Here is a 115,343-nt window from a genome sequence, read left to right on the forward strand (position 1 = left end):
CATGCCCTAGAAAAGAGACCGCTGTATAACTTGGAAGCGCTGACCTTCCATGAAGCCGTTCCAGGGCATCACCTGCAGTCAGCATTGACCAAAGAGTTATCTGATTTACCCAAATTCAGACAGAATGCCTACATCTCAGCCTTTGGTGAAGGCTGGGGCTTGTATGTAGAAAAACTAGGAAAGGAAGTGGGTTTTTACCAAGACCCCTACTCTGATTTTGGTCGTTTGACTTATGAAATGTGGCGCGCCATGCGCTTGGTGGTAGACACCGGTATACACGCCATGGGAATGAGCCGCGATGAGGCAATCAAACTGATGGAAGAAAATACCGCACTTTCCAAACACAATGTGCGCACCGAAATTGATCGTTACATTGCTTGGCCAGCACAGGCCTTGTCGTATAAATTGGGTGAAATAAAAATATGGCAACTCAGGCGCCAAGCCGAAAAAGAATTGGGCGAGGCCTTTGATATCAGAACATTTCATGATGCGGTCTTAAGCAGTGGCTCGGTGCCTTTGAATGTGCTGGAACAAATTGTTGAACAATACATCGAGGACAACAAGCCATGAATGAAACCCGCAACAAAACCCATGCGCTGCTGAAAAGCTTTGAGAAAAAGCCTTTGGGTTTGTGGCTGTTCTCCAAAGCCATTTGTTTCAAAGCACCTTATTTCGGCTCCATCAAACCTGTTTTTAAGGAAATAAGGCCTGGCTTTGCACGAGCCACCATCAAGAAAAAACGTCGCGTACACAACCACATCAAAACCGTCCATGCCATCGCCATGGCCAATCTGTGTGAGTTTGTTGGTGGCACCCTGATGGAAGTATCGATAGCCAAAGACATGCGCTGGATTCCTAAAGGCATGGACATCCGTTATTTAGCCAAAGCACAAACCGATGTCACTGCCACTTGTGAAATCGACGACATCAACTGGCAGGGCACTCAAGACGTGATACTTGAAGTTGAAGTACACGACAACAACAAGCAACTGGTGGCAAAAGCCACTATTCCAATGTACGTATCACCCAAGCCACGGCAATAATTCAACTTTTATTCAAAACTGTTTTGAAATACAGCGTCGGGTAAACTGGTTAAGGTACCAATGCCAACAACAGTGCTTTCATTGCCATTTTTCGCTGTGCTTGCTTTCTCCGGCTGTTCAATCAGGGTGATTTCTCCACCTTGAATCAGACCTGTTTGCACGTCCAAGGAGGCCAATTCAATTTCTATTTCTGCGCCCACAGTCACCCGTGCAAAAAAATCATCAACACCAATCATTTCACCCTGCTGATCAAAAAATACTGCGTTTGTGGTGTCGATGCTGACGCCGAAAATAGCCAATTCAGGTTGTTGTACCAAAGTCACTAAGCCATTGGCGCTGACTTCATCGAAATTGACATTGCCAACCGCGTTTACTTGCGTCAGATACAACTGACCACTTTGGTCATAACCGCTTAATTTCAATTGTGTGGTCTCATCTAAACCACCATCAAATAGCCCTTCTGGATCTGTAAACTGTGGTGGTATGAGCATACTTACACCTGCCACATTGACTTGGTTATTGATTACATTTTCAGGCATCACTGGAATGACCAGATTAAATCTCGGCTCAATGAATCTGACTTTTTCTGCCAATAAAGTACTGCCATTTTCAGCCAATGCACCCTCAATCTCAACTTTGATGTTCACCTGTAGGTCAGTGAAGCGGCCTCTGATATAGCGGGTATTGTTGAGTAAGTTAACTGCTTGACCCGATAACAACAACTCATCATCACCATTGAATGCATCAATCATGCCTTCAATGATCACAGTTGACTCAGTATTGGCTATCATTTCATCAATACAGTTTATGCTGATAACTTGATCGAGCTGACTGTTGATATCAAATGCATTTTGCGCGATGGTTTGAACCTCTACCAATTCCCCTTCATCCAAAGCGACTCCACAGCCGCTGAGTTGATTGGGTAGGTAATTAATGACCTGCTCATTGATTTTAAATTGGTTGTTACTGATGGCTGTGGCATAACCAGATAGTTTCCACTCACTGAGCGGTGCCACCTTTTCAATTCTGGTAATGACAGACCTGGAAGCAGCATCGAAGAAGCCACTGACCTTAACCTCATCACCCAACGATATTTGGGGTATTGAATCAAATCCTACCAAATAAGTGTCATTGGTGGTCAATGCCTCAATATTAAAAACTTTTACGGGCGATGTCGAAACCACTGGCCCCATATAGATATTAACCAACTCAACTTCATCTAATATACCACTGGTCACATTAGGATTAACTTCACTGGCTTTATAACGAATTTTATAACCGGTGCCACCTTGAGCCCGGGTGCCGGTGATGGTTTGTCCGTCTTCCTTAAATACAGTATCATCGTTGCTTTCAAAAGTTCTGATGTCATTGATTTTAAAGCCCGTGCCACCTTGAGCTTTGACTTCGTTATTAATTGCGGCGCTCTGTAAGGTCATACTGATCATAACCAGAACCCAGCATAATGCGATTTTGTTATTCATGTATTTCATTGTGATTTTCATCGGCTTTGTAAAAATAAATACCCACACCTATATACGGTAATAAATCTTGTTCTTCTTCTAAATCTGAATGTTGTATCAAATGTTCAATGTATTCATCGACGTCATTGGCTAATTCCTGACTCTTTTTTCGGGCATACGATTCGGCGATATTGGCCAAAGATTTAGGTAATTTGTCATGCAGAATGATTCTTTGAAAACGTGGTCCTTTGCGCTCGGGATCGATATTGTGGTCAATAGTCTCAAGCAGGTATTGGGTTGATAAACCCAAAAAATCAATGTTTTGTATGTCATCCGGATCATTTTCCGTGAGGTAATAAGGTTTGATTAATTCAACAAATCCCTCGGGATCGAAACTCACCGACTCAGAGCGCAAAAGTTCATCCAGGATAGATCGTATGGTTGCTCCACCAGAATACTTTTCAACCAGGTATTTAAAATCAGGCTCATCAGATGACTCCAATGGAATGATTTTAATCTGTTGTCCACGGTGATTTCTGTATGCCTCATCCTCAACCCATCCGGTCAGCACCCTGCCAGCACGATGCCACTTCCTGTGGCTTTGGTCGGCATTGAATAAGTCAACTTTTAATTGGGCATCGACCTGCGCTCTGGATAAGCCAGTGATGACAGCGATGCGTGATTTGGTAGGCGGCTTGCCATTCAAGCCAAAATATTTGCTGGAAACATCCACATAGGTCCACTTCAAAATTTCACTGACTTCATGAAATGGCACATTGAACCGCAACAAAACCCTGACCAAAGGCCTAAAGATTTGAATCAGCATCTGCCGCACAACTTCTACTAGTTTTTGACTCATATGATGTTTTAAATTTTCCCGCTTTTTATTATTTTGCTGCATCAGATGTTTTGACTGAGCTGCAGTCAAATAGATCTAATTGCAATTAATTCAGCAAATCATACATGAAACATGCGCTGATTGTAACGATTTATTCTAAAACTAAAAAACCCTGCCGAAGCAGGGTTTTTAAATACCAATTCAATGAATTTAGTTTTACAAATTAATCTCATTGGTACATGTTGACGTAGAACCTGCCTCACACACTTGGAAACTGTAAGAGGAGTTTTTGTTCACAGTGAATGACGCAGAACCATCGTTGTTGGTAGTACTATTAAAACTACCATTGATGTACACATCAACATTTGAGGTTGAACCACCTGTCCAAGTCAAATCAGCTTGGCGATTTCCTCTGCTGCGACTACCAGACAATGTCATGTCTGCACCAGTAGGTGGTTCAGGATCGGTTCCCCCACCGTCACACCCATTGGCTGCTAAGTAATCGCTGGCATCTTTGGCTTTGACAATGCCATAACCAAAGTCGACATCACGTCCAGCTGGACCGATGTCTTGCGCCGACGCTTTCATCGCCGCGCGTATTTCTTCACCCGTACAATTAGGATGATTGGACCAAATCAATGCCGCTGCACCAGCCACAGTTGGTGTGGCCATTGAGGTACCAGAGAACACCGCATAATCACCGACAGTACTGTCTACAGTGACAGTTGAAGCGCCCACCAATGTAGCGCGATCTTCCAGTGCTGTACCTACGGTTGGAATCGAAGTGGTAGCGCCCGCTATGTCCATATAAACAACGCCTTCTCCCGCCACATTGTTAATGACCACAGCACCGACACCACCAGATAAACCACAATTGTTGACCTTATCAGCGAATGAAATATTGCCTCGATCAATGATACAAACCTTACCAGCAGCACCAGCATCCACAGCTTCTGCAGTACCCATAAAGTATCCTGCGGCCGTTACCGTACCATTGTTATCAGTGGCAGCAGCAGCTACACCGGTACCATCTGCTGTCACTGCAGCGACGGCGCCAGTTCCAGATGGAACCGTTGATAACACATCTTGGCCACCTGCAGATAACTCTACACCGTAGCCATCATTATCTTCAGTTCTTAGTCTCTTACCACGACCGGTGGTAACAGTGTGAGATGGAAATTGTGAGGCTGCGTATTTTTCATCGTCTTTATTCACACCACCAATCATGGTGACTGACTTATAACCTGCTGGGTATGATCGAACACTGTTACCATCATTACCAGCTGCAGCGACTATTAACCCACCATTTGCGACAAAATTATCCATGGCATTTTCTTCTACGGAATTTGATCCGCCACCACCCAAAGACATGTTCACAATATTAGCACCTGCGGCACCACAAAGCTCAACGGCTTGAGCCAAATCAGATGAATAACCCCAACCTGCATCGTTAAACACTTTGATGATGTGCATGGGCACACCAGGCGCCACACCAATGATACCAAAAGCATTATCCGCAGCACCGATGGTTCCAGCTACATGTGTACCATGTGCGCCACCATCGCGAAACCAATCACCTGTCCCTGAATCACTGTTACCCGTGATTTTAGAGAAATCAAAGTCAAGGTTTGCACCACCTGTTTCACCTACATTCCTTGCGATACCTGAGTCAATCACACACACTTTCTGACCAGGTTGTAGGGTTAATTGATCGCCTTCCACTTGATAATAATTATAGGGATAGACTTGGGTGCTGTTTGGGTTACCTGCACTGTCAGAAAAACCCATTGGATAACGCTTCAGATCGACTTCCATGTTTCTAAAACCATTTCTTCCGCGCATGTTTGACTTACCATTCTCGTCCAGTTCAACAGCAAACCAGCCACTGCCGTTGGCCAGAACTTGATGGCCAAGTTTCAATCCATTACCGTTGCCCTCATGGGTAACAATCATACGCTCAGCTTGAGCAAAAGTTCCCAGTGCCAACATCGTTGCCACACAGGTTTTTCTCATATTTAATTTCATTTAGTATTCCTCTCTTTTTTGTATTGAAATCGTCTGAAATCATTTATTTTTTTTATTAATTCCAAAGGATTATTTGAATGCCAGTTAAGGCTGATAGTGATTAAAGCAATATTTTTTCAAAAAAACAACACTATTTAGTTAATTTTGTAATATTTATTTCATTATTTGTCTATTTGAAATTTATTTAGCATGTTTCAATCAATTTTATCTATTTACACTGAAGCCATTGAGAAAGATATATGGGCAAACCGCGCTTTCTATCTTTCATTATCAGCAGCACTCTCATACAATACCTTTTTACTATTCAAATCATTGCATGCCCACAATCAAAGACAGATTCCGAGGATTTCTACCCGTTGTGGTGGATGTTGAAACCGGCGGATTCAATAACCAAACCGACGCGCTGCTAGAAATCGCCGCGGTTATCATTGAAATGGAAGAGGACGGTACCTTAAAGAAAGGTGAAACCATCAACGCTTATGTAACACCTTTTGAGGGATCGAACATTGACCCGAAGGCACTGGAAATCACAGGCATTGATTTGAATCATCCACTGCGCCAATCGCTGGATGAAAATGCCGCATTAGGTAAAATCTTCACCCCAATACGCAAAGCCATCAAAGCCACCAACTGTACCCGAGCCATTTTGGTTGGGCACAACGCACACTTTGATTTGGGCTTTGTGCATGCCGCGGCTGACCGGGCGGGTATCAAGCGCAATCCGTTTCACCCATTCAGTTGTTTTGATACTGCCACCTTATCGGCTTTGGCTTATGGCCAAACGGTGTTGGCCAGGGGCATAGATGCTGCTGGCATCGAATGGGCTTCAGACCAAGCCCACTCTGCTTTGTATGACACTGAGAAAACGGCGGAATTATTCTGTAAGATATTTAACCAAGCCAAAGACACTGGCATGTACACACCAAAAATCAAGTGACCCCAAATGCCTTCAACAAAATGGCATGTTTGAGGCCCAGGCAAGTTTAAAAATACCAATCAAGAAATACCCTGAAACAGCATGGCATCAGCCACTTTGATAAAGCCAGCTAAATTAGCACCTTTGATGTAATTGATGCCCTCTTCTTCCTCACCGAATTCAATACAAGCTTGGTGGATGTCTTGCATGATTTTTTTCAGCTCTTTATCTACTTTGTCAGATGACCATGATTGCATCAAAGCATTTTGCGTTCTTTCTAAGCCAGAAACTGCCACACCACCGGCGTTGACAGCTTTTGAAGGTGCCACCACCACTTTATTTTCAACCATGTATGCCGTCGCCGCTGAGGTTAATGGCATGTTGGCAGCCTCTACCACATAGACCACCTTATTTTCATGCAATGCCTTGGCATCTTCTTCATTCAGTTCATTTTGTGTGGCGCTTGGTATTGCCACATCACAATTAAATTGCCATGGTTTGGTATCGGCTTTGAATTCGAAGTCCTTGGAACTATCAGCCAAATCCTTCAAGCGGCCCCGCTCAACTTGTTTGTTGGTTTTAATCGCCTCCAGGTGTTCTGAGGTAAAACCACTTTGACACAACAAGGTGCCATCTGAATCTGAGACAGTGATCACTTTGGCTTCTTTTTGTAATAACTTTTCTACCGTATAAAGGGCGACGTTGCCCGCTCCGGAGACCGCACAAGTCAGGCCCTTTAATTCTTTGTCTTGGTGGGCCAACATGGCCTCAAGAAAATAAACGGTGCCATAACCAGTGGCTTCTTTGCGAATCAAGCTGCCGCCCGAACCAGGCGCCTTACCAGTGAGAACACCATTGAATACTCCAGAAATTTGTTTGTAGGCACCAAATAAATAACCGATTTCACGTGAGCCCACACCGATGTCACCCGCCGGCACATCCTGTTTTGGGCCGATATAATTACTTAACTTAAGCATAAATGCCTGACAAAAACGCAATATGTCAGCATCTGATTTGCCTTTGGGGTCAAAGTCAGAACCACCTTTGCCGCCGCCCATCGGCAATCCGGTTAGGGCATTCTTGAAAGTTTGTTCAAAGGCCAAAAATTTGAAAGTATCTAAGTCGACAGATGGATGGAAACGCAAACCACCTTTGTATGCACCCAGCGCGTTGTTGTGTTGAACCCGCCAACCGCGATTGACTTGCATGTTATCTTCACTGTCTTGCCAAGTCACCCTGAATTCAATGATCCGATCAGGTACCAACAGTTGTTCCAACAAAGCATGGTTTTGGTATTTTTCTTGTTCATTGATGTAGGGAACCACCGAATGAAAAACATCTTCCACGGCTTGATGAAATTGGGGTTGGTTGGGAGCCAACTGCTCAGCTCGTTCCATGATTTCTGATAATTTATACACGTATATACCTGATAATTTAATTTGGCGTTAATTTAGCAGGTTGACAGTAAACACCGCGTCGATGAATTCGCGCGGTGTTTAATGGGGTGGTTTTATTTTTTGTTTTGTAACAGCTTCAGGATACTGGAAAAATCCAAACCGCCGGCACCACCAGCTTGGTGAATCTGGTACAGTTGGGTGGCCATCGCGCCCAATGGTGTGGCACTTTTTGATTTGGCCGCCAACTCCTGTGACAAACCCAAATCTTTACTCATCAAATCGACCATGAAGCCACCCTGATAGTCTTTACTCGAGGGCACATTCGGCATCACGTCTGGGTACGGGTTGTATACTTGCAAAGACCAATTATTACCTGAACTGGCTTTCATGATATCTGACATCACTGCTGGGTCTAAACCCTGCTGAGCACCCATGTTCAAAGCCTCAGCCGTACCTATCATATGTATGGCCAACAGCATGTTGTTACATATCTTAGCGACTTGACCAGCACCTGAGGCGCCGGCATGAAAAATGTGGCGGCCCATGGCACTTAAAATACTTTTTGCTGCTTCAAAATCGGCTTTTTCACCACCGCAGATAAAGGTCAATGTGCCGGCTTCAGCTGCTGCTGTGCCACCGGAAACTGGTGCATCAATCATCGCAATGCCTTTTTGTTCGCAGGCCTTGGCCACAGCGCGTGCATCATCAGCCGCAATGGTTGATGAATCAATAATCAAAACCTCGTCTTTGACTTCATTGATCAAGCCATTAGGACCGGTGTACAAAGACTTGACTATGGCACCATTAGGCAACATTGAAATAATGACGTCGGCATTGGCTACTGCTGATTTGGCGTTGTTTGCGGTGTCGGCACCTGCCGCTTTTAACTCAGCTACGGCAGTCGCGTTCAGGTCATAAACCGTGACGTTAAAATCATTTTTAATGAGATTTTTGGCCATGGGCCCACCCATGTTACCTAAACCGATGAATGCGATATTTTGTGTCATTTTAATACCCCTTTAGTTACCTAGATTTGGTTGTTGGAAAAATACTTGAACTTGTTCTGTGCTGATTTCATCCACTGATGTGGCGCTCCATTGGGGTTGACCGTCTTTATCAATCAACAAGGCACGTATGCCCTCTGCCAAATCCGGGTGCATCACACAGTGTGTTGACATGATCAGTTCCATAGCAAATACTTCCTTGAGGCTCATGTGTTTGGCACGCGTGATTTGTTCACGAACGAGGTGTAAAGTCATGGGACAGCCTCCAATCAATGCTTTGGCCGCGAAACCCAACCATTTGTCTTCGGTCTCCAGATCTTTGAACTGCTGTACCACATCGACTAAATCAGTGGGCGCCATCAGTTCGTTGATCAGTTCGTAGTTAACCCACAGTTGTGATTCGTGGACTCGCTGCTCCATTTGTGACGCTTGAATCGCCTGGGTGATGCCATCATGCGAACCATCTGACTCAAGTATGGCCAATTGCATGTCAGCCAAATCATCTGTTGCTACTGCAAAATCGGCCAGTTTTGTGAACAGCGCATCAGCGGCGTTCATGCGAGCTCCGGTCATACCTAAAAATTCAGCGCACTTACCTGGCATGCGGTTAAAAAACCACGAAGCACCGACATCAGGATACAAACCGATGGTCACTTCAGGCATGGCAATCATCGAACGTTCTGTAACGATGCGGTGAGAGCCACCAACAGCCACACCCAAGCCACCGCCCATAACGATGCCATCTGCATACACAATCACTGGTTTGGGGTATTCATGAATGGTTTGGTCTAAATGGTATTCCTTGGTAAAAAACTCATGTGCTTTTTGAGGGATTTTACCTGCAGCAGTCTCTTTCATGGAATGGTACAACATCACCACATCACCGCCGGCACAAAACGCCTTGTCACCAGCACCTTCAATCCAAACCACTTTGACTGCATCATTTTCTGCCCACTTGTCCAGTGTGGCTTGCATGGCTTCAATCATATCGGTAGACAAAGCATTCAAGGCTTTGGGTTTGTCCATCACAATTTTACCCAATAAACCAAAGTCAGCTTCTACCAATTTGGTTTTGATGTGCTCGCTCAATGCATGTGTTTGTTCCATCGAATCGGTCATTACACAATCACCTCAGTGGCGCCTTCTTGCAGAATTTTACGAGAAATAATCAATCGCATGATTTCATTGGTACCTTCTAAAATTCGGTGCACACGGGTATCTCGAACATGGCGCTCCAATGGGTATTCTTTGATGTAACCGTAACCGCCATGAAGTTGCAGTGCCTCATCACAAATTTGAAAACACACGTCGGTGGCAAAACGTTTGGCCATAGCACAATAGGCAGTGGCTTGTTGGTCTTTGTTATCCAGTTTAACTGCGGCCAACCTAACCATCTGACGTGCCGCTATCAATTCTGTCAGCATGTCAGCCAATTTAAACTGCAAGGCTTGGAATGAAGCCAATGTTTTACCAAATTGTTTACGCTCCAACATGTAAGCTTGGGCTTCATTCAATGCCGCTTGTGCGGTGCCCAAAGAACACGATGCGATGTTGATACGACCACCATCTAAGCCTTTCATGGCAAATTTAAAACCTTCACCTTCCTCACCAATCAAGTAATCAGCCGGTATTTCAACGTCTTCAAAAGTAATCAGGCGTGTGGGCTGTGAGTTCCAACCCATTTTGTCTTCTTTTTTACCATATGAAATGCCTGCTGAATCAGCTGGCACCATAAAACAAGAAACGCCCCGTGGACCAGCCTCACCAGTTCTGGCCATCACTATCAGTAGTTCGGTTGAACCTGCACCTGAGATAAAAGTTTTGCTGCCATTTAAGACGTAGCCTGAGTCTGTTTTAGTCGCTGTGGTTTTTAAATTACCAGCATCTGAACCATGACCGGGTTCAGTCAGGCAGTAGGATGCCAGCAATTCACCTGAGGTGAGTTTTGTACCCCATTCATTGGCCAGTTGTTCACTACCAAACGAAGTCAGCATCCAGGCGCACATATTATGAATGGTTAGGTAGGCAGTGGTTGAAGTACAGTGTTTGGACATTTCCTCAAAAATCAAAGCAGCATCCAAACGACTTAAGCCCAACCCACCATAAGCCTCAGGCGAATAGATACCTAGGAAACCCAATTCACCGGTGTTTTTAATGACATCAACAGGAAAAAAACTTTCTTCATCCCATTTGGCAGCGTGCGGCGCCATTTCGCTGGCCGCAAATTCTTTGGCAGCATCCACAAATGCTTGTTGGTCTTCGTTTAATTCAAAATTCATCAATCAATCCTATTTGTTTTATCTGTCGTATTCTGTCTTACAAATTAATAGTTGCATTAGGCGCAGCATCATCTGGAATGTCAGATTCAAACCAGCGCGATGTCACGGTCTTAGTCTCGGTGTAAAAACGCACCGCTTGTTTACCATAGGCGTGCTGATCACCATAGAACGACTTGCGCCAACCGGTGAATGAGAAAAATGGCAGCGGCACAGGAATCGGAATATTGATGCCGACTTGACCGACTTTGATGTCATGTTGGAATTTACGTGCCGCAGCACCTGAGGAAGTGAACAGGGATGTGCCATTGCCGTATGGGTTGTTGTTAATCAACTCAATTGCCTCTTCCAAAGTGTCTGCCGTCATCACACACAGCACCGGACCGAAGATTTCTTCGTTGTATATGCGCATGTCAGTGGTGACGTTACTGAATAAGCTGGGGCCTAACCAATTACCATTGGGGTAACCTTCAACCGCATAGCCACGTCCATCCAACAATAAATCAGCCCCTTCATCCACACCTGACTGAATCAGTCCTTCTACCTTGGCTTTGGCTTGGGGCGAAATCAGTGGACCGTAGAAAGACTCTGGGTTTTTCCAGTAACCTGGACGCATCTCTTGCATTTTACCTTTTATGTCATCCAGCCATTCTTTGCTTTCACCAACCAGTACCGCCACTGAGATGGCCATACAGCGCTGACCAGCAGCACCACAAGATGAGCCGGCAATGTTGTTAATCACTTGGTTTTTGTTGGCATCAGGCATCACTACCATGTGGTTTTTGGCACCAGCAAAAGCCTGTACACGCTTCAAATTATCGGTGCCAGTTTTATAAATGTGCTCACCCACCGGTACCGAGCCCACAAATGAAATCGCTTGGATGTCGTCGTGATTCAAAATGTGATCAACTTGGTCTTTACCACCGTGCACCACCTGCAGGGTGTCTTTCGGAAAACCGGCTTCATAAAACAACTCTGCCAAGCGCATGGGGGTGTTAGGGTCTTGTTCTGAAGGCTTCAGCACAAAGGTGTTACCACAGACCACAGCCATCGGGAACATCCACAGTGGAATCATCGCTGGGAAATTAAAAGGTGTGATGCCGGCACAGACACCCAAAGGTTGGATCAAAGAATAAGTATCCACTTTAGAGGCGACATTTTCTACTGTTTCACCCATCATCATGGAAGGAATGTTAGCCGCGTGCTCTGCCACTTCAATACCACGCCAAACATCACCTTTGGCGTCCTCAAAATTCTTACCTGTCTCCTCGGCCAATATTTCTGCCAACTCATCGTGATGCTCCTTAAGCAAGTGCTGATAATTCAACATCATGCGTGCCCGTTTGGTTACCGGTACATCTTTCCAAGTTTCAAAAGCATTTTTAGCCGATGCTATGGCTTGCTCCATCTCGGCTTCAGTGGCCATGGGTGCTTGGCAAATAACTTCTTGGGTGGCAGGATCAGTGACATCAATCCAATCATTGCTTTCACTGATAACTGATTGACCATCAATAAACATGGGTACTTTACGTGTCATAGGTTTACCTTATTCTGTGTGTTAGGTGGGCCTCGCCCAAAGCCTGTGAATAATCAAGGCATCACCAAGCTCTCGCTCAAAGATGCCAAGAGTTTTAAGATTCGAGGTGCTCAAACAGGATGTCCCCCTGGGGATGATGTGTGTTCCATACACCCCTTAATTGAGCGCGGGTATTGTAACATTATTGCGGGTTAATTTCATGTCAACTCAGCAGCTAAAGCAGTGAAATCACCATTGAATAAATTTATCCATGTGCAGTTTTTAACAATTTTTTACAGCAACTCAGATTAAACTTTAAATTAACACAATAAGAAGGAGATAAAACATGAAAAGCAAAGCTTCTCTGGCTACCTTGATTTTTTTATTTATACTCACCTCCTGCGCCTCCAATCAAATTGACCCTTTGGACCCTTCAAAGGGCGATCAGTCGGCTTATCAACCACAATGCCCGATTGGTTATAAACCCGTTTACAGTACCAATATCGTGATTAAATCAACGGATGAAGACAAAAAAGCAGGTGACACCACCCAAGAATTCACCTGCGAACCTGAAAGGTGATAAACTCATAATTCATCGATATCTAATTGGCAGTCAATGAAAAGTAAATGGCTGGTTTTGATGCTGTTTTTGACAGCAAATGCCGTATCAGCTTCAGCAAAAAACAGCACAGATTTAACTGCAGCATTCAGTGCGGCATTTGAGCGCCAGAAAACATTCGAATCAAAACTGCACCCCAACACCCAGCTGACCCAAGCCAAACAAATCAATCAAGATTTAATCATCACTTTTAAATTCCCACCTGGTTACCTCGATAACGATTTCAACGAAGCCACCTTAGAGTTATTGAGCCGAATCATTGACCACGAAATGGACCATTTGGCACCTGCTGCCAGACACATCCACTTTAACACCGCAGAAAACGGCCAATTCAAAGCTTTATCAAACTACCTCAAAATCACTCCTGTGCCGGAAAAAAATGATGACAAAGGGCAAAAAACTTCACATAAATCAGGAATAACCACAGACTTGAGTGATAAGACCTTGTTCATCTCCCAGGCCCACGGTTGGATTGATTATGATGATTTTCGTGAATGGTCCACCCAACGTGGTATCACCAATGACATTGTTGAAGACTTAGTCAATGCCGAGGGCATCAATCAATACTTATTGAAATACCTAGAAAATGCCGGTGCTGAGGTGTTCACATTGCGCGAGCGAGACCTCAATCAAAACATGATCATTGTGGACAACGAGGATGCTAACTATCAGGAAGTGGGTAATGCAACATTGTTCAACGACAGCAATGCCAATGGTTTTGCCAATAATCAAGCCCCTTACGGCTTCCTTACCGATCCTTTTCGTGACAATGGCGGCAGCGACCGCATCATCAGCACCAGCGAGACAGCCACTGCCCAAGCCATTTGGACCCCAGATGTCACTGTCTCAGATTACTATGATGTTTATGTCTCCTACTCGGGTGTTGGTGATCGTCCCAGCGATGCCCATTACACCATCCGGCACGGTGGTATCGATACCGTCATGGTGGTTGATCAAACCAAACACCGCTATGTGTGGAATTATCTGGGCCAATTTTATTTTGTAGCCGGTGGTAATCATGCCATCATCCTCAGTAATCAATCTTCAGAAAGCAACACCACAGTATCCGCTGATGCCATTCGCTTGGGTGGTGGCATGGGCGACATCATCGGCCAGAACAACGGCACCTTAAGCGGCAAACCGCGCTGGGAAGAAGGCGCTCGCACATGGGTTCAATACCAGGGAGCAACGGAATCGGTCTACCAATTTGGAGATGTCACCGCACGTTCACGATTTGCTGATTGGGAGCACTATGCCAGCGAAGATTCGTTGTACATATCCTGGCACTCCAATGCAGCCAACGGCACTGCTCGCGGCACCAGCTCTTACATCTACTCAGCCAACCCACCAGATGGTACCTATGACATCACCCAAGCCCACCCAGGCTCAGCCGAGCTGCAAGACGCCATTCATGATGAATTGATCAATGACATCCGTGCTGGCTGGGATGCCAACTGGACCGACCGCGGCAAGCGCTCTGCTTATTTCGGTGAAATCAACCCCACCCACAATAATGAAATGCCGTCGTTATTACTGGAAATGGCCTTTCATGACAATCCAGCCGACGCCGATGCCTTGCGTCACCCCCAATTCCGCAAACTTGCCGCCCGTGCCATCTACCAAGGCATTGTTAAATACATTGCTGATCGAGACGGTGTCAGTTATACCCTGATACCAGAACCACCGACACATCTACAGGTTACCTCAACTGTTGCTGGCACATTAGACATCCAGTGGCAGCCACCGCAGACAGATGCGGATGACTTAGCTGGTGATGCCGCTGCTGACTATGTGGTTTACTTGTCAGATGATGGTAAAAATTTTGACAATGGCACGCTCGTCAGCGGCTTGTCATTCTCCTTAAATGATGTGCCAGCTGGCAGCATCAAATACGTCAAAGTCAAAGCCAAAAATGCCGGCGGCTTGTCTTTAGCCAGCGAAACTTTGGCAACCCGAATCAGCTACCCCAAAGAAAGTCGGGTTTTGGTGGTCAATGGCTTTGACCGTTTGAACTCAGGCCAACTGATCTACCAAAACATGGCCGATATTGGTGGTTTTGTTGATCGCATGTATTTGCATCAGATGAATACTTTTGATTATGTCATCCAACACGGCAGGGCCATTGATGATGCCGGCGTTGGTTTCGATGCCATCAGTAATGAATTGGTTGAGGACATGGACTTCAGTTTGGATCCCAACTCATATGCAGCGCTGATCTGGATTCTTGGCGAGGAGTCCAGCGCTGGCAACACCTTAAACAGCAACGAACAAACCGCCCTGAACAATTACCTCAACGCTGGCGGCAAGTTATTCATCAGCGGCGCTGAAATAGCCTGGGATCTGGACTTTCTGGGATCGGCAGCCGACCAAGCGTTTTATAACAACACCCTAATGACAGCCTACCAGTCTGATGATGCACAGACCTATTTTGCCCAAGGCGCAGCCGGTTCAATTTTCGCCAACTTACCACAGATTGAGTTTGATGATGGCAGCGGCGAGACTTATCAAGTCGATTACCCTGATGTGTTAACACCTTTGAATACAGCCAATGCTTGTCTGAACTACCTTAGCGACCAAGCCGCCTGCAGCTATGTTGATACCGGCACCTACCAAGTGATTCACTTGGGCTTTCCCTTTGAAACCATCACCTCAGAGGCTGTGCGCCATGAGATGATGAGTGAGGCCATGAACTACTTTGCAGTTCCCTATTTCAGTGATGTGATATTTGAAGATGGTTTTGAATGATAAATGCTTGCTGAGCAACCAGTGGCACCTGAAACGTACATATTGTGATATATATTTAAAACACAATATAGACATTGAAAACTTGGAACTATTTAAGCTTAATCAGTTCTATTGAATATATGATACAAAAAATTATCACCATCCTATTGATCGCCTACACTAACAGCACTCTGGCTATCTCATATCCACAAATGTACCCTCATGAATTACAAAAGGAAGATGCTGCTGCTATTATCAATCAAGCAGAAAAACTGGATATTCCGCGCACATCATTGATTGAAAAAGTAAAGTCATATGCCTTAAGTCCGGATGGACACGGCGCGCACATTCAAATTCAGTTTGAGCACTTAACCATTTCACCGGGATACAAACAGCAATCACATCTCTATTGTGGTCAAGAAAAAACCAATGAAACTGTCTGGAATTGTCAAAGTTATAAAGAATATTCAATAAAATCTGACTACAACGAAAAATGGATAGACATAAAAAGTAAAGAACAGATGCCGATTGAGTTGTTACAAGAATTTATCTTGTATGCTGAAAAAGTCAAACCTGTTTCATGGAAAGAACTGAACAACATAAAGGTAACTACAAACTTTGGCTACCAAGCCTGTTTTGGCCCCGTTTCATTCAGGATACCCTCATCATGCTTATCAATCGAGAGAACTTTTATTAATGATGAAAACCATTACACAGTCAATTGGAGTTCGCTGTTTCCACTCAGCTGGCATTATTGATAACAAACTATTTTTTCACTGATGAAACCAAATAAACTTCCAAAAAATATTTTTGCACGCAAAATTGACAAGCTTGTTTTAAAATCCAAGCCATGAATCATCAGAAAAAAGCCACCATACTGACCTTCTTAGGCGTTATCCCTTTTGTTTTTGCGGTATTGATTGCTTTGTACAATCATTTTAACTTAGCAGAGACTTTTGATTACACCATCAAGTTCGCGCGTTTCAAATCGTACTTGGTGGCTCACACTTATGGCGCTGTGATCATCAGCTTCTTGGCCGGCATCCAATGGGGTGTATCAATGAGTCAAGACAATCATAAGGGCTATTTCATCATCAGTAATGTATTGGCTTTATTGGCTTGGTTCAGTTTGTTTGCGCTGGCCACTTTCAATGGCTTGATGGTGATTGCCTTTGGTATCATCGCCGCTTGGATCATTGACCGACAAATGTACCGTGCCGGTTTGATCCCTGAATGGTTTTGGCTGCTGCGCACCAACATCAGCACCTTGGTGTTGTTGTCATTGGTGGTTTTGTTGTACATCAATCGCTGAAACCATTCATCCAAACAATGGACTATTAAAAAATGGACAATCACTTGAAATCATTCCAACACATCTATGAAGTGGCAGCCGAACGCAAAGGCGGCGAAGAAAACCTTTTGTCATTACTGCCATATGTTATGAGCAATGGCCTATTGGCTAAAAAAGGTGATGACCGGTTTTTGGCCATGATGTGTAAAGCCATCAATCAAGCCGGTTTTAATTGGACTGTGATTGAAAATAAATGGCCACAGTTTGAGGAAGCTTTTCATGGTTTCGACGTGCCGCGACTGGCATATAAATCACCCGAGGATTGGGAAGCCTACGTGCAAGACAAACGGGTGGTGAGGAATTGGACCAAAATTAAGGCCATGATGGTCAACGCCAATTTTGTCAATTACACCGCGCAAGAACATGGCAGTTTCGCGCAGTTCATTGCTGACTGGCCAGAGTCTGACCAAATAGGTCTGATGGCCTACTTAAAGAAAAACGGTTCTCGATTGGGCGGCAATACCGGCTTTTGGTTTCTCAGGTACGTGGGCAAAGATTGTTTCACCACCACGCATGACACCATCCAAGCGGTTAAGTGGGCCGGCTATCAAACCAACGACCACCCGACCTCCAAACGTGATTTGATACAGGTACAGCGGGCGTTCAATAACTGGCATGAAGAAACAGGTTTACCCTACACCCACTTGAGTAAAATAGCGGCTTATTCTAGCGGTGAAAATTACGCGGTTGATGAAATCAAAAAAAGAACCATCACAGTCCAAAGGAGCTGATGGCATGGCTGAATATGCATAACATAACCCATAGATATTTGGGCATGTCACCCAAAACCCATGAACAGTGGCTAAACATCATGAATGCATCGAGATACACATCATATGAGTGTGATATCTACAACCAAGGCCCTTTGGTTGAGCTGATTGAAAACAAAATGGCACAAAAACTGGCCAAACCCAAAGCCCTGTTTTTCAACAAGGGCACGGTTTGTCAATTGGCCGCTTTGAAAACCATTTGTGAAAAGCAAGACAATCCACTGATTGCCATCCACCCACAGTCCCACATTGCTATTGATGAAGATTTGGCCTACCAGCACGTCACCCAATTAAAAGCAGCGAGTCTTGGCGCTCAAGGCAAACCCATTGTCAGTGCAGATTTGGATTCTCTGACTCACACACCAGCGGTGCTGGTGATTGAAATGCCTTTGCGACGGGCAGGATTCAAACTTGCTGAGTGGCATGAGTTAAAAGCCATCAGACAATGGTGTGATGCCAACCAAGTACATTTACACATGGATGGAGCAAGAATCTGGGAGTCAGCGCCTTATTACCAACTGGATGTGGCAGACATCAGTCAACTTTTTGATTCTGTTTATGTCTCACTGTACAAAGGCATTGGCGGTCTTAGTGGTGCATTGTTGGCGGGCGATGAGGCTTTGATAACTGACTGTGGCATTTGGCGCAATCGATTGGGGTCACAAATGTGGAGTAATTTCCCGGCCTTAATCACTGGATTAGAGGGCATTGATAAACAACTTCCAAAAATTAAGTCTTGGGTCTTGCGCGCGCCAGCATTGGCCGATTGTTTAAGCGCTATAGAAGGTTTGGAGGTGGATACACCACAGACCAATGGCTTTTTAATCAGAACCACAGGCGATTGTGCTGAGCTCAATCAAAGATTAGACAAGCAAGTGAAACAAACCAACATCAGCCCATGCAAGCCATGGAGCCAAGAAAACAACTCATCAAAACTTTACACAGAAATTCAAATTGGTGCAGACCACAACAAAATCAGTGACGATGAACTGTTTGATTTTTTTAATCAATTGATCAACCCTTAAGACAGCACCAAAAAGTTTTTGTTTTCGGTTATGATAAATAGGTATAAAAACCACGACTGCCATGAATAAACAAAAAATACTGTCAGCCTTGATGTTGATCAGCCTGATTCCCATGTTAATTGGACTGTTTTTTGCTTTACACCACCAATTTGACTGGGGGCTGTTGGCTGCCAACAGAAAACATTTCGCTTGGCTCAGTGGCTATATATATATCCATTACACCGCCGCATTCATGTTGGCTTTGATGACAGGCATCCAAATCGGTAAAGATTTAAACAGTGAACGCAACGCTTGGTTCATGTTGCTTAATTTGCTGTTGCTGATTTTGCTGTGGCTCAGTTACCGTTCATTCGGTGATTTCAACGGTGTTTTACTGGTTTTTGTGTGTTGGTTGGCCGCCACGGTCATTGATTATCATGCCAAGCAAAATGATTTGTACCCAAGCTGGTTGGCCCGCAACAAAATGATTTACAACCTAATCAACTTGATCATTATTGGTGCTGTTTTGCTACTCAATCATTGAGTGACGACTGATTTAAGCGGCATCATCAGACTGTGATTTTAAAAAAGTTAAATCCACCATAAAAGCAATACTTTCAATCAGTTAAATCACCCTTTATTTTTCTTTATTTTTCTTTAAGCCCTTTTCATGCAAGTTTTTGATGGTGTGTGTAATCTGGAGTTTTATCAACCGAGAAATGCCATGTTACTAAAAACCTTATGCTTGATCACACTTTTAACTACCACCCTGACTGATGCCAAAAGTCTCGATAAACTGAGCGCAATACGAGATAACATCAAAACGAATGAATTCAAACAAATAACCAGTGTGGTTATCGCTCAAGATCAAAACATCATATATGAACAGTACTTCAATGGCAGTGATGCAGAAACGCAACATGACATGCGCTCAGCCAGTAAATCAATCACTTCTCTGGCGGTTGGTTTGGCCATCAAAGATGGTTTAATTAAAACTGTAGAGCAGCCAGTCCTGCCTTACTTCGAAGACAAACTGCCGTTAAAGAACCCAGATAAGCGAAAGTCAGCAATCACCCTGGAAGATTTGTTAACCATGAGTAGTTTGTTGGAATGTGATGACTGGAACAACGCCTCACGTGGCAATGAGGAAAAGATGTACATCATTGAGGACTGGACGCAGTTCATGCTCGATTTACCCATACGTGGTACGGCCCCGTGGCGCCAAACCCCAGCAGATAGTAAATACGGCCGAGCCGCTTATTATTGCACCGGTGGGGTTCAAGTATTGGCTGATGTGGTTGAACGAGTAACGCAACAAAAAATGTCAGCCTACTTACAAGCTAAATTATTCAATCCTTTGGGCATCAAACCACCAATCAATAGCTTCACCCCTTTGGGCGTCACCAATGGCGGCGGCGGCATGCGCTTGCGCAGCATGGACTGGATTAAAATCGGACAAATGATGATGGACGGAGGCCAATTCGACCAGCAGAAGGTATTAGACAAACAGTGGATTGATGACTCGTTGAGCCGCAAAGCAGTGATTGATGTCAACCGCGGTATTGAGTATGGTTATTTGTGGTGGATTTTTGACTTTGTCGTTGAAGAACAAAACATCACAGCTTTTGCTGCTGCTGGAAACGGTGGCAACTACCTGTTCATGTTACCGGCGCTGAATGCCCAAGTGGTGATTACCAGCCAAGCATACAACACAAACTATGCCCACCCACAGTCACAAAAAATACTCACCGAACATGTCATACCGGCTTTGTTGAAACGCTAATTTTTGGGGTTCAAAAATGATGTGGGTAACCAGTCGGCGTTGAGAATGACTTGGCGCTGTGCTGCCACATCTGCCTGTATCTGTAACAACAATTCAGCCCACCGATCATCGGTCTTTAGTGGCTCAAATGCCGGTGACCAAGTTAACCAAGCATGATCACGATAGCCCCGATCAAAAGCCAACGACAAAGCTTGGTAGGCCAAATCCGTTTCTCCCACCACGGCATAATATTGTGCTTGGTAGACAGATTGATCTGGCCAACTGAACGTACCACTTAACCAACCATGCTGCTGCATCTGCTGGTCATTGCCCAACAGGGCTTGCAGAAGCAGGTAACTGCGCATGTCACTCTCATCAATCATTTGGGCTGTTTTGAAGTGATTAATAGCCAATGGTATATCGCTCTTTTTCCATGCCATCAGACCCTGCAACGTGGGCAGTTCAGGTCTCAGTATGCCACGTTGTTGGGCTTGTTCAATGACTGTTGCAGCTTGGCTTGGTTGGTTTTGTGCCAGGTAAAATTGCGCCCTTTGGTGGGTCGCGAAAACATTGTCTGGACCCAGTACGTCTGCTTTGTGGTACCACTGCTCAGCCATTACGTCAAAACCCAGCAGATTCATAACTTGGGCAATTTGTAAATCCAAATACAGTTGCTGCGAACCGAGTACCGAAAGGTTCAATTGCAAAGCATCGACCAATTGACCTTTTACGGCATACAAATAAGCCAAAGAACTGACAGTTGATGTGTTTTTCGGTGCCAACTCAATGGCTTTTTCATAACCGGCAATGGCTGCATCAATGTCACCTGCCGCATCATCAACAAATGCCAAGGCAGCCCACGCTTGGGCGTGTGATGGCGTCAATTCAGTGGCCTGTTGCGCCCGTTCTCGCGCTTCGGTCAATAACTTGGCATCTTGATTGAATTTAGTCACTTGATGAGACAATGCAATAGACAATCCAGTCAACGCATTGACCTCATCTTTGTCTATGGCCAATGCTTGCCTGAACAGCCCGATGGCCAATTGATTACTGTGTGCACTGTGTTTGTCTAAGTAGCTCCAAGCTTGTTGTGACAAATCTTCAGCAGAGACTGTTGCCGTGGCTTTGATGGGCAAATTGGGCCTTGCTTGATCGCTCCAATATAACCAAGAACCGATACCAATGAATGCACAGACAAATACTGAAATAGCCACTTTCTTAAATGTGGATTTGCTGTTACTTTGGCTGATGGGTTTTAACCAACGGTAACCGACGTGCCGAGTGGCAGCAATGTAAGTTTTGGCATCCAAACCAACCTCATTGAATGCTTTGCGTATCAACGCGATTCTCTGTGTCACAGTCTCTGGGCTGACCGCAGTGTGCTGCCAGACCTGCTCAATCAAATCATCATTCGACAAAGGCTCTGGGAATGCATTGATCAACGCTTTCATGGTTTTGAAAGACAAATCCGACAATTGGATTTCATTGTGGTTGTGATAGGACTTTTGGGTGACTGCGTCGATTCGAATATCACCCGTCAGCCAAAATCTAGCGGTCGATGGCATCAAGCATGTTCAGTTAAATTAGCTTGAATATTGTGCCTGAATCAAAGCCTAAAAAACAATGTCAAAAGACATGAAATTTTCAATCATCCCTCAGCTTTGTACCTGACCATCACTTCATTGCGCCTGAAGAATGGGGGTGTTATCGGTGGGTTGTACCTGGCCAATTCTGGTGTTCCAATCGGTGTGAGGCTCATTTGTTGCATCCAATCGAGTAACTCTTGGGTTTTCTTCGCCACTTTTTTATCACCGGTAAAACCTGAAAATCGAATGACGGCATAGTCTTGCGGCGCCACTTCTCGAATATTGACTCGTGAATTATTGGGTTTGGGTAAGGTATCCATGTTGTATTCTGATGGCATCACAAAATGCACCCGCCATGAGTCTGTACCATTGTTCTGTTCCATCGTAACTGGTGCCGTCATGCTGATTTTTTCTGACTGGGCTTCCATGGTTACCGGTGCCGTCATGCTGATTTTCGAACTGTCTCCATCTCTGGCGGTGTTGTTACCAAAAATAAAATCTGCTATCAACCTGAAACCTCGATTGGATGCTTCTTTCATGTCACCCGACACTTCCACTTCGGCCACAATCATGGGTTCATAAGCCCGCAATTCAAAAGGTTTGTCTTTTTTGATCAAGGTGAATTCAGGTTCTTCAATGGCCATGGCAGTTCCAACAAATAACAATGAAGCCAGCATCAATGCGAAAAAACCGAATAAAACCGTTTTTCCCTTCCAAGTCATGTTTTTAAGTTTCATTTTTTCTGTTTGATAAAAACAATCAATATGCCATCACACCCGTCAAATACAGATGAAACAAAAAAACGTTAACTGAATTTTTCAGTCAAGTAGCTCAGTGCATTTTGTAATCTATTGATGGTTTCATCTTTGCCCAATACCTGCATGATTTCATCATTGGCAGGTCCCTGGGCTTGACCAGATAAGGCCAACCTAACCGGCATGCCAACCTTGCCAAAGCCAACCTCTAATTCAGCCACCACATCAGCAATCAGTTGGTGTAAATCAGCACCAGCCCAATCATCAATCGCCTCACATTTGGCGATGACCGCTTGCAAAGGCTCAATGGCAGATTCTTTGAAGGCCTTCTTTTCGGCCTTTTCGTCGTAGCCATCAAGTGGCTGCAGCAGGAATAAACCTAAATCAACCAACTCATTGATGGTATGCGCCCGCTCTTTGAACATTTCGACCACTTGAGTCAAATTCAATTCAGTAGGTAAGTGCACACCCAGTGTTTCTAAGCGTTTTTGCACCAAACCAACCAACCTCAAATCATCGGCTTGTTGCAGGTATTGTTGGTTGATCCAGTTGAGTTTGGTGGTGTTGAAAGCGCTGGGTGCTTTGTTCACACCGGATAAATCAAACAACTCAATCATTTCAGCTTTACTGAACAACTCTTGGTCGCCATGGGACCAGCCTAAACGCACCAAATAATTCAGCACCGCTTCTGGTAAGTAGCCATCATCGCTGTATTGCATCACACTCACGGCCCCATGGCGTTTGGACAAACGTGCGCCGTCATCACCTAATATCATCGGTACATGGGCAAATTCTGGCACCGGTAAATCAAGTGCTTTATAAATATTAATTTGTCTGGGTGTGTTGTTGATGTGGTCATCACCACGAATCACATGGGTGATGCCCATGTCCGCATCATCAATAACCACACTGAAATTATAGGTGGGCATACCATCGGCGCGAGCGATTACCAAATCATCTAATTCGGCATTCGCCACTGTGATGTCACCCCGAACGCCGTCTTTAAAATGCACTTCGCCTGACTGAGGGGTTTTGAATCGAATGATGGTATCAGCTGATTTTTCAAGGCCTGCGTTGCGACATTTACCGTCGTACCTTGGCTTTTCACCCTTTTTCATTTGTGCCTCACGCATTTCATCTAAGCGCGCTTTTGAACAATCACAATAATAAGCCTGATCATTGGCCAGTAATTGCTCAATCACCTCATGGTAGCGAGCCAGATTTTTGCTTTGGTATTTCACTTCTGAATCATGCTCAAGACCCAACCAATTCATACCTTCAAAGATAGCGTTTACAGACGCTTCTGTGGATCGTTCGGTGTCGGTGTCCTCAATTCGCAACTCAAATTGACCACCATGGTGGCGGGCATAGAGGTATGAAAAAAGCGCTGTTCTGGCGCCGCCTACATGCAGGTAACCAGTAGGACTGGGAGCAAATCGAGTTATGACTTTCATGTATTAATCCTTCATTGAGATGGTTTGAAGCCTGAATTTTAATTGATTTACAGGATTCGGTGTTGAAATATTGGTGCATCGCCGAACCAAGCCGGCGATAACCATGAACAGAGGGGGAGTTGCTTCAGCGACCCAACAATGCCTTCACGGCATCGTTCAGCTCATCACTTTTGGAGCCAACTGCCTGCAACGCCTCGGCTGCAGATTTGCCTTGGTGCTTAATCAGCCAAGCAGTATATAGCTGAGTGGCTCGATTGCCTGAACGACAATGCAACAACATCTTCTTACCGGCATTGGCTGTCATCAGTTGGTCAAACTCACTTAACTTCGCTGGAGAATAAGCATGACCTTCACCGATTTCTAATAAGTCGTAATTCATGTTGAATTGACTGGCTTGTTCAACTTCTTTGAATGGCATGTCGGCCATTTCAGCGGCAGTTCTGGTATTGATCACTGCACCAATCTCTTCAGCGGCCAATTCATTGAAATCTTGTTCAGAAGGCTGCGGACCAATCCAAACATTTTCACCCACTTGAGTGGCCTTAGATAGGTAATTCTTGGCTTCTTCTTGCTCTTGTGCCATGGTGATCTGAGCAAAAAACAAGCCCAGTAACAGGACGAACTTATACATTTATTTTTCTCCAGTTTATTTTGTTATCAATTTATGATTAATTAAGCAGCGAGCCCATGCGGCGGCGGTATTTAGCAGCTAATTTGGCATCACCCAGCAGGCTGAATGAAGACAACAACAATTGCCTGACATCAGCATCGTCCTTTTGCTGTTGCAATAAAACCAATAATGCTTCAATCGCTGGCTCTACCCGGCCTTGGGTGATTTGTTGTTTGATGCCGGCTAATTGATCATTGGCATCTACACCCGCAAGCTGAATTTTGGCTTTGGCTTGATCTGACTCAGGCAATTTCAATTGTTCTTCTGAGAGGCCATCGTATAGTTTTTGTGCTGCATCGATATTGTTCATCAACAAATGAACTTCTATCATCTGCCAAACAGCTTGTTCTTGTGGCAGCTCCATTAATGCCGCCAACGCCGCTTCATATTGTTCTGCCTCAATCAAAACTTGAACATCGGTGTTCACTTCAGGTTCGGCCTCAACTGCACCCAGTGTTATGTGCTCAGTGAGCCAAGTAATGATTTCACTTTTTGGCTTAACGCCCATGAAATTATCAACAATCTGTCCATCTTTCAATAAAGCCACGGTTGGTAAGCTTTGAACACCCATTTGTTGCGCCAACATCTGTTCTTGATCGGTATTCACCTTGGCCAGCATCAGCTGACCTGGGTGCTGTTCAATGATGTCATGCAGGATTGGTGTCAGATTTTTACATGGCTCACACCAGTCAGCCCAAAAATCGAGCAACACCGGTATGTCTTTTGATTTCTCAATGACCTCTGCCATGAATGTATCGGCAGTGACATCTACAATGTTCGGGTTATCAGTCATCATCAGTAGTAAGGGTTTTCACCTTGGGCGTGATCGGTGGCATCCAGCACGTCGTTGATTTCCGGAAAGGTGTTGGTTATTTGTGTTTGCATGCCTTGTGACAAGGTTTGTTTAGCCATGCCACAACCTTGACAGCCGCCACCAAATTCAATGTAGGCTTTATCCGCTTCAATCGCAGTCAAAGTAGCCCTACCTCCATGTGATGCCAGCATTGGATTGATGGTGGCATCAATGAAATAAGACAAACGCTCAAATAAAGGTGCATCGTCATCAGGCGATTGACCCTTGAGCATTGGCGCTTTGATGTTCAGTTGACCACTGGCACCTTGCACTTCATAGTCAATTTCAGCATCAACAAAGTAAGCCTCATCCGCCTTGGCCAAATACAAATTAAACGGTCCCAGCTCTTGGATGTCATAGTCATCATCCATCTCATCGGCTTCACAAAAACCCAGGTGACAATCGGCCGCCGGGGTGCCAGCATTTTGCACATCAACCTTTAAATGCAAATCGTCGATGTCTTGTTCACTGATCACGCCAGACAAAAATTCTATGGCTGATTCACTGACTTTTATCATTTTATTTTCTCGTACAAATAGGGTAAGGATTCATCCAGTCGGTAATCTATGCCCGAATGGGTGCCATTAAACTCAGTATAAGTGTGTTCAATTTGGGCTTTTTCAAGCTTTTTCGATAGCTGTCGCATGCCATAGTGAATGTAATATTGATCACGAAATCCACAATCCATATACAAGCCATTCAGCTGTTGCAGTGCAGTGACCGATTGCGTAACTCGATTGACCGGATCATGTGCCAACCATTTTTGCCAACGCACCGCATCCAGTTCACAGGTATCAAGGTCAAATGGTAATTTAACATCGTTGGCATCCTCACCATCGTACGTGGCAGCCATACACAGGTGCATCATCGCCAATATGTGTGAGCCCATGACTTTTTTGGCTTTCCAGAAACGTTTGATGAACTTTTCAATATCGCCATTGAACTGAGCTAAAATATCAGCCACTGCAGGAAAATCACGTTGGTACAATAAATCAAAACCAGCATCACCCGAATGATTGGCAATGGCACCCCACTGCCCCGGAAAATCCATGGCAAAACGAATCGCCGCAAAGCCACCAGAAGATTTACCCAACACAGCACGGTGGGAAGCACCTTTTTTCACCGCATAGGTTGATTCCACCAGGGGGATCAATTCATCGTGAATGTGGCTGGCATAAGCGCCCATGGCCGGCGAATCTAAATATTGATTGCCGCCCAGACGAGTAAAACATTCTGGAAACACCACCACAGTCGGGCCCATTTTCTGCTCGTGAATCATCCGATCTAAGCGTTCTGGTATGCTCTCCCCGAAGGCGCGCCATTCAACCACACCCTGACCACTGTTGGTGTAAGCCGCCAGGTAATACATCACTGGGTATGAACCATTCTCATCAGCATCACAAGCATCATAGGCATGCGGCAAATACACCGGCACTTGGCGCACGTGTGGGTCACCCAAGGGATTGCCTTTGAGGCATTCAGAAGTTATTTCCAGTTGCTGTATACAGCCGCGAGGCAGGTCATTGTTTTGGTTATGGATTGACATGGTTGCGTCGATTGAAAAAAACCATATTTTAATCGACGCAAACCATCAATCCAAGATGTAAGTCAGATAGGTGAATAACATCAATCACAGGCAAAAGTGTCCAACTGTTGACCGATGTTGTTACCCGGGCTGCCACCCACTGCAGGCCCCTGGCTGTCAAACTGCGTGTCCTGATCTAAATTCAAGGTAGATGAGTCCAGACACACGATGCCTATTGCTGCACCACCAGCGCCACCACCGCCAGTACCACCATCGCCACCGCGTCCACCATCGCCGCCATCGCCACCACTTCCAGAATCATCTTCCGCATCACCACCAGGGCGACCAAAGCCTCCTCGACCTCCAGTCCCGGGGCTGCCACCATCACCACCGGCACCACCCAATGCATTGTTGATGTTCGATTGATTCACGGTGGCATTTGAATTAACCAATCGCAAACCGATACTGGCACCACCACTCATACCACCTTCTGAACCTGAGCCACCACAACCGCCCGAGCCACCGCCACCACCGGCACCACCATATGAATCACAGGCAAAAGCACCGCCGCCACCGCCACCGCCGCCACCGCCGCCCAGGCCATTAGCGCCGTTGGAACCGGTTTCACCCACCGTGATGACGTAATTAGAGTTAACAAATTCGATGGCATTACTGGCAGGCTCGCCGTTACTGCCTGGTCCACCTGGGCTGCCACCATCAGCATCCCTACCGTTCCTGGTGTTTTGTGAACCATTACCAACACCAGCAGCACCACCATCACCACCGCCAGACAAGCCATCACCACCAGGAAAACCATTGTTTTCTCCCAATCCTGAAAGCCCACCTGTGCCGCCACCAATAAAAATACTGCAAGAGGCATTACCTGCCTGACCAACCGTTGGCCGGCTGCCTGAAGCACAACCAAAACCATCACTCTCAACACCATCACCACCAGCGGTACCATTAACACCGACAGCACCATTGGTACCATTACTTCCTCGAGTTCCATTGCCGCCATTACCGGAATTAAGTGCAACTTTTTCCAGTCTGATTTGATCGACATCTCGCACGGTCAAAGCATAACTGCTGGTTAATAATGGCGCATCATCAGCACTGTTGATGCGCAAATACTGATAGGTGTGCGGCTCCAGTGACAGCTCCAGCTGCAGGCCTTGATAGGGCACATCCAGCGTCGTTTCTATCGCTTGGATCCGGTTTTGAAATGCATTCACATAGCTCCCAGCCAGGTTCACACCAACGGGTAAAGCATTATTGAATTCATCACCATAAGAAAAATTACCCGCAGCCATCAACACCCAGCTTTTGTTCTGATCAAGGGCCAATTGAAAGGCAGCATCTGGGCTACCAATAGGATCATCTGCGCCCAAGCCTGAACCATTGCCTCCAACTGCCAAAAATACGCTATCAGTCACATCACCATCTATGCCATCGCAGTTACTGTCAATAAAATTCAAATCGGGTAAATCCTCATTACCAGGAAACACATTGTTATTGGTGTCATTACAGTCGCTGTTATCTACCACATAACCAGCCTCGAGCTGGCAGGATGAGATGGCATTGAACGGATTGCCAAAGCCATCAACGTCATTGTCACTGTATTGAACAATGGGTTTTTTACAAAATTCAAAACCATCAAAAAACAAAGGCGGTTCTGGTAGTTGACCGACTTCTCCTGCATTGTTGGTCGGTGAATTGGGCACAAACTCCAAGTTGCGATTGAGCGCCAAAAATTCATCATCAGGTAAAATCAAAGGATCTATGACAAAAGGAGGATCGAAACCAAAAGCAATTGATAAAGTAGTTGAGTTAACATCGAACAATGGCCCTGCCACCGTAAATAGTGGTTGTACCGAGCCAACTGACTGCACAAAACCCTGATCAGAGATGAGAAACTGTGTGGGCTCTGTTACCGCAAATGGAATGATAATTTCTTTGGTGGTAAAATCATCAGTGATGGTGATTTGAGTGCCAACAATGTCTAATTGAGCGGTGTCAATATAATTAAACTCAATGTATTGCACGGTGCCAGCTTGATTGGAATAAACCTCATTGACAAACCAGCCATTATTTCCAAGCGCCATGGCATGGACGTTGAAAAACAGCATCCCAAATAAAATCAGCTTCTTCATATTTCCCCCTTATTGTTGCACCAGCTACCAATGCTCAGTGAGAGTCAATCAATCTGGTTTACACTGTTTATTTTAAAGCATGTCGGTATCGAGTTCAATTAAGTCAGAAACCAGCCGTTTTAAAATGTTGATAACACAATGACAGCTTGATGGATAAAAAAAGCCCCCAACAATTAAATCGCTGAGGGCTCATTTTCACACACCCATAGGTGTGTTTAGATCGTTGTTAACTGCTTATCTGAAACCAGCAACAAAGGCCGCACGTAAATCATGCACGCGTTTGTTGTTGCGGCTTGAAGTACCAAATGGACGACCACCAGCTGTCTGGTTGGGGTTGGAGAAACCACCCAAACGAGGTTGTGGATTTGAACTAACAGCCATTACTGATCTAAAGTTACCCACAGCATCGACATAACCGCGACCAAAACTGTATGGCGTTCCTGTTGGATCGTTGTCATGACGTGCACCAAACAAATGGCCAGCCTCATGCACGAAAGTGAAATCAGTACAATCGTGATCAATGATGAAGAAAGCGTTGGCCTGACCGACACCGATGCCATCAGCTTGGCCACACAAACCTTGGTTCCTCAAACGACTGGTAACCAAAACCACCAAATCGGCATTGGTTTGGTTCCTGAGTGTGCCGGGAACGTTGTCCAAATAACCATCATTGGTTCTTCGCAAACGCGACAACATGTTGGATGAACTGGTATTCAACTCAGCGCCAGCACGGTACAAGCCTGCATTGCGCATTTCTAAATCTATGCCGTTGGTGTTGTAAACCTGATTAGATTGGGTGATGAAAAAACGCATGGCATCTACTGCTGATGAGACACCGCCTTCATCATTGATGGCTTGGTCAGTAATCAATTGAATCACATCAACCACGTTAGAGGCCATTTTTTGATTCACTGTACTGGTTGGTTTGACGTTGAATGTTTGCGCAGGTGTGTCATCTTTGTGACTTAAAACACTGAAATCACGTTTCACCAATAAATAACCATCACCCTTCTCCATGGTACGCACTTCATAAACCAAACCTTCAATAATGATTTGTCCAAAGACGCGATCACCATTGACCATAAATACGGCTTGGTTGGCGTTGATTTCTTTGCCGTAGTCGATTGGCTCTTTGCTGATTTTCTTCAGCCCCAGATCAATCTCTCCCACCCACGCATAGGATTCATCATCAATCGGAAAGGTGCGCACTTGAGTGGTTTTGAAGTTCAAGTCACTGGCAAAATTTAAATTAAGTGCTCCAGTACTCTTTTGCAGGGCATTGACATTCAAGCCAATCGGCTCAATGTATTCAACACTGTCATTGGCTGACAAAGCTCGAATCACACTTGAAGTGGGCTCAAGGCCAGCTTTGGTTCGTGTTTCAGGATAAAATAAATCTGTTTGTGCCAACGCCGTTGAACACATGCCTCCAACTAACAAGCCAAAGGTGGTTAATTTACTGATGGTTTTCATTTTGTACTTCCTCTTAGTATAGTGAGGACCAAAATTGATGTATCGTCCAGTCTTAGGACGCAATAACCGCATCAGCTATGGCTGAAGATCTTTGAGATGTTGTCAGCATCAAGACGTGGGTTCGTGCTTTACTCCATTAATTAAAATCAATTGTATGATCCAATTAAAGGCGTTGTTTCATGTTTTATGTTTTTTATTTTTATGACTTAACAACACCACTCTTTAAAAATGACCTGGCCTACATCGTCTAAACACCTCTAAAACAATGCACCTAATGGCACAAATCACCTGTCATTCTGTCAGCAAGTTTGTTGCAAAATTGTTAACAGCTTCACAAATATAACAACTTTATGACAATCACACAATTATTATCAGCTTAAAGAACTTGCTTGATTCCAAATGCGCAAGTTGATAGGCTGTTTATTTTCTATGACCTCATAAACGTTTGACCTTATCCAGATCACAACAAAAAGAACGCACCCGTCGTGCCATCATTGATGCCGCCATCGGCCAGCTGGGGGAAAGTAAAAGTTTTGCCAGTTTGTCGTTACGCGAGGTGGCCAGAGAGGCAGGCATTGCACCCACTTCTTTTTATCGGCATTTCAAAGACATGGAAGAGTTGGGATTGACTTTGGTCGACGAATCAGGGCTGGCGTTGCGCCAAGTGATGCGCAAAGCACGGCAAAGAATCAAGAAAAAAGGCAGTGTCATTGCCAGTTCGGTCAGCACTTTCATGGAGTTCACCCAAGCCAATCCCAATATTTTCAGAATCCTGTTTCATGAGCGCTCAGGTACTACCCGGGCTTTGCGGGTGGCTGTGGCCAGAGAAATACAGTATTTCGTGGTGGAATTAACAGACTACATCCAAACTGCTGGTTTCAACCATGATTCAGCCTACGCCCAAGCAGAAGCCATGGTGGCAGTTATCTTCAATGCGGGCGCCGAATCCATAGCCAGCAAACCCAATCAAAGGCAACAACTACAAGACCGTGCGATCACTCAGTTGCGTTACATCGCAGCTGGCGCTGCGGATTTGGAAGACCACTCTTAAAATTTCTTTGCTTACATTTGTAAGCACTACCTGAAAACTCATTTGATGCAGTTTCACCGCACCTACAGTTAATTATTGTTGCTTTTAATTCATTAGAAATTCTCGTTTTCCCTTGCATTAAAATTATTTAAGAGTACACTTGTACGCTCAAAATGAGATGTATAATGAAAGCAACAATGACAAAAAATAGGTGGTTGACCAAAGCGCTGACCAACCAAAGTAGCTTTAAATCCTATCTTGAACCCTTGGCCCAACTGGTTCGACCTAAGTGGCAAGCCAATGGTTTCAATGCAGTGGTTATAGAAAACAGGGTTGAGAGCGAACAAGTGTTCAGCTTAATCATCAGACCACAGCGTAAATGGCCTGGCTTCATTGCTGGACAGCATCTCGACCTACAAGTTGAAATTGCTGGTGTCAGATACCTGAGAACTTTCAGCCTTTCCTGCGCGCCGAAATACCAGCAACAAACTGGCTTGATAGAGCTCACCATCCGCCAACAAGAACAAGGTAAAGTCACTCCTTTTTTAGCCAATAACATCGCAGCTGGTGATGCCATCAATATTTCTGCTCCCAGGGGTCAATTCACTCTGCCCAAAAACAACCAGCCACTTTTATTTATTGCTGGTGGCAGTGGTGTCACGCCATTCAGAAGCTTCATTCAAGAATTGTCATTGAGCGAACCCCAACGTGATGTGCACTTGATTTATTACAACCAAGCAACTAAGCCTTTGTTCGCGCTCGAATGGCCACTGTTGATGAATACCATGCCTCATCTGAAAGTCACCATGATAGACACAGCACAAAAGGGATTGATCAATGAGCAGCAATTATTAGACCATTGTAAAGACTTAGAAAAACGCGTGGCCTACCTGTGCGGTCCACACGGATTAATCACCACCAGCAGAGAAATATTGTTACAACTGGGTGTTGCAGAAAATAACATCCACCATGAATTATTTGGCCCCAAACCGATTGAGAACTTCACCATCGATAACGATGCTGAGGTTGTTTTTGCCTCCAGTCAAACCACAGTGAACACCGAAAAAGACCACCCCCAAACTTTATTAGAACTGGCTGAAGCGGCTGAACTCAATCCCACCAGCGGTTGTCGCATGGGTGTATGCCACCAATGCAAATGTCGCAAAAAACAGGGTGTGGTTTATAACACTTTAACCGAACAATTTTCAGACACTGGCGAGGAGGACATACAACTTTGTGTGTCAGTCGCTGCCGGTGACGTTACCTTGGACTTATAAGATGAATAAAAAAGCGCAAATAAACTTTCAACAGTTAGAGCAAGACTTCAACCAGCTGCGCGCTGAGACTGTTGCTCAAGTGGGCGAAAAAGACGCCAGATACATCAGGCGAGTGATCACCGTACAAAGAACCGCCGAATTGATCTCAAGGGTGTTGATGCTGCTGTGCTTTTTCAGCCTGTGGTTTTTAATGGCCGGCATGTTATTGCTCGCTTTTGCCAAGATATTAGAGAACATGGAAATTGGTCATAATGTCCTGCATGGCCAGTATGACTGGATGAACGACCCCAACATCAACTCAAAAACTTATGAGTGGGACATTGCCAGCGATGCTGGCTCATGGAAACGCATCCATAACCACGAACACCACACCTACACCAACATCATCGGTAAAGACCGCGATTTTGGCTACGGTCTGTTACGCATGAGTGACGATTTACCCTGGCGCAGAAAAAATTGCTGGCAGTTCCTGACCTACTTCAACCTCAGCCTGATGTTTGAATGGGGTGTTGCTTACCATGAACTGGCAGCCGAGCGGGTGTTCATCGGTAAAAAGAAAAAGAATCGCACCAGCACCCTGAGTGACAAACAACTTAAAAAGATGTTTTTCAGCAAAGCCGGTAGACAAATCTTCAAAGATTACCTGTTTTTCCCCTTACTGGCAGGCCCCATGTTTTTTTTCGTGCTGGCCGCTAACATTGGCGCCAACCTACTCAGAAACTTATGGACCTCAACCATCATATTTTGTGGTCATTTTACCGGTGATGTGGAAACCTTCACCGAGGCAGAATGCGAGGGTGAGTCCAAAGGCCAGTGGTATTATCGACAAATGCTGGGCTCATCGGATTTAACTGGTCATCGCTGGTTTCACATCTTGACCGGTCATTTGAGTTGCCAAATTGAACACCATTTGTTTCCTGATATCCCGGCACACCGTTATTATGACATGGCACCCCAAGTGGCTGCCATAGCCGAGAAACATGGGATACCCTATAACACCGGCTCTTTTTTCAAACAGTACGGCAGTGTGTTGAAAAGGATTTGGACCTATTCATGGCCCACCAATAAACCGGTTCCATTAAAGGAAAACAAATCACTATGAAGAACTAAAGAACTGAAGAACTGAAGAATTACTTTTAACTTGCGCCTTCAGTTCTGACATTTATACAGACCACTTGAGACTGAGCAAAGTCTTGAGTGGCTCATACCTCCAGCTGAACAGAACCCATGTGATTATGTACTGATTAATCACATTGATAAGTTTCTAAAATCTGACCGTCTTGACCAGATGGACTTCCTGAACCGCCACTGCCTGCATTGGTAACATTGATTTGGGTGGCAACATCAACGTTCAGAGACGAACCGTCTAAACAGACCACCCCGATGACTGCACCGCCTGCACCGCCGCCACCATTGCCGCCGCTACCACCATCACCGCCATCGCCACCTGCTCCTCCTTCGCCGGAATCATCTTCATCACTGCCACCGCCCCGACCAAAACCACCCAATCCTCTTTGACCGCCAAACCCGCCGCTACCACCATTACCACCATTTTGAGCATTAAAATTTGAGTTAACCACATCAACATTTGAATTGATCAGCCGCAACGCTATGCTCGCACCGCCTCCAGTACCTGCCGAGCCTGCCGAACCGCCACAGCCTCCAGACCCACCGCCGCCGCCGGCACCACCATAAGAATCACAAGCAAAAGCACCACCGCCGCCACCGCCGCCACCGCCACCACCTCGACCGTTGCTTCCAGCAGTACCAGCGCTCCCAGATGAGGGTGAGAATTCATTATTTATAAATTCAATGAAATTAATACCCCCAAGACCATTGGTGCCGGAATCTCCGTCAGTACCATTGCTGCCATTGCCTCCATCACGAGAAGACTGTCCACTGTTACCTATACCACCGCCTCCACCGGCTCCGCCTATATTTTCTGCAGCTGACCCAGAGCTGCCATTACCTGAGCCAAGCCCGGCACTGCCTCCACGTCCACCCGCTTGATTGCATGCACTGACACCACCAGAACCCCTGGAAGGCGCAGAGCCAGAACTACAACTGAAACCATCATCGTTTTCAACACCACTGCCACCAGTGCCGCCATTGTTGCCATTGATGCCAGCACTGCCGTCTGATCCATCAATACCGTTACCACCACTGCTGGCAATTAACGAAACATTTTGTAGGTTGACCTGCAAAGAATCCTCAATCGTTAAGGCATAGTTTGTTGCTTCAGGTGGCGTTCCACCGCCACCGAAAAACACATTTTGATAGGTTTGACCAGCAGAGCCGCCAACCAATTTGGCCCCATGAAAAGGTGTGGAAAGGCGAGAATCATAATTAAAAGGATCGATGTGGCGATTCTCAAATTCATTGAGGTACTTGCCAGCCATGTTAACACCTGGTAACAAATCCGCATCATTAACAACACCAAAAGAATACACCCCTGAGCCCAACAGCAACCATTGCCTGTTATTATCAATGGCCAGTTGTTGCGCTGCATAAGCATCGCCCATTGGGTCATCTGCTGTTAACCCGGATCCATCAGCACCTACTGCAACGAAAATACTGTTGGCCCTGTCACCATCAATGCCATCACAGTTACTGTCGATAAAATCCACATCTGGATCGTCTGAACTACTTGGATTAATTTGCGCATCATTGTCATCACAATCACTGGCATCTAAAACAAAGCCCGGCTCTAAGGCACATGAAGTTATTGAATTAAATGGATTGCCGGTTAAATCTTGGTCTGCATCCCGGTATTGAATGATTGGATTGCCACAAAACTCAAAACCATCTTGGAAAATTGGGCTTTCTAACAATTGCCCCTCCTCACCCATGTTGTTTGTTGGGCTATTAACCACAATGGCTTGATCAAAACTTATGGCAAGAAAATCATCCTCGGGAAGTACCAAAGGATTCAGCTCGAATAAATCACCATCCATGTTGATGGTTAACATTGATGAAGAAGCATTGAAAATTGAACCTTGAATGATCAAATCAGGAAGCACACTTCCTGGTGATTGTGAGAACCCTTGTGTGGCAATTAAATATTGAGTGGTATCAATAAAATCTGCTGGTATGACATAAACGCTATTCTGACCATCTGAATTAAATGCTATGACGCTGCCACCGATGTTTGCATTGGCATTCTCCCCAGCAACTATTTCAATGTACTGAACTGTGCCAGTCTGATTCGAATATATTTCATTCACAGACCAGCCATTCCATCCAGCACCAGATTGTGCCTGCGCACAGATAACCACACCAACAATGAATTGAACCAAATTTTTCATAATACTTTCCCCCTCAATCAATTTATTTCATCCAAGCGATATTAATCTTTCAAGGAAAACTTAAAACAGGATAGCTTAAAAAAACAGATTCTTCAAATTCTAGCCAGTTATAAACACCCTTTTATTGTTCATCGATGGTGGCAAAAAAGCTGTCCTTATTCCACTGAGGACGTGCTTCAGCATTGGCAATTTCCGTTGCAATTGCGGCATTGATAGCAACGAATTTGGCTGCAACATCGTAGTTAATCGGCAAGTCCAATTGATCGCTGGGTTTGTGATAATGTTCAACCAAAAATTCCGCACTGGATATTTCATGGTCATCGAATTTCATATCGGCTTGGTCAGCAGGCACCAAATAAACCGCAGGAATGCCTTTTTTGACAAAGCTGTATTGGTCACTGCGCACGAAAATACTTTGTTCAGGCATTGGATCTGGAATCAGGCGCATGCCATTTTTGATGGTTGCTTGCTCAATCACTGTACCCATTGAACTGTGTTCTGAACCAAAACCAATCAACTGATCAAAGGCATTGGTCAACACCGGCATGTCCAGATTCACGTTAGCCACAATACTTTCTAATGGCACCGTGGGGTTGTTGGCAAAGTAATCAGAACCCAACAAACCTTTTTCCTCGGCCGTTACCATGGTCAATAAAATGGAGCGTTTGGGACGTTTTCCAGATTGGGTGATTTGGTGAGCCATTTCCAATAAAGTAGAGACCCCCGCCGCATTATCCATGGCACCGTTATTTATTTTGTCGCCAATATCGATGTGACTTGAGACCCCTATGTGGTCGGTGTGCGCACTGAGCAGCACATACTCATGTTTCAACACCTCATCAGAACCCTCGAGAATACCAACCACATTGGGACTGTCTGTGACATCGTGCGTGGATGCATAACTGATGTCAGCTGATACGTTCATGACTTGAGCTTGGGGTTTTTCACCTGCTTCAATCTGCGCAAACACTTTTTCCAAATCCAAACCAGCCAGCGCAAAGAGTTTTTTACCGGCATCTATACTCAGCGATGCTGATGCTTGTATTTCTGGGTTGCCTTTATGTACCGCACCACCTTTGTTGACCCACTTGATTCTGGGTTTATCAATGTATTCCTTGGCCCGCGAAAACGCCCAAATTTTCTCAATGGTAGGCGTGCTTATAGCAATCACCCCAATGGCGCCACGATCGATCATTGATTCGGTACTGGTTCTGGCATAATGTGAGCCCTCCTCACTGGGAAAGTGATTGGGTTTGCCCCTCAGGACCACAGCAATTTTGCCTTTTACATCAACCCCAGTAAAATCGTTATAGTTCAAAAACGGTGCATCAATACCAAAGCCAACAAAAACCAATTCACCTGAGACCATTGATTGTAAGCGGTTGACATCGGCACTCACCGCAAACTCTTCCAAAAATTCCAGCTCCAGCTCATCTTTACCATGACGCAATGACATTTTGGGTGAATCCAAATCCAACACAGCTGATTTGAAGTCTATGCGTTGCATATAACCCCCATCATCACCCGCTGGCAAAATACCCATTTTGGCAAACTCGGTGGCTATGTATTGGGAAGCTATTTCGTGGCCAACGCTACCGGTATCTCTCCCTTGCAACAAGTCAGAAGCCAAAAAATCCATGTGCGCCTCAAACCGTTTGGCGGTTTGGGCATGACTTGAATAAGGCAAGTTAATAAGCAGCGTCAAAATCAGCAGTTGAATCAATCTAGATGTATTGTGTGGCATGGTCAGTGGGTTCTGTAGTTGAAAGAGAGTCATCATATAGAAATTAAAACCACATATAAACATCCTTTTAGTCACAATCCACAAAAATTCAATTGATTGGTTGTGATAAAAGGGCTTGATTTGTGAACTGAACGAAAAAATATTAACAAAAATAAGCTAGAATCTTACGCTTTTGAATTTGAGCGTGTCATGAAGAAAGCCTCCGCATTGATCATCATCAGCCTACTTTTGATATTCAGCCACAGCAATGAGGGCTTGGCAGGCGGCATTCCATTGACCACCAATGATGTGCTCACTGCTGCCATTAACAGCAATAACAGCCCATTGGATGTATTGAGTAACGACAACAGTGGCATCAGCAACGACAATTTCAAAGAGGTCGTTGCGGTTTGCGCCATTGGCACCAGTGACTTGGACTGTACCAACAACAGTTATACTGATGGCATCGGCACCGTCAGCGTCAACGGCTCAGGTAACGACAACAATGTGTTATTCGCATCCAACCACAACCAAACCCACACTTTTGAATTCAAATACTTGATGCAAAACAGTGCCAACAACCAAAGTGCTGGCACAGTTAATCTGACGCTGACTTATTTTGAAGTGAACAGCCTCAATGATGGCGCTGAAAATGGCTGTGATGCCAGTGATTGCACCTTAAGAGAAGCCATGACAGCGGCAGAAAACGACAACCAGGCCTCATTGATAAACTTCAAACGCGATATGAATGGCACCATTGCACTGAACAATGGTCTTGTGGTTAATTCCAATGACCTCACTGTAGTTGGTACTGGGGCTGATAAAATCACCCTTTCGGGCAATGACCTATTCCGCGTACTTTCTATCCCAACAGGTACAGAGCGCTTCAGCCTTTCAGGCCTGACCATCGCCAATGGCCAAACGCCGAACCAAGGTAATGGTGGTGGCATATTAATAGAGTCAGCATTAGAAACCCGACTAGAAAACATCAGAGTCATTAACAATGTGGCAGAAAACAATGGCGGCGGTATTTTCACTGACAATGCGGGTTTGGTTTTAATCAACAGCGAAATCAGCAATAACACAGCCAATAACCAAGGCGGCGGCATTGGTGTCTCAGGAGGTTTTGGCAGTGATGTCACCATTGAAAACACCACCATAAGCAATAACCAAGCCACCGACGCTGCCACCAGCGGACTTGAAATCAACACCACCTTTGGACAAACCACCACCCTGAGGTTCATCACCGTTGCTTTTAACCAAGGGTTTAATGGTGTAGACAGCAGCATTGATGGAACTGGTAACATCATCATTGATGCATCCGTATTTGAACCAGGTTTAGCCATCACCAATAACAACAACGTAACCAACAATTCCATCTTTCAAAGTCTGGCTGATGGCAGCATTTTTGGTGACAATAACCTCACAGAATTGGGCTCGGTATTGAACCAATCATTGGTTGAAATCAATGACTCAGGCTTATATGGTCATAAATTTGGTACTGGTGATTTACCATACAACCACGTCGATGACATGTTTGGCACGGCCAGCTGCGGTAATCAAGTCACTACAGACCAGTTTGGCACGCCTCGCCCCATCGATCAGTCATGTGATGCCGGAGCTTATGAATACATCTTCATTGATGTGATTTTTCAAGCCGGTTTTGAATAAAACCTATTCAGCAAAATCATTGATGAAAATTAGATCATCTAAGACATTGATGGTGACATCGGCAACGCTGTAGTTGCCATTTTGATCGGTGACCCAATAGCGAAAATTATCAATGCCTTGATAACCAAAATCTGAAACATAACTGACTGCGCCATTATCACGCATAAAAACCCGACCACGCTCTGGTTGTTGTATACCGTCAATCAGCAGCAAGTCATTTTCAGGGTCGCTGTCATTGACTAATAGATCCAACAAAATGGGTCTTTCTGAGGTCACTGTGAACAGATCATTGACTGCAACGGGTGGCAAACTGTTTAAGTCGATGGAGCCGACTTCAAAAGCTTCCGACCAAGCGGTAAAAGGATCACCCAAAACACCATCCACTGCAGGCCCCAATAAGGTTTTTAAACCCAGTTTATGAATTTCACCCGTGGCTCTGTTAGTAAAAAACTCCTCAATCACCGCATAGGGTGTGCCATCAGATGTCCTGAAATAACCATCCTCACTCACCACAGCAATCATATCAAAGACCGGTACACCAACCTGGTCAGTCCCAGCTGGCACTGGCGTGGGTCCTATACTGTCAGTTTTGGTCCCCTGCCAATAAACACCGGAGCCAGCTGTGGTGGCAGGAGAAAGGAATTCATAATTGCCATTGTTGATAGATACTGCAAACTGATCAAGCTGCAAATCTGCTCCTTGTAACACCTGATCAAGCAGTGGATCAAAAAACTCATAATCTAAATTCACGTCCTCAAAAGTGGCATCAATAAGCACATATTGGTTGGTTTCTGGTGGCGGCACAGGCTCGGTATAATGCTTACTCAAAATCACTCCGATTGGCATGTTGCTGATGTGTGCCTGGTTAATCACCATGTCACTGGTATTGGTGCCAAACTCAATGCCAAATGCGGCGGTACTGAAAGCCTCAGGTGTTTTACCAATGACATCAAAATCCTCTAACAGATAATGCGAGGTATACTCCATAGCCGCTCCCGCGCGGACCTCCCAGGCTTTGAACTTTTTAAAATGGCTGTGAATGTCATGTTGTTGGTTGGGGTTGGCTTTCACCACATACAACCCAACCGTTGAGGCAAAACTTTCATTGTCAGCAAAAGACAAAATGGGTGCATCATCCACACCAGACAGACCATTTCGAGTTAAGGCCTCAGGAAACATAAAAGCCGAACCTGGAAACGGCAACATGCCGCTGCCACGATGCAAATAAACGAACCCATGGTTGACACTCGCAGCAATGTTATTGATGCTCCTGACCATGCGACCTTGGAACCAGAAACCATCACCCGTGCGACCCATATCGAATAATTCACGGTCATTGCCATTTTTGGGATTGAAGGCGCTGTTGCCCTCAGCTTTGATTGCCAGATTATTCGACCAAGTACCAATTTCATTACCCGTTTCAGCCACAAACCCAGCACCAAATGTATCAAAAGAAACATTGTTATGAAAAATGGCATTGCTGTCATGATGCACATAGCCCCAACCAGGAGAGCCAAAAACAGCATTGCCTATTGCAATGGCTGGTTTTTCCTCATCGTTGATGCCTTTGCGGTGCAAATGAAAGGCATAACGACCACGCACATTACTCTCTGGCAGTATTACTTCAAAATCTTCAGCCTCCAGCGTCAAAAATGACTTGTCGGTGCGGCCCAGTTGCAAAAAAGAGGCATAACGAACATCAACAATGGATTCTCCCATAAACATCACATGACCACGCTGATGGGTTGGTGTGGTTTCAGGTATTTGGGTGGCAAAGGTGATGTTCCTACTCATGTTCGCCACAGATGTTTTCAGGTCTTCACGAGGGGTTATGTGGTCGTACTGAAGGGCTGGTTCAAAAGATACCAAACCACCGTCAATGGCTGTAACAGTTACCACCTCATCTTGGGTGCCATGGTACCTGACAGCTTGAATTTGGTTGTCCCACTTCCACCCTGAAAATTTAGTTCCTGCAATCACCAAAACATCACCAACCCGCCAATTCAATGGTGTTTCAACCAATTGCAATGTTGTGTCACCTGAACGCGGGTCACTCGAGACTTTCATGTGTGGGGTCTTTTCCACACCATGTATCACCACATCACCCCTACCCAATAAACCCCGGCCCATCAAGCTTGGGTCTTTCATAACATCCAGATCCCCATCATTGCTGAATAAGACATCTACATTGATGGCCGCTGGTATTGGATTGTTTGCAGTACCAACAGTTAATCGCGCTGAGCCTTCAATCAATAAAGTATCAACTATCATTTGACTGGAGGAAGTCGTTGAAAATTTCAGGTGCCCATCGACTTTGACTGCTTTGAGCACGTTGTTACTGACTTGGTCATAAACCAATTCGATCCCTGTTGGCACATGCACCCAAGCACCCTCACCAGGCACATTACCTCCTTGCCAATTGATTGGATTGAACCAAGAACCACTGACAACAGCGGTATGCGTTATGTCTTCATCATTGATCAATGCCCTTGTCATTGAGCTGTGATCATGATCACCAGCAGCAACAACTTGAAAAGCACAAAAGATCAAAATACCACCAAAAATTTTATCAATCATGGGCGCTTACTCCTCAGAAAATTAATACCATGCTTTCAGCAATAATAAGTGGAGTGGAAAACAATTAACAACCCCAAAAACACTTTAGCAGCAATCATCATTAAAAAAGGATAAATCCATCACATAGATGACTGTAAAAGTTTAAATTCAGCCGGCACAGGTGCCAGCCAAGTCATTCCATTGAAGTTCAGTTGGTGGGCATGCAAGTAGAGCTTTCTGGATAAATCAGCTTGTTTTTTACCATAAAATTCATCTCCTACCACTGGGTGGCCGATGTGTTTGGCGTGCACCCTGATTTGATGGGTTCGACCTTGAGATATTTCACACTCAACCAAGGTGTATTGCCGAAAATGTTTCAGGGGTTTGAATCTGGTCTGTGCTGATTTACCACTTTGGCTGACAATCACATGCCTGAAGCCATTGACTCGATAATCAACGTCCAGTGAAGCATTCACTTCGACAGGTTGTTCAACAGCGCCAGTTAAAACCGCCAAATATGTTTTCTCTACCACGCCATCAATCAAGCCTTGTTGAAAACGCAATAAAGCGGCTCTGTTTTTGCTCAATAACAGACAACCACTGGTATCCTTGTCCAAACGATGGGCTAATTGGACTGCTTCGTAGCCAGAAATTGAGTTGATCACTTCAATTATCCCAAAATCGTGACCAGATCCTTTGTGTACAGGTGTTCCAGCTGGTTTATCTAAAACCAAATAATCCTCATCCTCAAAAATTTTAGTTTGTAAAACCATGTGTTGTTCTTGCTCAGAAACATTGACAGGTTCCTTATCCACATAAAACACAAACGGCGGTACCCTAATTTGGTCACCACATTGCAATTTCAATGTTGGTTTGATGCGTTTGCCATTGACTCGGATTTGTCCTTTGCGCATTAATTTATAACAAGTAGACTTGGCCAATTGTTTGCGCTGTTTCAACAAATAGTTATCCACCCGCTGTCCAGCATCGTTTTGAGTCACAGTAAAAATCGGCTTTTTGTCGGGTATATTGGGCATCATCTCGCTGTTTTAACAGATAATCATGTGAATGAGACAAAAAAATGTTAAAATCTGCCAAATCTCAGAACCAGCTGTTCTGATGACATGAAATTTTCGGTAATCGAATTGAATTTTTACCGAACAAAAAGATTAAAAAACTGCCTGGTTCCAAGGACGCGATACAACATTCGCAGGAACAGACAATCATTGGATGGATGATAGGCACTACTGAATGGAACGAGACCATTTCAGTCAAAAAATAACATGAAATCTGGTTATCACTGCAATCAAATAACCAACGATAAGCGAAAAGCAAAACAACGCGAGTGGGAACTGAGTGGCTGATGAACTTCAATCATTCAAACAGTGTCTGAAACAATTGACACAACTTAAATATCTGCGACATCGAAAACAGCTTTCAACCGCCCAATTGGCTTGTTGAGAGCACTATTGTGCTTATTTGGCATCACTGAATGGATCATCGTTCCTTTAAATATAAAAAGGAACACAAATGAAAAGAATGTTAATCAACGCGACCCACACCGATGAAATTCGTGTGGCTATCGCCGATGGTCAAAAACTCTACGATTTAGACATCGACTCGGCGGGACATTACCGCAAAAAAGGCAACATCTACAAAGCCAAAATCACCCGCATAGAACCCTCATTAGAAGCCTGTTTTGTCAATTACGGCTCAGAAAGACACGGTTTCCTGCCTTACAAAGAAATCAGCCCTGCTTATTGTAAACAAGCACCTCGAGGCAAAGCCAGACTACCCATCAATGAAGCCTTAAACGAAGGCGATGAAATCATTGTTCAAGTTAACAAAGAAGAAAGAGGCAACAAAGGGGCCGCACTGAGCACTTTTATTTCCTTGGCCGGTAGGTACCTGGTTTACATGCCCGGCAACCACCGTGCTGGTGGTATTTCCCGCCAAATCAGGGGTGAAAAAAGAACCCATTTACAAGACATCATGCGACGTTTGGAAATTCCAAAGAATGATGGGGTAATCATCAGAACGGCAGGTTTAGGCAGAACATTTGAAGAACTGCATTGGGACTTCAACTACCTGAAACAAGTATGGGAAGCCATTCAGTCAACAGCCAAACAGAAAAAAGGTCCATTCTTTATCTACCAAGAAAGTGATTTATTCATCAGAGCGCTGCGAGACTACTTACAGCCTGACATTGGTGAGATTTTGATTGATGACCGTGAGTCTTACGAGAAGGCACGCGAATTCATGCAGCAAGTCATGCCGCACAACCTGAAAAAACTATCTTATTACAATGACAACACACCACTGTTTTCAAGGTATCAAATAGAACGCCAAATTCAGTCTGCCTTTGAACGTGAGGTCAAATTACCATCTGGTGGCGCCCTGGTGATAGATCAAACCGAAGCTTTGCTATCAATCGATATCAACTCAGCCAAAGCAACCAAAGGCATTGATGTAGAAACCACTGCACTGAACACCAATTTAGAAGCGGCTGATGAAATTGCCCGCCAATTAAAAATTCGTGATTTAGGTGGCTTGGTGGTCATTGACTTCATCGATATGCGCAACCACAAAAACCAGCGCGAAGTAGAAAACCGCATGCGAGATGCGGCTGAATCAGATCGTGCTCGCGTTCAAATCGGTAAAATATCGAAATTTGGCTTGCTTGAAATGTCGCGCCAAAGATTGCGTTCATCGATTTCTGACTCAAGCCAAATCACCTGCCCTACTTGTGGCGGCCACGGTTACATCCGCTCCATGGAATCGTTGGTGATTTCAGTCATCCGACTGACTGAAGAAGAAATGATCAAGCCCAAAACGGGTCGCGTGGTCATTCAAGCTCCAGTTGAGACAGCCAACAAAATACTCAACGAAAAACGCACCGAATTGTCAGAAATGGAAAGTCGCCATGGTGTAGAAGTTTCAATCATTTCAAACGAAAACTTGAGCTTCCCAGATTTTCATGTACAACGCTTGAACACCAACGAATCTAACATCAACGTAGATGCCATTGAGCTGGTTAAACCTGAGGATTGTCACAAACCAGTATCTATTGATCCACCTGCTCCAACGGTTGAGAGCCCGGCTTTAAGAATGGTTAAACCCGAAAACCAAGCACCAAAACGTTCTTTGGGCTTGGCCATCACATCGTGGTTCAAGGGTATTTTTGCTGGCAACAAAGAAAGCAACAAGAAAAAGCCTCAGAGAAAAGCACCACACAAGAAAAATCCTCACCAGAGAACAGCCAAAGGGGGTCAACAAAAAAATAACCGCAATCAAAAGCAAGGTGCTAAAAAGCCAACCCACCAAAAACAGAACAACAGGCAGCAGCCCAATAAGCAGCAGCAAAACAAACAACAACATAATAAGCAGCAGCCTAATAAGCAAAACAAAAAGAAACAGCCACAAAAAAACCAAAAACCTGTCAATCAAGCTGGAAAACCGGCGCAAAACAAGCAACAACCACAAAAAGCGCAGAACAAGAACCAACAGCAAAACCAAGCTGCAAACAATAAACAAGGCACTAAAAAAGTCAGCAACAACAATAACAGCAACAACAATAACAGTGGCAACAAGAACCAAAACAACAAACCACAACAGCAAAAGGCCACTAAGTCGATTTATGGCAACAAAAATCAAAATCGTGGCAAAAATAATGAGACCAATGAGGGCAATAACAGCACAGTAGATGCCAAAAAGATGAGCCGCCCATTGGGCAGCGTTGCTGAATTGGCTGCCAAAAAAGAGCCCAAAGTGCCATCAGGTGCGAAAAAACCAAGACCCATTGACAGCATCAACGTAGAAGGCAAATCTTTACAAGACAATCAAGCCAACCAACCTGTCAATAAGAAACCAGCTGATAAAAAACCTGTCGATAAAAAACCTGTCGATAAAAAACCTGTCGATAAAAAACCTGTCGATAAAAAACCTGTCGATAAAAAACCTGTCGATAAAAAACCTGTCGATAAAAAACCTGTCGATAAAAAACCTGTCGATAAAAAACCTGTCGATAAGAAACCTGTCGATAAGACACCTGTCGATAAGAAACCTGTCGATAAGAAACCTGTCGATAAGAAACCTGTCGATAAGAAACCAGCTGATAAGAAACCTGTCGATAAGAAACCGGCTGATAAGAAACCGGCTGATAAGAAACCGGCTGATAAGAAACCGGCTGATAAGAAACCGGCTGATAAGAAACCGGCTGATAAGAAACCGGCTGATAAGAAACCGGCTGATAAAAAACTGGCTGATAAGCAACCAGCTGATAAGCAACCAGCTGAAAAGAAACCAGCTGATAAGAAACCAGCTGATAAGAAACCAGCTGATAAGAAACCAGCTGATAAGAAACCAGCTGATAAGAAACCAGCTGATAAGCAACCAGCTGATAAGCAACCAGCTGATAAAAAACCAGTTGATAAAAAACCAGTTGATAAAAAACCAGCTGATAAGAAACCAGCTGAATCAAATATCACCGCGAAGATGATTAAGCCTGGTTTATACCAAGCCAAAAAGAAAGATTGATTGATTTTCAATCAGCCAAAATAAAGCCTGAACTTCAATTCAGGCTTTTTTTATGTTTGTGTTTAATTAATCAGCTGATGGATGGCTTGTCTTCTCGGTCATGCAAAACCACAATGGTGTGACCTTTGACTGCAAGATTACCCTGCTCTTGTAAATCTTTTAACACCCGGCCAGCCATTTCCCGTGAACAACCCACAATGCGTGATATTTCCTGGCGTGATATTTTTATTTGGGTACCATCTGGGTGAGACAAAGCATTGGGTTCTTTGCATAAATCCATCAATGTTCGTGCAATCCTGCCAGTCACATCAAGAAACGCCAAGCGATGGACTTTGCGTGAAGTTTGCAACAAACGATGGGTTAATTGAGTCCCGATGGCATATAAGATGTGCTTGGCATCGTCTTTTAATTCAGACTCAAACAATTGGCCCAAACGCAGGTAGCCAATCTCAGCCACTTCGGTTTTCTCTTTGGCTTTAACCATCACTTCACGGCGCTCAGTTTTCATAAACAAACCCATTTCGCCGATGAAATCACCTTTATTCAAATAAGCAAGTACCAGCTCTTTGCCTTCCTCGTTTTCATAGGAAATGGTCACAGATCCACTGACGATATAATACAGTGTATTGGCCAAGTCGCCGGGGCGAATGATGGTGGTTTTGTTGGGGAATTTGCGGCGATGACACATCGAAAGAAAACGATTCAAAGACTCAACGTTTAATTTAAAAAAACTTGAGTTTTGAAAACGTTCGCTTAAATACAGCTCATCAAAGGTTGCATTATCAAATGCGTCTGACATATCTTTTCTCTCTTTTCATGCAGATAGTTACTGAGACTTGGAAACAGTACAACCCAACACTTACACATACCTAAGCATTAAGTTTACTCCTTTTTTACTCCTTTTGGAATACTGCTTCGCATTCAATCAACAGGTCTTCACGACAGATATCACCCTCGAGGATGACAAAAGAATCTATATTGCGCTGCTGCAAGTGATCAATGACCAGCTGCAAATCATGCCCATTGCGCAAATAAAAACGAAACATACCCGAACTTATCGCTTGTTTGATGCCGCCCTCGTCCATCAAAGCTTGGATGTTGGTCAAACATTCGTGAAATTGGGCGCTCAAATCATTCAAGTGTTTGGTTTCATGCCCCACCACGCTGGCCGTACCACTGCACATCAACAAATCACCATAAAGCATTGCTCTGGAGAACCGAGGCTGTTTGGGTGCGTATTTTTTGGGGTACTCCCAGGCAGATATTTGCCTTTTATTTTCAATCACTTGACCAGGCGCTTGGCTGAACAGGAAAACAAAACTGTGGCGACCATTGTGACAGCCAATAGCAGTAGCTGCAGGATTTGGTTGCTGCAACTGATCGAGTTTTTCCATCACTTCATGCCTGGCAACACAAAACCCTTGGTAGCGCTCCATGCCATTGGTCTTACCATGGATGTCATTGAGGTAATTCCATGTTCTTAACAAATTCGGATAACCCAGTTCTTGGCTCAAAGTATAGGCATGGTGGTACACCTCATGGGTGGTTGAGGCCAAATCTTGATCTGCTACATCACAGGAAATAACCAGGTGCTGAGCAGACTGGGTGATTTGCACTGGCAATGGCGCGTTTGCGACAACCCGATTGACTTTTGAAGCATCGAACCAATATTCCATGTAGTTGTTTGAACAAGCCAATTTCTCTAATGGCATCAATGCTTGAATAGCGTCAGTTGAATCACCTGATGGCGCCTCAGTGCTGGCATCAACCACCAACAAAACATCGCGATTAGACGTCAGACCCACATGTAATTGGTTTTGACTTTTTGTGGAAGATTCTGGCTTCATATACTCAAAAAAAAGATGTTCTGGTAGCTCAATTTATAGCGGTCTGCCATTATCGTCAATTCAACAACATTTAACAATGGCTGAAGATAATAATTCAAATTAGCCGACAATCTTTTGTGCTTAATTCATTTGATTCACTTAAAATAGGTACCATACTACTAACCTGCTAATAATTTAAATCAATTACATCATGGCCTTGTATTTACATAACACCCTCAGCGGTAACAAAGAACAATTTAAACCCATAGACCCCAATCGCGTGACCATGTACCTATGTGGCCCAACTGTCTATAACTATGCCCACATTGGCAATGCCAGACCAGCTGTGGTGTTTGATGTATTGAATCGTTTGTTGCGTCACCATTATCCCCACGTGGTATTCGCGCGCAACATCACCGACATCGACGACAAAATCAACAACTCGGCCAAAGCACTCAATTGTGACATCAAAGACATTTCATCCAAGTATGCTGCTGCCTATAACGAAGATTTAAAGGCGCTGGGTGTGCTGATGCCCGACATCGAACCACACGCCACCGATCACTTGGTCGAAATGATTGACATGATTGAGGTGTTGATTGAAAAGGGCCATGCCTATGAATCCGAAGGTCATGTTTTGTTCGATGTAACCACTTATGACAAATACGGCAAGCTTTCTAACCGCTCATTGGATGACATGTTGGCTGGTGCCCGAGTTGAGGTCGCCAGTTACAAGCGCAATCCAGGTGATTTCATCTTGTGGAAACCATCTGATGATTCCCTGCCGGGTTGGGACAGCCCGTGGGATCGCGGCCGCCCAGGCTGGCACATTGAATGTTCAGCCATGGCAGCGAAACATTTGGCCGAGACCATTGACATCCATTGTGGCGGCAAAGACCTGATCTTTCCGCATCATGAAAACGAAGTGGCCCAAAGCTGCTGTGCCAACAACACCCAAAACTTTGCCAACTATTGGGTTCACAATGGCTTCATCACCATGAGTGATCAGAAAATGTCCAAATCACTGGGAAACATCCAGTTGATTCGTGAAGTATTGGCCGAAATTGGCGGCGAAGTGGCGCGGTGGGTTTTGTTATCAGCCCATTACCGCCAATCAGTGGATTGGACGCCTGAGACGGTGGCTCAAGCCAGCAAAACCATCGATCGCATATACAGCACTTTGCGTGATGTGGCAGACCTTGAATTGGATGCATCGATGCCAGTAGATGCGGAAATTTTGAGCGCCTTGGATGATGACATCAACACGCCAAAAGCCTTTGCCCGCATCAATCAATTGGCCAAGCAATTGGCCAATGCCGAGGGTGATGAGTTAAAGACCCGACTGAAAAGTACCTTATTGAATTCAGCGGCCTTGCTGGGCGTTCTGCAAACCGACCCTGAAGCATGGTTCGCTCAGAAACAAAGCGGTGGTGAAGACATCAAAGAACAAGTTGAACAATTAATCGCGGCCCGCAATCAAGCAAGGGCGGATAAAGATTGGGCCAAATCAGATGAAATTCGCGATGAACTGGATGCCCTGGGCGTGGTTTTAGAAGACTCACCCGAAGGTACCCGTTGGAGTATGAAATCATGAACAATTCATTACAAAATCAACAAGAGGAAATCATCGATACATTTGACATGTTTGATGATTGGTTAGAAAAGTACCAGTACATCATCGATCTGGGTAAACAGTTAGAGCCAATGGATGATGCCTTAAAAGTGGATGAAAACATCTTACACGGTTGCCAGTCACAAGTGTGGTTGGTACACGATTTTAACAATGGTCACCTGAACTTCCAAGCCAGCTCTGATGCAGCCATCGTCTCTGGACTGATTCATTTGGTGATGACCATTTATTCAGGCCAAACACCTGAAAAAATCATCGCAACCGAGCCTGAGTTCATCGAACGCATCGGCCTGTCTTCGCACCTCTCATCGACCCGCAGCAACGGACTGAATGCCATGATTGAGAAAATCAAAGCGACCGCACAATCATACAAATGACATTTCTCTGCGCAGCAAAATAAAGGCTTAATAATAATTAAAGTTATTATTCATGCAGCATGAACTCAAGCCCATTTCGAAGGCGCCTGTTATTAAGCCAATATGTGCAAAACTTTGAATGCTGGCGCAGGCAAAGGGATTCGATTACAATCTTCAGATGACATACATAATGACCGGAATCGAAGGATTCGAACTGACTGCACAAGATCTTGAAAACATCAATCATCCACTGACGTGTGGGGTGATTTTTTTCAAACGAAACTTCAAGAATTACCAGCAGTTAAAACGACTGATTCAGCACATCAGGGCGCTTAAAGGCCACGATTTCATCCTGGCAGTGGACCAAGAAGGCGGTCGAGTGATTCGTTTTGGCCTGCCCTTCACCCAATTACCACCCTTGGGCTTGATTGGTGAATCACTCAAGCAAGATGCCGATGCGGCCAAAACCTTGTGCCACCTACATGGCTGGCTGATGGCCAGTGAATTATTAAGCATCGATGTAGACATCAGTTTTGCACCAGTTTTGGATATTGATAATGGCTCGAATGTGATTGGCGACCGGGCTTTTGCCAAGCAAGCCGCTGAGGTAACTGCCATGGCGCAGATTTACTGCGGTGCGATGCAATCTGCTGGCATGAAAACCACCGCCAAACACTACCCTGGACATGGCACAGTGGTGGCCGACTCACATTTTGAATTACCGATTGATGAGCGCAGTGAGACCGACATCAAGCAGCTTGATATGCGGCCGTTCTCAGCACTCATACCAACCGGTTGTTTGGATGCGATGATGTTATCACATGTGATTTACAGTCAGGTATGTGATTTACCGGCTGGATACTCAACCCATTGGCACCAAAAAATCCTGCGTGAACAACAATGCTTCCAAGGCGTAACCATCAGCGATGATCTGGGCATGAAAGCCGCGGAATGTGTGGGTGACATCCATCAACGATACCAAGCCTGTCTCGACGCCGATATTGATATGACATTATTATGTGAGCCCAAACTGTGCTCCACACTGTATTCAAACAAGCGTTTGAAATATTTACCCAAAAATGACTCTAAATTGTTTAGAATAACTGACTTGCGTGGTCAATCAACTTTGAGCACATCACAACCCTTTTGGGAACAACGGCGCTGGCAACAAGCCAGAAAGGCCTTGGTAAGCATCTTGGCCATCATAAAAAACAATCAGATAACAAGCAACGAAGCACAGTAGAAATCAACCATGACAACATGCAACTATCCAAACCTATTCGAGCCTCTGAAAGTCGGCAACAAAACCATCAAAAACCGTGTGTTAATGGGATCCATGCACACCGGTTTGGAAGATCGCGCCAAAAACTACCCCAAGCTGGCTGAATACTTCAGACAGCGGGCAGCCGGTGAGACTGGCATCATGGTTACCGGTGGCATTGCGCCAAACATCTCTGGCTGGGTTGGGCCATTTTCAGGTTTTTTAAAATACGGCTTCCAAGTAAAGCGCCATAAGTTGGTAACAGATGCTGTGCATCAGGAGGGCGGTTTGATCTGCATGCAAATCCTGCACTCAGGCCGTTATGGTTACCACCCATTCAATGTGTCAGCCACCGATAAACAGTCACCCATCACGCCGTTCAAACCGAAGAAGCTGACAGCTAAGAAAATTCAGAAACAAATCAAGGATTTCGTTAATTGTGCCCGACTGTCACAAAAAGCCAATTACGACGGCATTGAAATCATGGGTTCGGAGGGTTACCTGATTAACCAATTCATTTCTCCTCGCACCAATGACCGCAATGATGAATGGGGTGGCAGTTTTGAAAATCGCACCCGCTTTGCTCTTGAAATAGTTAAACAAACCCGCCAAGCCGTGGGTGAAAACTTCATCATCATTTTCCGTTTATCAATGTTGGAATTGGTCAACAACGGTTCATCCATCGATGAAGTGATTCAATTGGCCAAAGCTTTGGAACAGGCTGGTGTCAGCATCATTAACACAGGTATAGGTTGGCATGAGGCGCGGGTACCAACCATTGCCACTATGGTGCCCAGAGCGGGTTTCGCTTGGGTCACAGAACTGATTAAAAAAGAAGTTAACGTGCCTTTGGTCACCACCAACCGCATCAACCACCCACAAGTGGCTGAGGACATCATTGCCTCTGGTAAAGCGGATATGGTTTCTATGGCCAGACCGTTTTTGGCAGATCCAGCCTTGGTTAAAAAGTCCAAAGAGGGACAAGAACAAGACATCAACATCTGTATCGGCTGCAATCAAGCCTGTTTAGATCACGTGTTTCAAAACAAACGCGCCAGCTGTCTGGTAAACCCAGCTGCTTGTCACGAAACAGAGTTCGTTAAACAACCCATAAAGCAGAAGAAAAATATCGCTGTGGTTGGGGCCGGCATGGCAGGCTTATCCTGTTCAACCACATTGGCAGAACGGGGGCATAATGTGACCTTGTTCGAGGGCGCCAATAAAATCGGCGGTCAATTTAATTTAGCAGCAGCCATCCCCGGTAAAGAAGAATTTATTCACACCATCAACTACTTCACCCATTTACTTGAAAAGCACGGTGTGAATTTAAAACTCAACCACAAACCCGATGCCAATGAGTTAAAAACTTATGATGAGGTGGTCATCGCCACTGGTGTGACCCCAAGAGTGCCTGGCATTGAGGGCATAGATCACGAAAAGGTCATTCTTTATCATGACCTGCTCAGCGGTCGTAAAAAAGCCGGTGATAAGGTGGCCGTCATCGGAGCTGGTGGCATTGGCTTTGATGTCAGTGAATATTTATCGGTTGAAAACCCCGATGAGGCCCAAAGTATTGAAGCATTCTGCGCTGAATGGGGCATTGATCAAAGCATAGAATCACCTGGCGGCTTAGTCAAAGCACACGATGAAAAATCAGCCCGAGAGATTTACATGCTACAACGTAAAACCAGCAAACCAGGCAAAGGTTTAGGAAAAACCACAGGTTGGATCCATCGCTTAAGTCTGAAAAAGAAAGGCATCAAAACCCTGACCGGTGTCAATTATGAAAAAATTGATGATGCAGGCCTGCACATCACCGTCAAAGAAAAACCACAAGTACTGGATGTTGACCACGTAATTATTTGTGCAGGCCAAGTGTCTAACAAGGACCTGTATCAAGAAGAGCCGGAAAATTACCACATCATTGGTGGTGCCGATCTGGCTGCAGAACTGGATGCCAAGCGCGCCATCAAGCAAGGCACCTTACTTGGCCAAAAACTTTGATAGGATCAACAAAGTAAGCCAGCTGATCAATAGGCTGGCTTCACAATAAATTGATTGTAGTGCGTTTAAACTTCATGACTTATTATCTATTGATGATGACTGTCTCAGTCATATTATTTGGACATGGAATATACCGCATTAAAACAACTGGATTCAAACAAACACTCAACCAAACGAACCCTGCTACTGACGTTGCTGTGCCTGTTAATCAGCGCCTGTAACAACGAAACCAGCCATTCGCAAAACACCCCCAACCAGACAATCACAACTGACACCGAAGACAACGCAATCAAGGATGTTGTCACTGCGGATGAGTACATCATTTTAGCCATTGGCGACTCCCTGACAGAAGGCTTGAATGTCAACAAAAATGCCAACTACCCAGCCCAATTACAACAAGCACTGCATGAAAAAGGCTACAAACAAGTCAAAGTGGTCAACTCAGGTTTGAGTGGAGAAACCTCCAGTGGACTTAAAAACCGCTTGGACTGGGTGCTACAGATCAAACCAGATTTAACCATCCTTAATATCGGTGCTAATGATGCCATTCGGGGCTTGCCTTTGGATTTGACTGCTGCCAACATCAACAACATCATCGAAAGAATCAAAGCATCTGGTTCTGATGTGGTCTTGGCCGGTATGGAAATCTATGACAACCTTGGTCCTGAATACGTTGAAGGGTTCAAAAGCATCTACCCAAAGATGGCCGATGAACACCAAGTACCACTGATTCCGTTTTTTCTTGAACATGTCGCCGGTGATGCACAATACAACCAAGCCGACATGATTCACCCAACAGCCGAAGGCTACACTTTGATTGTCAACCGCAACATCATGCCCGTAATACAACCCATCGTGTCACAACACCTTAACAACCCATTGAGAAGTAAATAAAAATGAACCAAACTGTTTTAGAAGCCAACCAAATTCACAAGTCCTTCCAACTTGAAAGAAGCCAAATCGATGTTCTCACAGACATCAACTTAAGCGTCAAATCGGGTGAATTTGTGGCCATCATGGGTAAGTCAGGTTCAGGCAAATCAACCCTGCTCAGCTTGTTGGCTGGACTTGACCAACCCAGTGCCGGGCACATCACGCTCAATGGTGAAGACATCACCAATTTCAGCGAGGAGGAATTGGCACTAAAAAGACAATCAGACATCGGCTTTGTGTTTCAGTCTTTTCATTTGATACCCACACTTTCAGTGCGTGAAAACATAGAATTTCCATTAAGTATTGCACGTCATCAGGATGACGAAAAGGTCAATGAACTGTTATCAGCGGTGGAGTTAGAGCACCGCCGAGACAGTTTCCCTCACCAACTCTCAGGCGGCGAAAAGCAACGCACCGCCATTGCCAGGGCATTGGTGGCCAACCCAAAAATTCTATTTGCTGATGAACCCACCGGTAATTTGGATGAGAAAAATGCCAACCAAGTGATGCAGCTGTTGCTTAATCTACAACAAGCTTTCAACACCGCATTGGTAATTGTTACCCATGATCCTGAACTGGCCAAGCTGGCCGATCGCACCATTCATATTGTTGATGGAAAGCTGCAGTGAACAATCGACTGCATCATGCCATCATTCGCCGCGAGTGGTTTGGCCACTGGATTTATCCTTTGTTGTTTTGTTTCAGCTTGCTGATTTCTTTGGGTGCCTATCTGACCCTGGATTCTTTGCAGAAAGCCGTCGATAACTACATTGACGACAACCAAAAAGCCATGGTAGGTGGCGACATCATTGTCTCAGCCAGACAAATATTACCTGATTCAATCAATGACTGGGTGGCTACAAAACCCAATGACATCATAGTTAAGGAGCGCCAGTTCAACGCCATGACTTACCCGGTCATTAACGACAGCGAAACATCCTTATTGGTCAGGGTTAAGTCAGTTGATAGGAGCTATCCACTTTATGGTGATTTGGTGCTGGCCAGCGGCATGGATAAATCAGAGGCATTAAAACCAGGCCAAGTACTGGTTGAAAGGCAGGTAATGACCGGATTGGATGTTGCCATTGGGGACTCAATCAAGCTGGGGGACTCAAACTTCATCATTGCCGATGAAATCACCGAAGAACCAGATCGACCTTTAACTGCCTTTGGTTTTGGTGCCAGAGTCATGATGCTCAATGAGGACCTTGAGTCCACAGGCCTTTTGGGCCAACGCAGTCGCATCAATTACCGAGTCGAAATCAAAGCTGATGGTGAAATTCGCAACCAATGGTTACAAGAATTAAGGACTTTGGCTGGTGACAGTCGCATCAATGTGACGGCCGTAGAAGATGCGCAGACCAGTATTTCCGCCTTATCTGGTAATTTTTTGGTGTTCCTGAAATTGTTGGTGGTGGCCGTTATAGTGCTGTCCGGTGTCGGTTTGATGAGTGTGGTTAAAGCTTTTGTTAACCGCCAACAACAAACCAATGCCATCAGGCGCGCTATCGGTGAACCCGTGGCGCATTTGAAACGCAGTTATTATCAGTTATTTATGATGATGACCGTTTTGGCTGTTTTTCTTTCTTGGGGCGTCAGCTGGATAGTTTTACAGCTTGGGCATGATGCTTTTGCCTCAATACTGCCAGCTCAAGTCAGCTTGAACATCAGTCTTTTCAGTGTTTTGAAGGTACTGATCATTGCCCTGGCACTGACTTGGTTGATGACACACAACACCATCCAATCACTTTCAAAAGTCAAACCAGTTGCGGTGTTGCAACAACAAACCACTAACACTGCCCAGTTCACAGCCTCAAAATATTGGCTCGCCTTATCGGCTTTGGCACTCTACCTGTTGCTCTCATTGGAATTAGATTCATGGTGGCAAGGACTTCAGGTAGCAAGTGGCTTATTGGCAATCAGTGCGGTTTTTTGGCTGTTCAGCCGCTTGATTCTGCTGGGTCTAAAAGCCTTGATCAACAAAGGCATGATTAAACAATGGTTGGTTAAATTATCACTACAAAATATATTCCGCAAAGGCAATCAATCCATGTTGTTTTTCAGCACCATGTCAATGGCGGTTATGGTGATGTGGAGCATCACCGCTTTGAACCACACCATTGATCAACAACTGATCAGTACCTACCCAGAAGATTCGCCTAACATGTTCATGCTGGATGTACAAAGCGATCAACACCAAGTACTGAATGAAATCATTGAAACACAAGCCACCTATTATCCAGTGATCAGGGCCCGAATTGCCAGTGTTAACGGCGTCGACCCAGAAACTTTGAAGTCACAACTGGGTAACTATGACAACATTTCACGCATCTTCAATTTAAGTTACGGCAACGAAATCTTAGCCACCGAACAAATGATCGATTCGATTGATCCCGATCAGTTGTACAGTGTGAAACAAAACAGCGATGCGCACCCCATTTCAATCCTTGACAGCATTGCCGAATACTTGCAGGTTTCACTACACGATGAAATTATTTTTGATGTCCAAGGTGTACCTATACGAACCTACATCAGTAGTATCAGAAGTCGTTTCCAGCGTGGCCCAAGCCCGTTTTTTTATTTCATGTTCCAACCAGAAGTAATGGCCAATGCACCGCAGATTCAATTTGCCACGGCGCAGGTCAATGCCACCGACATCCCGCAGTTCCAGACCACTATTGCGCGCAAATTCCCAGGCATAACTACCCTCGATGGCGCCAGTATTGCCAAACAGTTGAAAGGGTTTGTTGATCAGTTAACTCAACTGGTGCAAATATTTACAGGTTTAAGTTTGTTGGCAGGCATCATGATTTTGATCACTTCTCTGGTCTCAACCTCCCAGGATCGCTTACAAGAAAGTGCTTATTTTCGCTTGATGGGCATGCTCACCAAAGACCTGTACGCCATTAATTTGATTGAATTGATTATCTTGGGATTATTGGCCTTCCTGGCGGGTGGCGTATTGGGCTGGTTGGTATCATACAGCATCACCACTTTCTGGTTTGCTTTGCCATTTGTTTTTCCTTGGGCAGTCAGTTTGTGGTCGTTATTGGCTTTGGTTGGCGCCCTGGTTTTGGTGGGCTTGGCATATGGTCGATTGGTTATCAAAAGTAACGTCATGAACTTAGTCAGACAAATGATATAAATTGTGACAATATTTTACCAAACTGACACTAAACTGTTCATTGCAATCACAGCTAATACAGTGAACTTGTTAATTTAAACATTTGGCTTTATTTTCACACATTTGTGTCGCAAAAATGGCACAATAGTTATGTGAAAATAAAATGCCTGCCGCCTGTGCCAGCATTTCGCCAATACCTTTTGCTCGAAGGTTTGATGAATCATTATTAAAAAAGAGGTTTTTCTAGCTAAATTGAATTACACAACTGAATGAATGAAAAAGGAAACTGAAAACCAAAAACAGCCAGTAAGCGACAAAAACACTGAACGAGTCGATAGCCAAGCCATTGACCAATCAGTTAAAGTCAGTGGTGCAGCTGATTTCAATCAAATCCTACATGAAACCCACCGCATTTTCGTTCAGTACCTGCATCCCAGGTTGAAACATTTTTTTGAGGGTCTCAATGACTTTTTCTTTGACATGGCTGAACAAGCAGAATCAAATGCCATGCAGAACGCATATTTTACGGCCATCGGCGATACCAGAAAAAACAAAGCCGATTTAACCCGCCAGTTTGCCAAAAACGTTAATGTCATTTTTCAAAAATTTAAAAGCAAAGACTACATATATTTCATCGAAAATAAAGAGCAAGCCAAAGACCAGAAAAAAGCACTGACTCTGATCAAAGAAGATGACTTGGACCAAAAATTGGCCATCAATAATGTATCTGCCAAAATCAGTCAGGTATACACCAAAGAACTATTCCTGTTGAATGCCCGTTTCAGTGAATTGGCTGGTGCAGATGAGGATTTAAAGAACAACGAAAACCCAATCGGACCCGATGCAATTGTTAATGCCTTTGCTTCATCACTGAAATTACTCAAATCTGAAAATAACATCAAATTGATGATCATTAAATTATTTGAAAAAGACATGGTGGAAAGCCTGGGGCCCGCTTATCGCCTGGTTAATAAGTTTTTCAAGAAAAATGACATCTTGCCTGATTTAAAGTTTGAAATAAAACACAAATCAGCAGGCAACCATGCTGTGAATAATTCGATCAATTACCTGGCACAGGCCTTAAGTGAAGAAGATGAGAATTATAAGAAAATTGCCAACATACTTGAGCACGATCGAGAAAAATCACCGCAACAAAGCTATACCCCTGAAAATATTGTTCAGTTTTCACAACTCAGTGATGCCTTGAACCAAATCACTGTTGAGTTATTCAGTGACAGTGAACTTGAAAATAAAGAAATCATCAGTCCACTTGATCTCAAAGATGAGTTATTGAAGAAACTTAAAACCCTCAAAGCCATATCTGAGGGCCAACAAATCTCTGCTGCTGATGAAAACACCATTGACCTGATAGCAGAATTATTTCAGTTCATGGTCGAAGACCGTAATTTGCCAGAAACCATTCAGTTGATATTATCGAAGCTACAACTGCCTTTTTTACAGATTGCACTGAAAGACAAAACTTTCTTTTCCGACAAGCACAACAACGCCAGAAAATTACTCAACATAATCGCCGAATGCTCTGTGGGCTGGTCGCCAGAAACTGATGACAATGGTGTATTCGTTAAGAAAGTCAAAGAAATCGTCGATTTCATTCTCAAAAACCATGAAAAAAGCATCAATTATGAAAAACTGATTGAGCGATTCATTACCTTCGATCAGAAGTTAAAAAAACGTTCTGCCATCACTGAAAGACGAACCACCGCACAAGTCTCAGGTCGAGAAAGACTTAATATGGCTAAGCAAAAAACAGCCGAAACCCTCAAACGTCATTTAAAAGGGCAAAAAATACCGGCTTTGGTCAGAGAAATTTTGCTAAAACCTTGGGCCAATGTGTTGGTTTTATCGGAACTTAGAAAAGAAGAGTCACCCGAGTTATTAACCAAACACCGCGATTTTGTGCGCCGACTGGTCAGTGCTTCAAACCCTGAAAATACCGACAAACGTTCTGATGATGCCATCAAAGATATTTGTAATGAAATGATAGATGGATTGAAACTGGTTGCCTATGACATCCAAGAATTGAGAGTCAAATCGAAAGAAATTGAAACCTGTTTAAAAGAGATCAATGGCATCAGCCAGGAAGAAAAATCCATTGATTTTATCGAGCCAGCAGACATCCTTAAACTTTCAAAAGAATTCAATCAAGAGTCCAGCGTGGGTGATTTGATTCAAAATCCTGATCCTGACATGCGACCACCTCAGGGGTTACCTGAATTGGACGATGTTCACAACCAAGCCTCTCAGACTTTGGTATTGGGGGAATGGATTGAAATTGATGCCAAAACCAATCCACGCAGGGTCAAATTGTCATGGGTCAGCCCCATCAGTGGCAAAATGCTGTTCGTGGATGCCAAAGGCAACAAAATGATCGATATTTTCCCCATAGAGTTGGCTGACAAATTTCGCCGTGAAGAATTCTTAACCATGCAACAAATTCCATTGATAGATCGCGCCATGTCTAAGATTGCAGAAAAAATGTCTAAAAAAACAGCCTGACATCATCTGACTGAGACATTTTACCCGATTCAAGTCATCTTCAATCAATCGTATTTCATTTTACTGTCAATGAATCGCAATACGGTGATCAATACCATGACGGCCAGAAACGGTATACAAGTCAATAATATGCCCTGCCATTGGTAGTGGTACAAAACCCAGCCAGCCATCAAAGATGACAGACCTTGGAAAGTAAAAATGCTGAAATCGTTGAGGGCTTGGACTTTATGCCGCTCTTCATCGCGGTAACTCAACGGCAACAAGGTCGTACCCGAATAGAACAAGAAGTTCCAACCAATACCCAACAAAATCAAAGCCCACCAATAATGCAGTAATTCATGGCCTTGATTGGCTATGATATAAACGCCGATATACATCAATGTACCAATGAATAAAAAATACTTGGTCTTGATCCTCGAGCCCAACCAAATGGTCAACAAGGAAGGTAAGTACATCGCTGCCACATGAGATTGAATCACCCACTTGGTGTGCTCCAATGAGTGGTTATGTAATTGGTGCATACTCAATGGCGTGGCAGTCATTACCAAACTCATCAAGCCAAAACCCAAAGCGGCAGCCACGATAGCCACAATAAATACTGGCTGCTTAATGATTTGGCTTAAAGGTCTGGCACCACCCGCGACAACGCTTACTTTAATTGCAGGCGCTTTAAAGCGCGATACCAATAAAATCGCCAGCAATCCTAATACCATGATACCAATAAAAGCGCCTGCATATTGCGCCTCGAAAGCCAGCCATTGTTGACTGACAAAAGCCAGCTCCGGTCCAATCATGGCAGCAAATATACCGGTGAGCATCAATACCGAAACGGCTTTAGGAATGTCTTTGGCATCAGATAAGGACTCAATCGCAGCAAATCTGAGCTGTTGAGCAAATGCACCACTGAATCCCATGATAAATGCAGCCAAGGTGAAAACAACAAACCAACCATTGAGGACCGCAATAAAACCTAATAACCCGCCGAGGATACCAGAACTGAAACCCAGCATGGTGGCAGTGCGTCGCCCCAACTTTCGTGCCAGAAAAGCCGCAGGTATGGTGGCAACCGCAGTACCCGCTATCATCATTGATAAAGGCAATGTCACCACACTGGGACTGGGCGCCATGTTTTGCGTAACCATGCCACCAATGAATACCATCATCGGAGCAGCAGCCGTTATCAGGGGTTGTGCGAGGAACAATAAACTGATGTTTTTAGGCAAACCTGAGAACCGCTTGATCAACCAAGTACTTAAGATCAAAGCCAAAAATATAATGAATAACTGAAACATGTGTTGATGCAATACCTGTGTTGAAAGTGAGCAATGTTGAACCAATTGTAAATCTGATGCGTTAAAATAGCGACCATCATGCAAGAATCAAACACCAAGAAAGACAAAAAAGTGCAACAAATCATTATGGTTGAGGGCTTTTATAATGTGGTTGTATTGGTGTTAAAACTGATAGTTGGGCTCACCACCAACTCTTTGGCCATCATCAGCGATGCGATTCATTCGCTGACCGATGTCTTGAACAATGTGGTGATCTGGATGGTGATGCGAGTGGCTGGAAAACCAGCCGATAAAGAACACCCCTATGGTCACCGTAAATTTGAAACCATAGCAGTCTTCGCTTTGGCTTCTTTATTGGTGGTTTTGGCGGTGCAATTGATTATTCAGGCTTTCACCAGCGATACAAATGAAATCACCAATGAAGCTTGGGGTTTGGTATTGATGTTGTTGGTTTTGGCCATGAACTTTTCAGTTTCCATGTGGGAACGTAATTGGGCCAAAAAATTAAACTCTGACATCCTTCATGCCGATGCACAGCACACCTTGGTCGATGTGTTAACCACCTTTTTAGTCATCATCAGCTGGCAACTTTCAGCCATGGGACTGGTGTGGTTGGATAAGTTATGTGCAATTGCTGTGGCCTTACTGGTTTTTTATTTTGCTTTTGGCTTGTTTCAAAAAGTCATTCCAATTTTGGTAGATGGGTTCGCCATTGACCCAACGCTTTTAAGCAAAGAAGCCGAACAAGTCAACGGTGTAAAAACAGTCAGAAAAGTTCGCTCAAGATGGATTGGCAACAACAAAGCAGTGGATTTAATCATCACTGTTGATGCCAGCTTGAACATCACTGATTCACACGATATAGCGCATGCAGTGGAAGACCTGTTGGTAGCGCGATTCAATGTGGCAGATGTCTCAATTCATGTTGAGCCACACCAAGATGATGACCAATGAACAGGACCAAAATCAAAAACTCTTTCACCCTGTCATCACCATAATTGATTAAAATAATCAGACATTACTTAAGTGGAAATACAGTTCAGTGAAATACAAAAACACCACCGACTACCAACACGGCGACACCTTAAAAGTAGGTGTTTTACTGGTCAATTTGGGCACACCTGATGCACCCACAAAACAAGCCTTAAAGGTGTATTTAAAAGAGTTCCTGTCTGATCCAAGGGTGGTTGAACCAACCTTCCCACGCTGGATTTGGTGGCTGGTGCTCAATGGCATCATTCTGAACATCAGGCCAAAGAAGTCGGCTGAAGCCTATGCCACCATTTGGGATGAGGTCGGTGAGGGTTCACCTTTAATGGCCATCAGTAAAGACCAAAAGACTGCCATCAGTGAGCATTTCAAGACACAGAATATTGAGATCGTTACGGAACTCGCCATGCGCTATGGCAATCCTTCTATCCCACACGGTTTGGCCCAACTGAAAAAGCAAAATGTTGATCGCCTGTTGGTTTTACCGCTGTATCCACAATACTCAGCTGCCACCACAGCGTCTATTTTTGACGCGGTCACTGCAGAACTACAAACTTGGCGCTTGATACCAGAGACTCGTTTCGTGAATCATTACCACGACCACCCCGGTTACATTGAAGCTTTGGCCGAAAGTGTCAAAAAACATTGGCAGCAACACAGCCAGCCCGACCAATTGGTGATGTCATTTCACGGTGTACCCAAAAGATACTTAATTAATGGTGACCCATACCACTGCGAATGTCATAAAACCGGTCGTTTGTTGGCGGAAAAACTGGGCCTGAGTAAAGACCAATATCGGGTGACTTTCCAATCCATCTTTGGTCGGGAAGAATGGCTCAAACCCTACACCATGGACACCTTAAAAGCATTACCGAATGAGGGTCACAAACACGTACAAGTTATCTGCCCTGGGTTTGCTGCAGATTGTTTGGAGACATTGGAAGAAATTGCAGAAGAGAACATGGAGTATTTCATCGAAGCCGGCGGTAATGAATTCAGTTATATACCCGCTTTAAATTCAGACCCATCACACATCATTTTATTGGCTGAAATCATTACCACGCATTGTGGTCATTGGTTAAAAAAAGATGCTCCTAATTACAAATTAACTGCAAAATTATTTAAGCAAATGGATGAATAAATGAACCAAAATTGATTCTTCTTATGCCCTAAGAATCAATAATTTATGCGTTTTGATTCTGGCCTTTTTTTAATGCCCGACACGATGCTTTGACCCAGCCAATCTTTGGCCACGGATGTGTATTGATGGTCACCCATGATTTTCAATTGTTTTGATTGTACCGCTGATTCAAAATCATCCCAACCCATCCAGACAGATGTCAGAACTTTTGAATCAACAATGATCTGCACATCCACATCATAATCATTGTCTTTGTTACATAAATCCACTGCATCATTTTCAAATACCAACCAATAATCATTGAGTCCTTCTTCGATGTCACTCAAATGAATGTGAGTGATGAACGGGTTGGGTAATATTTCAATATTTTGGGCATTTCGCATGATGTCCCACATTAAGAATCTCGGGTCTAAATCTTCTAAGGAGGGTGCCGTTTGTAACCATTCTTGGCCCCAACCCGCCATGCCAATTATCACCGGTTCCAAAGCCTCACCTGCCTCGGTGAGTTGGTAATTAATTTGATTCCCTTTGAGGTTACTCTGTTTAGTAATGACACCAATTTGAACCAGCTCTTTCAAGCGTTTAGACAACAAAGTTCGCGACATGCGCGGCACGCCTCGACTGATGTCATTAAATGTGCTGGAACCAAACAACAATTCACGCAAGACCAATACCGTCCATCGGTTACAGAGTATTTCACTGGCCATGGCCAAAGGACAGTATTGGCCATAACTGATGTATTTTACTTGGTCTGAATCATTCACCTAATGAACCCCTTATCTGGTAATTTTTACCATGCTATCACCCATAAAACCATCATTCCAGTACTGTTTCTGTACCCAGCAGTAAAAAAACTACACTGGATGTAAGCTGTTTGACTTTCATAAACTAAGGACACCATTAAACAACCAGGAAAATAAAATGAAAAAATTTATTATCGAAAGAGACATTCCAAGTATCGGCACAATGGATCAAATCGCTTTACAAGCTGCTGCCGCTCAATCATGTGATGCGCTGAATAGGATTGGTCCGAAAATACAGTGGCTGGAGTCATTTGTTGCAGGCAATAAAACGTTCTGTGTTTATCTTGCAGAGGATAAGGCCTTGATCAGGCAACATGCTGAGTTTTCAGGCTTTCCAGCCAATCAAGTGACTGAAATTTTGAATACAATCAGCCCACTAACCGCTGGTTAATTACGTATTATTGGGTATTAAATTCAATCAGTTGATGTTATGTGCTTGTAATTCAAACAGCCAAGGCGAGTAAATCACTTCAATTTTTACTACCTTGGCCTGTTTTTTATCTATCCAGAAATATTGTGACGGGGCGCCACCGGCGTATTTAATTTTGTAGGTTTCAAAGGTGCCGGCTGGCACCGTTACCTGTTCTTCACCTTGGTATGAAATATCAATCAAACGTTGATCACCATCATAACCATTGAACCAATTAATCAACAATGGCTGATCTGCTTTAACTGGCATCATATGGGCCAACATGAGGGTACTGGTTCGCTCTAATGTGTGCGCACTAAGTGAACGGTTCAGACTGATTTTTCCTTGTTGCTTGAACTTATCTCTGGGAATTTCGCTGTGACCTGTAACCAATTGATCCTGCCACATAAGCTCAATATCAACAGGACTTCCCATTGAACCATTCATGAATAAACTCATTGGTTGTAAATTTTCCTTACTGACCGTTGCTTTAATCACTGCATCGATTTCCATGTCTGCTATGCGGGTATGTTCTTGCAAAGCATAAACATCACCTTGTGCCTCAAACTGATGTTTGGATTGGCCAACCACATCGCCTTTGTATTTCATGTTGAAAATCAATTCACCAGTAAAAAAATGTTCATTCATCGGGGTGAGTTTTTGCCGTGTTTGTGTGGCTTTACTGGGAAGGCTTTTTAACACATTCAAACGGGCTTCATCAGCCGAAAAAACAACTTGAAACAGGTTATCAAAATCTGATTCATCTAAATTAAATACTGGCTTGTTTGAGAGCATATGAGTCAACATTGGAGTGGTGTTGCTGTGGCCAACAATCAAGGCGTTGCCTTTTTGTTTTTTTATTTCTGCAGCAAATGCCGTTAAGTCACTGGCATCATAGGTTTTCACTGTTGTGCCTAAATAGGTTGCCAGCGGTTTGGCTGTGAGCTGTGTGCGTTGGTAGTTGGTGGCATAGATGTGTTCGATGTTGGCAGCCGATAACATGTCAGCCAGGTTTTCGGCACGCTGTTGCCCTAGTGCGGTCAAAACCGGATCTTTACTGCCATCATTCGCTTTTTCTGCATGTCTGGTTAAATAAACTGTCTTCCCTGAAATCACTGGAGAAATCACAATCATCACAACCAACAAAACCAAAACTTTATTCATGCCACACCCGATCTAAGAATACCTTGATTCTAGCAGCTTCAACATGCAAAGTAACATCACAAAAGTAATGGATGCTTTGAAAACACGTGATAGAATTTATCTATTAAAATAAAAAAAGGGGTCACCATGAGTAAGCTAATTTGTTTAATTCTTTTTGCATCGGCATCACAAGCAGGTGGTATTGACCTCATTATCTCTCCCAACAACGGTCCGACTGCGGGAGGTAACACCCTCTTAATTGATATCATTGGTGACTTCAACGAACAAAGTTTCAGCCAAGTCTTTGTCGGGCAAAACGAATGCAGTAACGCACAAGTTTCAGGTAACACAGTGACTTGCACGGTACCACCTGGCACCGGTGATGCAGCAGTGCTTTTAATCAGTGACAGTCCTCAAAACACTGGTACCGGTAGCAACGTCTACAGTTATGATTCACCCGTGGTGTTCTCAGCCTTGCCAAATCAGTTGAATCAACAAGGTGGTGAAGTATTATCACTTACTGGGATTAATTTCGGCAGTAATCAAGCCCAAGTATTGGTTGGTGGTCAAGTTTGTAACACGCTTTTTGTCACAGACAGCCAAATTGACTGCCTTACCCCACCTGGCCAGGGCCAAAACCAACCCTTGACAGTGGTACAAAACAATGGCGCCGTTTCAGCCAGTTTTGCTATATCTTATGCTGATTGTCAGCCGGGGAATTTTTTAGATAACGGTCAATGTATCGCCTGCCCGCCTGGCCGGTTTCAAGACCAAGCCAATCAAACCAGTTGTGAGATTTGTCAGCCCGGCACTTTCAATGATATGGTAGGAGCTGCTTCGTGCCAACCTTGTTCAGTTGGGACCTTCAGTGCAACAGCAGGTGCGGTTCAATGCAATGCATGCCAAGTAGGCAGATTCCAAGACCAACCAGGACAATCTGAATGCCTGAATTGTGCCACCGGCACAATCAGCCCCAATATCGGCGCAGCCAGTTGCACCGCTTGTCCAGCAGGCACATTTTCCGATATCGAGGGTGGTATACAATGTAACTTATGTCAAGCCGGCGAATTTCAAAACCAAGCAGGTCAAGACAGTTGTTCGCTTTGCCCGCCTGGATTTATCAGCTCGGGTACGGGTAACCAAGCCTGTACAGCTTGTGCAGCCGGTTTCTTTGCTGCCAACTCGGGTTCAGAGTCTTGTACCGCTTGTAACGAAGGCACATTCCAAGATACAACCGGACAGTCCAGTTGTCAATCCTGTGCACCAGGGACTGTTGCGGCATCAACCGGCGCCGCAGCCTGCACTTTGTGCGCACCAGGGACTTACCAAAATGACATTGGCCAAAACAGCTGTTTCAGTTGTGATGCGGGAAGTTTCGCCCCATTCAGTGGCAGTTTAGCCTGCACGTTATGCCCAGCAGGTACGTTCCAATCTGAATTGGGACAAACCAGTTGTACATCATGTCCAGACAGTGAATTACAACCTGCCGAAGGCCAAACCCAGTGTCTCGGTCCTGGCCAATGCGATGCGTTATACGGCATCTTTTTCTCTGAATTCGAAGATAGGTCAGTAGACCCTGGAAACTGAGTCATAAGGACGTGTTCAGAAAATCAATCACTTTTTTTATCTTGGTAGGCTTACTTTGGCTGCTGTTATGGACATACGTACCAGACTGGTCACCTGAACAGCTCTCTGTGACCGATTTTCTGCGAGGGTTTTGGTTGTTATTCGCGGTGATGGCCTGGGCGTTTGCGCTTTTGATTGCCGTCATCAGATTCAAAGGAATCGACTTGTTGGCGGCTGTATTTCCTCAATCAAGGATCGCTTTGTGGTTGGGCAAACAGGCATATGCTTTCAGTCAGCCAAAAACCGTCATTCACATCACCTACCATGGGCCCGATGAGGAATGCCACATTGTTTTAAAAGTGAACCAACAGCGTTTTGAATACAGTTTGTCTCAAAAAAAACAGCAATCTGTCGCACTGGGATACATCAAAGATAATCCAACCATCAAATGGCAACAAGCACATTCAGGCACCAACAAACAAGTTCTGATGATCAATACGCATTTGAAGAAATTAGGTCGAAATCAAAGTTTTGAGCTGCACATCACCGATAACCAATTACAAATAGCGATGGTCAATCAGGACAGTTAGTTTTTAGTCAAAACCTGTTGAATGGAGGGTTTTGTTAGCGCTTCTTCAATCAACTGGTAGGAAGGTCTGATTTTGAATTGTTCTGACAATTTCAAGTTAACTTTTTGAGATTGGTTCTTGTAGTGGATATAAAGTTGCGCTTTACCTTTGCCATGTTTGGCCAACAACTCATCAATGTGTGCGCCTAGCTGATCACTGTTTTTTGAGCTCACGAAACAGATACGATCACAAAACAAAGCCACTGCTTCATCCAGACTATACAGGTTATTGATCGATGAAATGAAAATTTCATTGTCGGCTTTGCCATCCCTGCCTTTGAAGGTTTTCATGCCTGCTGTACCTTCAATCAATATCATTGCATTGGTTTCAAGTTTGTCTTGGTTATCATAATAAAACGCTTCACTTAAATTGAATTCAAAGGCACCGGATTGATCGACAATCCTGACTTTCATCTTGCCTTTGAACCCTGGCCTGACACCAGTTACCAAACCAACCACTCTGAAATCCTTGGTTGGGGCGTTGGTGATGTTCATTTCATGAAACTTATTCAGTTCAAATGTGGTCACATGAGATAAGCACTGACTGGCCAGTTGCAATGGATGATCACTGAGAAAAGTACCGGTGACAGTCTTTTCAGCCAGTAATCGTTCAAGCCTCTCATCCTCTTTGACCAGCGGTAATTTTATCGACTGATATGAACTGTTGCCAGCGGCATTACCAAACAGATCAAACTGTCCAGCATCTCTGTCTTTACTCATCTGATCTGCCGCTTTAACCACCCGCTCCATGCCATCCAGCAGCTGTCTGCGGTTATCATGTAATTGATCAAATGCACCGGCCCTGATTAAGGCCTCTAAGGTTCTTTTATTAACTTTACGCAGATTGACTCGGGTACATAAATCTTGGAACGATTCGAAAGAGCCATTTTGTTCTCGTGCCGTGATGATTTCTTCTATCGCACCCTCACCCACGCCTTTGATGGCGCCCAAGCCATAGATGATCGCTCCATCTTTGGCCTTGAACTTGTACACCGACTCATTCACATAAGGTGGTTTGACCGCAATTTTAAAGCCTCGGATATCAAACAGTTGATTGACCACTTTATCGGTATTGTCCATGTCAGCCGAGAGTACTGCAGCCATAAAATGTACAGGATAATGCGCCTTTAAATATGCCGTCTGATAGGAAACCAAGGCGTATGCTGCTGAATGTGATTTATTAAAACCATAACCAGCAAATGTTTCTATTTGGGCAAAAATATCAGCTGCCAATTGCGCATCAACATCACGTTCAACTGCCCCATCAATGAATATTTGTTTCTGTTCCTCCATCACCGAAGCAATTTTCTTACCCATGGCTTTACGCAGGATATCAGCGCCACCCAAGGTGTATCCAGAGAGCACTTGTGCTATTTGCATGACCTGCTCCTGATACAAAATCACCCCATAAGTGGGTTCAAGAATTTCTTTCAATGAATCATGCATGTAATTAGGCGTTTCCATACCATGTTTACACTTCACATAAGTATCCACCATTCCTGAATCGAGTGGCCCAGGTCGATACAAGGCCACCAAAGCAATGATGTCCTCAAAGCTGTCCGGTCGCAAACGACCGATCAATGCTTGCATGCCCGATGACTCTAATTGAAAAACTGAAGTGGTTTTTGCCGACCTGAGCAAAGCAAACGTTTTTTTATCATCCAAGGGGATATCAGCGATATCCAGCTTATTCCCCGTCTCCTTCTCAATTGACTGTAAGGCCCAATCAATGATGGTCAGCGTTCTCAAACCCAAGAAATCAAACTTAACCAAGCCAATGGACTCGACATCGTCTTTATCAAATTGAGAAACCACTGACTGCGAGTTTTCCTCAACATAAACGGGACAAAAATCACTGATGGCGCTTGGCGCTATGACCACCCCTCCGGCATGTTTACCAACGTTTCTTTTCAAGCCTTCCAATTTCAATGACAAATCAATGACTTCTTGTGCTTCCTCGTCTTCTTCATAAAGCAATGCCATCTCTGGCGCTTTTTTCAATGACTCAGTCAAGGTGATGCCTAAATCATTAGGAATTAACTTGGCAATACCATCAACCACCGGATACGGATAACCCAGGACCCTGCCAGCATCCCTGATCACAGCTTTGGCATTCATTGAACCGTAAGTGATGATTTGACTGACTTTTTCTTTGCCATACTTATCTGCCACATAAGCGATCACTTCATCACGCCTGTCCATGCAAAAATCGACATCGAAATCAGGCATGGATATCCGCTCTGGGTTCAGAAAACGTTCAAACAGCAGCTCATACTTCAACGGGTCTAAATCGGTGATGTGCAATACATAAGCCACCAAAGAACCAGCACCAGAGCCTCGACCTGGCCCTACTGGAATTTGATTGTCTTTTGACCATTTGATGAAATCAGAAACAATCAAGAAGTAACCCGGGAAACCCATGTCCAAGATCACTTTGATTTCGTGGTCCAGTCGATCATGGTAATCGGCTTCGGTATAATCAGGATCAGGACCGTTGCTTGCTAAGAATTGATTCAGGTTGTCACGGCATAACAAGGCAAAGTAACTGTCAATGGTTTGACCATCTGGTACCGGAAAATCCGGCAAATAATAGTCTTTGAAATTAAAATCCAAATTACAGCGCTGGGCAATGGCATAGCTGTTGTCAATCAAACTGGGGTATTCGGTAAACGCCTCAACCATCTCCTTACTTGATTTGATATATTGCTCACCGGTGTATTCTTTGGGTCGTTTGGTGTCTGCCAGTACATAGCCCCGGTTAATACATATCCTGGCTTCGTGGGCATTAAAATCATCGGCTTCCAAGAAACGACATCGGCCTGTGGCCACCATTGGTATGCCTTGATGTGAGGCCATATACATCACTGCTGCGTTGAAGCTGGCTTCATGTTCACGGTCGATATCGGCCAGAGCCAAATAGTACCTGTCAGCAAAAACTTGTTGCCATTGCAGCATACAACTCACAGCCTCATCAAGCTTTTGGCTGGCAATCAAGCGACCCACATCACTGAACATGCTATCAGCCAATACAATCAAACCCTCGTTGTGTTGAAAAATATAGTCGCTATCAACACAGGGCTGGTGGTGGTTATTGCGGTGGTACTGAGCATGGGAGATGATTTGGCTGAGGTTGAGGTAACCAGCGCGGTTCTGACACAGCAGAGTCAATTCAAAAACCAATTCCGGATCATTCGGATCAGTGACCCAAACATCGGCACCAATGATCGGTTTGATACCGGCTTTTTTGGCTGCATTGAAAAACTTAATGGTGGCAAAAACATTGTTCATGTCAGTGATGGCCACAGCAGGCATGCCCAAGGCCTTCACTTTCTCAATCAATTGTGGAATCCTGATGGTGGAATCCACAATGGCATATTCGCTGTGCACATTTAAATGAACAAATTGCTTATCCATGATTTATAACAATTCCATTTGTATCAGTTGTTTAACGGGTGCAAAACTTTTACGATGATGCTCACAAGGACCGTACTTCTTCAAAGCATCTAAATGTTGTTGGGTGCCATAGCCCTTGTGCTGTGCAAAACCGTATTCTGGATAATCCTCTGCTATGCGCTGCATCAAATGATCTCGTTCAGTTTTGGCGATGATTGAAGCAGCACTGATGGCTGCCACTTTGCCATCACCTCCTATTATGGCCTCACTGGCCACATCGAACTCTGGGCACTTGTTTCCATCCACTAAAATTTTCTCAGGAGAAATACTCAGTTGTTTTACCGCTTGTTGCATGCCTTGCATAGTCGCTTGTAGTATATTGATTTGATCAATGCGTTCAACTGAAACGTGAACCACTGACCAGCACAAGGCTTTGGTTTTGATTTCATCCACCAATAACAGACGCTTTGCTTCAGATAATTTTTTTGAATCATCTAAACCTTCAATCGTATCACCAAGTACCACTGCAGCCACAGTCACAGGACCTGCCAGTGGTCCACGACCAGCTTCATCAACACCGACAATCATGACCTTTGCTCCAAAAACTGTTGCACCGCCAATGCCGCTTGATGGGGATGTGGTGGTAACAGCGTTTGGTGTAATTGCTCAAACTCAGCAATTAACATTTCAGGATCTGGTCGATTGATAACCTCCTCACAAGCGCTTGTCAGATTTTCAATCGTGAGTGCTGTTTGCATCACTTCAGGGACCAGAAAATCACCATGCAGTACATTCGGCAGTGAATAGTAATCTAGTTGCATCATTTTAAATGTTTTCACCAGCCACCAAGTCACAGCAGATATTTTATAAGCAACCACCATAGGGGTTTTGCACAACATCGACTCCAAAGCCACAGTACCCGAGCCTAACAAAGCAAAATCTGCTGCTTGTAACAATTCAGTGGCATCATCGATCCACTTAACCTGTAAGCCCTCAGACTGCGTCAGCGACTCAGTCAAAGCAATTTTCTCAGCACTGATGTTGCTGCTGCAAATGACCCAATCATCACCCAAATTAAGCTGTTTGATGGTGCGGGCGAACAACGGTACCAATGTTTTTATTTCACGGTTGCGACTGCCAGGCAACATGGCCAGGACTTTTTTATCAGCCATACCCAATGTCGTTTTGTGTTGCTTTTTATTGACCTTAACAGGAATCTGTTGAGCCAGTGGATGACCCACAAATTGCGCTTTGATCGATGTCTGCTCATAAATGCGCACTTCAAATGGGAACAGGGTTAACAAAGCATCTATGAATTTTTGCATCTTAAAAATGCGTTTAGGGCGCCAAGCCCAAACCGAGGGGCTGACATAATGAATCACTGGAATGGCATTTTTCTTCATCGCCTTGGCGATTGAAAAATTCAAATCAGGTGAATCTATGCCAATAAACACATCCGGTTTAAAAGCAATGATTTGTTCGACGATGTGTTTTTTCACTTTCAACAAACTGGGCAAATCTTTCAATACTTCCACCAAACCCATCACTGAAAAAACTTCATTGTCTTGAATGATGCGCGCTTGGGTCGCTCTGATTTTATTACCACCCACTGCGATGACTTCAATCTGTAAGTTAACTTGCACTAAATCTTTGAGTAATGCCGCACCCAGCATATCACTGGAAGCCTCGCCAGCCACCACAGCTATCTTTACCGGTCTTGCTGGCATCAACGAATGATGCTTCTGGATGAGTTTGTTATGAACTCAACCATCAATTTAACATCAGCTGATTCTTGCCCCATTTGTTGTAACTCATCAACTGCCTGTTCTAATTTGAGATCTGATTTGTATAGAATTCGGTAGGCTTTTTTGATTTGAGAAATCCTGTTCTTATCAAAACCCCGCCGTTTCAAGCCTTCAAAGTTTATGGCTCTGGGTTTGGCAGGGTTGCCTTGAGCCATAACAAAGGGCGGTAAATCTTTTTGGAATCCTGAATCCATGGCTGAAAAAGCATGGGCACCTATGCGACAAAATTGATGGATTTTAGTGAACCCACCGAGAATGGCGTGATCGCCCACATGAACATGTCCTGCCAGCGAACTACAATTGGCTAAGATGGTGTGACTGCCCAAAATACAGTCATGAGCAATGTGTACATAGGCCATGATCCAGTTGTTATCACCCACTTGGGTGAGGCCTTTATCATCAACAGTTCCTCTGTTGATGGTGACGTATTCGCGTATGGTGTTGTTATCACCGATAATCAGCTGTGTCGGTTCATCGGCAAACTTTTTATCTTGCGGGTCTTCACCAATCGAGGCAAATGGATAAACTTTGTTACCACTGCCGAGCTGTGTTTGTTTGGCAACAACCACGTGAGACTTGAGCTCACAATCATTCCCAATAACAGTGTCTTTTTCGATGATGCAATAGGGTCCTATTTTGACATTTTCACCTATTTCAGCTGATGGATCGATGATGGCAGTGGGATGAATCATTTACTTTTCTCTGCGCATAAAATATCTGCTTTGGCCACGACTTTGCCGTCGACTGTGGCTTTGCATTGGTATTGTGTCATGTTTCTGATGACTTTTTTAATTTGACATTCAAACACCAATTGATCACCGGGTGTGACGATTTGAGTGAATTTGGCATTGTCGACCTTGACCAAATAGAACAAAGCATCATTGGCAGAACCATCGCGAGACAGCTGGGTCAGAACACCAGCTGCTTGAGCCATCGCTTCAACCAACATCACCCCTGGCATCACTGGGTGGCCAGGGAAGTGGCCTTCAAATTGAGGTTCATTGAATGTGACGTTCTTTATGGCTTTGATCCACTCACCTGGCTCATAATCAATTACCTTGTCCACCAATAAAAAGGGATACCTGTGAGGAATGAGCTGCATGATTTGCTCAACACCTATGGTTTTATTATCCTCAGTCATTAATCTTTTTCTCCAAAAGTCTGACACGTTTTGCCAGTTGATCTAATTGTTTGGCTCGGACCGCATTGCGGCGCCACTGTTTGGTTGGTTGTAATGGCGCCACTGAACTGTAAGAATCGGCCTGATTGATTGAGTGGGTGACCAGCGCCATCGCCTGAATGGTTACACCATCGCATATTTCTATGTGACCAACAATCCCGACACCGCCACCGATGAAGCAATTCTTACCAATTTTGGCAGATCCAGCAACCGCAGTACATCCAGCAATCACCGTGTGGTCACCAATTTGAACATTGTGACCAATTTGAATTTGGTTATCCAAACGCACATCGTCACCGAGCACAGTGTTTTCTATGGCACCACAATCTATGGTCGTGTTAGCGCCAATTTCACAATCGTTACCAATCTCGACCACCCCTGTTTGTGGAATTTTAACCCAGCCTTGTGCATCCCGCGCTAAACCAAAACCATCGGCACCTATCACCGCACCTGGATGAACGATGACCCGATCTCCGATACGGGTTCCTGCTTCAATCTTAACTCCTGATTTGATTTGGCAATCCTCACCAATGTGAACATCCTGACCGATATAAACATGTGAGCCAATGCAACAGTTATCAGCCACCTTACTGGCAGCATCAATGTGAGTCAGCGGCCCTACTGAAACCGAAGCTGCCACTTCAGCAGCCTCCGATACCACAGCACTTGGGTGAATACCTGGTTCAACTTGCTGACCCTCATGCTTGGCTTGTTGAAAAAATTGTGCAACGTGCGCAAATGTGACATAAGGGTCTGCAGCAATCAATGCATTACCGGTATAGTTTTCCGCTGTCTTGGCATCAAGGATGACTGCACCAGCTGCCGTGTTTTCTAAGTATTTTGTGTAATTGGGGTTAGCCAAAAAGGCAATATCTTCAGCGCCGGCATTGATTAATGTAGCCACTGCACGCAGTACCACATCACCATCACCTTTGAATGTTTTATTTTGGCTGTGGGCCAATTCGGCTAAGGTAATCATACATTCACCCTATTGGTCAGATGAATAATTAACCCGCAATTGTTGCAAAATCTCTTCGGTGATATCGATTTTTTCATTGGCATATAAAATGGCATTGATGAGTATGGCATCATAACCATTTTCTTGCGCATAAGCTGCAACCACAGCACGTATTTCTTGTTGTACATCATCCACCAATTGAGAGTTTCGAATCGTGATGGCGTCTTTCATGTCTTCTTTAGCGCGTCTGACTTGTCGCTCCAAGATGCGTGCCCGCTCTTGCAATTCAGCCAATTTATCAGGTGTCATAAAATTACCTTCTTTTGAAATGGTATTTTCTAATTCCTGTAAATTGGCTTCTTGCTCTGAAATTCGAGAATTTTGTTCTTCGAATTCGGTAGTTAAAGTTTGGTTTGCTGCAAGGATTTGTGGCGATTGGCTGATCAATGTATTCATATCAACATAACCAATCTTGCCTTCGGCCACAGCGTCACCCAAACTCAACAAACTGAGTTTAATCACGATAACTTGTAGCCACAGCTTACGCATCAATCAGAAGGTATTACCAAAGGTGAACTGTAATCGCTCTGTTCGATCAAGGCGGTCTTTGTTAAATGGATAAGCATATGAAATAACAATCGGACCAACTGGGGCTTGCCACTTCAGAGCGATACCAGTGGACATCCTTAACTCACGTGCTTCAAATGAATCGGTGTCATCAAAGACGTTACCCACATCAACAAACCAAGCCAAACGAGCCGCATTACTGGACTCCTTAGCAAAGGGTGGAGGGAAAACCAACTCAGCCGAACCCACTACTTTCAGCGCACCACCTATAGGATCACCGGTTCTGGATGTAGTCGGGATGTTTTGTTCTATTTCAGATGGGAAAGGGCCACCCACATTTGATTTGGGACCCAAAGTATTATCATCATAACCCCGCACTGAACTCACGCCGCCAGCAAAAAAGTTCTCAAAGAACGGCAGACCCGAAGTGTCGCCATAACCATCACCATAACCAATTTCACCGCGCAATGACAAAGTGAATTTATCGGTCAAAGGAAAGAGGATATTCTCTTTGATATTAATCTTATAAAACTCAGCAGTACTGCTGGGTAATGAGGCCTCAAAACCAATCGAATGGAACGCACCACGGGTGGGATTAAAGAACCTGTTGCGACTGTCTCTTGCCCATCTGGCTTCAGCTTTGTATAAGGTAAATGCACGACGGAATTGGAATGGCACCAAGATGGTTTCATCATCCACGCCAGTGGCAGGAGGTAACACACCACCATCAAAACATTGGTTGGTCAAACGTGGTAAGTCAGCGTCGTCTTCAGGTCTTAATATAGGATCAATACAGGTATAGGCATAACCACCCAAATCAATCAAATCATCAACAATCGCCTGTGCGGTAAAACGCTCAGTGGCTCGCAAAGAAATCCGTTCATAAGACAAATTGGTATAGATTCGATCAAATTCTGTGATTGGGAAACTGGCTTGGATACCCACACTGCCGTTAGTGGAGTTGTATTGAGCAATGTTGGCGTCACCTTGGTTGATATTGGTAAAATTCAAACTATAACCCAACGAAATGCCATCGTCTGTGAAATAAGGGTTCTCATATAAGAGGTTCAATCTTTTGTAGAAATCTGATGTGTTCACTGCAACCGACAAAGTATTACCCGTGCCCAATAGATTCTGCAGCGACACACTGGTTGAAAAGTTGAGTCCACTGAGTTGTGAGAAGCCCAAGCCAAAAGTAAATTGGCCCGAGTTTCTCTCTTTGACCGTAACGTTGACATCTATCTGGTCTTCAGTTCCTGGCACTTGCTCAGTCTCAATATCTACTTGCTCGAAGTAAGGTTTTTGTTGTAACCTGAGTTTAGAACGATCAACCAGGGCTTGTGAGAACCAAGCACCTTCGAACTGGCGCATTTCTCGTCTGAGCACTTCATCCTTGGTTTTTGTATTACCAATAAAATTAATCCTTCTGACATAAACCTTCTTGCCAGGTACCACAAAATAGGTCACATCTACAGTTTTGCTCTCTTCATCGACATCGGTGACTGGTGTAATCTCAGCAAAGGCATAACCACGGTTTGCCAACACTGATTTCAATGTGGTATTGGTTAATTCGATTTTATTTTGCGCAAATGTCTGACCTTCTTGACTGATCAGATACCTCTGCATGATGTCCTTATCGAATATCAATTCACCGGTTAAATCTTGCTTACCAAATTGATACTGCTCACCCTCTTGTATGTTGGCTGTGATGTAGATGTCTTTCTTATCATTGCTGATGGTCACCTGTACTGACTCTACCTCTGCATTGACATAACCCCTGTCGAGGTAATAGGATTTAAGTTTCTCTAGATCGCCATTGAGTTTTTCTTTCGAATATTGATCATCTTGTGAATACCACGACAGCCAGTTGGTGGTGTCTGACTCGAAAGCCCCAATTAACTCCTCGTCAGTAAAGACCGTGTTACCAACAATTTTTATGTGTTTAATCTTGGCTGCTTTGCCTTCATTAATATTGATATTTACCAATACCCGGTTACGCTCTAATTCTTTGACATTGGTATCGATTTCAACGTTGTACTTTCCTCGAGAAAAAAACTGTTGTACCAATTCGTTCTTAACTTTTTCCAACTCAAGCTTATCGAACACCTCACCTTCGGATAATCCAATACTGTTTAAACCTTGCATCAACTCTTCGGTTTTAATACTTTTATTACCATCAATCCTGATGGTAGCAATCGCTGGCCGTTCAGTAACCTCAACCACTAATACGTCACCTTCTTTCAACATTTTAACGTCACTGAAGTAACCGGTTGAGAAAACGCCCTTGATTCCAGCCCTGACCGCATCGGCATCAACCACATCTCCGCGTTCAATAGGCAGGTATGAAAATATGGTACCGTGAGAGATTCTGTCTGCGCCAATGATTCTGATATCACTGACCGTGAAAGTATCCATTGCTTTTACATTAAAAGATAAAAGCAGCAAAAGTAAAATTAGATTTCGCATATAGGTTTGATTTTATTTTTTCTGTATTTTAAGACACTGACCTTAAAATGTCGTTATAAAAAGCTAAAGACATCAAACAAAATATCATAAACATCCCAATTAGTTGGGCTTTCACTTCAAATTGTTCAGTTAAAGGTGATCCTTTAATTTTTTCAATGGTAAGGAACAGCATCTGACCACCATCCAACATAGGGATAGGAACCAAATTAATGATGCCTAAGCTTAAACTGACCAGCGCCAAAAATGACAAGTACCATGCAAAACCTCGAGCCACTGAATCATTGGCCACTTGGGCGATGGTGATTGGGCCAGATAAGTTCTTAACTGAAGCCTTTCCAGTAACCAATTTCCACATCATTTCCAATGATTTGCTGGTGATTTTCACCATTTGATTGTAAGCCTCAGGTATGGCTTCAATGGGCCCATAAGACAATTTAAAAAACAAGCTTCTGGCATAATTCTGTTCAGATTCCGAAGGTGGAATGGAACTGATACCCAAAATTTTTCGGTTTGGGTCATCAGGGTCAGCAATCAAATCGGGCACAGTGATTTCCAATACTTCATTACCACGCAACACTTTAAGCGCAATTGGTCCTTGTTCTATGCCTTGAATCACATCAACCACGGCATACCAATCAAGCACTTCCTCGGCATTGATGGCCAAAAGTTCATCACCCGCTTTCAAACCGGCTTTTGCTGCGGGCAATTCGCTGTTTAAAGGCCCCATTTGGGTGGTTACCGGCAAGCGGTATCCTTGCAAACCGATATAATCAATCAAATCCTCTTCCGCCACATCTGCCGGCACTTGACTCAATGGCAGTATCTTGTTGGTTTGGGTACCAGTGACTGTATTGACTAGGACTTCAACATCACGCCGATCAATGCCTGCTGTGATTAAATTCAATGACACATCAGACCAAGTGCGAATCGCTTGACCATCGATCGCTTGGATTTGGTCTTTAGCCATGAAACCAGCTTCTTGCATCAGTTGTGTCGGTTCACCTAAGGTCGGTCGAATTTCATTTTTACCCACCACAAACATCAACCAATACAATCCCAAAGCCAAAATGAAATTAAAAGCGGGACCTGCTACCATGATCAGCATTTTTTGCCAATAAGCTTTGCTGTTGTAGGTTTGGTTGGCATCCTCAGGCGCCACATCACAGTCACGGGTATCAAGTAATTTTACATACCCACCCAAAGGAATAGGAGCGACTGCTATTTCTGTGCCCTGTTTGTCATAACGTGACCAAATTGGCTTGCCAAATCCCACACAAAAGCGCAGTACTTTTACTTTGAACAGCCGCGCCACCCAGAAGTGACCTAGTTCGTGAAATGTGACCAACACACCCAGGGTGATGATGAGCCAAAATATACTGCCTAGAATTGTTGTCATGGTTTATCGGTTTGATTGAATTAGTGCGGTGGTTTGTTGCCTGACTTCAGCATCAAGCGCTTTAAGATGTGCCAAAGACTCAACAGACACCACATCAATGATATCCAATATTTTAGCATTGTAATGGCCAATTTGGTCAAACCGGATTTGACCAGCCAAAAATGCCGCCACACTGACTTCATTTGCTGCATTCAATACTGCTGGGGCGGTACCACCAGCAACCATGGCATCTCGGGCCAACTGCAAACACTGAAATTTCCGCATATCAGCTTGGTAAAAATTTAACTCGCCTTGTGAAACCAAGTCTAAAAAATCAGCGTCATTAGATAATCTTTGACCCAGACCCAAGCCATGAGAAATTGGTATTTGCATGTCAGGACAGCCCATTTGCGCCAACACCGAACCATCCTCATAATTGACCATTGAATGGATGATGCTTTGTGGGTGCACCACAACTTGAATATCTTGATTGGGCATGTTGAACAACCAATGGGCCTCGATGATTTCCAAACCCTTGTTCATTAAAGTGGCTGAATCCACTGAAATTTTAGCCCCCATGTCCCATTTAGGATGGGCCACAGCCTGTGCCGGTGTGATGTCGACAAAATCCATTTCAGGGGTATTCCAAAATGGACCGCCAGAGGCAGTCAAGGTGATATTTCTGACATGTTCAGGCCTGGTGCCAATCAAGTAGTCAGAACCCAAACATTGATAGATGGCATTGTGCTCTGAGTCCAAAGGAACTATCTTGGCACCCGTTTGTTGAGCCAATTGCATCACCAAAGGTCCTGCTGCAACAATCGACTCTTTGTTGGCCAATAACAGTGTCTTACCAGCTTTGACAGCAGCCAACACTGAATCCATACCGGCATTGCCGACAATGGCAGCAACCACCAAATCAACTTCTTTATCAGCCACCATGGCATCAAGTGCACCTGCGCCTGCATGTACCTGAGTGGTTGAATTAGATAAGGCTTTTTTAACCGTTTGGTAGGCTGCTTTATCGGAAATCACCACATTTTTAGGCTTAAACTCAGCTGCCAGTCGAATCAACTTTTCGCTGTTTTGATGTCCACTGAGTGCATGTACTTTGAATTGATCTGGGTGCTTGCGGATGATGGCCAGGGAAGAATCCCCTATTGAACCCGTTGCACCGGTTATCGCAACTGTTTTCATAACACAATATTCAACACATAAAACAACGGCGCAGCAGCGATTAAACTGTCAAAACGATCAACAAATCCACCATGGCCAGGTAGCAAGTTTGAGCTGTCTTTGACATTCGCTTGGCGCTTACCCAAACTGGCAACCAAATCACCAACTACCGAAAATAAAGCCACAGGAATCATCAACAACAACGCTTTTTGCCAAGTCATGGCTAAATACGTTGCCACAACCACCGCATAAATCGCGACCAAAATTTGTGCACCAATGACACCTTCCCAAGTTTTTCCAGGGCTGATATTAACAGCTAATTTATGTTTACCCATGGTCTTACCGCTGACGTAGGCACCAATGTCTGCCACCCAAATCAATAAAAACAATGACATCACGAGCCAACGACCTGCACCTTGTTCATACAATTCATTGAGCGAAAAACCAAACAATATGATGGCCAAAACGCCCAACATAGTTTTGCTGACAATCTGTGGAGCGGTGTTTTGATAACCCCACTTGTGATTACGCAGCCACAATAAACCCAGTAACCAAACAAATGCATACAGCACAGAAAATGCCAGCAGCATGTTTTGACTGATAATTCCTTGAGCAAGGGATGAGAACAAATCCACTTGATTGGCCAGGTAATAACTCAAAAAACTCAAGATCATGGCATTGACCAAAGCTTGATAAGTTCTCAATTGATTGATTTTTAACCATTCATAAGTAGCTGCTGTTTGAATAACAAACACCACAAAGGCAAATACATAATGGTTGCCGTAGATAACGGCACCCAACAAAATCGGAGCCAATAGTATTGCTGTCAGAATTCTTTGCTTAAGCATCTTTTTGCTCCTTTATCTGTTGGCTGGTTTGACCAAAACGTCGTTCTCTGCGGTTGAACTCAGTCACAATTTGAGTCAAATTTTGACCGTCAAAATCAGGCCAAAGGGTATCATCAAAAAATATTTCTGCGTAGGCTATTTGCCACAACAAAAAATTTGAGATGCGATGCTCACCACCCGTTCTAATTAATAAATCTACTTGGGGTTTATTGGCCAATGAAAAATAATCATTGAGTCTTTTTTCATCGATGCTTGCCTCATCAACTAAGTTTGACTTCACATCACGAGCAAGTTGGCGTGCTGCTTGTAGCATGTCCCATCTACCACCGTAATTGACCGCTATAGTTAAATTCAGTTTGGTCTGAATGGGCTGCAAACTGGCCACTTCGGTCATTTTATTTTGTAATTTATCGGAGAATCGACTCAAATCACCAATGAAGTTTTGTTTGACTCCTTGCTTCAATAATTCGGGAGTTTCTTTGTTCAGAGAACGCATAAACAAATCCATCAGCCTTTTGACCTCTTTTTCGGGTCGCGACCAATTTTCACTGCTGAAAGCAAATAAAGTCAAGTGAGGGATGTTCAATTCGACACAGCTTTCAATGACAGCACGCACTGCCTTGACGCCTGCTTGGTGACCAAATGTCCGTGGCCGTTTTCGCTGGGTTGCCCATCGCCCGTTTCCATCCATGATTATGGCGATGTGCTTAAGACTCATTGATTTTTTGTTGGTTGAGAAATGAGTTAAATTTCCATCAATTCTTTTTCTTTGTCAGCAATAACATCATCCACTTGCTGTACAAATTTATCGGTTACATCCTGTACACTTTTTTCTGCACCACGCAAATCATCTTCGGTAATTTCTTTGTCGTTGAGCATGTTTTTCAATTGGGTGTTACCATCTCTGCGGATATTGCGTATGGCAATTTTACTGTTTTCTGCAATTTGTCCAACCAATTTAACCAGGTCTTTTCTGCGTTCTTCAGTTAATGGTGGTAACGGTATTCTGATCACCATACCTGCACTCACCGGGTTCAGGCCTAAATTTGAAGTCATGATGGCTTTTTCAATCGGTTCAATCATGGTCTTTTCCCATGGCGTAACCGTTAATGTTCTGGAATCTTGAACTGACACATTGGCCACTTGATTCAATGCAGAAGCTGAACCATAGTAATCGACCATAATGCCGTCCAATAAACTGGTATTGGCACGTCCAGTGCGTACACCTTTTAACTCATTGTGGAGCGCCTCAATGGTTTTGGACATGCGTTGTTCTGCTTCTTTGATGATTTCATTGATCATAATTTGCTCCTTATTCTGCACTCACAATGGTGCCAATGGTGCTGCCCATGACGATGTCCATCAGGGCATTTTCTTTGTTCATGTTAAAAATTTGAATCGGCATTTGTCTGTCACGACACAATACCACAGCTGAAGTATCCATGACAGCCAGTTTTTTTTCTATGACTTCATCATAGGTTAAATGATCATATTTGAAGGCATTGGGATCTTTGACTGGATCTGCCGAATAAATGCCATCTACTTTGGTGGCTTTCAAAACAATATCAGCGTTGATTTCAATGGCCCTTAGGCTGGCAGCAGAGTCAGTGGTAAAAAACGGATTACCGATGCCTGCCGCAAAGACAGTGATGTTGCCTTTTTGTAGGTGTCTGATCGCACGACGTCTGATGTAATCTTCACAAACTTCATGAATACCAATGGCCGACATGACCCGCACTTTAATGTCTTGTTTTTCAAGCGCATTTTGCAAAGCCAGTGAGTTCATCACAGTAGCTAACATACCCATGTGATCACCTGTCACTCGGTCGATACCTGATTTACTTAAGCCTGCGCCTCTAAAGATGTTACCACCACCGATAACGATGCCAATTTGAACGCCCAATTGATGAACTTGGGCGATTTCTTTTGATATGCGATTGATGACCTGAGGATCAATACCATAATCCTCAGCCCCCATCAATGCTTCTCCGCTGAGTTTCAGCAGAATTCTTTTGTATTTAATCGAATCAGTTTCCACGTGCTTGAGCCATTACCTCTTCAACAAAGTTATCTACTTTTTTCTCGATACCTTCGCCAACTTCAAAACGCACAAATTCTACCACATTTGCATTTTTCGAGTTCAATAATTTCTCAACAGTCATGTCTGGGTCTTTTACAAAAGGCTGACCAACCAAAGTGATTTCAGCCAAATATTTTCTGATTCTTCCGCCAACCATCTTTTCAATGATTTCTGCAGGTTTACCAGAATCTTGTGCTTGAGCCACTAAGATTTCTTTTTCTTTTTCTAATTGAGCTGCCGGCACTTGGGCTTCAGAAATGTATTCAGGATTGGCTGCCGCAATATGCATCGCCAAATCTTTAATCAATTCCTCATCGCCACCAGTCGTAGCAACTACGACACCGATGTTTTTACCGTGTGAGTAATGACCCACTGCACCATCGGCACATTCAACCAACTGGACGCGTCTGACTTGGATATTTTCGCCAATTTTAGCAACCAGGTCAGTTCTGAGCTGTTCCAAAGATTTGCCATCAATTTCGACTGCCATAACAGTTTCAACATCTGTCGCTTTGGCATCTAAAGCTGCGTTTACAACAGCGTCAGTGAAGCCCAGGAAGTTTTCATCTTTTGCAACAAAGTCTGTTTCGCAGTTAACTTCAACCAAAACCGCGGTTTTGTTGTCAGCTGATGCAGCCACTTTGACAATACCATCAGCAGCAACACGGCCTGATTTCTTAGCCGCTTTAGCAGCACCAGACTTTCTCATGTTCTCGATGGCAACCTCTATATTTCCATCGGTTTCAACCAATGCTTTTTTACATTCCATCATACCGGCACCGGTGATTTCGCGTAATTCTTTAACCATTGCAGCTGTAATACTCATGTTTTTTTCCTCGTTCAATATGTAAAAATAGTCCGGCCCTCATACAAGGACCAGACTTTTAAAATGTATAACTGAAAATCTTCAGTCTTCAGTTTTTTTAGCCACTTTTTTCTTAGTGGTTTTTTTCTTAGTTGTTTTCTTCTTAGTGGTTTTCTTTTTGGTGGTTTTTTTCTTAGTGACTTTCTTTTCTGCAGGTGCAGCCGCCTCTTCAGCAACATCCTCGGCCACAGCTTCTTTCACTTCTTCTTTAGCCACTTCCACTTTATCTGCCAATGGTGCTGCAGCAACTTCTTTGGTTTTTACCTCGGGAGTTACGATTGCTGGTTTTTCCTCGGCTTTTGGCTTTTCTTTCTTTGCAGGTGCTTCTTCTTTGACATTGATTTGCATGGCTGCCTTACCTTCTAAGATTGAGTCTGCTGCAGTAGCAACATACAATCTGATGGCTTTCATGGCATCATCATTGGCTGGAATAACGTAATCAATTTGATCAAAGTTGTTGTTGGTATCAACCACAGCGACCACAGGAATACCCAGTTTTTTGGCTTCGTTAATGGCAATAGACTCATAACGAGTATCCAAAATGAAAAGCGCATCAGGCAATCCTTTCATGTCCTTGATTCCACCTAAAGTCTTTTCCAATTTGACTCTTTCACGTTCCATATTTAACTGTTCTTTTTTCACAAAACGTTCGATGCGACCATCAGCTTGCATAGACTCAATGTCTTTCAAACGGTTGATAGATGCTTTGACTGTTTTGTAGTTGGTTAACATACCACCCAACCAACGGTGAGAAACAAATGGCATGCCACAACGTTTGGCTTCTTCCTTAACGGCTTTGCTGGCGGCACGTTTGGTACCAACAAACATTACCTTACCGCGACGTGAGGCAATTTTGCCCATGAAGTTCATCGCATCATTCATCATCTCTTCAGTTTTTCTTAAATCGATGATATGAATTTTGTTTCTTGAGCCAAAAATGTACGGCGCCATTTTGGGGTTCCAATATCTGGTGTTGTGCCCAAAGTGAGCACCAGCATCCAGCAACTGTTTGACATTAACTTTTGCCATTTTATATTTTCCTATGATTTAGGGTTATTTCAATACCAAGCTCAATCGCAACAACTTGTTTCAACAAGCACCCTGCAACGAATTCTGAGCCTGATAGACATTATGTTTGTGAGTCAATCACAAACGCTGATCAAACAACACAAAGGTTATTTGATTTTTTTCTCGTTATAAACAACATGTTTTCTGACAACTGGATCGTATTTTTTCATTTCCATTTTGTCAGGTGTGTTTTTCTTGTTTTTATCAGTGGTGTAATAGTGACCTGTACCGGCACTTGAAACCAACTTGATTTTATCTCTTTTACTGTTACTCATGATTACACCTTCTCGCCACGATGACGCATTTCAGCCAAAACAGCATCGATGCCTTTTTTATCAATGATTCTCATACCCTTGGTTGAGACTCTTAATTTGACCCACTTGTTCTCACTTTCCACCCAAAAACGGTGGCTTTGTAAGTTTGGCAGAAACCTTCTGCGGGTCTTATTCATGGCGTGTGAAACGTTGTTTCCTACGGTGGTTTTCTTTCCAGTAACCTGGCATACTCTTGACATAATATTTCTCTCTATCAGTGATTACTTTTTAGTTTCCAACTTCTCGGTAATACGAGCAGCTTTACCTTCAAGACCACGTAAGTAATACAACTTAGATCTTCTGACTTTACCGCGACGTTTAACTGTCACGCTGTCAATCATAGGACTGTGGGTTTGGAAAACACGCTCAACGCCTTCACCGTAAGAAATTTTTCTAACTGTAAAAGCCGAGTTAAGACCACGATTTTTAACTGCAATCACAACGCCTTCGTAATTCTGAACACGTTCACGGCTACCGTCGATAACTTTAACACCAACAACCACAGTATCGCCTGGATTGAAAGTAGGTAAATCACTGCGTAATTGAGCAGCTTCTATTTGTTTTATGATGTCACTCATGATTTTTTTCTCTTAATCATTCATTTTTCTGGGTACTTGAGTCGCTTAATTCGCGCTCAGAGGTGCCTGCCATAAGATCAGGCCGTTTTAGTTTTGTGTTGTTTATGGACTGCTGTTGCCGCCACAAACTAATGGCCTGATGATGACCACTTAACAAAACTTCTGGGACGCCTGATTGCCCCAATATTTCTGAACGGGTGTATTGGGGAATACCCAACAAACCATCCATAAATGAATCAGTTCTTGCTGATTCACCATCACCAAGAACGCCCTCTATTTGGCGTCCTATAGCATCAATGACCACACAAGCAGCCATTTCGCCACCACTGATGACATAATCACCAATGGAAATTTCTTCATCAACGTATTGTTCAACAAAACGCTGGTCTATACCTTCGTAACGGCCACACACTAAGGTGATGCAGCTGCCCTTAGCCAATTGGTTGACCCTTTCTTGACTCAACCTTTGGCCCTGTGGAGACATCAAAGTCACCACACCTAAACTATTCTCATCAAGGCTTTCAATGGCTCGATGCAATGGGTCGTACATCATCACCATGCCAGCACCACCACCAAAGGGCTTGTCATCAACGCGATTGTGCTTATTCTCAGCAAAATCTCTGGGATTAACACAATCAACAGTGATCAATCCCGAATCAATGGCCTTACCAATCACACCATAAGACAATGTTGTCGCAACCATTTCTGGGAACAGTGTGATGACATTAAAATGCATCAATTCATTTCCAGCTGCCAGTCCACAATCATTTTTTGTTGTTCTAAATCGATTGCGATGACATATTGACCCCATATATAAGGAATCAAAACTTCGTTGCCTTCTTCATCTTTAACCACCATAACGTCATTGGCTCCAGTCTCAAAGAAAGCATCCAATGTTCCAAAGTGCTGGCCTTGACCATCCTCAACAGTTAATCCAATCAACTGATGCCAATAGTATTCATTGTTTTGCAGTTGCGTTAAATCGGTCAGGCTGACTCGTACTTCATCACCAATGTAACGTTGAGATTTTTCTCTGTTGTCACATCCTTTGAAGTAAGCAACTATGGTCTTACCATGCTGCTTGGCCTTGATTCCTTTGATTTCTTCATCACCTACAATCCATGTAGTGTAATTAACAATGTTTTCCATCGGCCTGGTATAAGAAAAAACTTTTAACCATCCTCTGACACCGAAATGACCAGTAACTTTACCTACCGTTATCAAGTCATCACTCATTGTGGGTTTTATGCAGTTTTCTGCGCTTGCTTAAGTAATGTACCTACTCGTGTAGACAATTGGGCGCCTTGACCAACCCAGTGATTGATGCGCTCAACATTCAAATTCAGCTTAACTTCTTGACCACGAGCCATGGGGTTGAAAAAACCCAATCTTTCCAAAGCTTTACCGTCACCAGCGTAGCGTGAATCTGTAGCCACAACTTTATAGAAAGGCGAACGCTTGGCGCCATGCCTTACCAATTTAATCTTTACCATAATTTACCTCTAAAAATTCAGGGCACTAAAAAAGGTGGGCAATTTTAATGGAAATTACCCCAAGATAACAGCTTTATTTATGCTTTTTTGCTGTTATTATTGAACAGCTGCGCATTATAACCAATGACAACCGAATTTCAAGAAGTTATTAACCCAGTGGGCCTATCTCTTTGGGGTCTAAAATACCGTGCCTGATAGCAAGGTGAGTGAGTTTAACATCGTTCTGAATGTCGAGCTTTTCTAATATGCGGTACTTATAGGTTGCCACAGTTTTATCATTCAGGCCCAAGATACCGCCAATCTCTTTGGCTTTCTTACCTCTTACCAACAACAACATCACTTCCATTTCGCGGCCAGTTAATTCATCAAAAGGAGATTCACCGGCACCACCTGGCAGCATCGCCAAAGCCATTTGTTGGGCAATATCAGCCCCTACGTAACGCTGACCCGCATAAACTTTCTTGATAGCAGATTCCAACTCTGATGCAGCACAACCTTTGGTTAAGTAACCGTTGGCACCAGCATCAAGCAGCTGTTTGGGGTATGGGTTCTCAGCATGTATGGTCAAGATAATAATGCGAACATAGGGATCAATATCAGTAATTTTCTTGGTAGCCTCCAAGCCACTCATACGCGGCATATTAACATCCATCAAAACCACATCAGGCTTTTCTTGTGCCACCTTTTCAAGTGCCTGATGACCATCATCACATTCACCGACTATCTTGATGCCCGACATTTTCTCTAAAACCAACCTGATCCCGGTTCTTACAATGTCGTGGTCATCCACCAATAACACTTTAATCATTCCACAATCCTCTTTATCCTTTTTATAGTTATTATTTTATTTATACCATATCATAAAAATATTTTCTGACAATTCAAGGCGCGACTTCTCCAAGCAATCCCCAAAAGCCCAAAACCACCATTCTGCCTCAGCAGTGATTGAACAGATTATTGATGTCACAAAGATTTCAAACAATTGCCCATCAAACCAAAACAGCCCCCTTATACTGACAAAAAACAGCCACTGAATCAGACCAAAACGCTGCCAGTTATGACAAACAACTGGCCCAACTGATAATTCAAATAAATTTCATCCAATGACATAGCCAAAATTCACTACATCGCTATAATACCCCCCATGATTACAGTTAAAGCTGCAAAAAATAACACTCCAAGCAACCAAAAGTTTGGTTTAGCCTTGGCCGGCGGTGGTCCGCTGGGCGCTTTCTATGAGCTGGGCGCCTTGTGCGCCATAGAAGATTCAATTTCGCCCCTTGAAATCACTGAACTGGATGTTTATGTCGGAGTCAGTGCTGGCGCATTCATAGCTGCAGGTCTGGCTAACGGCATAGACCTCAAACAAATGGCTAAGATTTTTGCTTTCAGTAAAAAGAATGAAACACCGTTCAACCCAGATCATTTTTTACAACCTGCCTACAAAGACTACGTCTTTAATCTGGCGAAAACCCCAGGATTGGTCAGCAAAACATTACTCAAATGGGCTAAAAACCCACTGAAAACCAGTGTGGTTGACATGCTAGAAATAGCCGGCAAAGTACTGCCAGCTGGGGTCTTTAATAACGAGAAACTTGAAGAGTTTCTGAAAATCATTCTGTTGGAACATGGCCAGACCAATGACTTTAGCGCCTTAAAAAAAGAGCTTTATGTCGTCGCTTGTGAATTGAACAGTGGCAAGATTGCCGGGTTTGGTAACAATGACAACAACCACGTTCCAATTTCTAAAGCAGTTCAAGCTTCGTCAGCCCTGCCGGGTCTGTATTCACCTGTCAAAATCAACGGTAAGTTTTATGTAGACGGCGCTTTGCGTCGCACCATGAATGCCTCTGCTGCGCTGAAGAAAAACACCCATTTGTTATTTGCGGTCAATCCAATCGTGCCTTTTGAAAGAACCTTGAAACTGGATGAGAAAGGTTTGGTCAGTGGCGGCCTGCCATTGGTGTTATCACAAACTTTTCGCTCTATCGTTCAATCTCGATTGAAATCTGGTCTGGACAAATACGAAAGCCTTTTCCCCAGTTCAGATATCATCCTATTTGAGCCGGATGCCAATGACGAAACCTTGTTTAAGTCAAATTTGTTCAGCTATTCAAAGCGTGATCAACTGTGTGATTATGCTTACCGATCAACACGCAAACACATCATCAAACAGAAACAACAATTAGAACCAATCTTAAAACGTCATGGCCTGTATATCAATGAGCATAACTTGGTTCAAAAGAAACGCAAAATCAAACATTTCATTGATCAAAAGCATGCCACTGCACATTGGTCTGAAGCGTTAGGTCAGTCGCTTGATAGCTTAGAACGCACCATTCGCTCAAAACAATAAAAAAACCACCGCTGAGGGTGGTTTTCTTCGACACTTTTATTTTTTTTTACTTCTTAGTGGTCTTTTTCTTTGCCGCTGTTTTCTTAGTGGTTTTCTTCTTAGTGGTTTTCTTCACTGCAGCAGTCTTTTTAGGCGCTGCCTTTTTGGCAGTGGTTTTCTTTTTGGTGCCTTTTGAACCAGCTGCTTTCTTGGTTACAGAAGCCGCTTTTTCAGTGGTCTTTTTGGCAGCGTTTGCAGCTTTTGTTATTTCTTTCTTGGCTTGTGCTGCAGATTTATCAACCGCTTTCTTGGCTGAAGATTGCGCTTGATTGACAGCTTTTTTGATTTTCTTTTCAGCATCATCGGCCGACTTAACCACTTTCTTCTTAGCTGCCGTGCTGGTGTCTTTGGCCAATTTAGTCACTTCTTGAGTTAGCTTATCAATCCGCTTCATCAAGTCGCCCAACTCATTGTTGGTGGGAACGCCCAAGCTTTTAAGAGACTTTTCAACACGTTTTTCAAACACGTCTTCTAACTTGTCCCAGCTTTCAGAAGCCCTTTTCTTGGCTGTACTGACCGTAGAATTGACCGATGATTTGACATCGCTGACAGCTTTTTGTGGCACCGACTTAAACATTTTTTCAAAGTCTTTGCCTTCATCGATGAGTTTGTCATAAATTTTCTTACCTTCAGATTGCGCTTTTGCAAAAGCACCCAATCCAGCCAACCAAATCTCATTGGCTGAACCAACCAAAGACTCTGCTAATTTAGCTGGTTTTTTCTCAGCTGGTGCTGATTTTTTTAATGTTTTTTTCTTCGCCATAAATTCCTCACAATTATTTTACATAGCCTATTATGCATAGCATTATAGAGCAAACACACTAAAGGTTTACCACTATCCCACAATCATATCACAGACTCTTCTCACCTAGCTTGTCCTTAAAAACATCCACTTGCCGCAATGAAATACCATTCAGTTGATTGATTGGAAAAGTGAATGCAATGCCATCTTCAGTGGAATTGATGTGCAAACGATGGATGATGGCTTCCAACACACCATTAATCAAATGTGAAGGCAATAAGAATATCAATACCGTATCGCTGACCTCATGATTGACCCTGAATAAATTATCAAACTTACTCAGCCCCATCCCCTCCGCATCAAGTATGGTGACTCCAGCAGCTCCGGCATTTTTGGCCGATTCAACAGCCAGTTCTTTTTTCTCCTTGGGCACAATAACCACCAACGCCCTAAAATGCAGATCCAATTCTGCGGCCAAGTCTGGTTCATGTTTACCATCTACCAGCACTGAATGTCCAATCTTGGGACGAAATGGATTTTCAATACCTTCTGTCCCTTTGTACTGATGATCAATTTGACTGTCAGATTTAATGTGCAATTTATCAATTACTACCCCATAAAACATTACCGTCAACATCGGAAACAAAGAGGCAAATGCAATCAAACCAAAACCATCTATCAGTGGGTCCCTTCCTGGAATGTTACTGGCTAAGCCAATCCCCAAAGCAGCAACCAAAGGTACGGTTATGGTTGAAGTGGTCACTCCACCACTGTCATACGCAATGGGAATGATATACCTCGGTGCAAATGTAGTCAGCAGAATCACCAAAGCATAACCGGCGATGATGTAATAATGTATCTGCTCACCTTCAATGATGCGATGTGCACCCAGGGTAATACCAATCCCCACACCCAAAGCAACAAAGCTCCTTAACATCAAGTCATGGATGCGCCCATCGCTGATTTCAACAGATTTTTTACTGATGGCTATCAAGGCAGGTTCAGCAAACGTGGTGGAGATACCAATCAGAAAGGCGAATGCATAAATGGTGGCATTTGAATTCAATGAGGTTAATTCCAAGGCCATGGTCTCACCCAAAGCAAACAAGCCCATTTCCAGTCCCACAATAAAGGCATCCAGCCCCAGAATGACCAAGACAAAGCCCAAAACAATTTTCCGCCAACCTGCTAACGGCTTTTTCAAAACCGCCAACTGGAAAAACAAAATAATACCCACAATTGGTAACACATCGAGCGTGGTGTTAATTAAACCCTTGAGCAAATAATTAACACTGAAAGTAAAGCCGCCGGGCTGAATGGTCTCAGTAACCAAAGCCGTCACCTGCTTGGCCTCAACAAAGCTATAAACAAAAATACCATAAATCTGAACGAAGATCATCGGCGTCAAAGAAGCCATAGCTATCAAGCCAAAACCATCAATCATGGGATTGCGCCCTTTGATGCTTGAGGCCAGGCCGATGCCAAGCGCAGCCACCAGTGGTACAGTTACAGTTGAAGTGGTAACACCACCTAAATCATATGCCAACCCCACAATTTCCTTCGGCGCAAAAAACGTGGTAACCACCACCAGCACATAGCCACTGATGATGTAATAATGAATCGGGTGGCCTTTTAATATTCTCCAAACGCCCAACAAAATCGCAAAACCAACCGAAAATGCCACCACCAGACGCAATACAGTTGAATCGATCCGACCTGAACTGATATCAGCTGCCTTGTGCGCGACAACAATCAATGCGGGTTCAGCCACTGTGGTACCAAAACCAACCATAAAGCCAAACACCAACAACCAAAACAGGTGTTTGCTTTTGGCAAAATCTCTGGCGATATTTTCGCCTACGGGAAAAATCCCAATTTCAAGACCCAGTAAGAAAATCGCCAGCCCAACACCAACAATCCCCATACCTAATGTGGTATCAATCCAGTCCCCTGGTATGGTCTGTATGATAAATAGCTGAAAAAAAACAATAACAGCAATTATCGGTAACAAGTCACGAAAAGAGTCACGTAACAGTTTACTGAATAATGAAATATACATTTTGTATCCCAGCCCCTATCAAATTAAAAACCCAACCATCCGCATACCATAACTCTGTCATTAACAGATTAAATTGTTAACCGCTTTGATCCTTTGTCACTGCAACGAAATTTTAATTACACAGTTAAATTTTAACTTAAATAAAACTGCCAATCGCAGTGTTTTATTTTTTCAGTTAATAAACTCACAAGAACTTAATTTATATCAAACAAATAGCACATTGAACCACAATGCAATACTCAACACCCTAAAGTAAATTTTATGATTGTTTATTATCAACATAATCCATAAAATACCCATAATCCAACCCTACTCTACCAGTAAATTATTCATGACAGATAGAAAAATCCTGGCTAATGCCATTCGATTCCTAGCGATGGACGCGGTTCAACAAGCCAACTCCGGCCATCCCGGCGCGCCAATGGGAATGGCAGACATTGCTGAAGTTCTTTATAACGATTTCCTCAAACACAACCCACAAAACCCAAAATGGATCAATCGCGACCGCTTTGTGATGTCAAACGGGCATGGCTCAATGCTGCCTTATGCGGCATTACACTTATCTGGTTATGATTTATCAATGGACGACATCAGAAATTTTCGTCAGCTACATTCCAAAACCCCTGGCCATCCTGAGTATGGCTATACCCCCGGCATAGAAACCACGACTGGTCCACTGGGACAAGGCATTGCCAATGCTGTTGGTATGGCATTGTCAGAAAAATTACTGGCAGAACAGTTCAACCAAGACAACCATGCAATCATTGACCACAACACCTATGTGTTTTTGGGTGATGGCTGTTTGATGGAAGGTATTTCGCATGAAGCATGCTCTCTGGCTGGCACCTTGAAGCTGGGTAAATTAATTGCAGTCTATGATGACAACAACATCTCCATTGATGGCGAAGTTGATGGTTGGTTCACTGACGACACCCCTGCTCGTTTCCGAGCCTATGGGTGGCAAGTGATTGATGCCGTAGACGGCCACGATGCTGCAGCAATGAAAACTGCATTTGAATCAGCGCTGGCCAACACCGAACAACCAACAATCATTTGTGCCAAAACAGTCATCGGCGCTGGCGCTCCGAATAAAGCAGGTTCCCATGATTGCCACGGCGCACCTTTAGGGGCAGATGAAATTCTGGCTACCAGAGAAACATTGAACTGGCCTCACCCACCATTTGAGATTCCTGATTCCATATATGCTGCTTGGGATGCCAAAACCAAAGGAGCAGAGATTGAAGACCAATGGCAACAACAATTCGACGCCTATGCCAGTAATCACCCCAAATTAGCGGCTGAATTGCTGCGTAGAATGGCAGGTGAGCTACCTGAAGGTTGGACTGAGGCTGTCACAGCTTATGTCAAAGAGACTGCTGATGCAGCCCCACAAATGGCCACTCGCAAAGCATCGAAACATGCGCTGGAAGGTTTGGGCCCTTTGCTTCCTGAGTTTTTTGGTGGCTCTGCCGATTTAACACCTTCCAACAACACATTTTGGTCTGGCTCAAAGTCCATCAATGACGGCGATTTTACTGGCAATTATATGTCCTATGGTGTCAGAGAATTTGCCATGACTGCCATCACCAATGGCATGGTCTTACATGGTGGCATGCTGCCGTACAGCGCCACATTTTTGATGTTTTCTGATTATGCCAGGAATGCCTTGCGCATGGCTGCTCTGATGAAAATCAGGAACATATTTGTCTACACCCATGACTCAATTGGCGTGGGTGAAGACGGCCCAACCCACCAGCCGGTCGAACAAACCCCTACCCTCAGAATGATTCCAAATATGCATGTTTGGCGGCCATGTGATGCGGTTGAATCAGTGGTGGCTTGGCAAGCGGCTGTGGAAAAAACCGACGGCCCCAGTTGTTTATTATTCACGCGTCAAGGCGTTGACCACCAGACCAGAACAGCAGCACAAATCGAAGGCATTTACAAAGGTGGTTACACCTTGATAAACACTGAGGCAACACCAGAAATAATTGTTATTGCGACTGGCTCTGAAGTAGGTATCGCAGCCAAAGCAGTGAAACAATTAAGCAGTGAGGGCGTTGCAGCTAGATTGGTTTCTATGCCCTGTGCTGAAACTTTTGAACAGCAAGACCAGGCATACAAAGACAGTGTATTACCACCAACTGTAACCAAACGCATTGCAGTAGAAGCCGCACAAGGTGATTTTTGGTACAAGTACGTTGGCTTGGGTGGCAAGGTCATCAGCCAAAACACCTTTGGCGAATCAGCTCCAGGTAATGTGTTATTTGAACACTTTGATTTCACCGTCGAAAAAGTTATTGAAACTGCTCAATCCTTGTCATAAAAAAAAGGGGGTGATGAAATTCAACCATCACCCCCAATTTTGATTGTTTAAACAAACCAACTGTTAGCAACAAACCATCATAATATCTGTCATTTATCTGATGGATACAACCGTTCTTTCATTTTGGCTTTTGCTATGCTTTTCTTGGCGGCCTTTTTAGCGGCTTTGCTGGCCAGCCGCAACATCCTTTGTTGCACTTCCTCTTGTCGAATGATTGTAACTTCTGATTTTAATTGTTTGTTCTGTTCAACCATGACTTGCATTTCTTGGTGCATTTGCCTGATTTCATCGGCATGATGTTTGACTTCTTTTAACACCTTCTGACAAGCCTCTAAAGTATTCTCCAGTTGCTTATCCTTCATTACTTAATGCCTTTAAAGTTGCGTAGGGATACATTTTCTCAACCGATCCAACTATGTTTTCATCGTAATTCTGTACGATACTTAAATCCTTATTTGGATAGTCTAAGTTACTTAAGAAATAGCGCATGCAGTTGATTCGAGCCCGCTTTTTATCATCGGACTTGATCACTGTCCAAGGCGTCAAAGGATTATCGGTGTGAAAGAACATGTCTTTTTTTGCTTTGGTGTAATCATTCCATTTATCCAGTGACTCAACATCAACAGGGCTTAATTTCCAATGCTTAAGGGGATCATTCTTACGACTGTGAAATCGACGCAGTTGTTCCTGTCTGGTTACGGAAAACCAAAATTTAAACAAGATAATACCTGAATTGACTAACATTTGTTCAAACGGGAAAACTTGTCTGATGAATTCTTCGTATTCATTTTCAGTACAAAAATTCATCACCCGCTCAACACCAGCTCGGTTATACCAAGAGCGATCAAAGAAAACCATTTCACCTCGAGTTGGCAATTGTGTGATGTAGCGCTGGAAGTACCACTGGCCTTTCTCACGCTCTGTTGGTTTTTCCAATGCCACCACATGTGCTGCACGAGGATTGAGGTGTTCCATAAAACGTTTGATGGTTCCACCTTTACCAGCTGCATCTCGTCCTTCAAATAAACAAACAATTCGCTGGCCTGTTTCTTTGACCCAACTTTGTACTTTCAGTAGCTCTGTTTGTAGCAAATGTTTTTCTGTCTCATACTCGATCAATTCAATTTTATGATCATAAGGATAATCGCCAGCGGCGTGGCTTAATTGCAACAGTTCTTTCCCAGAAATCGTATTCTTTTTCTTCATCACGTATTTGTGATCTGAATGTTTGCTGATTAATTTTTTTGCTTGTTCTGTATTGAGTTGTAATTGTTCTGTTGTCATTGTTTTATCACTGAAAGTTTAATGAAATTTGGTGTCATTGCCAAAAAACAGAACAAAAAAATTCAAAACTGCGGGATTAATTTGCAGCCTTTATCAGTTACTGTTGTTTAACTATTCACACCAAAACAGCTTCCTGCTGTATTTTGTTATCGTTAACTATTTTAACCTGAACGAATAAAACATAGAATTAATTAACATGACAATTTGATGACTATCTGATTTAAAGTTGATTTCAATCAAATAACAAATGAAAAAGGCACTCAAAAAGTGCCCATTTTTATGTATTTTTAAAAGTGCCTAATCTATCACATCAACATTAACACGAAGCCTGACTCTATCTCCTGGGTGCTGTTGCATTTGTGTTTGATACAAATCACCTTGGAACTCATAAGTCACATCATAGCCCATGAATCGCTCTTCATTGTGGTAAAAAGTCTCAACATAACAGTTTTGAGTAGGGTGATGTCGGTTATTGCTGTTGGCACCTATTCCGGCTCCAATCAAAACACCCAGCGCAGTCGATGCATCTCGACCGCGGCCCTTACCAAAACGATTGCCAATGGCGCCACCAATGATGCCACCCAAGATGGCTTTACCCGTGTTTTGATTATTGCGCCGGTTGTGGTTATCACTGTAATTACGTCTGCGGTCGCACACCTGTCTCTCTTCTGGCACAGTTATGTTTTGATAGATGGGTTCTGCAGCAATGACACGGCCATAATTAACACTGCTGTGATTGATATTGTTGTAACGACTAGCCGATGCCAACAAAGGCAAACTGACTAAAACGGCTGTGAGGAAAAATTTATTCATCTCATTCTCCAGTTAAAAAGGATGAATCCATCTTATTCAAGCGCATATGAATGCCATCTGAATAGCAAATTTACATTCAGCTTGGGTTTATCTTTCCGAAGAGCTGTGGATTTTAATGAAATAATTCGATAAAAGGTTGGCCGAGCATGATAGCCCGGCCAACAAAGGTTTCATCATCTAAAGATGAATTCACCTAGTGTCGCTACCGGGACTTTGACCATATCCCAAAGATGTAGCGACTTCTTACCCACATGAACATTGTAAGCAAAAATAAATTAAATGAGAAGCCCTTTATTTAATTAATAAATAATTAACAAGCTAGAAGCTTAGTTTTAAGGCATTTTCCTCTGACATGGGCTTGCCAAAAAAGTAGCCCTGACCAAAATCAAAGCCTAATTTTTTTAACATCTGGAATTCCTCGTCACTTTCAATGCCTTCAGCGACCAGTTTGGTCTCTAAAGCTTGGGCCATTTGAGCTATGCTTTGTAAAATAATTTCATACCGTTTGCTTTTGAACATGTTTCGAATAAACACTTGGTCTACTTTTAAAACGTCAAAATCAAGTTCTAACAACTGCTCCATTCCAGAGTGACCAGTACCAAAATCATCGGCACAAACCGGAAAGCCTATGGCACGGCATTTATCCAACCACTTTTTAGCTAATTTGAAATCAACCACCATGGTTTCTGTGATTTCTAATTTGAGCCTTGAAGGATTAATGGCATGCGCTTTGGCCTTGGCTTTAACGCGGTTTAAAAATTCATCATCATCCAATTGTTTAGAAGATACATTGATATTGATGAAAACATGCTCAGGCAAACGCTCTAACAGCTCGATGGCGCGGGTAAAAACCAAATCACCCACCTCAATGATTAAATCGGTCTCCTCCGCCAAAGCAATGAACTCAACCGGTGAGATAAACCCCCGCTCATGGTGGGTCCAACGACTCAGCGCTTCAAAGCCAGCTATTTTTTGTGAGCTGATATTACTGATGGGCTGAAAAACGGTTTGCACCTCGCCCTCAACTATGGCCCCTCGTAATTCACTTTCGAGTTTGAATTTTGATAATCCTGCTTGCTCAATCACTGATGCTACCTGATCAAGCAGGCTGTTCTTGCTGACCATACCTTGGTTAGGTAACATCGAACGAAAACGTTTTAACAGGACACCAACCAATGCTTTAACAATTGGATCACTCTCACTCAATCGGTTGGTGATTTGCTGGGTTTTCACCTCAATCAGAGTCAATGGTGTTAAGGCCCGAGCCGATGTAGATCGAGGTGACTGATCCAGCACACCCATTTCACCGAAAAGTTCGCCTTCATTAAGAATATCAATGATGGTTTGATTTGAAGCCACAAATATTTCAACTTGCCCTTGTTCAATGATATAAGCACAATCCGAGCTGTCGCCACCATGGAAAACAATTTCGCCTTGTTGGTATTTTTTGATATCGTAACTCATCAGTCCATCACATTTTTATCCTATAATCTTAACCCAAGTGTATTCTTATCGCGAAGAAAAAAGCCCCTTTCGGGGCTTTTACACTGGATATTTAACAATTTTTAACCCAATAGACCGTATGGCATTTGAGCTAACAAAGGCGCAATAACCAAACTAACAATGGCCATAACATTGATTAAAATGTTCATTGCTGGGCCAGATGTATCCTTAAATGGGTCACCCACTGTGTCACCTACAACGACGGCTTTATGCACATCTGAGCCTTTGCCACCTAAGTTGCCTTTTTCAACATACTTCTTGGCATTGTCCCAAGCACCACCTGCATTGGCCATGGTCAAAGCCAACAGCACACAGGTAATCAAAGCGCCACCCAACATACCGCCAAGTGCAGCCGCGCCTAGGCCAAAACCGACAACAACAGGCGCCAATACCGCCAATGCGCCTGGGGCCATCATGCGTTTAAGGGCTGCCTGAGTTGCGATGTCGATGCATTTAGCACTGTCTGGTTTAGCGGTGCCTTCCATCAAACCTGGAATCTCTTTGAATTGGCGACGAATCTCTTTGATCATGTCAAAAGCAGCATCTCCTACGGCACGCATGGTCATGGCTGATACGATGAATGGAAAAATCCCCCCTAAAAACATGCCCATCAGTACTTTGGGGTTACCAATATCAAGAACAAAGCCCTCAACTTGAGTTGAAATCACTTGTATAAACGCTGCAATAATCGCCAATGCTGCCAAACCCGCTGCACCAATGGCAAAACCTTTACCAATCGCAGCCGTGGTGTTCCCCACCTCGTCAAGACCGTCAGTAATGGCGCGAGTTTCAGGGCCAAGCTCAGCCATCTCGGCTATGCCACCGGCATTATCAGCAACCGGCCCATAGGCATCAATCGCCATGGTAATGCCTACTGTGGCCAGCATACCTACTGCTGCAATACCAACACCGTAAACACCAGCACCCTCTGGTAGAATCATAGATGTACCTAAAATAATGACTGCCAATGTAATCACTGGCACAACAACAGATTCCATACCAACTGCCAAACCTGCAATCATGACGGTTGCTGATCCTGTTTCACCACCTTTGGCAATTTCCCTGACTGGTTTACCACCAGTATAATATTCAGTCACCAGACCAATCAGCATACCACCAACAGCACCTAACAAAACACATTGCCAAACACTGTTTTGGACACCCAAAGTCGAAGTCGTAAAATATGCTGCGATGATGAATATCATGGTAGCGCCCATTGTTCCGAAGCGCAAAGCCACATCAGGTTTTTTTCCTGAGAAAACCTTCACCAAGAAAATACCTAAGATGGAACAAATCAAACCAGTAGATGCCAAAGCCAGCGGCAAGAACATCAAATCTTGTTGGCGCTCAGCAATCTGACTGTAAAGACCAACAGACATGGTCGACGCAATCGCAATACAAGCAATCATTGAGCCACAATAGGATTCAAAAATGTCAGAACCCATTCCCGCTACATCGCCCACGTTGTCGCCGACATTATCAGCTATCACGCCAGGATTTCTTGGATCGTCCTCTGGAATGCCAGCCTCTACTTTACCAACTAAATCAGCACCCACATCAGCACTTTTAGTAAAGATGCCACCACCAACACGCGAGAACAAGGCCACCACAGAACCACCCATACCGAAGCCATGAATTGATTCCACTGTGTGGGGATCACCACCGAATAGCATGTACAAAGTACCGATACCCAATAGGCCCATAGCTGCTACGGTCAAGCCCATAATTGAACCACCATAAAAGGCCACAGATAGCGCCTCGGCAGCACCTTTTTCATTGGCCGCAACCGTGGTTCTGACGTTGGCTTTGGTGGCTGAAAACATACCAAAATAGCCTGCAATGCCTGAACAAAAAGCCCCCAGAATGAATGCGAACGGCGTGTGCCAATCACCAAAACCAACATATAGGCCAATGACAATAACGACAATAAACAACATCAACAAACTGTATTCACGACGCATGAAAACCATGGCGCCATCATGAATTTCTTTGGCAATCTCTTGGACTTTACCGGTTCCTGCGGGCATCTTATTTACCAGCATATAAATGACCAATGCCATAAACAAGCCCAGACCGCCCACAATCAGTGGGATTAATTCTTGATTCATATATTTTCCTCTTTTTCGGTTGATTAACTCTTATTATCTGTACCAAGGTACATCCTATTAATCATAACATATTCAAGCAGTTAAGTGCGTGCACATGTGATGCTAATTGGCTTACTGGAAGATCACAAGAATATAAATTTATTACCTTCTTCCTCTATCCAACTTCAGGCAATCGCTTATAATAGATATTTCATACATCACCACAATGCCCACATGGAAATAACTTACCCAGTCATTGATTTCAATCCCATCTTTTTATCGTTAGGGCCTCTAGATATCCATTGGTATGGGGTGACTTATTTAATTGGCTTTGGGTTTTATTTCCTGTTGGGAAAATACCGTTTAAAACATCATCCAAGTTCGTGGAATAACGATCAACTTTCTGACTTTTTGTTTTATGGCGCGCTTGGCGTCATCATCGGAGGTCGTTTGGGGTGGTTGCTGTTTTATAACGACACCTCAATCCTCGATGATTATTCTTTGCCGTTCAGGATATGGGAAGGCGGCATGTCTTTCCACGGCGGTCTGGCAGGTGTGTTGTTGGCCATGCTTTATTTTAAAAACAAAACAAACAAAACATTTTTTCAGGTCAGTGATTTCATTGCACCGCTGATACCCACTGGTATCCTCTCTGTGCGCCTGGGAAATTTTATCAACGGTGAATTATGGGGGCGTTTAACTGACAAACCCTGGGCCATGATATTCCCAGATTCGCTACCGATTCATTTGCACCCAAGTAACATGAGCACCACAGCATGGCAACAAATGTACCAAGAAGGCCAATTGAATGCTTTTGCTCGACATCCATCAGCGCTTTACGAAGCCATAGGCGAGGGTTTAATTACATTTTTTGTTGTGTGGTTGGTTGCCAATCGGGCCAAACGCCAAGGCACTGTATCTGCTGTATTTTTATTGAGTTATGGCATCGCCAGATTTGTGGTCGAATTTTTCCGAGAACCAGATGCTAACCGCGGTTTTATTGCCTTTGACTGGATGACCATGGGACATTTGCTGACTTTACCGTTGTTATTGGCAGGATTGTTGATTTTACTCAGCAAGCGACCGATGAAAAAATAAATCAGTAGAAGCCTGCTAAATTCAATACCCGACCGCCGCCACGCCTGGCATCACCAACTGAGTTGAGCACCGCATCCAATTCATAAAAACCGGCTTTGGGTATGATATCTAATTTCAGCTGCCAACGACGTGGTTGGATATACAAGGCACCTGAAACGTTCATGGCCTGAGACTGACTGGTAAAATTGCCGACTATGATGCCGGGTTTTTGGGTTGATAGTGTCAATGTTACTGTGCCCAAATCCAATTGCCTTGGTTGAGTGAGCATAAAATCACGCAATGTGACTTCGCCCTCGATTCGATCTAAGCCACCGTTTGAGTTGAACTCGACTTGATTCATATTCACTTGTGCATACCCATCCAGTTGACCAAATTGAATTTGCAAAAATGGTTTAATCAAAGCCCAATTGATAAAGCCTGTGACTTTTTTAAAGGATTGACTTTCTGCAGTGACTTTTTTCAACTCAAAAGTCATGTCATAGTTTGATTCCGATACCCTGACTTTACCACCAATGCCATTCAAGGAATTTGGATACAACAACCATTCAGCTCGTCCCAAAGGTGCAGAGCGAAAAGTCAAAGAATCAGCAGCGCCTTTGACAGCACTGCCAGATATACCACTGAGGGCAACCGGTTTGAGCTGTTGTTTGACGTGATCATAATATAAATTCAATGGTGCCACAGCCAAAGCCAGCACTGCAATGATGATTATTATGAATACAAACTTAAACAGTTTCCCTAAACGGTCGCCACTACTCAACATCACTTAACTAACCTCATTCTGATTTCTGTCAACCCCAAGCTGGAGTCAACCACATTGATATCGATTTGATCGACTTGAACTGCATATGTTTTGGCTATCAGCTCCAGCCAATCAACCACTTGATTAAAAGACACACCTTGGAGCCAAATTGAAATCCTGTCCTCATCAATGGGTTCGGTGCGATTCACCATCTGTTGTAATCCCGCTTGCTGTAATTGTTGATCCAGCCAAGAAGAAAAAGTCATGTTGATTGGAATTTCTTGTACCGAAACCAGCTCAGTGGCACCCATATCACCAGTCATCTCTTGCATCTGGCTGAGTTTTGATTGTAAACGAGCGTTGATATCAACCTGTTGTTCAATGTGCTGATTCACAGGCAAATAAACAATAACCCATATCAGCGCCAGTGATATCAAAACGCTTCCCACACCCAATAAACGTTGTTCACTGCTGCTCAAAGTGGCAAACCAATTTTTTATTTGCTTGATCATCTGGGCACCACGGTCAATATTGATCTGAAACTGTTGTCATCCGTCAATTCATTGACCCCTATTTGCACATCAAATGTGATGGCTTGAAGTTGTAATGCTTGGTGATATGCATTGATGGCACTCATAGATGGTGCATTGATTTGTAGTTCAATTTTGTTATCAACCATTCTTAGACCGTTGATTTGAATCAAAGGTTGCTGCTGCAATACAGCCCCAATACCTTGCAACGCCTCCAGCAGCACATTGCTTTGTTGGTTGTTGCTGTCGCCCCTGAGTTTCAACCTGGATTGCAGTGCTGCAAAAGGATCAACCAATTCTGCTTGTGCTGCATCTGGAAAATTATTAATGAATAAGTTCTTTTGTTGATTTTTCAGTTCTGCTATGGATTGATTTAATTTGAACCATTGAAATCCTTGAATAAAAACCCAACTGCATAACAACAATACGGCCAAATAAGTAATTGGCTTGAGCGATTGTTGCTGTTGATTTTGTTGTTCATTTTTTATCGCATCAATATATAAATTGATGGGGTCTGCATGATTCATGGCTGCACAACACATGGCTGCAGTTAAACTGTGATCTACAGTGATTTTCAAACCTTCAAAATCAGTACCCTCTTGGGTTACCAGTACTTTTAGGTTGGCTGCAAATACAGCCACCATCTTGGCTACTTGCGTATTGGCAATGCGCATGGCTGAATCGTCACCAAACCTGATTAAGGAACTTTCATCCTCCTGCCACAAATACATTTTATCTGTTGCACGAGGCAACCAATTGGCTTCACTGTATATTGCTGTAACCTGAAGTTCATGCTGTTTAATTTGCTGATGCAATTGATTCAAAAGACCTTTTTCAATCGCCGCCACTGATTGTTGGTTTTCAGATAACATCCGAAATGCATAATAATTATCATCCACCTCATTACTGAGCTCTTCCTCGATAGCGAATGGAATTGATTTATTCAGCAGTTCTTTGCTCTTGGAAGCGATGTGCGTCTGGGTCAGATAAACCCAACTGGCAGGCAGTAAAACAGTCAGCGCATCAACACGGAGTTGTTCATCAGACCAATCATTGATTGGTAAGGTATCACATACCTTTGATTGCGCACCATAACGGTACAAGCATAGAGGCTTACCACCGTCATTGATGCGCAATATCATTTGCTGAGTCATAATTTTTACTGGATTAAATCCTCTGCATTATAACTCGTTTTATCAGGCTCCCTTTCGATATTTTGGCATCAACCAATAGGCCAATGCAGGCAACAAGAACAATGCACCCACCATATTCAAAATGAACATGAAGGCCAATAATATGCCCATATCAGCTTGGAATTGTAAATCACTGAAAATCCAAGTGCCTACACCAATGCCGAGAGTCAAAGCGGTGAACAACACTGCTTTACCTGTCAGTTTTAGAGTTTCACGGTAGGCCTCATACAAGCTGAATCCTTGTTTCAATAACCCTTGCAGTCGACTGAAGATGTAAATACCGTAATCAACACCAATACCGACACCCAGTGCCACAACAGGCAAGGTATTCACTTTCAAGCCAATCCCTAAGAACGCCATCAGCGCATAGGCCAAAACCGAAACCAAAGCCAAAGGCAGCACAATTGCAATGGTGCCTGTGATTGATTTAAAGGTGATTAAACACAACAAGATAATTGCGCCATAAACCATGATGAGCATAGGCATTTGAGCACCTTTAACCACATCATTGGTTGAAGCCATGACTCCAGCATTACCAGTAGCCAGTCTGAACTTAACTTCACCTTCGAGCAGTTCGCCGTTTTCATCAGTGGCAAAAGGCGCATCAGCTTGATAAGCCTTAACCGCTGCAACCACCTTGTTGATGGTGGTGGCCTTGTGGTCTTCGGTGAATATCGTTATGGGCATAACACTACAGTCTTGGTTCAATAAGCCCGTGTCTGTTTCTATGCCAGAAAGCGACTGTCTCATGACGTAATTGTTGCGAGATAACTCACGCCATTTAATGTTACCTTCGTTCCATCCTGCGGTGATGATTTTGGCAAATTGCGACAATGTGATCACTTTCTGCACACCTTCAACGTTTGACATGTGCCAAGCAAAACGATCGATGTTTTGCATCGCTTTGAAGCTTTCGGTACATGCGTTTGGTGTCGTTTCAGCAATCACATTTATCATGTCGACACCCAAAGCAAACTCACTGCTGATTTTCATGGCGTCTTGATTGTATCTGGCCTCAGGGCGTAATTCAGGCACCCCAGCTTGAGAGTCTCCAATCTGCATTTCTTGACTTTTCATGTAACCAAACACGAACAAACCAATGGTTAGCACCACTGCGACTGACGCCAATGGATTTTTGGCGAAACCAGCAATTCCAACCCAAACACCTTTGGATTGATCTTTGTTGGCAAATTTGGCACAAAATTGATCATAATTTTTCATCTTGACGCCTGATAGCAGCAATGGCAACAAAATCAAATTAGTCACGATAATCAATGCAACACCAATCGTTGCTGTGATGGCCAATTCTTGAATGATCTCAATGTTGATGAAATAAATGGTCGCAAAACCGATGGTGTCTGAAAGCAAGGCAATCGCACCTGGGGCTAAGAGTGCACAGAATGCAGCCCTGGCTGCAGAGTCCGGATTTCTGCTGTTAACTGGTTGGTGCACCATTTTATCTGTCCACCCAGAGATCATTTGCACGCCATGACTGACCCCAATGGCAAACACCAAGAAGGGAGTCAGTATGTTCATCGGGTCTATCCCCATACCCATCAGTTTTAATGTACCCATTTGCCAAACCACAGCAACCAGGGAACAAAGAATCGGATAAAGTGTGAGCTTCCAGTTTTTAGAATACCAATACAGTAAGACAGCGGTTATGAAAATCGCCAAAGCAAAGAAATAAAGTACTGATTTAGCGCCCTCAGCAATGTCGCCGACAATTTTAGCGAAGCCAATGATGTGTACTGTTTGTCCCTCACCTTCAAATTTAGTTCTGATTTCCTCAAGTTGCCTAGCAATCTCTTGGTAATCAACTTTTTCACCGGTTTGTGGGTTGCGTTCTTGCAGGTCGGCCCACACCATGGCGCCATTAAAATCTTCAGCCACCAAACGCCCTAACACACCTGCTTTTACGATATTGCCTCGAACCGTTTCAAACATCTTCGGCGAAGGTGAGAAATCGGCAGGGATGACGTTACCACCGGCGAAACCATCTTCCACCACCTCAACAAATCGAACATTGGGTGTGAATATGGATTTTACACTGGCTCGATTGACCCCTGGTATAAACACCACGGCATCAGTCATTTGCTCTAACTTGTCGAAGAATTGTTGATTGAACATGTTACCACTTTCATCCATGATTGAGACCAGGATGCGGTTTGCACCCCTGAATTTCTCATGTTCCATGAAAGTCTTCATGTATTCATGGTCAAGTGGTAATTGTTTTTCAAAGCCAGCATCAACTTTTAATTGGCTGGCAAAATAAGCCATTACTATTGTTATTATAAACAACAAGAACAGGATGACCTTTTTACTGCTGAACAGAATGGATTCACATACTGCTGCAAATTTACTTTTAGAATTGTTATCAGTCATGAGTATGCCCCTTATTGTGCTAATGCTTGAAATTTGTAACCTGTTTCACCAATCAGCAAGACCTTGCTTCCACTGATGAGAGCGTCGGCGTAATCATCTCCTGAGTCGCCACCTTTGAACTGTTCAAGCGATTGGTTTTGGTAAACCAATCGTGCACCGTTGGCGCCTACCAATAACAACTTGTCATCATCCAATGCTGTGGCACCAAATAAATTATTGGGTTCTGAGGCACTGATTTCTTCCCAAGTAAGACCTTGGTCCATGGAACTCAATACATTGCCACGCAGACCAAACAAAATAATTTCATCACCCAACGTTTCAACTCCGAACATGGAACCCATATACGGCAACTCAACGTCTTCCCAAGTTTCACCCGCATCTAAACTGCGAAAAAAGTAACCTGCCTCGGCCGCAATGTAATAATTGCCATCTTCCCCCAGCGTGATATCATTCAGGTGGTAATCTAACTCCTCACTGATGAGGTCATCATTCCAATTCTGTCCGCCATCGGTTGTACTCAAAATGGTGCCATAAGCACCAATCACAAAACCGGTGTTTTCATCCACAAAATGAGCTGACAACAAAGGTACTTCTCTGTCAGCATCGTAAAATTGCAACTCCCATGTTTCACCAGCATCACTGCTGTGAATGATCGCGGCATCATGGCCAACAGCCCAAACATTTCTGTTTTGAACCACCACCTTAGTCAAAGTAATGTTTACAGGTACATTCTCAATCTGGCGCCAGTATTGGCCACCATCATTGCTTTTGAGAATGTGTCCTCTTTCTCCTACCATTATCAACTCATTGCCAACTTTAGCCACTGACAACATCAGCGACTCATCCGCCAATGGCATGACCTCAGCAGGTTGCTGAGCATGTGAGTGCGCCGCCAATACCAGCAAAGCACTGCACATAAAAACTTTTATCATTAAATTCATCATAGTCCACCCAAAAAAAATGGCCATGAACAAAAACCTTGCTCACAGCCACCGTATTTATAGTATTAACTCAACAACACAGATCAGCGTCTTCCGCGTTTACGCAGTGCACTTGGTGTGTAGTTGTTCTCGCTTAATGGCGTGTTAAATGTGTTTACTTGATCCTGGTTATCTAAGCCAACAGCCACATAACGACCTGATTGCAAGTCGTGATGAACTTCAACAGTTGACCAGAAGGTTGGAACTTCATAGTAGTTGATGCTGTGAGCTTCAGAAAAACGCCACAACTCGCCCCTACGATCATAGTGGTCAGTCAGCAAAATTTGGTAACTGTCTTCATCTAGATAGAAGGTTCTGCGAGAATTGATGTGTCTGAAACCATCTCTTAAGTTGGCCTCAATCACGTGAACCCGGTGTAACTCATAACGCATGTAGCTTGGATCCAAGTGACCTGGCTTAACCATATCCTCAACTTTAGAATCAAAGCTGTGAGCCTTATAAGAGTTGTAAGGTACATACATTTCTTTGGTGCCAGTCCATTCCCAAGTGAAGCGGTCCATGGCGCCATTGAACATGTCAGTCATGTCATTGGTTCTCAAACCATCAGAGGCCGTTCCAGGGTTATCATAAGCCACGTTCGGCGCCCTTCTTACACGACGTTGGCCTGGATTATAAATCCATGCTTGGCGAGGTGTTTCAGTCTGATTCATGGTTTCATGTACCAACAGCACACGACCTGCTAATCGTGCAGGTGACTCAACCACTTGGTAGAAATACAACAGGATGTTATCAATATCGTCAATGGTGTTACCAGGTACGTAATACTTACCGTAAAGTTCCTCTCGTAAACGAACCAGTGTGTAATTACCACTAGAAGTTGGAGCCACTTGGTTGTTGTATCTTACACCACCGGTGCCTTTGTATTTCAACTTGTGATTTAGGATTAACTCATAAGCATTTTCAGGAAACGGAAAAGGAAAACCTTCTGCAACCCCTGTGACACCCTCACCATCAGCAATCAAGGTACCTGTTTTGGCATTTTCACGGGTCTTCTCATAAATACGCTCAGGAAATGAGGCCGATCTTCTGGTGGGATAAACATCCATCCTGAATGTCTCAGGATAACGTTCGAACATGGCTTGTTGACCCACGGAGAGGTTTTCTGCATATTCTTTGTAGTTACTGGCATCGATGGTGAATTTAACTTGATCATCTGCAAATGGATCTTGGTGATGATCACCCACTTGATAACCGGCTGGTGGCGCAGTAATGCCACCAGTCCAAGCAGGAATGGTACCTGCTTCATTACCGGCGCGGACAGCACCGACAGGCGTCAAATCAGTTGATAAGCGATCTACTTGATCTGGGCGAGGACCAGCATGCGCTGATCCTGCAATGACAGTTAGTCCAATCAATGATGACAGAACTGTTTTTTTAAATAATTTCATGTTTGTTTACTCCTGCAATTAAAACGAGTATTTGACGTTGAAGGCCACAAAATCTCGATCAGAGATTAAGTTGTGGATGCCTGCCCCTGAATAACCGGTGTAGCTGATATCAGCACTCCATTTTTCAAGGTAAATGCCATTAACACCAATGGTGTATGACTTGCGACCTTCAATAAAGTTCCCACCAGGTCCAGGTGTGGTGCCATTAACATCGTGATTAAAAGCAATCCTTGGAGACAAGTTCCAAGAAGTGCCAAACACAGAGTTATAGTCCAAACGAGTAACCAAGCGGTAACCCCATGAAAAATCTGTTGGGAAACCAGTATTTTGAGTGACTGGGTTTCGACTGGTACCACCAGTTAGGGTGCTTTGCCCACCACCTGTATCGGTACCTGGTCCTTGGTAACGCAAAACATCTTGCGCTGGCAAGTCCCAAACTTGAGTGAAGCCTATTTCACCCAACAAAACAACTTGGTCAGTACCTAAGAAATCATTAGGGCCAAACAATTTGGTTGCGGTGAATTGTAGTTGCGAAACTTCATGACGTTCCCAACCCCTGACATACTCATTGGGACCAAATTGACCCAACTGCGAAGTAAAGCGATCGTATTCAGCTGGTATGGCCGCATTCAGAGGCGATAAGGCTGCGAACAATACTTCTACATCATCAATTTGCAAGGGTACATTGGGACGGTATGACAGCTCACCTTGTAATGACATGCCCAGTGAATTGATGGTGGTGTTGAAACTCAAACCATACAAATCAATGTCCTCTGGGTATTCTACAAAGTAAGTCGCTGAATTGGGTGAGGTTCTGCCAAAGGCATACAAGTCTGAATCTGGGTTAGTCAGGTAATCTGGCAAATCCAGGCCTTGTAAAATATCAGCCATTTCAGCATTTGGATTACCCACAGAAGTACCACTGATCAGCGGTAATCTAGAATGGTAATTTAAGTAATAAAGACCAAATTCAGTGTTATTCAAGGCCTCGGCATAATACCTGAAAGCCACACCAAATTGTCCATCATCATCGGCGCCTGCTCGGTAGGAACGTGGCACATTGAATCGAGCGATGTTGCTGGCCAAAGCCTCTAGCCCTGGGGCATTGAGAAAGTTGTTAATGGCTGTCAATTCAGGAATGATACCAAAACCCAAAGCCACATATTCTGCACCTGGTGTTGCAAAATCATTGGTACCGAAATAGGTACCGGCTGGATCTGGGTCAATTTGTTCGAACTCGAACATATAGACCGCTTCCATCGACAAGTTATCAGTAATACTGGTCGAAAATGAGAGCATATCAATCGGCAAAAAGGCTTCTTTCAGTTCTGCACCCGCAACACGGATTTTTGAGACATCAACTGGGTTGATGACGTTGATACCTTGTTGGATGAAAGTTGACTCACCCCAACTGACCACTTGGCGACCCAAGCGAACTGAAGCAAACTGGTTGCCAATGTCAAAATCTTTGTAGACATAAGCATCTAGTAAGCGGTAATCCTCACCAACAAATTCTTTGGCGGTTCTGGATAAATTATCGTTATCAGCATTTTCAAAATCATAAAAACCTGTGACACGCATGAAAGCGCCCCAAGTGGGTCCGGCAAAAGCCAAATCTGATGTGAATTTTAAGGCATTAGAGAACAGGTCTCCTTGGTCGTAATTGAGGTTACCGCTGTCGGAGTTGATTGACCACCTGCCTGGCGCAGCAATTCGCTGAGCCAAGGTACTTGGCGCACCAGCAGCCAAATCCAATGAAACTAGAGGGTTCAAATTACTTTTACCAATCAAGCGATTGTCACGATCGGCCACTCGCCATGAAGCACCGTATGAAACTGTGGTATCAATATTGAACGAGTAATCGCCATTATTGAAAATCTCAGCTGACATACTTGTACCGGATACACCCAATGCAGCTGCCATCATCGCCAGCTTCAGAGGTTTTAATTTTAACTTGGTGTTATTTTGAGTCATGCTCAATCCGCCTTTGTTGTTATTTAATTTTTTCATGTCAGCCCCCTTATTGAATCACATCAGTGTTGGTGATATTTAACACCGTTCCACCAGTTGCTTGGAACGCAGCCATTTGGCTTTGCATTTCAACCGTAGCAGCAGGAGAAGCGGCAGGACTTAATAAACTACCATGATCACCAGCAGTGAATCTGACTGCTGCATCCAGACCGGCAGGATCAGCTGCTGACTCAGAATAAGAGGTCAGTCCCATAGCGGCTATCAGTGGCTCTGTGCCCGATAACGGTGCACCATCAACCCTGTTGGTAACCACGACGTCGCCATTGATTTGATGTAACAAGACGTTATTTTGTAAAGCAGCAAACTGTCCTAAATTAATCGGATCAGCTGAATCAACCGCCGTTTGAGTGGCCAAAACAAATAAGTTAAAAGCCGTTGTACCAGGTTCAACACCACTGGCTTGTAAACCAGCAATGATGCGTGGACCAAATGTCGGTGAACCAATCAACAGACTGGCAATACCACCACCTGGCGCAGAAAGCACAGCGCTTTGCACGTTTGGTGCGAAAGCCAAGTAACCGGTACCCGTAATAGCTCCCAATGACTGGCCAGTGAAAGTGATGTTACCTTCATTGAAATCACCTGCGCCATCACCATCAATGTCCATGAATGGAATGGTTTCAGTCAACGTGAATAAATCAGCAATACCCTGTCTGGTGTTGTCTCTGGAAACCAGTAAGTTGGCTAAATTAATGAAGTGAGCACCCGAAGAATCTACCACACCGTCTGGGCCAGGGGCACCGGTTTCGTTGTTGATGTAATCGACATCAAAAGTACGTTCAGAAGCAATGGCACCAAAAGGTGAATTCTCAACATAGAAAGGGTTGGTCGGATCGGTGATGCCATGCATCGCTAAATCAATTGCAACCACAGCAAAACCGACAGAGGCCATGGTGTCAGCAACTGCCAACATATCTGTTCTATCACGGGTGATACCGTGTTGGTAAATCATCACAGGCCAACCAGCCTCTGGTTTAACTTGACCTGAACCTGCATTGGGCACAGTCATCAGAACGGGTAGGTTCTGTACGCTGGTAGCCACTGGAATGGGGTTAGCAAAAGTCAAATTAGTTGAAGTGGGGTCTAAACCAAACGCATCAAACGGAGGGTTATAAGCACCCGGAGCCGCTTTCCAAAACTGATTCAATGGCGCGATTGGATTGGCAGCACTCGGCGCTGTCAAATAATAAGGTGAGCTCATGGTACCGATGTATATATCGGCAATACCAGCACCACCAATGGCTGAAGTAGACAAGCCGGTTGGTGCTAAGGTCGCCGAACCTGGAGTGGTTATGGCTTTGGCTGCAGTCAATACCGGAGTGATTGATTGTGTGGTTGCAGTCCAAGAAATCACTATATTCGCAGGATCAACACCTTGAGATGCTGCTGCGGCTTCTTGGGCATTGGTCAATTGTCTCAATGGTTCCAATGCTTGTGCAGTTGCGTTTTCTAACAATGGGTCCGTACTGTTACCAGCACCATCAACCAAAGGCGATGTGCGCTTAGATAAGAAATAGGTTTGCGATGGTGTTGCGGCATTGCCGTCGGTGTCTTGAACTCCATTAGTGATGACAGCCATGTAAGAAGTCAATTGCTTCAGTGGTTTGATTGGCACGATGGCAACACTGCTGCCATTGGCAGCGGCCACGAAATCAACTCCAAAAGTTAATTCATTGACCACACCAGTGACGCCGCCACCAGGCCCGGTTAATGTCACCTCATAAAGTTTGACACTGCCTGGATTTACAGTTGTAGCAGCCACTTCAACAGAGAAGTTAGTGGCCCATGGCGCAACGGTACTGAAACCATCTAGACCGTTCAAAGCCACCAGAGGATCTGAGAAGTCCGTTGGGTCAGCAACTGGAATGTTAAGTGTCAGGTCAGTGGTGCCTGATAGAAATAGGTTGGTCGGAATTGGCACCTTGGTTGGGTCACCTGATGCTGGGTCAAAAACAGCTTCGATAACACCTGTGACCACGCCGCCCCCAGGATTGGTTACTGGCGGTGTTTCCACTGCCCTGGGTGAATTACTACCGCTGCTACAGGCTTGTAGCAAGACAATAGAAGTCAACGTAAAAAGGATTGGTTTTAGTTTCATTTGTGTCCCCAAATTAATAAACCCTAACATCATAAATTTTATTCGGGTAAGATTACAAGTCTAATTATTAAAAAAACATTAAAATCCAGCCAAAAACATACGCTTCAGTATCGACCCTATGCCAATCAAAAAAATCATTACATTCCTAAGCTTATATTTGTTAGTTTATGCACTCTGGCAATACCAAAGCATAGACACACTGCAAGCCATCACCCTGGCAATTACCATGACCACTGCGGTCTTTTGGGTCACTGAATGGTTACCCATTCCGGTATCTTCTTTGTTGCCCATTGCGCTGTTTCCTTTGACCGGCATCATCACTCCTACAGAGGTCGCTCAAGCCTATGGCAGCCCTCTGATTATTTTGTTGTTGGGTGGCTTCCTGCTGTCTTCAGCCATGTCACACAACAATACCCACCAATACCTGGCCCATCAGATATTGACAAAAATTGGTACAAACAGCCCTAAAAAGATAATTTTTGGCTTCATGCTGACGGCTTTTTTATTGAGCATGTGGATTTCAAACACAGCGACTACCTTGATGCTGTTACCGATTGCCATAGCGATATTAAGTAACAGCCAAGACCGCTTTTTTGCCACCTTATTGTTA

96 protein-coding genes and 1 pseudogene (2 of these 97 running past the window's edge) are annotated in these 115,343 nt (G+C 44.0%); 33 read left to right on the plus strand and 64 right to left on the minus strand.

The window, feature by feature from the left end; genetic code table 11:
- Positions 1-570 carry the 3' portion of a DUF885 domain-containing protein gene (locus tag QNI24_RS11605; protein WP_267176295.1) on the plus strand. The gene continues 1,179 nt to the left of window position 1, outside the view, so only the last 570 of its 1,749 coding nucleotides appear in the window; its start codon lies beyond the left edge, outside the window; the stop codon is at positions 568-570.
- Complete coding sequence (locus tag QNI24_RS11610; protein ID WP_267176296.1) at positions 567-1,043, plus strand: hotdog fold domain-containing protein; 477 nt, start codon at positions 567-569, stop codon at positions 1,041-1,043. The genes QNI24_RS11605 and QNI24_RS11610 overlap by 4 nt, the downstream gene beginning before the upstream one ends.
- An 8-nt stretch (positions 1,044-1,051) precedes the next feature.
- On the opposite strand, the gene QNI24_RS11615 is transcribed toward QNI24_RS11610, so the two are convergent.
- The 3 genes from QNI24_RS11615 to QNI24_RS11625 all read right to left on the minus strand — a co-directional run bounded on the left by QNI24_RS11615 (position 1,052) and on the right by QNI24_RS11625 (position 5,366).
- Complete coding sequence (locus QNI24_RS11615) at positions 1,052-2,524, minus strand: DUF5666 domain-containing protein (RefSeq protein WP_267176297.1); 1,473 nt, start codon at positions 2,522-2,524, stop codon at positions 1,052-1,054.
- Positions 2,517-3,362: a DUF6502 family protein gene (locus QNI24_RS11620; RefSeq protein WP_267176298.1), complete on the minus strand. Its 846-nt coding sequence runs from the start codon at positions 3,360-3,362 to the stop codon at positions 2,517-2,519. The genes QNI24_RS11615 and QNI24_RS11620 overlap by 8 nt, the downstream gene beginning before the upstream one ends.
- A 195-nt stretch (positions 3,363-3,557) precedes the next feature.
- Positions 3,558-5,366, minus strand: a complete 1,809-nt coding sequence (locus tag QNI24_RS11625) for a S8 family serine peptidase (protein WP_267176299.1) — start codon at positions 5,364-5,366, stop codon at positions 3,558-3,560.
- A gap of 316 nt (positions 5,367-5,682) precedes the next feature.
- Here QNI24_RS11625 and rnt point away from each other — a divergent pair, with 316 nt between their 5' ends.
- Entirely contained in the window at positions 5,683-6,303 is a 621-nt protein-coding gene (rnt, locus tag QNI24_RS11630) for a ribonuclease T (protein ID WP_267176300.1), read from the plus strand.
- A gap of 59 nt (positions 6,304-6,362) precedes the next feature.
- Here the strand turns inward: rnt and gdhA are convergent, their stop codons facing one another.
- The 5 genes from gdhA to QNI24_RS11655 all read right to left on the minus strand — a co-directional run bounded on the left by gdhA (position 6,363) and on the right by QNI24_RS11655 (position 12,496).
- The gene (gene gdhA / locus QNI24_RS11635; RefSeq protein ID WP_267176301.1) at positions 6,363-7,700 is read right to left on the minus strand and encodes an NADP-specific glutamate dehydrogenase; all 1,338 of its coding nucleotides are present in this window, start codon (positions 7,698-7,700) and stop codon (positions 6,363-6,365) included.
- A gap of 92 nt (positions 7,701-7,792) precedes the next feature.
- Positions 7,793-8,686 (minus strand): 3-hydroxyisobutyrate dehydrogenase, encoded by an 894-nt coding sequence (gene mmsB, locus QNI24_RS11640; protein WP_267176302.1) that lies wholly within the window; start codon positions 8,684-8,686, stop codon positions 7,793-7,795.
- 12 nt (positions 8,687-8,698) lie between these two features.
- The gene (locus QNI24_RS11645; RefSeq protein WP_267176303.1) at positions 8,699-9,802 is read right to left on the minus strand and encodes an enoyl-CoA hydratase/isomerase family protein; all 1,104 of its coding nucleotides are present in this window, start codon (positions 9,800-9,802) and stop codon (positions 8,699-8,701) included.
- The gene (locus tag QNI24_RS11650) at positions 9,802-10,962 is read right to left on the minus strand and encodes an acyl-CoA dehydrogenase family protein (RefSeq protein ID WP_267176304.1); all 1,161 of its coding nucleotides are present in this window, start codon (positions 10,960-10,962) and stop codon (positions 9,802-9,804) included. The genes QNI24_RS11645 and QNI24_RS11650 overlap by 1 nt, the downstream gene beginning before the upstream one ends.
- A gap of 37 nt (positions 10,963-10,999) precedes the next feature.
- A complete protein-coding gene (locus QNI24_RS11655) occupies positions 11,000-12,496 on the minus strand; it encodes a CoA-acylating methylmalonate-semialdehyde dehydrogenase (RefSeq protein ID WP_267176305.1) in 1,497 nt (498 codons plus the stop codon).
- A gap of 325 nt (positions 12,497-12,821) precedes the next feature.
- Between QNI24_RS11655 and QNI24_RS11660 the strand changes: the two genes are divergently transcribed.
- The 8 genes from QNI24_RS11660 (at position 12,822) to QNI24_RS11695 (ending at position 20,726) form a co-directional block, all read left to right on the plus strand.
- The gene (locus QNI24_RS11660) at positions 12,822-13,055 is read left to right on the plus strand and encodes a hypothetical protein (RefSeq protein ID WP_267176306.1); all 234 of its coding nucleotides are present in this window, start codon (positions 12,822-12,824) and stop codon (positions 13,053-13,055) included.
- Between the two features lie 36 nt (positions 13,056-13,091).
- Positions 13,092-15,839 (plus strand): golvesin C-terminal-like domain-containing protein, encoded by a 2,748-nt coding sequence (locus QNI24_RS11665; protein ID WP_267176307.1) that lies wholly within the window; start codon positions 13,092-13,094, stop codon positions 15,837-15,839.
- Between the two features lie 119 nt (positions 15,840-15,958).
- The gene (locus tag QNI24_RS11670; protein ID WP_267176308.1) at positions 15,959-16,576 is read left to right on the plus strand and encodes a hypothetical protein; all 618 of its coding nucleotides are present in this window, start codon (positions 15,959-15,961) and stop codon (positions 16,574-16,576) included.
- Between the two features lie 92 nt (positions 16,577-16,668).
- Entirely contained in the window at positions 16,669-17,130 is a 462-nt protein-coding gene (locus tag QNI24_RS11675; protein WP_267176309.1) for a DUF3429 domain-containing protein, read from the plus strand.
- A 44-nt stretch (positions 17,131-17,174) separates the two neighbouring features.
- Positions 17,175-17,900 carry a DNA-3-methyladenine glycosylase I gene (locus QNI24_RS11680; RefSeq protein WP_267176310.1) on the plus strand — a complete coding sequence of 242 codons (726 nt, stop codon included), beginning with the start codon at positions 17,175-17,177 and terminating at the stop codon, positions 17,898-17,900.
- A 44-nt stretch (positions 17,901-17,944) separates the two neighbouring features.
- On the plus strand, positions 17,945-18,964 hold the full coding sequence (locus QNI24_RS11685) for a threonine aldolase family protein (RefSeq protein WP_283708722.1): 1,020 nt from the start codon (positions 17,945-17,947) through the stop codon (positions 18,962-18,964).
- Positions 18,965-19,025: 61 nt separating this feature from the next.
- The gene (locus QNI24_RS11690; protein ID WP_267176312.1) at positions 19,026-19,487 is read left to right on the plus strand and encodes a hypothetical protein; all 462 of its coding nucleotides are present in this window, start codon (positions 19,026-19,028) and stop codon (positions 19,485-19,487) included.
- A gap of 180 nt (positions 19,488-19,667) precedes the next feature.
- Positions 19,668-20,726: a serine hydrolase domain-containing protein gene (locus QNI24_RS11695; protein ID WP_267176313.1), complete on the plus strand. Its 1,059-nt coding sequence runs from the start codon at positions 19,668-19,670 to the stop codon at positions 20,724-20,726.
- On the opposite strand, the gene QNI24_RS11700 is transcribed toward QNI24_RS11695, so the two are convergent.
- The 9 genes from QNI24_RS11700 to QNI24_RS11740 all read right to left on the minus strand — a co-directional run bounded on the left by QNI24_RS11700 (position 20,723) and on the right by QNI24_RS11740 (position 31,171).
- A complete protein-coding gene (locus QNI24_RS11700) occupies positions 20,723-22,270 on the minus strand; it encodes a winged helix-turn-helix domain-containing protein (protein WP_267176314.1) in 1,548 nt (515 codons plus the stop codon). The genes QNI24_RS11695 and QNI24_RS11700 overlap by 4 nt on opposite strands.
- Positions 22,271-22,353: 83 nt before the next feature.
- A complete protein-coding gene (locus QNI24_RS11705; RefSeq protein ID WP_267176315.1) occupies positions 22,354-23,028 on the minus strand; it encodes an SOUL family heme-binding protein in 675 nt (224 codons plus the stop codon).
- Positions 23,029-23,096: 68 nt separating this feature from the next.
- Positions 23,097-24,500 (minus strand): glutamate--tRNA ligase, encoded by a 1,404-nt coding sequence (gltX, locus tag QNI24_RS11710; protein WP_267176316.1) that lies wholly within the window; start codon positions 24,498-24,500, stop codon positions 23,097-23,099.
- Positions 24,501-24,624: 124 nt separating this feature from the next.
- Positions 24,625-25,131 carry a protein tyrosine phosphatase family protein gene (locus QNI24_RS11715; RefSeq protein ID WP_267176317.1) on the minus strand — a complete coding sequence of 169 codons (507 nt, stop codon included), beginning with the start codon at positions 25,129-25,131 and terminating at the stop codon, positions 24,625-24,627.
- A 37-nt stretch (positions 25,132-25,168) separates the two neighbouring features.
- Positions 25,169-25,966: a thioredoxin gene (gene trxA / locus QNI24_RS11720; RefSeq protein WP_267176318.1), complete on the minus strand. Its 798-nt coding sequence runs from the start codon at positions 25,964-25,966 to the stop codon at positions 25,169-25,171.
- Complete coding sequence (locus QNI24_RS11725; RefSeq protein ID WP_267176319.1) at positions 25,966-26,541, minus strand: NifU family protein; 576 nt, start codon at positions 26,539-26,541, stop codon at positions 25,966-25,968. Before QNI24_RS11725 ends, trxA begins: the two co-directional genes overlap by 1 nt.
- Positions 26,538-27,569 carry an alpha/beta hydrolase gene (locus QNI24_RS11730; protein ID WP_267176320.1) on the minus strand — a complete coding sequence of 344 codons (1,032 nt, stop codon included), beginning with the start codon at positions 27,567-27,569 and terminating at the stop codon, positions 26,538-26,540. The genes QNI24_RS11725 and QNI24_RS11730 overlap by 4 nt, the downstream gene beginning before the upstream one ends.
- Before the next feature lie 80 nt (positions 27,570-27,649).
- Positions 27,650-29,698, minus strand: coding sequence for a hypothetical protein (locus tag QNI24_RS11735; protein WP_267176321.1), 2,049 nt, complete (start codon positions 29,696-29,698; stop codon positions 27,650-27,652).
- 234 nt (positions 29,699-29,932) lie between these two features.
- Positions 29,933-31,171, minus strand: coding sequence for a M12 family metallo-peptidase (locus QNI24_RS11740; protein WP_267176322.1), 1,239 nt, complete (start codon positions 31,169-31,171; stop codon positions 29,933-29,935).
- A gap of 445 nt (positions 31,172-31,616) precedes the next feature.
- Here QNI24_RS11740 and fabR point away from each other — a divergent pair, with 445 nt between their 5' ends.
- The 3 genes from fabR to QNI24_RS11755 all read left to right on the plus strand — a co-directional run bounded on the left by fabR (position 31,617) and on the right by QNI24_RS11755 (position 34,580).
- Entirely contained in the window at positions 31,617-32,222 is a 606-nt protein-coding gene (gene fabR / locus QNI24_RS11745; protein WP_267176323.1) for an HTH-type transcriptional repressor FabR, read from the plus strand.
- 176 nt (positions 32,223-32,398) lie between these two features.
- A complete protein-coding gene (locus QNI24_RS11750) occupies positions 32,399-33,478 on the plus strand; it encodes a flavin reductase family protein (protein WP_267176324.1) in 1,080 nt (359 codons plus the stop codon).
- A 1-nt stretch (position 33,479) separates the two neighbouring features.
- Complete coding sequence (locus QNI24_RS11755; protein ID WP_267176325.1) at positions 33,480-34,580, plus strand: fatty acid desaturase family protein; 1,101 nt, start codon at positions 33,480-33,482, stop codon at positions 34,578-34,580.
- A gap of 142 nt (positions 34,581-34,722) precedes the next feature.
- Here QNI24_RS11755 and QNI24_RS11760 read toward each other — a convergent pair whose 3' ends face one another.
- Positions 34,723-36,783 (minus strand): hypothetical protein, encoded by a 2,061-nt coding sequence (locus tag QNI24_RS11760; protein WP_267176326.1) that lies wholly within the window; start codon positions 36,781-36,783, stop codon positions 34,723-34,725.
- Positions 36,784-36,904: 121 nt separating this feature from the next.
- The gene (locus QNI24_RS11765) at positions 36,905-38,527 is read right to left on the minus strand and encodes a M28 family metallopeptidase (protein WP_283708723.1); all 1,623 of its coding nucleotides are present in this window, start codon (positions 38,525-38,527) and stop codon (positions 36,905-36,907) included.
- Between the two features lie 189 nt (positions 38,528-38,716).
- Between QNI24_RS11765 and QNI24_RS11770 the strand changes: the two genes are divergently transcribed.
- Positions 38,717-40,177 (plus strand): choice-of-anchor Q domain-containing protein, encoded by a 1,461-nt coding sequence (locus tag QNI24_RS11770; RefSeq protein WP_267176328.1) that lies wholly within the window; start codon positions 38,717-38,719, stop codon positions 40,175-40,177.
- A 3-nt stretch (positions 40,178-40,180) separates the two neighbouring features.
- On the opposite strand, the gene QNI24_RS11775 is transcribed toward QNI24_RS11770, so the two are convergent.
- Positions 40,181-42,754 (minus strand): Ig-like domain-containing protein, encoded by a 2,574-nt coding sequence (locus QNI24_RS11775; RefSeq protein WP_267176329.1) that lies wholly within the window; start codon positions 42,752-42,754, stop codon positions 40,181-40,183.
- Between the two features lie 119 nt (positions 42,755-42,873).
- Positions 42,874-43,770, minus strand: a complete 897-nt coding sequence (locus QNI24_RS11780; protein ID WP_283708724.1) for an RluA family pseudouridine synthase — start codon at positions 43,768-43,770, stop codon at positions 42,874-42,876.
- 493 nt (positions 43,771-44,263) lie between these two features.
- Between QNI24_RS11780 and QNI24_RS11785 the strand changes: the two genes are divergently transcribed.
- Positions 44,264-47,269 carry an Rne/Rng family ribonuclease gene (locus QNI24_RS11785; RefSeq protein ID WP_283708725.1) on the plus strand — a complete coding sequence of 1,002 codons (3,006 nt, stop codon included), beginning with the start codon at positions 44,264-44,266 and terminating at the stop codon, positions 47,267-47,269.
- Between the two features lie 70 nt (positions 47,270-47,339).
- On the opposite strand, the gene crp is transcribed toward QNI24_RS11785, so the two are convergent.
- The gene (crp, locus tag QNI24_RS11790) at positions 47,340-48,068 is read right to left on the minus strand and encodes a cAMP-activated global transcriptional regulator CRP (RefSeq protein WP_267177312.1); all 729 of its coding nucleotides are present in this window, start codon (positions 48,066-48,068) and stop codon (positions 47,340-47,342) included.
- A 94-nt stretch (positions 48,069-48,162) separates the two neighbouring features.
- Positions 48,163-49,116 (minus strand): chorismate transformation FkbO/Hyg5 family protein, encoded by a 954-nt coding sequence (locus QNI24_RS11795; RefSeq protein WP_267177311.1) that lies wholly within the window; start codon positions 49,114-49,116, stop codon positions 48,163-48,165.
- Between the two features lie 190 nt (positions 49,117-49,306).
- Between QNI24_RS11795 and cysS the strand changes: the two genes are divergently transcribed.
- The 8 genes from cysS to QNI24_RS11835 all read left to right on the plus strand — a co-directional run bounded on the left by cysS (position 49,307) and on the right by QNI24_RS11835 (position 60,920).
- Entirely contained in the window at positions 49,307-50,689 is a 1,383-nt protein-coding gene (gene cysS / locus QNI24_RS11800; RefSeq protein WP_267177310.1) for a cysteine--tRNA ligase, read from the plus strand.
- Positions 50,686-51,102 carry a SufE family protein gene (locus QNI24_RS11805; protein WP_267177309.1) on the plus strand — a complete coding sequence of 139 codons (417 nt, stop codon included), beginning with the start codon at positions 50,686-50,688 and terminating at the stop codon, positions 51,100-51,102. Before cysS ends, QNI24_RS11805 begins: the two co-directional genes overlap by 4 nt.
- 157 nt (positions 51,103-51,259) lie before the next feature.
- Positions 51,260-52,324 (plus strand): beta-N-acetylhexosaminidase, encoded by a 1,065-nt coding sequence (nagZ, locus tag QNI24_RS11810; protein ID WP_267177308.1) that lies wholly within the window; start codon positions 51,260-51,262, stop codon positions 52,322-52,324.
- A 9-nt stretch (positions 52,325-52,333) separates the two neighbouring features.
- Complete coding sequence (locus QNI24_RS11815) at positions 52,334-54,346, plus strand: NADPH-dependent 2,4-dienoyl-CoA reductase (RefSeq protein ID WP_267177307.1); 2,013 nt, start codon at positions 52,334-52,336, stop codon at positions 54,344-54,346.
- A 123-nt stretch (positions 54,347-54,469) separates the two neighbouring features.
- The gene (locus QNI24_RS11820) at positions 54,470-55,240 is read left to right on the plus strand and encodes an arylesterase (protein ID WP_267177306.1); all 771 of its coding nucleotides are present in this window, start codon (positions 54,470-54,472) and stop codon (positions 55,238-55,240) included.
- A 2-nt stretch (positions 55,241-55,242) separates the two neighbouring features.
- A complete protein-coding gene (locus tag QNI24_RS11825) occupies positions 55,243-55,908 on the plus strand; it encodes an ABC transporter ATP-binding protein (RefSeq protein WP_267177305.1) in 666 nt (221 codons plus the stop codon).
- Entirely contained in the window at positions 55,905-58,424 is a 2,520-nt protein-coding gene (locus tag QNI24_RS11830; protein ID WP_267177304.1) for an ABC transporter permease, read from the plus strand. The genes QNI24_RS11825 and QNI24_RS11830 overlap by 4 nt, the downstream gene beginning before the upstream one ends.
- Positions 58,425-58,676: 252 nt before the next feature.
- Positions 58,677-60,920: a DUF1631 family protein gene (locus QNI24_RS11835; protein WP_267177303.1), complete on the plus strand. Its 2,244-nt coding sequence runs from the start codon at positions 58,677-58,679 to the stop codon at positions 60,918-60,920.
- Between the two features lie 44 nt (positions 60,921-60,964).
- Here QNI24_RS11835 and QNI24_RS11840 read toward each other — a convergent pair whose 3' ends face one another.
- Positions 60,965-62,212 carry an MFS transporter gene (locus QNI24_RS11840; protein ID WP_267177302.1) on the minus strand — a complete coding sequence of 416 codons (1,248 nt, stop codon included), beginning with the start codon at positions 62,210-62,212 and terminating at the stop codon, positions 60,965-60,967.
- Between the two features lie 78 nt (positions 62,213-62,290).
- On the opposite strand from QNI24_RS11840, the gene QNI24_RS11845 reads away from it, so the two are divergent.
- Both QNI24_RS11845 and hemH read left to right on the plus strand, forming a co-directional pair.
- Positions 62,291-63,166, plus strand: a complete 876-nt coding sequence (locus QNI24_RS11845) for a cation diffusion facilitator family transporter (RefSeq protein WP_267177301.1) — start codon at positions 62,291-62,293, stop codon at positions 63,164-63,166.
- Positions 63,167-63,254: 88 nt separating this feature from the next.
- Positions 63,255-64,343, plus strand: coding sequence for a ferrochelatase (gene hemH, locus QNI24_RS11850; protein ID WP_267177300.1), 1,089 nt, complete (start codon positions 63,255-63,257; stop codon positions 64,341-64,343).
- Positions 64,344-64,378: 35 nt separating this feature from the next.
- On the opposite strand, the gene QNI24_RS11855 is transcribed toward hemH, so the two are convergent.
- Positions 64,379-65,107, minus strand: a complete 729-nt coding sequence (locus tag QNI24_RS11855; protein ID WP_267177299.1) for a winged helix-turn-helix transcriptional regulator — start codon at positions 65,105-65,107, stop codon at positions 64,379-64,381.
- 157 nt (positions 65,108-65,264) lie between these two features.
- Here QNI24_RS11855 and QNI24_RS11860 point away from each other — a divergent pair, with 157 nt between their 5' ends.
- On the plus strand, positions 65,265-65,537 hold the full coding sequence (locus QNI24_RS11860) for a DUF4242 domain-containing protein (protein ID WP_267177298.1): 273 nt from the start codon (positions 65,265-65,267) through the stop codon (positions 65,535-65,537).
- A 27-nt stretch (positions 65,538-65,564) separates the two neighbouring features.
- On the opposite strand, the gene QNI24_RS11865 is transcribed toward QNI24_RS11860, so the two are convergent.
- On the minus strand, positions 65,565-66,719 hold the full coding sequence (locus QNI24_RS11865) for a DUF3108 domain-containing protein (protein ID WP_267177297.1): 1,155 nt from the start codon (positions 66,717-66,719) through the stop codon (positions 65,565-65,567).
- Between the two features lie 126 nt (positions 66,720-66,845).
- On the opposite strand from QNI24_RS11865, the gene QNI24_RS11870 reads away from it, so the two are divergent.
- Entirely contained in the window at positions 66,846-68,285 is a 1,440-nt protein-coding gene (locus QNI24_RS11870) for an IPT/TIG domain-containing protein (RefSeq protein ID WP_267177296.1), read from the plus strand.
- 11 nt (positions 68,286-68,296) lie between these two features.
- Entirely contained in the window at positions 68,297-68,854 is a 558-nt protein-coding gene (locus tag QNI24_RS11875) for a hypothetical protein (protein ID WP_267177295.1), read from the plus strand.
- On the opposite strand, the gene dnaE is transcribed toward QNI24_RS11875, so the two are convergent.
- From dnaE to QNI24_RS11990, 23 genes and pseudogenes are all read right to left on the minus strand, one after another.
- Positions 68,851-72,306 (minus strand): DNA polymerase III subunit alpha, encoded by a 3,456-nt coding sequence (gene dnaE / locus QNI24_RS11880; protein ID WP_267177294.1) that lies wholly within the window; start codon positions 72,304-72,306, stop codon positions 68,851-68,853. The two genes, QNI24_RS11875 and dnaE, sit on opposite strands and share 4 nt — an antisense overlap.
- A 3-nt stretch (positions 72,307-72,309) precedes the next feature.
- On the minus strand, positions 72,310-72,873 hold the full coding sequence (gene rnhB, locus QNI24_RS11885; RefSeq protein ID WP_267177293.1) for a ribonuclease HII: 564 nt from the start codon (positions 72,871-72,873) through the stop codon (positions 72,310-72,312).
- Positions 72,870-74,012 carry a lipid-A-disaccharide synthase gene (lpxB, locus tag QNI24_RS11890; protein WP_267177292.1) on the minus strand — a complete coding sequence of 381 codons (1,143 nt, stop codon included), beginning with the start codon at positions 74,010-74,012 and terminating at the stop codon, positions 72,870-72,872. The genes rnhB and lpxB overlap by 4 nt, the downstream gene beginning before the upstream one ends.
- Complete coding sequence (gene lpxA / locus QNI24_RS11895; protein WP_267177291.1) at positions 74,012-74,782, minus strand: acyl-ACP--UDP-N-acetylglucosamine O-acyltransferase; 771 nt, start codon at positions 74,780-74,782, stop codon at positions 74,012-74,014. Before lpxA ends, lpxB begins: the two co-directional genes overlap by 1 nt.
- Positions 74,779-75,231, minus strand: coding sequence for a 3-hydroxyacyl-ACP dehydratase FabZ (gene fabZ, locus QNI24_RS11900; RefSeq protein ID WP_267177290.1), 453 nt, complete (start codon positions 75,229-75,231; stop codon positions 74,779-74,781). Before fabZ ends, lpxA begins: the two co-directional genes overlap by 4 nt.
- Entirely contained in the window at positions 75,224-76,249 is a 1,026-nt protein-coding gene (lpxD, locus tag QNI24_RS11905; RefSeq protein ID WP_267177289.1) for a UDP-3-O-(3-hydroxymyristoyl)glucosamine N-acyltransferase, read from the minus strand. The genes fabZ and lpxD overlap by 8 nt, the downstream gene beginning before the upstream one ends.
- A gap of 9 nt (positions 76,250-76,258) precedes the next feature.
- Positions 76,259-76,777 (minus strand): OmpH/Skp family outer membrane protein, encoded by a 519-nt coding sequence (locus tag QNI24_RS11910; RefSeq protein WP_267177288.1) that lies wholly within the window; start codon positions 76,775-76,777, stop codon positions 76,259-76,261.
- A gap of 3 nt (positions 76,778-76,780) precedes the next feature.
- On the minus strand, positions 76,781-79,210 hold the full coding sequence (bamA, locus tag QNI24_RS11915; RefSeq protein WP_283708726.1) for an outer membrane protein assembly factor BamA: 2,430 nt from the start codon (positions 79,208-79,210) through the stop codon (positions 76,781-76,783).
- Positions 79,211-79,289: 79 nt separating this feature from the next.
- The gene (gene rseP / locus QNI24_RS11920) at positions 79,290-80,657 is read right to left on the minus strand and encodes an RIP metalloprotease RseP (protein WP_267177286.1); all 1,368 of its coding nucleotides are present in this window, start codon (positions 80,655-80,657) and stop codon (positions 79,290-79,292) included.
- Between the two features lie 3 nt (positions 80,658-80,660).
- Complete coding sequence (gene dxr / locus QNI24_RS11925) at positions 80,661-81,833, minus strand: 1-deoxy-D-xylulose-5-phosphate reductoisomerase (protein ID WP_267177285.1); 1,173 nt, start codon at positions 81,831-81,833, stop codon at positions 80,661-80,663.
- The gene (locus QNI24_RS11930) at positions 81,830-82,660 is read right to left on the minus strand and encodes a phosphatidate cytidylyltransferase (RefSeq protein ID WP_267177284.1); all 831 of its coding nucleotides are present in this window, start codon (positions 82,658-82,660) and stop codon (positions 81,830-81,832) included. Before QNI24_RS11930 ends, dxr begins: the two co-directional genes overlap by 4 nt.
- Complete coding sequence (gene uppS / locus QNI24_RS11935) at positions 82,653-83,378, minus strand: polyprenyl diphosphate synthase (protein ID WP_267177283.1); 726 nt, start codon at positions 83,376-83,378, stop codon at positions 82,653-82,655. The genes QNI24_RS11930 and uppS overlap by 8 nt, the downstream gene beginning before the upstream one ends.
- 26 nt (positions 83,379-83,404) lie before the next feature.
- Positions 83,405-83,962 (minus strand): ribosome recycling factor, encoded by a 558-nt coding sequence (gene frr, locus QNI24_RS11940; protein WP_267177282.1) that lies wholly within the window; start codon positions 83,960-83,962, stop codon positions 83,405-83,407.
- A 10-nt stretch (positions 83,963-83,972) separates the two neighbouring features.
- Positions 83,973-84,698 carry a UMP kinase gene (gene pyrH / locus QNI24_RS11945; protein WP_267177281.1) on the minus strand — a complete coding sequence of 242 codons (726 nt, stop codon included), beginning with the start codon at positions 84,696-84,698 and terminating at the stop codon, positions 83,973-83,975.
- A complete protein-coding gene (tsf, locus tag QNI24_RS11950) occupies positions 84,688-85,566 on the minus strand; it encodes a translation elongation factor Ts (RefSeq protein WP_267177280.1) in 879 nt (292 codons plus the stop codon). The genes pyrH and tsf overlap by 11 nt, the downstream gene beginning before the upstream one ends.
- 255 nt (positions 85,567-85,821) lie before the next feature.
- Positions 85,822-86,634, minus strand: a pseudogene (gene rpsB, locus QNI24_RS11955) (30S ribosomal protein S2); the annotation flags it as partial.
- 146 nt (positions 86,635-86,780) lie between these two features.
- On the minus strand, positions 86,781-86,948 hold the full coding sequence (gene rpmG / locus QNI24_RS11960) for a 50S ribosomal protein L33 (RefSeq protein ID WP_267177279.1): 168 nt from the start codon (positions 86,946-86,948) through the stop codon (positions 86,781-86,783).
- A gap of 2 nt (positions 86,949-86,950) precedes the next feature.
- Positions 86,951-87,187: a 50S ribosomal protein L28 gene (gene rpmB / locus QNI24_RS11965; RefSeq protein WP_267177278.1), complete on the minus strand. Its 237-nt coding sequence runs from the start codon at positions 87,185-87,187 to the stop codon at positions 86,951-86,953.
- Between the two features lie 21 nt (positions 87,188-87,208).
- A complete protein-coding gene (gene rplS, locus QNI24_RS11970; protein ID WP_267177277.1) occupies positions 87,209-87,565 on the minus strand; it encodes a 50S ribosomal protein L19 in 357 nt (118 codons plus the stop codon).
- Positions 87,566-87,581: 16 nt separating this feature from the next.
- Positions 87,582-88,301 (minus strand): tRNA (guanosine(37)-N1)-methyltransferase TrmD, encoded by a 720-nt coding sequence (gene trmD / locus QNI24_RS11975; protein WP_267177276.1) that lies wholly within the window; start codon positions 88,299-88,301, stop codon positions 87,582-87,584.
- Positions 88,301-88,801 carry a ribosome maturation factor RimM gene (rimM, locus tag QNI24_RS11980; protein ID WP_267177275.1) on the minus strand — a complete coding sequence of 167 codons (501 nt, stop codon included), beginning with the start codon at positions 88,799-88,801 and terminating at the stop codon, positions 88,301-88,303. Before rimM ends, trmD begins: the two co-directional genes overlap by 1 nt.
- An 8-nt stretch (positions 88,802-88,809) precedes the next feature.
- On the minus strand, positions 88,810-89,058 hold the full coding sequence (gene rpsP / locus QNI24_RS11985; protein WP_267177274.1) for a 30S ribosomal protein S16: 249 nt from the start codon (positions 89,056-89,058) through the stop codon (positions 88,810-88,812).
- Positions 89,059-89,206: 148 nt separating this feature from the next.
- Entirely contained in the window at positions 89,207-89,866 is a 660-nt protein-coding gene (locus tag QNI24_RS11990) for a response regulator (RefSeq protein WP_267177273.1), read from the minus strand.
- Between the two features lie 336 nt (positions 89,867-90,202).
- Between QNI24_RS11990 and QNI24_RS11995 the strand changes: the two genes are divergently transcribed.
- On the plus strand, positions 90,203-91,414 hold the full coding sequence (locus tag QNI24_RS11995; protein ID WP_267177272.1) for a patatin-like phospholipase family protein: 1,212 nt from the start codon (positions 90,203-90,205) through the stop codon (positions 91,412-91,414).
- 46 nt (positions 91,415-91,460) lie between these two features.
- Here the strand turns inward: QNI24_RS11995 and QNI24_RS12000 are convergent, their stop codons facing one another.
- Positions 91,461-92,216, minus strand: coding sequence for a phasin family protein (locus tag QNI24_RS12000; RefSeq protein ID WP_267177271.1), 756 nt, complete (start codon positions 92,214-92,216; stop codon positions 91,461-91,463).
- 88 nt (positions 92,217-92,304) lie between these two features.
- Positions 92,305-94,254 carry a DUF1538 domain-containing protein gene (locus QNI24_RS15430; protein WP_323373325.1) on the minus strand — a complete coding sequence of 650 codons (1,950 nt, stop codon included), beginning with the start codon at positions 94,252-94,254 and terminating at the stop codon, positions 92,305-92,307.
- A gap of 331 nt (positions 94,255-94,585) precedes the next feature.
- On the opposite strand from QNI24_RS15430, the gene tkt reads away from it, so the two are divergent.
- Positions 94,586-96,580 carry a transketolase gene (gene tkt / locus QNI24_RS12015; RefSeq protein WP_267177270.1) on the plus strand — a complete coding sequence of 665 codons (1,995 nt, stop codon included), beginning with the start codon at positions 94,586-94,588 and terminating at the stop codon, positions 96,578-96,580.
- An 89-nt stretch (positions 96,581-96,669) separates the two neighbouring features.
- On the opposite strand, the gene QNI24_RS12020 is transcribed toward tkt, so the two are convergent.
- The 5 genes from QNI24_RS12020 to QNI24_RS12040 all read right to left on the minus strand — a co-directional run bounded on the left by QNI24_RS12020 (position 96,670) and on the right by QNI24_RS12040 (position 102,288).
- On the minus strand, positions 96,670-96,942 hold the full coding sequence (locus tag QNI24_RS12020) for a hypothetical protein (protein ID WP_267177269.1): 273 nt from the start codon (positions 96,940-96,942) through the stop codon (positions 96,670-96,672).
- Entirely contained in the window at positions 96,932-97,864 is a 933-nt protein-coding gene (gene ppk2 / locus QNI24_RS12025) for a polyphosphate kinase 2 (protein WP_267177268.1), read from the minus strand. The genes QNI24_RS12020 and ppk2 overlap by 11 nt, the downstream gene beginning before the upstream one ends.
- A gap of 297 nt (positions 97,865-98,161) precedes the next feature.
- Positions 98,162-98,677, minus strand: coding sequence for a glycine zipper 2TM domain-containing protein (locus QNI24_RS12030; protein ID WP_267177267.1), 516 nt, complete (start codon positions 98,675-98,677; stop codon positions 98,162-98,164).
- Positions 98,678-98,995: 318 nt separating this feature from the next.
- Positions 98,996-100,141: an EAL domain-containing protein gene (locus QNI24_RS12035; RefSeq protein ID WP_267177266.1), complete on the minus strand. Its 1,146-nt coding sequence runs from the start codon at positions 100,139-100,141 to the stop codon at positions 98,996-98,998.
- A gap of 101 nt (positions 100,142-100,242) precedes the next feature.
- Positions 100,243-102,288, minus strand: coding sequence for a sodium-translocating pyrophosphatase (locus QNI24_RS12040; RefSeq protein WP_267177265.1), 2,046 nt, complete (start codon positions 102,286-102,288; stop codon positions 100,243-100,245).
- Between the two features lie 213 nt (positions 102,289-102,501).
- On the opposite strand from QNI24_RS12040, the gene lgt reads away from it, so the two are divergent.
- Complete coding sequence (lgt, locus tag QNI24_RS12045) at positions 102,502-103,365, plus strand: prolipoprotein diacylglyceryl transferase (protein WP_267177264.1); 864 nt, start codon at positions 102,502-102,504, stop codon at positions 103,363-103,365.
- A gap of 1 nt (position 103,366) precedes the next feature.
- On the opposite strand, the gene gspN is transcribed toward lgt, so the two are convergent.
- From gspN to QNI24_RS12085, 8 genes are all read right to left on the minus strand, one after another.
- Entirely contained in the window at positions 103,367-104,128 is a 762-nt protein-coding gene (gspN, locus tag QNI24_RS12050; RefSeq protein ID WP_267177314.1) for a type II secretion system protein N, read from the minus strand.
- Positions 104,128-104,619 (minus strand): type II secretion system protein M, encoded by a 492-nt coding sequence (locus QNI24_RS12055; RefSeq protein ID WP_267177263.1) that lies wholly within the window; start codon positions 104,617-104,619, stop codon positions 104,128-104,130. Before QNI24_RS12055 ends, gspN begins: the two co-directional genes overlap by 1 nt.
- On the minus strand, positions 104,616-105,791 hold the full coding sequence (gene gspL, locus QNI24_RS12060; RefSeq protein WP_267177262.1) for a type II secretion system protein GspL: 1,176 nt from the start codon (positions 105,789-105,791) through the stop codon (positions 104,616-104,618). The genes QNI24_RS12055 and gspL overlap by 4 nt, the downstream gene beginning before the upstream one ends.
- Positions 105,792-105,833: 42 nt before the next feature.
- Entirely contained in the window at positions 105,834-108,215 is a 2,382-nt protein-coding gene (locus QNI24_RS12065) for an efflux RND transporter permease subunit (protein ID WP_267177261.1), read from the minus strand.
- A gap of 11 nt (positions 108,216-108,226) precedes the next feature.
- Positions 108,227-109,147 carry a WD40/YVTN/BNR-like repeat-containing protein gene (locus tag QNI24_RS12070; protein WP_267177260.1) on the minus strand — a complete coding sequence of 307 codons (921 nt, stop codon included), beginning with the start codon at positions 109,145-109,147 and terminating at the stop codon, positions 108,227-108,229.
- A gap of 92 nt (positions 109,148-109,239) precedes the next feature.
- Entirely contained in the window at positions 109,240-110,604 is a 1,365-nt protein-coding gene (locus QNI24_RS12075) for a DUF1329 domain-containing protein (RefSeq protein WP_267177259.1), read from the minus strand.
- An 18-nt stretch (positions 110,605-110,622) separates the two neighbouring features.
- Positions 110,623-112,614 carry a DUF1302 domain-containing protein gene (locus QNI24_RS12080; RefSeq protein ID WP_267177258.1) on the minus strand — a complete coding sequence of 664 codons (1,992 nt, stop codon included), beginning with the start codon at positions 112,612-112,614 and terminating at the stop codon, positions 110,623-110,625.
- Between the two features lie 10 nt (positions 112,615-112,624).
- On the minus strand, positions 112,625-114,733 hold the full coding sequence (locus tag QNI24_RS12085) for an Ig-like domain-containing protein (RefSeq protein WP_267177257.1): 2,109 nt from the start codon (positions 114,731-114,733) through the stop codon (positions 112,625-112,627).
- Positions 114,734-114,851: 118 nt separating this feature from the next.
- On the opposite strand from QNI24_RS12085, the gene QNI24_RS12090 reads away from it, so the two are divergent.
- On the plus strand, positions 114,852-115,343 hold the start of the coding sequence (locus tag QNI24_RS12090) for an SLC13 family permease (RefSeq protein ID WP_267177256.1). Its footprint extends 876 nt past the window's final position; only the first 492 of its 1,368 coding nucleotides appear in the window; it begins with the start codon at positions 114,852-114,854; the stop codon falls past the right edge of the window.

Source organism: Marinicella marina (assembly GCF_030065545.1).
GTDB classification, from domain to species: Bacteria; Pseudomonadota; Gammaproteobacteria; order Xanthomonadales; family Marinicellaceae; genus Marinicella; species Marinicella marina.

Coding starts and splice junctions, on each gene's coding strand:
- rplS (WP_267177277.1), bottom strand. CDS start 87,565: ATGAGTGACATCATAAAACAAATAGAAGCTGCTCAATTACGCAGTGAT.
- QNI24_RS11695 (WP_267176313.1), top strand. CDS start 19,668: ATGTTACTAAAAACCTTATGCTTGATCACACTTTTAACTACCACCCTG.
- QNI24_RS11820 (WP_267177306.1), top strand. CDS start 54,470: ATGGAATATACCGCATTAAAACAACTGGATTCAAACAAACACTCAACC.
- QNI24_RS12085 (WP_267177257.1), bottom strand. CDS start 114,733: ATGAAACTAAAACCAATCCTTTTTACGTTGACTTCTATTGTCTTGCTA.
- QNI24_RS11625 (WP_267176299.1), bottom strand. CDS start 5,366: ATGAAATTAAATATGAGAAAAACCTGTGTGGCAACGATGTTGGCACTG.
- QNI24_RS11685 (WP_283708722.1), top strand. CDS start 17,945: ATGTCACCCAAAACCCATGAACAGTGGCTAAACATCATGAATGCATCG.
- QNI24_RS11910 (WP_267177288.1), bottom strand. CDS start 76,777: ATGCGTAAGCTGTGGCTACAAGTTATCGTGATTAAACTCAGTTTGTTG.
- ppk2 (WP_267177268.1), bottom strand. CDS start 97,864: ATGACAACAGAACAATTACAACTCAATACAGAACAAGCAAAAAAATTA.
- QNI24_RS11775 (WP_267176329.1), bottom strand. CDS start 42,754: ATGATTGATAAAATTTTTGGTGGTATTTTGATCTTTTGTGCTTTTCAA.
- QNI24_RS11690 (WP_267176312.1), top strand. CDS start 19,026: ATGAATAAACAAAAAATACTGTCAGCCTTGATGTTGATCAGCCTGATT.
- tkt (WP_267177270.1), top strand. CDS start 94,586: ATGACAGATAGAAAAATCCTGGCTAATGCCATTCGATTCCTAGCGATG.
- dnaE (WP_267177294.1), bottom strand. CDS start 72,306: ATGGATAAGCAATTTGTTCATTTAAATGTGCACAGCGAATATGCCATT.
- QNI24_RS11770 (WP_267176328.1), top strand. CDS start 38,717: ATGAAGAAAGCCTCCGCATTGATCATCATCAGCCTACTTTTGATATTC.
- QNI24_RS11665 (WP_267176307.1), top strand. CDS start 13,092: ATGAAAAGTAAATGGCTGGTTTTGATGCTGTTTTTGACAGCAAATGCC.
- QNI24_RS11615 (WP_267176297.1), bottom strand. CDS start 2,524: ATGAATAACAAAATCGCATTATGCTGGGTTCTGGTTATGATCAGTATG.
- lpxA (WP_267177291.1), bottom strand. CDS start 74,782: ATGATTCATCCCACTGCCATCATCGATCCATCAGCTGAAATAGGTGAA.
- QNI24_RS11735 (WP_267176321.1), bottom strand. CDS start 29,698: ATGAAGAAGCTGATTTTATTTGGGATGCTGTTTTTCAACGTCCATGCC.
- uppS (WP_267177283.1), bottom strand. CDS start 83,378: ATGAGTCTTAAGCACATCGCCATAATCATGGATGGAAACGGGCGATGG.
- QNI24_RS11865 (WP_267177297.1), bottom strand. CDS start 66,719: ATGAATAAAGTTTTGGTTTTGTTGGTTGTGATGATTGTGATTTCTCCA.
- QNI24_RS12000 (WP_267177271.1), bottom strand. CDS start 92,216: ATGGCGAAGAAAAAAACATTAAAAAAATCAGCACCAGCTGAGAAAAAA.
- rnt (WP_267176300.1), top strand. CDS start 5,683: ATGCCCACAATCAAAGACAGATTCCGAGGATTTCTACCCGTTGTGGTG.
- fabZ (WP_267177290.1), bottom strand. CDS start 75,231: ATGACTGAGGATAATAAAACCATAGGTGTTGAGCAAATCATGCAGCTC.
- QNI24_RS11700 (WP_267176314.1), bottom strand. CDS start 22,270: ATGCCATCGACCGCTAGATTTTGGCTGACGGGTGATATTCGAATCGAC.
- QNI24_RS11845 (WP_267177301.1), top strand. CDS start 62,291: ATGCAAGAATCAAACACCAAGAAAGACAAAAAAGTGCAACAAATCATT.
- QNI24_RS11655 (WP_267176305.1), bottom strand. CDS start 12,496: ATGACACGTAAAGTACCCATGTTTATTGATGGTCAATCAGTTATCAGT.
- QNI24_RS11815 (WP_267177307.1), top strand. CDS start 52,334: ATGACAACATGCAACTATCCAAACCTATTCGAGCCTCTGAAAGTCGGC.
- gspL (WP_267177262.1), bottom strand. CDS start 105,791: ATGACTCAGCAAATGATATTGCGCATCAATGACGGTGGTAAGCCTCTA.
- QNI24_RS11750 (WP_267176324.1), top strand. CDS start 32,399: ATGACAAAAAATAGGTGGTTGACCAAAGCGCTGACCAACCAAAGTAGC.
- cysS (WP_267177310.1), top strand. CDS start 49,307: ATGGCCTTGTATTTACATAACACCCTCAGCGGTAACAAAGAACAATTT.
- tsf (WP_267177280.1), bottom strand. CDS start 85,566: ATGAGTATTACAGCTGCAATGGTTAAAGAATTACGCGAAATCACCGGT.
- QNI24_RS11705 (WP_267176315.1), bottom strand. CDS start 23,028: ATGAAACTTAAAAACATGACTTGGAAGGGAAAAACGGTTTTATTCGGT.
- QNI24_RS12075 (WP_267177259.1), bottom strand. CDS start 110,604: ATGAAATTATTTAAAAAAACAGTTCTGTCATCATTGATTGGACTAACT.
- nagZ (WP_267177308.1), top strand. CDS start 51,260: ATGACATACATAATGACCGGAATCGAAGGATTCGAACTGACTGCACAA.
- QNI24_RS12065 (WP_267177261.1), bottom strand. CDS start 108,215: ATGACTGATAACAATTCTAAAAGTAAATTTGCAGCAGTATGTGAATCC.
- rnhB (WP_267177293.1), bottom strand. CDS start 72,873: ATGATTGTCGGTGTTGATGAAGCTGGTCGTGGACCACTGGCAGGTCCT.
- gltX (WP_267176316.1), bottom strand. CDS start 24,500: ATGAAAGTCATAACTCGATTTGCTCCCAGTCCTACTGGTTACCTGCAT.
- QNI24_RS11805 (WP_267177309.1), top strand. CDS start 50,686: ATGAACAATTCATTACAAAATCAACAAGAGGAAATCATCGATACATTT.
- QNI24_RS11795 (WP_267177311.1), bottom strand. CDS start 49,116: ATGAAGCCAGAATCTTCCACAAAAAGTCAAAACCAATTACATGTGGGT.
- QNI24_RS11995 (WP_267177272.1), top strand. CDS start 90,203: ATGATTACAGTTAAAGCTGCAAAAAATAACACTCCAAGCAACCAAAAG.
- QNI24_RS12030 (WP_267177267.1), bottom strand. CDS start 98,677: ATGAATAAATTTTTCCTCACAGCCGTTTTAGTCAGTTTGCCTTTGTTG.
- trxA (WP_267176318.1), bottom strand. CDS start 25,966: ATGATGACTGATAACCCGAACATTGTAGATGTCACTGCCGATACATTC.
- QNI24_RS11645 (WP_267176303.1), bottom strand. CDS start 9,802: ATGACCGATTCGATGGAACAAACACATGCATTGAGCGAGCACATCAAA.
- QNI24_RS11740 (WP_267176322.1), bottom strand. CDS start 31,171: ATGAAAACCATCAGTAAATTAACCACCTTTGGCTTGTTAGTTGGAGGC.
- bamA (WP_283708726.1), bottom strand. CDS start 79,210: ATGGATACTTTCACGGTCAGTGATATCAGAATCATTGGCGCAGACAGA.
- dxr (WP_267177285.1), bottom strand. CDS start 81,833: ATGAAAACAGTTGCGATAACCGGTGCAACGGGTTCAATAGGGGATTCT.
- QNI24_RS12035 (WP_267177266.1), bottom strand. CDS start 100,141: ATGAGTTACGATATCAAAAAATACCAACAAGGCGAAATTGTTTTCCAT.
- trmD (WP_267177276.1), bottom strand. CDS start 88,301: ATGCATTTTAATGTCATCACACTGTTCCCAGAAATGGTTGCGACAACA.
- QNI24_RS11725 (WP_267176319.1), bottom strand. CDS start 26,541: ATGATAAAAGTCAGTGAATCAGCCATAGAATTTTTGTCTGGCGTGATC.
- QNI24_RS11675 (WP_267176309.1), top strand. CDS start 16,669: ATGAATCATCAGAAAAAAGCCACCATACTGACCTTCTTAGGCGTTATC.
- lgt (WP_267177264.1), top strand. CDS start 102,502: ATGGAAATAACTTACCCAGTCATTGATTTCAATCCCATCTTTTTATCG.
- rseP (WP_267177286.1), bottom strand. CDS start 80,657: ATGACAACAATTCTAGGCAGTATATTTTGGCTCATCATCACCCTGGGT.
- lpxD (WP_267177289.1), bottom strand. CDS start 76,249: ATGATTACCTTAGCCGAATTGGCCCACAGCCAAAATAAAACATTCAAA.
- QNI24_RS12040 (WP_267177265.1), bottom strand. CDS start 102,288: ATGAATCAAGAATTAATCCCACTGATTGTGGGCGGTCTGGGCTTGTTT.
- QNI24_RS11870 (WP_267177296.1), top strand. CDS start 66,846: ATGAGTAAGCTAATTTGTTTAATTCTTTTTGCATCGGCATCACAAGCA.
- rimM (WP_267177275.1), bottom strand. CDS start 88,801: ATGAGTGATGACTTGATAACGGTAGGTAAAGTTACTGGTCATTTCGGT.
- QNI24_RS12070 (WP_267177260.1), bottom strand. CDS start 109,147: ATGATAAAAGTTTTTATGTGCAGTGCTTTGCTGGTATTGGCGGCGCAC.
- QNI24_RS12055 (WP_267177263.1), bottom strand. CDS start 104,619: ATGATCAAGCAAATAAAAAATTGGTTTGCCACTTTGAGCAGCAGTGAA.
- rpmG (WP_267177279.1), bottom strand. CDS start 86,948: ATGAGTAACAGTAAAAGAGATAAAATCAAGTTGGTTTCAAGTGCCGGT.
- QNI24_RS11860 (WP_267177298.1), top strand. CDS start 65,265: ATGAAAAAATTTATTATCGAAAGAGACATTCCAAGTATCGGCACAATG.
- QNI24_RS11715 (WP_267176317.1), bottom strand. CDS start 25,131: ATGTATAAGTTCGTCCTGTTACTGGGCTTGTTTTTTGCTCAGATCACC.
- QNI24_RS11660 (WP_267176306.1), top strand. CDS start 12,822: ATGAAAAGCAAAGCTTCTCTGGCTACCTTGATTTTTTTATTTATACTC.
- QNI24_RS15430 (WP_323373325.1), bottom strand. CDS start 94,254: ATGTATATTTCATTATTCAGTAAACTGTTACGTGACTCTTTTCGTGAC.
- crp (WP_267177312.1), bottom strand. CDS start 48,068: ATGTCAGACGCATTTGATAATGCAACCTTTGATGAGCTGTATTTAAGC.
- QNI24_RS11760 (WP_267176326.1), bottom strand. CDS start 36,783: ATGAAAAATTTGGTTCAATTCATTGTTGGTGTGGTTATCTGTGCGCAG.
- rpsP (WP_267177274.1), bottom strand. CDS start 89,058: ATGGTAAAGATTAAATTGGTAAGGCATGGCGCCAAGCGTTCGCCTTTC.
- QNI24_RS11785 (WP_283708725.1), top strand. CDS start 44,264: ATGAAAAGAATGTTAATCAACGCGACCCACACCGATGAAATTCGTGTG.
- QNI24_RS12080 (WP_267177258.1), bottom strand. CDS start 112,614: ATGAAAAAATTAAATAACAACAAAGGCGGATTGAGCATGACTCAAAAT.
- mmsB (WP_267176302.1), bottom strand. CDS start 8,686: ATGACACAAAATATCGCATTCATCGGTTTAGGTAACATGGGTGGGCCC.
- QNI24_RS11780 (WP_283708724.1), bottom strand. CDS start 43,770: ATGCCCAATATACCCGACAAAAAGCCGATTTTTACTGTGACTCAAAAC.
- QNI24_RS11755 (WP_267176325.1), top strand. CDS start 33,480: ATGAATAAAAAAGCGCAAATAAACTTTCAACAGTTAGAGCAAGACTTC.
- gspN (WP_267177314.1), bottom strand. CDS start 104,128: ATGTTGAGTAGTGGCGACCGTTTAGGGAAACTGTTTAAGTTTGTATTC.
- QNI24_RS11990 (WP_267177273.1), bottom strand. CDS start 89,866: ATGATTAAAGTGTTATTGGTGGATGACCACGACATTGTAAGAACCGGG.
- QNI24_RS11930 (WP_267177284.1), bottom strand. CDS start 82,660: ATGCTTAAGCAAAGAATTCTGACAGCAATACTATTGGCTCCGATTTTG.
- QNI24_RS11670 (WP_267176308.1), top strand. CDS start 15,959: ATGATACAAAAAATTATCACCATCCTATTGATCGCCTACACTAACAGC.
- QNI24_RS11765 (WP_283708723.1), bottom strand. CDS start 38,527: ATGCCACACAATACATCTAGATTGATTCAACTGCTGATTTTGACGCTG.
- QNI24_RS11825 (WP_267177305.1), top strand. CDS start 55,243: ATGAACCAAACTGTTTTAGAAGCCAACCAAATTCACAAGTCCTTCCAA.
- QNI24_RS11835 (WP_267177303.1), top strand. CDS start 58,677: ATGAAAAAGGAAACTGAAAACCAAAAACAGCCAGTAAGCGACAAAAAC.
- lpxB (WP_267177292.1), bottom strand. CDS start 74,012: ATGCCAGCAAGACCGGTAAAGATAGCTGTGGTGGCTGGCGAGGCTTCC.
- frr (WP_267177282.1), bottom strand. CDS start 83,962: ATGATCAATGAAATCATCAAAGAAGCAGAACAACGCATGTCCAAAACC.
- QNI24_RS11650 (WP_267176304.1), bottom strand. CDS start 10,962: ATGAATTTTGAATTAAACGAAGACCAACAAGCATTTGTGGATGCTGCC.
- QNI24_RS11610 (WP_267176296.1), top strand. CDS start 567: ATGAATGAAACCCGCAACAAAACCCATGCGCTGCTGAAAAGCTTTGAG.
- QNI24_RS11840 (WP_267177302.1), bottom strand. CDS start 62,212: ATGTTTCAGTTATTCATTATATTTTTGGCTTTGATCTTAAGTACTTGG.
- QNI24_RS11620 (WP_267176298.1), bottom strand. CDS start 3,362: ATGAGTCAAAAACTAGTAGAAGTTGTGCGGCAGATGCTGATTCAAATC.
- QNI24_RS12020 (WP_267177269.1), bottom strand. CDS start 96,942: ATGAAGGATAAGCAACTGGAGAATACTTTAGAGGCTTGTCAGAAGGTG.
- QNI24_RS11730 (WP_267176320.1), bottom strand. CDS start 27,569: ATGTCAATCCATAACCAAAACAATGACCTGCCTCGCGGCTGTATACAG.
- rpmB (WP_267177278.1), bottom strand. CDS start 87,187: ATGTCAAGAGTATGCCAGGTTACTGGAAAGAAAACCACCGTAGGAAAC.